This window comes from Streptomyces sp. NPDC013187, from assembly GCF_042899705.1.
Lineage (GTDB): Bacteria > Actinomycetota > Actinomycetes > Streptomycetales > Streptomycetaceae > Streptomyces > Streptomyces hawaiiensis_A.
This window is the reverse complement of the sequence record NZ_JBIBAF010000012.1, coordinates 55,417-164,804: the sequence shown is the minus strand read 5'-3', so window position 1 is coordinate 164,804 and position 109,388 is coordinate 55,417. Positions and strand designations below refer to the sequence as shown.

General features: G+C 72.5%; 110 protein-coding genes, 3 pseudogenes and 2 riboswitches (2 of these 115 only partly in view). Of the genes and pseudogenes, 61 read left to right on the top strand and 52 right to left on the bottom strand.

Annotation, left to right across the window (positions count from 1 at the left end; all coding sequences use genetic code 11):
- Positions 1-105 carry the 5' portion of a peptide deformylase gene (def, locus tag ACFY5B_RS26050; protein ID WP_389973169.1) on the bottom strand. 441 nt of this gene lie to the left of the window's left edge, so 105 of the gene's 546 nt are visible here — the first part of the coding sequence; its start codon is at positions 103-105; its stop codon lies beyond the left edge, outside the window.
- A gap of 158 nt (positions 106-263) precedes the next feature.
- Here def and ACFY5B_RS26045 point away from each other — a divergent pair, with 158 nt between their 5' ends.
- From ACFY5B_RS26045 to ACFY5B_RS26025, 5 genes are all read left to right on the top strand, one after another.
- Entirely contained in the window at positions 264-1,502 is a 1,239-nt protein-coding gene (locus ACFY5B_RS26045; protein WP_033307230.1) for a MurT ligase domain-containing protein, read from the top strand.
- 23 nt (positions 1,503-1,525) lie between these two features.
- Complete coding sequence (locus tag ACFY5B_RS26040) at positions 1,526-2,254, top strand: type 1 glutamine amidotransferase (RefSeq protein ID WP_062925531.1); 729 nt, start codon at positions 1,526-1,528, stop codon at positions 2,252-2,254.
- A 202-nt stretch (positions 2,255-2,456) separates the two neighbouring features.
- Entirely contained in the window at positions 2,457-3,482 is a 1,026-nt protein-coding gene (locus tag ACFY5B_RS26035) for a 6-phosphofructokinase (RefSeq protein ID WP_389973165.1), read from the top strand.
- Between the two features lie 163 nt (positions 3,483-3,645).
- A complete protein-coding gene (locus ACFY5B_RS26030) occupies positions 3,646-4,596 on the top strand; it encodes a cytochrome c oxidase assembly protein (RefSeq protein ID WP_389973162.1) in 951 nt (316 codons plus the stop codon).
- Positions 4,597-4,676: 80 nt separating this feature from the next.
- Positions 4,677-4,856 carry a hypothetical protein gene (locus ACFY5B_RS26025; RefSeq protein WP_030835374.1) on the top strand — a complete coding sequence of 60 codons (180 nt, stop codon included), beginning with the start codon at positions 4,677-4,679 and terminating at the stop codon, positions 4,854-4,856.
- A gap of 60 nt (positions 4,857-4,916) precedes the next feature.
- Here ACFY5B_RS26025 and ACFY5B_RS26020 read toward each other — a convergent pair whose 3' ends face one another.
- Genes ACFY5B_RS26020 through ACFY5B_RS26005 form a run of 4 tightly spaced genes read right to left on the bottom strand, consistent with a single transcriptional unit; the run spans position 4,917 to position 9,018 of the window.
- Positions 4,917-6,131 carry a sensor histidine kinase gene (locus tag ACFY5B_RS26020; RefSeq protein WP_389973158.1) on the bottom strand — a complete coding sequence of 405 codons (1,215 nt, stop codon included), beginning with the start codon at positions 6,129-6,131 and terminating at the stop codon, positions 4,917-4,919.
- The gene (locus ACFY5B_RS26015) at positions 6,128-7,840 is read right to left on the bottom strand and encodes a cation acetate symporter (RefSeq protein ID WP_389973156.1); all 1,713 of its coding nucleotides are present in this window, start codon (positions 7,838-7,840) and stop codon (positions 6,128-6,130) included. Before ACFY5B_RS26015 ends, ACFY5B_RS26020 begins: the two co-directional genes overlap by 4 nt.
- Positions 7,841-7,867: 27 nt before the next feature.
- Entirely contained in the window at positions 7,868-8,266 is a 399-nt protein-coding gene (locus tag ACFY5B_RS26010; protein ID WP_389973456.1) for a hypothetical protein, read from the bottom strand.
- Between the two features lie 2 nt (positions 8,267-8,268).
- Entirely contained in the window at positions 8,269-9,018 is a 750-nt protein-coding gene (locus tag ACFY5B_RS26005; RefSeq protein ID WP_389973153.1) for a LytR/AlgR family response regulator transcription factor, read from the bottom strand.
- A 56-nt stretch (positions 9,019-9,074) separates the two neighbouring features.
- Here ACFY5B_RS26005 and ACFY5B_RS26000 point away from each other — a divergent pair, with 56 nt between their 5' ends.
- The 5 genes from ACFY5B_RS26000 (at position 9,075) to ACFY5B_RS25980 (ending at position 16,159) form a co-directional block, all read left to right on the top strand.
- Positions 9,075-9,593: an Lrp/AsnC family transcriptional regulator gene (locus ACFY5B_RS26000; RefSeq protein WP_389973150.1), complete on the top strand. Its 519-nt coding sequence runs from the start codon at positions 9,075-9,077 to the stop codon at positions 9,591-9,593.
- A gap of 126 nt (positions 9,594-9,719) precedes the next feature.
- The gene (ddaH, locus tag ACFY5B_RS25995; RefSeq protein WP_389973147.1) at positions 9,720-10,550 is read left to right on the top strand and encodes a dimethylargininase; all 831 of its coding nucleotides are present in this window, start codon (positions 9,720-9,722) and stop codon (positions 10,548-10,550) included.
- The gene (rocD, locus tag ACFY5B_RS25990) at positions 10,547-11,836 is read left to right on the top strand and encodes an ornithine--oxo-acid transaminase (RefSeq protein WP_389973144.1); all 1,290 of its coding nucleotides are present in this window, start codon (positions 10,547-10,549) and stop codon (positions 11,834-11,836) included. The genes ddaH and rocD overlap by 4 nt, the downstream gene beginning before the upstream one ends.
- A 558-nt stretch (positions 11,837-12,394) precedes the next feature.
- A complete protein-coding gene (locus ACFY5B_RS25985) occupies positions 12,395-14,854 on the top strand; it encodes a SpoIIE family protein phosphatase (RefSeq protein ID WP_389973141.1) in 2,460 nt (819 codons plus the stop codon).
- A 66-nt stretch (positions 14,855-14,920) separates the two neighbouring features.
- On the top strand, positions 14,921-16,159 hold the full coding sequence (locus ACFY5B_RS25980) for a PP2C family protein-serine/threonine phosphatase (protein WP_389973138.1): 1,239 nt from the start codon (positions 14,921-14,923) through the stop codon (positions 16,157-16,159).
- 44 nt (positions 16,160-16,203) lie between these two features.
- Here the strand turns inward: ACFY5B_RS25980 and ACFY5B_RS25975 are convergent, their stop codons facing one another.
- Positions 16,204-16,659: an RpiB/LacA/LacB family sugar-phosphate isomerase gene (locus ACFY5B_RS25975; RefSeq protein WP_389973135.1), complete on the bottom strand. Its 456-nt coding sequence runs from the start codon at positions 16,657-16,659 to the stop codon at positions 16,204-16,206.
- A gap of 354 nt (positions 16,660-17,013) precedes the next feature.
- Here ACFY5B_RS25975 and ACFY5B_RS25970 point away from each other — a divergent pair, with 354 nt between their 5' ends.
- Positions 17,014-17,733 carry a lysophospholipid acyltransferase family protein gene (locus ACFY5B_RS25970; RefSeq protein WP_389973133.1) on the top strand — a complete coding sequence of 240 codons (720 nt, stop codon included), beginning with the start codon at positions 17,014-17,016 and terminating at the stop codon, positions 17,731-17,733.
- Positions 17,734-17,792: 59 nt separating this feature from the next.
- A complete protein-coding gene (locus ACFY5B_RS25965; RefSeq protein WP_389973129.1) occupies positions 17,793-18,824 on the top strand; it encodes an NAD-dependent epimerase/dehydratase family protein in 1,032 nt (343 codons plus the stop codon).
- A 50-nt stretch (positions 18,825-18,874) separates the two neighbouring features.
- Here ACFY5B_RS25965 and ACFY5B_RS25960 read toward each other — a convergent pair whose 3' ends face one another.
- From ACFY5B_RS25960 to ACFY5B_RS25925, 8 genes are all read right to left on the bottom strand, one after another.
- A complete protein-coding gene (locus ACFY5B_RS25960) occupies positions 18,875-20,476 on the bottom strand; it encodes an alpha/beta hydrolase (RefSeq protein WP_389973126.1) in 1,602 nt (533 codons plus the stop codon).
- A 241-nt stretch (positions 20,477-20,717) separates the two neighbouring features.
- Positions 20,718-21,491, bottom strand: coding sequence for an urease accessory protein UreD (locus tag ACFY5B_RS25955; protein ID WP_389973123.1), 774 nt, complete (start codon positions 21,489-21,491; stop codon positions 20,718-20,720).
- Complete coding sequence (gene ureG / locus ACFY5B_RS25950; protein WP_389973120.1) at positions 21,488-22,165, bottom strand: urease accessory protein UreG; 678 nt, start codon at positions 22,163-22,165, stop codon at positions 21,488-21,490. Before ureG ends, ACFY5B_RS25955 begins: the two co-directional genes overlap by 4 nt.
- A gap of 117 nt (positions 22,166-22,282) precedes the next feature.
- Positions 22,283-22,957, bottom strand: a complete 675-nt coding sequence (locus ACFY5B_RS25945; protein ID WP_389973117.1) for an urease accessory protein UreF — start codon at positions 22,955-22,957, stop codon at positions 22,283-22,285.
- Positions 22,958-22,967: 10 nt separating this feature from the next.
- Positions 22,968-24,689, bottom strand: coding sequence for an urease subunit alpha (locus ACFY5B_RS25940; RefSeq protein ID WP_389973114.1), 1,722 nt, complete (start codon positions 24,687-24,689; stop codon positions 22,968-22,970).
- The gene (locus ACFY5B_RS25935; protein WP_389973112.1) at positions 24,682-24,993 is read right to left on the bottom strand and encodes an urease subunit beta; all 312 of its coding nucleotides are present in this window, start codon (positions 24,991-24,993) and stop codon (positions 24,682-24,684) included. Before ACFY5B_RS25935 ends, ACFY5B_RS25940 begins: the two co-directional genes overlap by 8 nt.
- 13 nt (positions 24,994-25,006) lie before the next feature.
- On the bottom strand, positions 25,007-25,309 hold the full coding sequence (locus tag ACFY5B_RS25930) for an urease subunit gamma (protein ID WP_104781970.1): 303 nt from the start codon (positions 25,307-25,309) through the stop codon (positions 25,007-25,009).
- A 112-nt stretch (positions 25,310-25,421) separates the two neighbouring features.
- Positions 25,422-26,069, bottom strand: a complete 648-nt coding sequence (locus ACFY5B_RS25925) for a TetR/AcrR family transcriptional regulator (RefSeq protein WP_389973109.1) — start codon at positions 26,067-26,069, stop codon at positions 25,422-25,424.
- 124 nt (positions 26,070-26,193) lie between these two features.
- On the opposite strand from ACFY5B_RS25925, the gene ACFY5B_RS25920 reads away from it, so the two are divergent.
- Positions 26,194-27,186, top strand: a complete 993-nt coding sequence (locus ACFY5B_RS25920) for an ABC transporter permease (RefSeq protein ID WP_389973106.1) — start codon at positions 26,194-26,196, stop codon at positions 27,184-27,186.
- Between the two features lie 79 nt (positions 27,187-27,265).
- Here the strand turns inward: ACFY5B_RS25920 and ACFY5B_RS25915 are convergent, their stop codons facing one another.
- Complete coding sequence (locus ACFY5B_RS25915) at positions 27,266-27,550, bottom strand: type II toxin-antitoxin system Phd/YefM family antitoxin (protein ID WP_389973103.1); 285 nt, start codon at positions 27,548-27,550, stop codon at positions 27,266-27,268.
- A 90-nt stretch (positions 27,551-27,640) separates the two neighbouring features.
- On the opposite strand from ACFY5B_RS25915, the gene ACFY5B_RS25910 reads away from it, so the two are divergent.
- From ACFY5B_RS25910 to ACFY5B_RS25895, 4 genes are all read left to right on the top strand, one after another.
- The gene (locus ACFY5B_RS25910) at positions 27,641-28,276 is read left to right on the top strand and encodes an ATP-dependent Clp protease proteolytic subunit (RefSeq protein WP_389973100.1); all 636 of its coding nucleotides are present in this window, start codon (positions 27,641-27,643) and stop codon (positions 28,274-28,276) included.
- Between the two features lie 7 nt (positions 28,277-28,283).
- Positions 28,284-28,592, top strand: a complete 309-nt coding sequence (locus ACFY5B_RS25905; protein WP_389973097.1) for a hypothetical protein — start codon at positions 28,284-28,286, stop codon at positions 28,590-28,592.
- A 335-nt stretch (positions 28,593-28,927) separates the two neighbouring features.
- Positions 28,928-29,140, top strand: a riboswitch (cyclic di-AMP (ydaO/yuaA leader).
- Positions 29,141-29,143: 3 nt separating this feature from the next.
- Positions 29,144-29,617 (top strand): C40 family peptidase, encoded by a 474-nt coding sequence (locus tag ACFY5B_RS25900; RefSeq protein ID WP_344464487.1) that lies wholly within the window; start codon positions 29,144-29,146, stop codon positions 29,615-29,617.
- Between the two features lie 82 nt (positions 29,618-29,699).
- On the top strand, positions 29,700-30,329 hold the full coding sequence (locus ACFY5B_RS25895; RefSeq protein ID WP_389973093.1) for a DUF6328 family protein: 630 nt from the start codon (positions 29,700-29,702) through the stop codon (positions 30,327-30,329).
- 182 nt (positions 30,330-30,511) lie between these two features.
- Here the strand turns inward: ACFY5B_RS25895 and ACFY5B_RS25890 are convergent, their stop codons facing one another.
- Positions 30,512-30,970 carry an ATP-binding protein gene (locus tag ACFY5B_RS25890; protein ID WP_389973091.1) on the bottom strand — a complete coding sequence of 153 codons (459 nt, stop codon included), beginning with the start codon at positions 30,968-30,970 and terminating at the stop codon, positions 30,512-30,514.
- 213 nt (positions 30,971-31,183) lie between these two features.
- On the opposite strand from ACFY5B_RS25890, the gene ACFY5B_RS25885 reads away from it, so the two are divergent.
- Positions 31,184-32,044, top strand: coding sequence for a helix-turn-helix domain-containing protein (locus tag ACFY5B_RS25885; RefSeq protein ID WP_389973088.1), 861 nt, complete (start codon positions 31,184-31,186; stop codon positions 32,042-32,044).
- A 9-nt stretch (positions 32,045-32,053) separates the two neighbouring features.
- Complete coding sequence (locus ACFY5B_RS25880) at positions 32,054-32,284, top strand: DUF397 domain-containing protein (RefSeq protein WP_344464479.1); 231 nt, start codon at positions 32,054-32,056, stop codon at positions 32,282-32,284.
- 63 nt (positions 32,285-32,347) lie between these two features.
- On the opposite strand, the gene ACFY5B_RS25875 is transcribed toward ACFY5B_RS25880, so the two are convergent.
- Complete coding sequence (locus tag ACFY5B_RS25875; RefSeq protein ID WP_389973084.1) at positions 32,348-33,475, bottom strand: 8-amino-7-oxononanoate synthase; 1,128 nt, start codon at positions 33,473-33,475, stop codon at positions 32,348-32,350.
- A 150-nt stretch (positions 33,476-33,625) separates the two neighbouring features.
- On the opposite strand from ACFY5B_RS25875, the gene bioB reads away from it, so the two are divergent.
- The 4 genes from bioB to bla are packed head-to-tail and all read left to right on the top strand — an operon-like array spanning position 33,626 to position 37,908.
- Positions 33,626-34,798 carry a biotin synthase BioB gene (gene bioB, locus ACFY5B_RS25870; protein WP_344464475.1) on the top strand — a complete coding sequence of 391 codons (1,173 nt, stop codon included), beginning with the start codon at positions 33,626-33,628 and terminating at the stop codon, positions 34,796-34,798.
- Entirely contained in the window at positions 34,791-36,197 is a 1,407-nt protein-coding gene (locus ACFY5B_RS25865) for an adenosylmethionine--8-amino-7-oxononanoate transaminase (protein ID WP_389973080.1), read from the top strand. The genes bioB and ACFY5B_RS25865 overlap by 8 nt, the downstream gene beginning before the upstream one ends.
- A 1-nt stretch (position 36,198) precedes the next feature.
- On the top strand, positions 36,199-36,924 hold the full coding sequence (bioD, locus tag ACFY5B_RS25860; RefSeq protein ID WP_389973077.1) for a dethiobiotin synthase: 726 nt from the start codon (positions 36,199-36,201) through the stop codon (positions 36,922-36,924).
- Positions 36,925-36,978: 54 nt separating this feature from the next.
- Positions 36,979-37,908, top strand: a complete 930-nt coding sequence (bla, locus tag ACFY5B_RS25855; protein WP_389973074.1) for a class A beta-lactamase — start codon at positions 36,979-36,981, stop codon at positions 37,906-37,908.
- A gap of 625 nt (positions 37,909-38,533) precedes the next feature.
- On the opposite strand, the gene ACFY5B_RS25850 is transcribed toward bla, so the two are convergent.
- Together ACFY5B_RS25850 and ACFY5B_RS25845 are read right to left on the bottom strand one after the other, a co-directional pair.
- On the bottom strand, positions 38,534-38,683 hold the full coding sequence (locus ACFY5B_RS25850) for a recombinase family protein (RefSeq protein ID WP_389973072.1): 150 nt from the start codon (positions 38,681-38,683) through the stop codon (positions 38,534-38,536).
- 127 nt (positions 38,684-38,810) lie between these two features.
- Positions 38,811-39,638, bottom strand: coding sequence for an alpha/beta fold hydrolase (locus ACFY5B_RS25845; RefSeq protein ID WP_389973069.1), 828 nt, complete (start codon positions 39,636-39,638; stop codon positions 38,811-38,813).
- A gap of 65 nt (positions 39,639-39,703) precedes the next feature.
- On the opposite strand from ACFY5B_RS25845, the gene ACFY5B_RS25840 reads away from it, so the two are divergent.
- Positions 39,704-40,159 (top strand): MarR family winged helix-turn-helix transcriptional regulator, encoded by a 456-nt coding sequence (locus ACFY5B_RS25840; protein WP_389973066.1) that lies wholly within the window; start codon positions 39,704-39,706, stop codon positions 40,157-40,159.
- A gap of 52 nt (positions 40,160-40,211) precedes the next feature.
- Here the strand turns inward: ACFY5B_RS25840 and ACFY5B_RS25835 are convergent.
- Positions 40,212-40,493, bottom strand: a pseudogene (locus ACFY5B_RS25835) (Tn3 family transposase); the annotation flags it as partial.
- 251 nt (positions 40,494-40,744) lie between these two features.
- Between ACFY5B_RS25835 and ACFY5B_RS25830 the strand changes: the two are divergent.
- Complete coding sequence (locus tag ACFY5B_RS25830) at positions 40,745-41,419, top strand: class I SAM-dependent methyltransferase (RefSeq protein ID WP_389973063.1); 675 nt, start codon at positions 40,745-40,747, stop codon at positions 41,417-41,419.
- Here ACFY5B_RS25830 and ACFY5B_RS25825 read toward each other — a convergent pair whose 3' ends face one another.
- Both ACFY5B_RS25825 and ACFY5B_RS25820 read right to left on the bottom strand, forming a co-directional pair.
- On the bottom strand, positions 41,420-41,794 hold the full coding sequence (locus ACFY5B_RS25825) for a fic family toxin-antitoxin system, toxin component (RefSeq protein WP_389973060.1): 375 nt from the start codon (positions 41,792-41,794) through the stop codon (positions 41,420-41,422).
- A gap of 4 nt (positions 41,795-41,798) precedes the next feature.
- Positions 41,799-42,074 carry a toxin-antitoxin system HicB family antitoxin gene (locus ACFY5B_RS25820; RefSeq protein WP_389973057.1) on the bottom strand — a complete coding sequence of 92 codons (276 nt, stop codon included), beginning with the start codon at positions 42,072-42,074 and terminating at the stop codon, positions 41,799-41,801.
- A gap of 134 nt (positions 42,075-42,208) precedes the next feature.
- On the opposite strand from ACFY5B_RS25820, the gene ACFY5B_RS25815 reads away from it, so the two are divergent.
- The 8 genes from ACFY5B_RS25815 (at position 42,209) to mug (ending at position 51,736) form a co-directional block, all read left to right on the top strand.
- Complete coding sequence (locus ACFY5B_RS25815) at positions 42,209-43,030, top strand: ABC transporter ATP-binding protein (RefSeq protein ID WP_389973054.1); 822 nt, start codon at positions 42,209-42,211, stop codon at positions 43,028-43,030.
- Between the two features lie 4 nt (positions 43,031-43,034).
- On the top strand, positions 43,035-45,602 hold the full coding sequence (locus ACFY5B_RS25810) for an ABC transporter permease (RefSeq protein ID WP_389973051.1): 2,568 nt from the start codon (positions 43,035-43,037) through the stop codon (positions 45,600-45,602).
- A gap of 55 nt (positions 45,603-45,657) precedes the next feature.
- Positions 45,658-46,083 carry a GNAT family N-acetyltransferase gene (locus ACFY5B_RS25805; protein ID WP_389973048.1) on the top strand — a complete coding sequence of 142 codons (426 nt, stop codon included), beginning with the start codon at positions 45,658-45,660 and terminating at the stop codon, positions 46,081-46,083.
- Between the two features lie 176 nt (positions 46,084-46,259).
- Entirely contained in the window at positions 46,260-47,600 is a 1,341-nt protein-coding gene (locus ACFY5B_RS25800) for a hemolysin family protein (protein ID WP_389973045.1), read from the top strand.
- Positions 47,597-48,610: a hemolysin family protein gene (locus tag ACFY5B_RS25795; protein ID WP_389973042.1), complete on the top strand. Its 1,014-nt coding sequence runs from the start codon at positions 47,597-47,599 to the stop codon at positions 48,608-48,610. The genes ACFY5B_RS25800 and ACFY5B_RS25795 overlap by 4 nt, the downstream gene beginning before the upstream one ends.
- A gap of 252 nt (positions 48,611-48,862) precedes the next feature.
- Positions 48,863-49,642: an SGNH/GDSL hydrolase family protein gene (locus ACFY5B_RS25790; protein WP_389973039.1), complete on the top strand. Its 780-nt coding sequence runs from the start codon at positions 48,863-48,865 to the stop codon at positions 49,640-49,642.
- A 92-nt stretch (positions 49,643-49,734) separates the two neighbouring features.
- Positions 49,735-51,177, top strand: a complete 1,443-nt coding sequence (purB, locus tag ACFY5B_RS25785) for an adenylosuccinate lyase (RefSeq protein ID WP_389973037.1) — start codon at positions 49,735-49,737, stop codon at positions 51,175-51,177.
- A 13-nt stretch (positions 51,178-51,190) separates the two neighbouring features.
- A complete protein-coding gene (gene mug / locus ACFY5B_RS25780; protein WP_389973034.1) occupies positions 51,191-51,736 on the top strand; it encodes a G/U mismatch-specific DNA glycosylase in 546 nt (181 codons plus the stop codon).
- A gap of 4 nt (positions 51,737-51,740) precedes the next feature.
- On the opposite strand, the gene ACFY5B_RS25775 is transcribed toward mug, so the two are convergent.
- From ACFY5B_RS25775 to ACFY5B_RS25765, 3 genes are read right to left on the bottom strand one after another with little or no spacing between them, the layout of a single operon-like run.
- Positions 51,741-52,172, bottom strand: a complete 432-nt coding sequence (locus tag ACFY5B_RS25775; protein ID WP_389973031.1) for a hypothetical protein — start codon at positions 52,170-52,172, stop codon at positions 51,741-51,743.
- A gap of 55 nt (positions 52,173-52,227) precedes the next feature.
- The gene (locus ACFY5B_RS25770) at positions 52,228-52,953 is read right to left on the bottom strand and encodes an ABC transporter permease (protein WP_389973028.1); all 726 of its coding nucleotides are present in this window, start codon (positions 52,951-52,953) and stop codon (positions 52,228-52,230) included.
- A gap of 2 nt (positions 52,954-52,955) precedes the next feature.
- Positions 52,956-53,876 (bottom strand): ABC transporter ATP-binding protein, encoded by a 921-nt coding sequence (locus ACFY5B_RS25765; protein ID WP_389973025.1) that lies wholly within the window; start codon positions 53,874-53,876, stop codon positions 52,956-52,958.
- Between the two features lie 114 nt (positions 53,877-53,990).
- Between ACFY5B_RS25765 and ACFY5B_RS25760 the strand changes: the two genes are divergently transcribed.
- From ACFY5B_RS25760 to ACFY5B_RS25750, 3 genes are all read left to right on the top strand, one after another.
- Positions 53,991-55,160 (top strand): sensor histidine kinase, encoded by a 1,170-nt coding sequence (locus tag ACFY5B_RS25760; protein ID WP_389973453.1) that lies wholly within the window; start codon positions 53,991-53,993, stop codon positions 55,158-55,160.
- A 14-nt stretch (positions 55,161-55,174) separates the two neighbouring features.
- Positions 55,175-55,837, top strand: a complete 663-nt coding sequence (locus tag ACFY5B_RS25755; RefSeq protein WP_389973022.1) for a response regulator — start codon at positions 55,175-55,177, stop codon at positions 55,835-55,837.
- 88 nt (positions 55,838-55,925) lie between these two features.
- The gene (locus tag ACFY5B_RS25750; RefSeq protein ID WP_389973019.1) at positions 55,926-57,068 is read left to right on the top strand and encodes an ROK family transcriptional regulator; all 1,143 of its coding nucleotides are present in this window, start codon (positions 55,926-55,928) and stop codon (positions 57,066-57,068) included.
- Positions 57,069-57,160: 92 nt separating this feature from the next.
- Here ACFY5B_RS25750 and ACFY5B_RS25745 read toward each other — a convergent pair whose 3' ends face one another.
- Entirely contained in the window at positions 57,161-57,922 is a 762-nt protein-coding gene (locus tag ACFY5B_RS25745; protein WP_389973016.1) for a GntR family transcriptional regulator, read from the bottom strand.
- A 168-nt stretch (positions 57,923-58,090) separates the two neighbouring features.
- A complete protein-coding gene (locus ACFY5B_RS25740) occupies positions 58,091-58,975 on the bottom strand; it encodes an RNA polymerase sigma-70 factor (protein WP_389973014.1) in 885 nt (294 codons plus the stop codon).
- Positions 58,976-59,084: 109 nt separating this feature from the next.
- Between ACFY5B_RS25740 and ACFY5B_RS25735 the strand changes: the two genes are divergently transcribed.
- The 5 genes from ACFY5B_RS25735 to ACFY5B_RS25715 all read left to right on the top strand — a co-directional run bounded on the left by ACFY5B_RS25735 (position 59,085) and on the right by ACFY5B_RS25715 (position 65,212).
- A complete protein-coding gene (locus ACFY5B_RS25735) occupies positions 59,085-59,738 on the top strand; it encodes an NADPH-dependent F420 reductase (RefSeq protein WP_389973450.1) in 654 nt (217 codons plus the stop codon).
- Positions 59,739-59,845: 107 nt separating this feature from the next.
- On the top strand, positions 59,846-60,676 hold the full coding sequence (locus tag ACFY5B_RS25730) for an alpha/beta fold hydrolase (RefSeq protein WP_389973011.1): 831 nt from the start codon (positions 59,846-59,848) through the stop codon (positions 60,674-60,676).
- A 40-nt stretch (positions 60,677-60,716) separates the two neighbouring features.
- Positions 60,717-62,156: a PLP-dependent aminotransferase family protein gene (locus ACFY5B_RS25725; protein WP_389973008.1), complete on the top strand. Its 1,440-nt coding sequence runs from the start codon at positions 60,717-60,719 to the stop codon at positions 62,154-62,156.
- Positions 62,157-62,283: 127 nt separating this feature from the next.
- Positions 62,284-63,846, top strand: coding sequence for an alkaline phosphatase D family protein (locus ACFY5B_RS25720; RefSeq protein WP_389973005.1), 1,563 nt, complete (start codon positions 62,284-62,286; stop codon positions 63,844-63,846).
- A 109-nt stretch (positions 63,847-63,955) separates the two neighbouring features.
- Positions 63,956-65,212 (top strand): GNAT family N-acetyltransferase, encoded by a 1,257-nt coding sequence (locus ACFY5B_RS25715; RefSeq protein ID WP_389973002.1) that lies wholly within the window; start codon positions 63,956-63,958, stop codon positions 65,210-65,212.
- A gap of 9 nt (positions 65,213-65,221) precedes the next feature.
- On the opposite strand, the gene ACFY5B_RS25710 is transcribed toward ACFY5B_RS25715, so the two are convergent.
- Positions 65,222-66,442 carry a trans-sulfuration enzyme family protein gene (locus tag ACFY5B_RS25710; RefSeq protein ID WP_389973447.1) on the bottom strand — a complete coding sequence of 407 codons (1,221 nt, stop codon included), beginning with the start codon at positions 66,440-66,442 and terminating at the stop codon, positions 65,222-65,224.
- A 66-nt stretch (positions 66,443-66,508) separates the two neighbouring features.
- Here ACFY5B_RS25710 and ACFY5B_RS25705 point away from each other — a divergent pair, with 66 nt between their 5' ends.
- Positions 66,509-67,000, top strand: a complete 492-nt coding sequence (locus tag ACFY5B_RS25705) for an Lrp/AsnC family transcriptional regulator (protein ID WP_358325217.1) — start codon at positions 66,509-66,511, stop codon at positions 66,998-67,000.
- Positions 67,001-67,031: 31 nt separating this feature from the next.
- Positions 67,032-68,723 carry a DUF885 domain-containing protein gene (locus ACFY5B_RS25700; RefSeq protein WP_389972998.1) on the top strand — a complete coding sequence of 564 codons (1,692 nt, stop codon included), beginning with the start codon at positions 67,032-67,034 and terminating at the stop codon, positions 68,721-68,723.
- Positions 68,724-68,813: 90 nt separating this feature from the next.
- On the opposite strand, the gene ACFY5B_RS25695 is transcribed toward ACFY5B_RS25700, so the two are convergent.
- Both ACFY5B_RS25695 and ACFY5B_RS25690 read right to left on the bottom strand, forming a co-directional pair.
- Positions 68,814-69,332 (bottom strand): immunity 21 family protein, encoded by a 519-nt coding sequence (locus tag ACFY5B_RS25695; protein ID WP_389972995.1) that lies wholly within the window; start codon positions 69,330-69,332, stop codon positions 68,814-68,816.
- Positions 69,333-69,376: 44 nt separating this feature from the next.
- Complete coding sequence (locus ACFY5B_RS25690; protein ID WP_389972992.1) at positions 69,377-69,850, bottom strand: rhodanese-like domain-containing protein; 474 nt, start codon at positions 69,848-69,850, stop codon at positions 69,377-69,379.
- Between the two features lie 93 nt (positions 69,851-69,943).
- Here ACFY5B_RS25690 and ACFY5B_RS25685 point away from each other — a divergent pair, with 93 nt between their 5' ends.
- Entirely contained in the window at positions 69,944-70,390 is a 447-nt protein-coding gene (locus ACFY5B_RS25685) for an Lrp/AsnC family transcriptional regulator (protein WP_345665832.1), read from the top strand.
- A 12-nt stretch (positions 70,391-70,402) separates the two neighbouring features.
- On the opposite strand, the gene ACFY5B_RS25680 is transcribed toward ACFY5B_RS25685, so the two are convergent.
- From ACFY5B_RS25680 to ACFY5B_RS25640, 9 genes are all read right to left on the bottom strand, one after another.
- The gene (locus ACFY5B_RS25680; protein WP_389972989.1) at positions 70,403-73,399 is read right to left on the bottom strand and encodes an AAA family ATPase; all 2,997 of its coding nucleotides are present in this window, start codon (positions 73,397-73,399) and stop codon (positions 70,403-70,405) included.
- A complete protein-coding gene (locus ACFY5B_RS25675; protein ID WP_389972986.1) occupies positions 73,396-74,559 on the bottom strand; it encodes an exonuclease SbcCD subunit D in 1,164 nt (387 codons plus the stop codon). The genes ACFY5B_RS25680 and ACFY5B_RS25675 overlap by 4 nt, the downstream gene beginning before the upstream one ends.
- Positions 74,560-74,788: 229 nt before the next feature.
- The gene (locus tag ACFY5B_RS25670; protein WP_389972983.1) at positions 74,789-75,415 is read right to left on the bottom strand and encodes a YigZ family protein; all 627 of its coding nucleotides are present in this window, start codon (positions 75,413-75,415) and stop codon (positions 74,789-74,791) included.
- 113 nt (positions 75,416-75,528) lie between these two features.
- A complete protein-coding gene (locus tag ACFY5B_RS25665; protein ID WP_389972980.1) occupies positions 75,529-75,813 on the bottom strand; it encodes a hypothetical protein in 285 nt (94 codons plus the stop codon).
- Positions 75,814-75,934: 121 nt separating this feature from the next.
- Positions 75,935-76,477 (bottom strand): SixA phosphatase family protein, encoded by a 543-nt coding sequence (locus ACFY5B_RS25660; RefSeq protein WP_389972977.1) that lies wholly within the window; start codon positions 76,475-76,477, stop codon positions 75,935-75,937.
- Positions 76,474-77,190, bottom strand: coding sequence for a hypothetical protein (locus ACFY5B_RS25655; protein ID WP_389972974.1), 717 nt, complete (start codon positions 77,188-77,190; stop codon positions 76,474-76,476). The genes ACFY5B_RS25660 and ACFY5B_RS25655 overlap by 4 nt, the downstream gene beginning before the upstream one ends.
- 102 nt (positions 77,191-77,292) lie before the next feature.
- A complete protein-coding gene (locus tag ACFY5B_RS25650; RefSeq protein ID WP_389972972.1) occupies positions 77,293-78,090 on the bottom strand; it encodes an ABC transporter ATP-binding protein in 798 nt (265 codons plus the stop codon).
- Positions 78,087-79,139 (bottom strand): FecCD family ABC transporter permease, encoded by a 1,053-nt coding sequence (locus ACFY5B_RS25645; protein WP_389972970.1) that lies wholly within the window; start codon positions 79,137-79,139, stop codon positions 78,087-78,089. The genes ACFY5B_RS25650 and ACFY5B_RS25645 overlap by 4 nt, the downstream gene beginning before the upstream one ends.
- Complete coding sequence (locus ACFY5B_RS25640) at positions 79,136-80,161, bottom strand: ABC transporter substrate-binding protein (RefSeq protein ID WP_389973444.1); 1,026 nt, start codon at positions 80,159-80,161, stop codon at positions 79,136-79,138. Before ACFY5B_RS25640 ends, ACFY5B_RS25645 begins: the two co-directional genes overlap by 4 nt.
- A gap of 59 nt (positions 80,162-80,220) precedes the next feature.
- Positions 80,221-80,411: riboswitch (cobalamin riboswitch) on the bottom strand.
- An 82-nt stretch (positions 80,412-80,493) separates the two neighbouring features.
- Between ACFY5B_RS25640 and ACFY5B_RS25635 the strand changes: the two genes are divergently transcribed.
- From ACFY5B_RS25635 to ACFY5B_RS25625, 3 genes are all read left to right on the top strand, one after another.
- On the top strand, positions 80,494-80,922 hold the full coding sequence (locus ACFY5B_RS25635) for a CoA-binding protein (RefSeq protein ID WP_389972967.1): 429 nt from the start codon (positions 80,494-80,496) through the stop codon (positions 80,920-80,922).
- 133 nt (positions 80,923-81,055) lie between these two features.
- Positions 81,056-82,660 (top strand): APC family permease, encoded by a 1,605-nt coding sequence (locus tag ACFY5B_RS25630; RefSeq protein ID WP_389972964.1) that lies wholly within the window; start codon positions 81,056-81,058, stop codon positions 82,658-82,660.
- 22 nt (positions 82,661-82,682) lie between these two features.
- Positions 82,683-83,906: a 4-hydroxybenzoate 3-monooxygenase gene (locus ACFY5B_RS25625; protein WP_389972961.1), complete on the top strand. Its 1,224-nt coding sequence runs from the start codon at positions 82,683-82,685 to the stop codon at positions 83,904-83,906.
- A gap of 11 nt (positions 83,907-83,917) precedes the next feature.
- Here ACFY5B_RS25625 and ACFY5B_RS25620 read toward each other — a convergent pair whose 3' ends face one another.
- Positions 83,918-84,277, bottom strand: coding sequence for a metalloregulator ArsR/SmtB family transcription factor (locus ACFY5B_RS25620; protein ID WP_344457865.1), 360 nt, complete (start codon positions 84,275-84,277; stop codon positions 83,918-83,920).
- 63 nt (positions 84,278-84,340) lie between these two features.
- On the opposite strand from ACFY5B_RS25620, the gene ACFY5B_RS25615 reads away from it, so the two are divergent.
- Positions 84,341-85,471, top strand: coding sequence for a cation diffusion facilitator family transporter (locus ACFY5B_RS25615; RefSeq protein ID WP_389972957.1), 1,131 nt, complete (start codon positions 84,341-84,343; stop codon positions 85,469-85,471).
- 32 nt (positions 85,472-85,503) lie between these two features.
- Here the strand turns inward: ACFY5B_RS25615 and ACFY5B_RS25610 are convergent, their stop codons facing one another.
- Positions 85,504-86,076 (bottom strand): XRE family transcriptional regulator, encoded by a 573-nt coding sequence (locus ACFY5B_RS25610; protein WP_389972954.1) that lies wholly within the window; start codon positions 86,074-86,076, stop codon positions 85,504-85,506.
- 97 nt (positions 86,077-86,173) lie between these two features.
- Between ACFY5B_RS25610 and ACFY5B_RS25605 the strand changes: the two genes are divergently transcribed.
- Positions 86,174-87,031 carry an EamA family transporter gene (locus tag ACFY5B_RS25605; protein ID WP_389972951.1) on the top strand — a complete coding sequence of 286 codons (858 nt, stop codon included), beginning with the start codon at positions 86,174-86,176 and terminating at the stop codon, positions 87,029-87,031.
- 10 nt (positions 87,032-87,041) lie between these two features.
- Here ACFY5B_RS25605 and ACFY5B_RS25600 read toward each other — a convergent pair whose 3' ends face one another.
- Positions 87,042-87,839, bottom strand: a complete 798-nt coding sequence (locus tag ACFY5B_RS25600; protein ID WP_389972948.1) for an acyltransferase — start codon at positions 87,837-87,839, stop codon at positions 87,042-87,044.
- A 112-nt stretch (positions 87,840-87,951) separates the two neighbouring features.
- Here ACFY5B_RS25600 and ACFY5B_RS25595 point away from each other — a divergent pair, with 112 nt between their 5' ends.
- Positions 87,952-88,479, top strand: a complete 528-nt coding sequence (locus ACFY5B_RS25595) for a gamma carbonic anhydrase family protein (RefSeq protein ID WP_389973441.1) — start codon at positions 87,952-87,954, stop codon at positions 88,477-88,479.
- A gap of 65 nt (positions 88,480-88,544) precedes the next feature.
- On the opposite strand, the gene ACFY5B_RS25590 is transcribed toward ACFY5B_RS25595, so the two are convergent.
- The 3 genes from ACFY5B_RS25590 to ACFY5B_RS25580 all read right to left on the bottom strand — a co-directional run bounded on the left by ACFY5B_RS25590 (position 88,545) and on the right by ACFY5B_RS25580 (position 93,905).
- On the bottom strand, positions 88,545-89,168 hold the full coding sequence (locus ACFY5B_RS25590) for a DedA family protein (protein ID WP_389972945.1): 624 nt from the start codon (positions 89,166-89,168) through the stop codon (positions 88,545-88,547).
- A 71-nt stretch (positions 89,169-89,239) separates the two neighbouring features.
- Positions 89,240-91,624 (bottom strand): phosphoketolase, encoded by a 2,385-nt coding sequence (locus ACFY5B_RS25585; protein WP_389972942.1) that lies wholly within the window; start codon positions 91,622-91,624, stop codon positions 89,240-89,242.
- A gap of 406 nt (positions 91,625-92,030) precedes the next feature.
- Positions 92,031-93,905: a ricin-type beta-trefoil lectin domain protein gene (locus ACFY5B_RS25580; protein ID WP_389972939.1), complete on the bottom strand. Its 1,875-nt coding sequence runs from the start codon at positions 93,903-93,905 to the stop codon at positions 92,031-92,033.
- Positions 93,906-94,372: 467 nt separating this feature from the next.
- On the opposite strand from ACFY5B_RS25580, the pseudogene ACFY5B_RS25575 reads away from it, so the two are divergent.
- Positions 94,373-95,034: pseudogene (locus tag ACFY5B_RS25575) on the top strand (UTP--glucose-1-phosphate uridylyltransferase).
- 52 nt (positions 95,035-95,086) lie between these two features.
- On the opposite strand, the gene ACFY5B_RS25570 reads toward ACFY5B_RS25575, so the two are convergent.
- Positions 95,087-95,539: a DUF4442 domain-containing protein gene (locus ACFY5B_RS25570; protein ID WP_279539677.1), complete on the bottom strand. Its 453-nt coding sequence runs from the start codon at positions 95,537-95,539 to the stop codon at positions 95,087-95,089.
- Positions 95,540-95,699: 160 nt separating this feature from the next.
- Between ACFY5B_RS25570 and ACFY5B_RS25565 the strand changes: the two genes are divergently transcribed.
- Positions 95,700-96,719, top strand: a complete 1,020-nt coding sequence (locus ACFY5B_RS25565; RefSeq protein ID WP_389972936.1) for a hypothetical protein — start codon at positions 95,700-95,702, stop codon at positions 96,717-96,719.
- Between the two features lie 184 nt (positions 96,720-96,903).
- Positions 96,904-97,212, top strand: a pseudogene (locus ACFY5B_RS25560) (MFS transporter); the annotation flags it as partial.
- On the opposite strand, the gene ACFY5B_RS25555 reads toward ACFY5B_RS25560, so the two are convergent.
- Both ACFY5B_RS25555 and tuf read right to left on the bottom strand, forming a co-directional pair.
- Positions 97,174-98,019: a spermidine synthase gene (locus tag ACFY5B_RS25555; RefSeq protein ID WP_389972933.1), complete on the bottom strand. Its 846-nt coding sequence runs from the start codon at positions 98,017-98,019 to the stop codon at positions 97,174-97,176. The pseudogene ACFY5B_RS25560 and the gene ACFY5B_RS25555 sit on opposite strands and share 39 nt — an antisense overlap.
- Before the next feature lie 87 nt (positions 98,020-98,106).
- On the bottom strand, positions 98,107-99,276 hold the full coding sequence (gene tuf / locus ACFY5B_RS25550) for an elongation factor Tu (protein WP_389972930.1): 1,170 nt from the start codon (positions 99,274-99,276) through the stop codon (positions 98,107-98,109).
- Positions 99,277-99,616: 340 nt separating this feature from the next.
- Here tuf and ACFY5B_RS25545 point away from each other — a divergent pair, with 340 nt between their 5' ends.
- Positions 99,617-100,408, top strand: coding sequence for a TVP38/TMEM64 family protein (locus tag ACFY5B_RS25545; RefSeq protein ID WP_389972927.1), 792 nt, complete (start codon positions 99,617-99,619; stop codon positions 100,406-100,408).
- A gap of 18 nt (positions 100,409-100,426) precedes the next feature.
- Here ACFY5B_RS25545 and ACFY5B_RS25540 read toward each other — a convergent pair whose 3' ends face one another.
- Positions 100,427-101,596 (bottom strand): thiolase family protein, encoded by a 1,170-nt coding sequence (locus tag ACFY5B_RS25540; RefSeq protein WP_389972924.1) that lies wholly within the window; start codon positions 101,594-101,596, stop codon positions 100,427-100,429.
- A 93-nt stretch (positions 101,597-101,689) separates the two neighbouring features.
- Here ACFY5B_RS25540 and ACFY5B_RS25535 point away from each other — a divergent pair, with 93 nt between their 5' ends.
- The 3 genes from ACFY5B_RS25535 to ACFY5B_RS25525 all read left to right on the top strand — a co-directional run bounded on the left by ACFY5B_RS25535 (position 101,690) and on the right by ACFY5B_RS25525 (position 103,472).
- The gene (locus ACFY5B_RS25535) at positions 101,690-102,160 is read left to right on the top strand and encodes a winged helix-turn-helix transcriptional regulator (protein ID WP_389972921.1); all 471 of its coding nucleotides are present in this window, start codon (positions 101,690-101,692) and stop codon (positions 102,158-102,160) included.
- A 158-nt stretch (positions 102,161-102,318) separates the two neighbouring features.
- Positions 102,319-103,194, top strand: coding sequence for an undecaprenyl-diphosphate phosphatase (locus tag ACFY5B_RS25530; RefSeq protein ID WP_389972918.1), 876 nt, complete (start codon positions 102,319-102,321; stop codon positions 103,192-103,194).
- Positions 103,195-103,292: 98 nt separating this feature from the next.
- Positions 103,293-103,472 (top strand): hypothetical protein, encoded by a 180-nt coding sequence (locus ACFY5B_RS25525; RefSeq protein WP_078956223.1) that lies wholly within the window; start codon positions 103,293-103,295, stop codon positions 103,470-103,472.
- Between the two features lie 59 nt (positions 103,473-103,531).
- Here ACFY5B_RS25525 and ACFY5B_RS25520 read toward each other — a convergent pair whose 3' ends face one another.
- Positions 103,532-104,134: a DUF4291 domain-containing protein gene (locus ACFY5B_RS25520; RefSeq protein WP_389972915.1), complete on the bottom strand. Its 603-nt coding sequence runs from the start codon at positions 104,132-104,134 to the stop codon at positions 103,532-103,534.
- Between the two features lie 96 nt (positions 104,135-104,230).
- Here ACFY5B_RS25520 and ACFY5B_RS25515 point away from each other — a divergent pair, with 96 nt between their 5' ends.
- Together ACFY5B_RS25515 and lnt are read left to right on the top strand one after the other, a co-directional pair.
- The gene (locus ACFY5B_RS25515; protein WP_389972912.1) at positions 104,231-104,701 is read left to right on the top strand and encodes a nuclear transport factor 2 family protein; all 471 of its coding nucleotides are present in this window, start codon (positions 104,231-104,233) and stop codon (positions 104,699-104,701) included.
- A gap of 68 nt (positions 104,702-104,769) precedes the next feature.
- Entirely contained in the window at positions 104,770-106,335 is a 1,566-nt protein-coding gene (gene lnt, locus ACFY5B_RS25510; protein WP_389972908.1) for an apolipoprotein N-acyltransferase, read from the top strand.
- Here lnt and ACFY5B_RS25505 read toward each other — a convergent pair.
- Positions 106,259-107,164: a Gfo/Idh/MocA family protein gene (locus ACFY5B_RS25505; RefSeq protein WP_389972905.1), complete on the bottom strand. Its 906-nt coding sequence runs from the start codon at positions 107,162-107,164 to the stop codon at positions 106,259-106,261. The genes lnt and ACFY5B_RS25505 overlap by 77 nt on opposite strands.
- A 4-nt stretch (positions 107,165-107,168) precedes the next feature.
- Positions 107,169-108,362 carry an FAD-dependent monooxygenase gene (locus ACFY5B_RS25500; protein ID WP_389972902.1) on the bottom strand — a complete coding sequence of 398 codons (1,194 nt, stop codon included), beginning with the start codon at positions 108,360-108,362 and terminating at the stop codon, positions 107,169-107,171.
- 95 nt (positions 108,363-108,457) lie between these two features.
- On the opposite strand from ACFY5B_RS25500, the gene ACFY5B_RS25495 reads away from it, so the two are divergent.
- Both ACFY5B_RS25495 and ACFY5B_RS25490 read left to right on the top strand, forming a co-directional pair.
- Positions 108,458-109,048, top strand: a complete 591-nt coding sequence (locus ACFY5B_RS25495) for a TetR/AcrR family transcriptional regulator (protein ID WP_389972899.1) — start codon at positions 108,458-108,460, stop codon at positions 109,046-109,048.
- Positions 109,049-109,093: 45 nt separating this feature from the next.
- Positions 109,094-109,388, top strand: partial view of a DinB family protein gene (locus ACFY5B_RS25490; RefSeq protein ID WP_389972897.1) — the 5' portion only. 218 nt of this gene lie beyond the right edge of the window; the window shows 295 of its 513 coding nt (coding positions 1-295); it begins with the start codon at positions 109,094-109,096; the stop codon falls past the right edge of the window.

Genomic DNA, 109,388 nt, shown 5'->3' with positions numbered 1-109,388 from the left:
GCCGAAGTCGGTGACCTCCGCGCAGGGGGTGTGCAGCAGCGGATCGCCGTGCAGGGTGAGGGGTCTCACGCGGCCGTGGGCGCCGGGGATGGAGCTGGTTCGCATGACGGCCAGAGTAAGGTCCTGTCGGTCCGCGTCTCCCACACGAGTTCGCCACAGTGCCGCGGTTCGGGAGTGCGAAGGGATCTCGATAGGCTGAGGTCCACACCACGTGGCCGTCAGGCTTCAAGGCGCGGCGCGTACGCAAGGAGGATCGAGAACTGATGGCAGGCAACTCGGACCCGCTCTCGCCGCGGGCCAAGCTGGCCGTGACCGCGGGCAAGGCGGTCGCGGCGGCATCGCGCGCCGCAGGGCGCGGCAGCGGTTCGGTGATCGGCGGCCGGGTCGCGCTGAAACTCGACCCCGACCTCCTCGCCCGGCTCGCCCAGAACCTGGACGTGATCCTGGTCTCCGCGACGAACGGCAAGACCACCACCACCCGGCTCATCGCCGAGGCCCTGCGCGCGGCGGGACCGGTCGTCTCCAACGCGCTCGGCGCCAACATGCCGGCCGGCATCACCTCGGCCCTCGCCGGCAGCTCGGACGCCCGCTACGGCGTCATCGAGGTCGACGAGAAGTACCTCGCCGGCGTCGCCCGGGACACCGCCCCGAAGTGCATCGCCCTGCTCAACCTCTCGCGCGACCAGCTCGACCGTGCCGCCGAGACCCGCATGCTCGCCGAGAACTGGCGGGAGGGACTCGCGGGTTCCAAGGCCGTGGTCGTGGCCAACTGCGACGACCCGCTGGTGGTGTGGGCGGCGTCGTCCTCCCCCAACGTGATCTGGGTCGCCGCGGGGCAGATGTGGAAGGACGACGCCTGGTCCTGCCCGTCGTGCGGCGGCGTGATGCAGCGCCCCGGCGACGACTGGTTCTGCGGCGAGTGCGGCTTCCGCCGTCCGACGCCGAGCTGGGCGCTCTCCGGCGACCACGTGCTCGACCCGCACGGCTCGGCCTGGCCGATCCACCTCCAGCTGCCCGGCCGCGCCAACAAGGCCAACGCCGCCTCCTCAGCCGCCGTCGCCGCCGTGTTCGGGGTGCCGCCGCAGGTCGCACTGGAGCGCATGTACCAGGTGCAGGCGGTCGCCGGGCGCTACGACGTCGTCCAGTTCCAGGGCCGTGACCTGCGGCTGCTGCTCGCGAAGAACCCGGCCGGCTGGCTGGAGACGTTCTCCCTGATCGACCCGCCGCCCACCCCGGTCATCCTGTCGGTGAACGCGCGCTCCGCCGACGGCACCGACACCTCCTGGCTGTGGGACGTCGACTACTCGCGCCTGACCGGCCACCCGATCTGCGTCGTCGGCGACCGGCGGCTGGACCTGGCGGTGCGTCTGGAGGTCGCCGACCAGCACTTCCAGGTCTACGAGAACCTCGACCAGGCAGTGGCGGCGTGCCCACCGGGCCGGATCGAGGTCATCGCCAACTACACGGCGTTCCAGGACCTGCGCCGCCGCGTCGGCAACTGAGCACGAGACGTCAGGGGACTTTTGTGAGCGACAACCAACTGCGCATCGTCTGGATCTATCCCGACCTGCTCAGCACTTACGGCGACCAGGGCAACGTCCTCGTCGTGGAGCGCCGCGCCCAGCAGCGCCGCCTGGACGTGGCCCGGCTGGACGTGCGCAGCGACCAGCCGATCCCGACCTCCGGCGACATCTACCTGATCGGCGGCGGTGAGGACCGGCCGCAGCGGCTCGCCGCCGAGCGGCTGCGCCGGGACGGCGGCCTGACCCGGGCCGTGGAGAACGGCGCGATCGTGTTCTCCGTGTGCGCCGGCTACCAGATCCTCGGCCACGAGTTCATCAACGACCTCGGCCAGCGCGAGCCCGGCCTCGGGCTGCTGGACGTGGTGTCCACGCGCGGCGAGGGTGCCCGCTGTGTCGGTGACGTGCTGGGCGACGTCGACCAGCGTCTCGGCCTGCCCCCGCTGACCGGCTTCGAGAACCACCAGGGCGTCACCCACCTCGGCCCCACCGCCCGCCCCCTCGCCCAGGTGCGGTTCGGCAACGGCAACGGCACGGGCGACGGCACGGAGGGCGCGTACAACGACACCGTCTTCGGCACGTACATGCACGGGCCGGTGCTCGCGCGCAACCCGCTGATCGCGGACCTGCTGCTGAAGCTGGCCCTGGACGTCAACGCGCTGCCGCCGACCGACGACCGCTGGTACGAGGCGCTGCGCAACGAGCGGATCGCCGCTGCTCAGCAGCCCGCCTAGGCACAGCACCGCAGCGTGCCCGAGGTACGCGTCAACCTGCTGGTCAACAGCCCGTATGACGGCCCATCCGCACAGGTGAGCGGGGTCGTCCAGCAGGCGGACGCGTGCTTCGGTCCGGCCCTTCGATGCCGCTAGGGTGGCGGGGATTCCAGCCGGACAACGTGGTCCGGTCCCCGGCCCACGTTGAGAAGGTATTCGGGCTATGCGCATTGGTGTCCTCACGTCCGGCGGCGACTGCCCCGGCCTGAACGCCGTCATCCGGTCCGTCGTGCACCGCGCCGTCGTCGACCACGGCGACGAGGTCATCGGCTTCCGGGACGGCTGGAAGGGCCTCCTGGAGTGCGACTACCTCAAGCTCGACCTCGACGCGGTGGGTGGCATCCTCGCCCGCGGCGGCACCATTCTCGGGTCCTCCCGGGTCCAGCCCTCCCATCTGCGGGACGGTGTGGAGCGGGCCAGGGGCCATGTCGAGGAGCTCGGCCTCGACGCGATCATCCCCATCGGCGGTGAGGGCACGCTCAAGGCCGCGCGCCTGATGTCGGACAGCGGTCTGCCCGTCGTGGGTGTGCCGAAGACCATCGACAACGACATCGCGGTCACGGACGTCACCTTCGGCTTCGACACGGCCGTGGGCGTGGCGACCGAGGCCCTGGACCGGCTGAAGACCACCGCCGAGTCCCACCAGCGGGTCCTGGTGGTCGAGGTCATGGGCCGGCACACCGGCTGGATCGCGCTGCACTCCGGTATGGCGGCCGGTGCTCACGCCATCGTCGTGCCCGAGCGGCCCTTCGACATAGAGGAACTGACCAGGCGCGTCGGCGAGCGGTTCGAGGCGGGCAAGCGGTTCGCGATCGTCGTGGCGGCGGAAGGGGCGAAGCCCCGGGCCGGGAGCATGGAGTTCGACGAGGGCGGCAAGGACATCTACGGGCACGAGCGGTTCGCCGGGATCGCCCGGCAGCTGTCCGTGGAGCTGGAGGGGCGCCTCGGGAAGGAGGCCCGCCCGGTGATCCTCGGACACGTGCAGCGGGGCGGTACGCCGACCGCCTACGACCGGGTACTGGCCACGCGGTTCGGGTGGCATGCGGTGGAGGCGGTGCACCGGGGTGAGTTCGGGCAGATGACGGCGCTGCGGGGGACCGACATCGTGATGGTGTCGCTCGCGGAGGCCGTGGAGACGCTGAAGACCGTTCCCGACGACCGGTACGACGAGGCGGAGACCGTTCTCTGAGGTTGCTGTAGTCGGCCGGGTGCGGGCCGTTCGTGGCTTGTCGCGCAGTTCCCCGCGCCCCTGAGGCGTCGTACTGCCCCCGGTCGTAACGGTGACCGGGGGCGGTTCTACTCTTGTGGGCGGACAGATGGCTGCACACCCCCACGAAACAGGAGCCGGCGGAATGGATCACAGCGGGCACGGCATGACCATGGATCTGCCGCCGTTCACGCTGGGACGAGGGCTGGAGTGGTCGACTGACCCGTTCTTCCTCGTCGCCTGCCTGGCCGGGCTGGCCCTGTACGGGTGGGGTGTCGTGCGGCTGGTCCGGCGCGGGGACAAGTGGCCCGTGGGGCGGACCGTCGCCTTCACCCTCGGCGTGCTCAGCATCGTGCTCATGATGTGCACCGGGCTGAACGACTACGGCATGGTCATGTTCAGCGTGCACATGGTGCAGCACATGGTCATCAGCATGGTCTCGCCCATCCTCATCCTGCTCGGTGCGCCGATCACGCTGGCGCTGCGGGCGCTGCCCACGGCGGGGCGGGGCCGCAAGGGGCCGCGTGAGCTGCTGCTGATGTTCCTGCACAGCCGATACATGCGGATCATCACGCACCCGGCGTTCACGATCCCGCTGTTCATCGCGAGCCTGTACGGGCTGTACTTCACCCCGATCTTCGACACTCTGATGGGTTCCAAGGCGGGTCACATCGCGATGATGGTGCACTTCCTCGCCGTCGGCCTGGTGTTCTTCTGGCCGATCATGGGCGTGGACCCGGGCCCGCACCGCCCGGGGTACCTGATGCGGATGCTGGAGCTGTTCGCGGGCATGCCGTTCCACGCGTTCTTCGGGATCGCGTTGATGATGGCGTCCGAGCCGATGGTCGAGACGTTCAAGAACCCGCCCGCATCGCTCGGCATCGAGGCGCTGTCCGACCAGAACGCGGCGGGCGGCATCGCCTGGGCGTTCAGCGAGATCCCCTCCGTGCTGGTGCTGGTGGCCCTGCTGTTCCAGTGGTACGCCTCGGACCAGCGGCAGGCCAGGCGCACGGACCGGGCCGCAGAGCGCGACGGGGACAAGGAACTGGAGGCGTACAACGCCTATCTGGCCTCGCTGAACACGCAGGGGCGCTGAAGACCTCTTCGGTACGGGCCGTGCGCGCCGGGCGTCCGCCGGGCACCATGGAGGGACCGAACCATGAGGAGGGTGTTGCGATGCCCGGTTCCACGAACGGTTCCAACTCGACGAAGACCATGGGAGCGCTCACGCTGGGCGGGCTGGTCGTGGTGACGGCCTACACGGTGGCGCTCGGGAGCAACGGCTGGCTGTGGTTCGGCTGGGTCGTCCTGGGCCTGATCACGCTGGGACTGGTGGTCACCACGCGCAGCACCTGACGGCTCACCGCCCGGTCAGCCGCTGGGGCGGCTCCGTCCCCGCACAGCCGGTGGGGCGGCTCACTCCCGGGGCAACCGGCCCGCTGAGTGCACCCCCGGCTGGTACTTCGGGAGCCGGACGGTGATCTTCATGCCGGCTCCCGCGGCGGTTTCGATGACGAGCCCGTAGTCGTCGCCGTAGACCTGGCGGAGCCGGTCGTCAACGTTGGAGAGGCCGATGCCGCCCGAAGGGCTGACCTCGCGGGCGAGGATGCGGCGGAGCAGGCCGGGGTCCATGCCGGCCCCGTCGTCCTCGATGACCACGAGGGCCTCGGCGCTCGCGTCCTGTGCGGTGATCTGGATGTGGCACTTGCCCGAGGACGGGGCCTTGCCCTCCAGGCCGTGCTTGACGGCGTTCTCGACGAGCGGCTGAAGACAGAGGAACGGCAGGGTCACCGGCAGCACCTCCGGCGCTATCTGGAGGGTGACGGAGAGGCGTTCGCCGAAGCGTGCCCGCACCAGCGCCAGGTAGTGGTCGATGGCGTGGAGCTCCTCGGCGAGGGTGGTGAAATCGCCGTGCCTCCTGAACGAGTAGCGGGTGAAGTCGGCGAACTCGAGGAGCAGCTCACGGGCGCGCTCGGGGTCGGTGCGGACGAACGAGGCGATCACCGCGAGGGAGTTGAAGATGAAGTGCGGGGAGATCTGGGCCCGCAGCGCCTTGATCTCGGCCTCGATGAGGCGGGTGCGGGACTGGTCGAGATCGGCCAGTTCCAGCTGGACCGAGACCCAGCGGGCGACCTCGCCGGCGGCCCGGACGAGCACCGCCGACTCACGCGGCGCGCAGGCCACGAGGGCGCCGTGCACCCGGTCGTCGACGGTGAGCGGGGCGACGACCGCCCAGCGCACCGAGCAGTCGAGCCTGTCGCAGGTGAGCCGGAAGGCCTCGCCCCGGCCGGTTTCCAGGGCGCCCGCGAGACGCTCCATGATCTCGGTGCGGTGGTGGGAGCCGTCGCCGTCCCAGACCAGGACCTGCCCCCGGTCGGTGAGGCAGAGAGCGTCCGTACCCAGCAGCGAGCGGAGTTTGCGGGCGGACTTGCGGGCGGTCTCCTCCGTCAGGCCGGCCCGCAGCGGGGGCGCGGCGAGGGAGGCCGTGTGCAGGGTCTCGAAGGTGGCGTGCTCGACGGGGGTGCCGAGGCCGGCGAGGCTCTTGGCCCGTGCGGTGCGGCGGCCGAGCCAGACCCCGAGGGCCAGCACCGGGAGCACGGCGACGCACACACCGGCCAGGAACCCGCTCATGCCGTCGCCTCCGTGCGCAGTTCCTCGGGCAGGTGGAACCGGGCCAGGACCGCCGCCGTGCCGGGCGGGACCCGGCCGGGGGTGGCCAGGGACACCAGGATCATCGTGAGGAAGCCCAGGGGCACCGACCACAGCGCGGGCCAGGCCAGCAGGGCGTGCAGGGCGGCGCCCTCGCCCGGGTAGCCCGCCATGGTCGCGGCGACGGCGAGCAGGGCGGAACCGCCACCGACCAGCATCCCGGCGGCGGCTCCGGGCGGGGTGAGCCGCCGCCACCAGATGCCGAGGACGAGCAGCGGGCAGAACGAGGACGCCGAGACGGCGAAGGCCAGCCCGACGGCGTCGGCGACCGGCAACCCGCCGACCAGGACGCTTGCCGCGAGGGGCACGGCCATGGCGAGGACCGTCCCGAGGCGGAAGTGCCGTACGCCCCGGGACGGCAGGACGTCCTGGGTGAGGACGCCGGCGACCGCCATGGTCAGACCCGAGGCGGTGGAGAGGAACGCGGCGAAGGCGCCCCCGGCGACCAGCGCGCCCAGCAGGTCGCCGCCCACTCCCCCGATCATGCGGTCGGGCAGCAGGAGGACGGCGGCGTCCGGGTCGCCGCTGAGCGTGAGTTCGGGGGCGTATAGGCGGCCGAGGGCGCCGTAGACGGGGGGCAGGAGGTAGAAGGCGCCGATCAGGCCGAGGACGGCGACGGTGGTGCGGCGGGCGGCGACGCCGTGCGGGCTGGTGTAGAAGCGGACCACGACGTGCGGCAGGCCCATGGTGCCGAGGAACGTGGCGAGGATCAGTCCGTACGTGGCGTACAGCGGGCGTTCCTCTCGGCTCTCGGCCTGCGACGGGGACAGGTCGCCGCCGCCGCGCTCGGCCTCCGGGACGGGGGCGCCTCGGGCGAAGGTGAGCCGGGTGCCGCGCTCGATGTGGTGGCTGCCGGCGGCGAGTTCCAGGCGCGTGCCGGTGTGGGTACGGCCGTCGACGGTCCCGGTCACCGTGACACTCAGGGGCCGGTCCAGTCTCAGGTCGATCGAGTCGTCGACGCGCACGACGCGCTGCTCGCGGAAGGTGGCCGGTTCGTCGAAGGCGTGCCGGGGTGCTCCGTCGCTCTGCCAGGTGAGGACCAGGAACAGGGCGGGGACGAGCAGGGCGGTGAGTTTCAGCCAGTACTGGAAGGCCTGGACGAAGGTGATGCTGCGCATGCCGCCGGCGGCGACGGTGGCGGTCACGACGACGGCGACGATCACTCCGCCGAGCCAGTCGGGCGCCCCGGTCAGCACGGTCAGGGTCAGTCCGGCGCCCTGGAGCTGGGGCAGCAGGTACAGCCAGCCGACCCCGACGACGAAGGCGCCTGCGAGCCTCCGCACGGCCTGGGAGGCGAGGCGCGCCTCGGCGAAGTCGGGGAGGGTGTAGGCGCCGGAGCGGCGCAGCGGGGCGGCGACGAAGAGCAGCAGGACCAGGTAGCCGGCGGTGTAGCCGACCGGGTACCAGAGCATGTCGGGGCCCTGGACGAGGACGAGGCCCGCTATGCCGAGGAAGGAGGCGGCGGAGAGGTATTCGCCGCTGATGGCGGCGGCGTTGAGGCGGGGGCCGACGGTGCGGGAGGCGACGTAGAAGTCTGAGGTGGTGCGGGAGATGCGCAGGCCGAAGGCGCCGACGAGGACGGTCGCGACGACGACGAGGGCGACGGCGGGGACGGCGTAGCTGGAGTTCATCGGAGGCCGGAGTTCATCGGTGGGACTTCAGCGGTCTTCGACGAGGCGTACGAAGTCGCGTTCGTTGCGCTCGGCGCGGCTGACGTACCAGCGGGCGAGCAGCACCAGCGGGACGTAGAGCCCGAAGCCGAGGACGGCCCACTCCAGGCGGCGGGCGTCGGGCATCGCCGCGAAGAGCAGCGGCAGGGGGCCGACGAGCAGGCCGAGGACCGTGAACACGGCGAGGGCGGCGCGCAGTTGGGTGCGCATCAGGGAGCGGACGTAGGTGTGACCGAGGGTGGTCTGCTCGTCGATCTCGGTGCGCGGACGGTATCGGCCGGAGGAGGCCTGGGGGTACCGCCCGCGCGAGCGGAGCCGGGCGTGGGGAAGGGTCTGGCGCGGCGGGCCGGTCACGACGACGCGGCGTTCGGTGGGGTCCTGGGGCACCGTCACGGCCTCCGCATGAGCAGGTCGCGCAGTTCGCGCGTGTGGCGCCGGCTGACCTGGAGTTCCTCTGAGCCGACGAGGACGCTGACGGTGCCCGCGTCGAGGCGGAGTTCGCCGATGTGGCGCAGGGCGACGAGGTGGCGGCGGTGGATGCGGACGAAGCCGCGGGTGCGCCAGCGCTCCTCCAGGGTGGACAGCGGGATGCGCACCAGGTGGCTGCCCTTGTCGGTGTGCAGACGGGCGTAGTCGCCCTGGGCTTCGACGTGGGTGATGTCGTCGACGGCGACGAAGCGGGTCACGCCGCCGAGTTCGACGGATATGTGGTCCGGGTCGGGTTCGTGCACGGGGATGCGCGGGGCGGCACCGTGCAGTTCGGCGGCCCGGCGGACGGCCTCGGCGAGGCGTTCCTTGCGGACCGGTTTGAGGACGTAGTCGACGGCCTTGAGGTCGAAGGCCTGCACGGCGAAGTCCTCGTGGGCGGTGACGAACACGACCAGCGGCGGCCGGGCGAACCCGGTGAGCAGCCGGGCGAGGTCGAGACCGTCGAGGCCGGGCATCTGGATGTCGAGGAAGACTACGTCGATGGCCTCGGGCCCGTCCGGGCCGGACTCCAGGGCGCGGTTCATGCGGCGCAGCGCCTCGGTCGCGTCGCCGGCGCCCTCCGCGCTGCCGATGCGGGGGTCGGCGTGCAGGAGGTAGAGCAGCTCCTCCAGGGAGGGGCGTTCGTCGTCGACAGCCAGGGCGCGCAGCATGAACCCGGAGTGTAGGGGTGATCCCCGCTGTTCGGACACGTGGATACAGTGCCCGCATGAACAGCAGGTCGTCCACGCCGTTCGACGAACTCGACCGGAAGATCATCACCGCGTTGATGGCGAACGCGCGGACGTCGTTCGCCGAGATCGGCACGGCGATCGGGCTGTCGGCCACGGCGGTCAAGCGGCGGGTCGACCGGTTGCGCGAGACGGGTGTGATCACCGGGTTCTCGGCGACGGTGAAGCCGTCGGCGCTGGGCTGGCGCACGGAGGCCTACGTCGAGGTGTACTGCGAGGGCGCCGCCCCGCCGAGGCGGCTGGCCGAGGTGGTGCGCGACTATCCGGAGATCGCCGCGGCGATGACCGTGACCGGTGGCGCGGACGCGCTGCTGCACGTGCGGGCGCGGGACGTGGAGCACTTCGAGGAGGTGCTGGAACGGATCAGGCAGGAGCCGTTCATCCGGAAGACGATCAGCGTGATGGTGCTGTCCCATCTGCTGCCGGAGAGCCCGGAGGCGGGGGCGAGCCATCCGGCCCCGGAAGGGGTCTCCGGCGGCGCAGCAGACGTGCGCTGAGCGCCTGGAAGACGCAGCGTTCCTGCGCGAACGCGCAACCTTTGTTTCTTGTCGGGCACCGCCGCCGGTTCCTACCGTTGTGTCAACCACCAGTCACACACCGTGAGGAAGCGGAGGGACCCCTCTGTGCCCGACTCCCGTGTGCCGCGCCGGCGGCGCTACCTCGTCTGCGAACCCAGACACTTCGCCGTGCAGTACGCGATCAACCCGTGGATGCATCCCGACGAACCCGTCGACGTCATCCGCGCCCTGGACCAGTGGCAGGCGCTGGTCGACAGCTACCGCGCCCACGGCCATACCGTGGACAGTGTGAAACCCGTTCCCGGTCTGCCCGACATGGTGTTCGCGGCGAACGCGGCGGTCGTCGTCGACGGCCGCGTCTTCGGTTCGCTCTTCCACGCGCCCGAGCGCCGTCCGGAGTCCGTGCCGTACGAGGCGTGGTTCAAGACGGAGGGCTACGACGTCTACCACCCCGAGTCGGTGTGCGAGGGCGAGGGCGACCTGGTGCCGGCCGGCCGGTGGATCCTGGCCGGGACGGGCTTCCGGACGACCCGGGAGGCCCACAGCGAGGTGCAGGAGTACTTCGGGACGCCGGTGATCAGCCTGACGCTGGTGGATCCGTACTTCTACCACCTGGACACGGCGCTGTTCGTCCTCGACGACGGGCACGACGGGAACATCGTCTACTACCCCGAGGCGTTCTCGCCGGGCAGCCGTGAGGTGCTGGCCCGGCTGTACCCGGACGCGGTGCTCGCCACTCGCGAGGACGCGATGGCGTTCGGGCTCAACTCCGTCTCCGACGGGCGCCACGTGTTCATCTCACCGGGGGCGACGAGCCTGGCCGGGCAACTGGCCGACCGCGGTTACGTCCCCGTCCCCGTCGACCTGTCCGAGTTCCACAAGGCCGGTGGCGGCATCAAGTGCTGCACCCAGGAGATCCGGGAGATCCGCTCATGACCGCACCCGTCCGCACCGAGGACCCGCAGGGAGCCCGTGGCCCGCGGGAGTCCCGTGACGCGCAGGAAACGCGTGGCTCGCAGGAGACGCGTGGCTCGCAGGAGCTGATCCGCGCGGAGGAGCCGGTCCTCGCCCACAACTACCACCCGCTGCCGGTGGTCGTCGCCCGTGCCGAGGGCACCTGGGTGGAGGACGTGGAGGGGCGGCGCTACCTCGACATGCTGGCCGGCTACTCGGCCCTCAACTTCGGCCACCGGCACCCTGCGCTGATCGAGGCGGCCCACCGGCAGCTGGACCGGCTGACCCTCACCTCGCGCGCCTTCCACAACGACCGGCTCGCCGAGTTCGCGGAGCGGCTGGCGGCGCTGACCGGTATGGACATGGTGCTTCCCATGAACACCGGCGCGGAGGCGGTGGAGAGCGGCGTGAAGGTGGCCCGCAAGTGGGCCTACGACGTCAAGGGCGTCCCGGACGGCCGGGCGACGATCGTGGTCGCGGCGGACAACTTCCACGGCCGTACGACGACGATCGTCAGCTTCTCGACGGACGAGACGGCCCGGGCTGGCTTCGGGCCGTTCACGCCGGGTTTCCGGGTGGTGCCGTACAACGACCTGGCCGCGATGGAGGCGGCGGTCGACGAGACGACGGCGGCGGTCCTGATCGAGCCGATCCAGGGCGAGGCGGGGGTGATCATCCCGGACGAGGGCTATCTGGCCGGTGTGCGGGAACTGACCCGCCGCAAGGGCTGTCTGTTCATCGCCGACGAGATCCAGTCCGGACTCGGCCGCACGGGCCGCACGCTGGCGGTCGAGCACGAGCCGGTGGTGCCGGACGTGCTGCTGCTGGGCAAGGCGCTGGGCGGCGGCATCTTGCCGGTGTCGGCGGTGGTCGGGCGCCGGGACGTGCTCGGGGTGCTGCACCCGGGTGAGCACGGTTCGACGTTCGGCGGCAATCCGCTGGCGGCCGCCGTCGGTACGGCGGTGGTGGAGCTGCTGGAGACGGGCGAGTTCCAGCGCCGGGCGGCGGAGCTGGGCGTGATCCTGCGCGACGGTCTGACGGCTCTGGTCGGCAGGGGTGTCGTCGGCTTCCGCTCACGCGGGCTGTGGGCGGGCGTGGACATCGACCCCGCACTCGGCACCGGCCGCGAGATCAGCGAACGCCTGATGCGCGAGGGAGTCCTGGCGAAGGACACCCACGGCTCGACGATCCGCCTGGCCCCGCCGCTCACCATCACGGGCGAGGAGCTGACGGGGGCACTCGGGGCGCTGGAGAAGGCGCTGGGGTAAGGGGGCCGAGGTCACCGGGGCCGGGGGCGGCGACCCGAGCCGGGCCGACCGCTCCCTCCCCCCGAGGCGGCGCAAGGTTCCGCCCCGGCCCTCCCCGCGAGGCGGCGCAACGTTCCACCCCGGCCCTCCCCACGAGGCGGCGCAACGTTCCACCCCGGCCCTCCCCACGAGGCGGCGCAACGTTCCACCCCGGCCCTCCCCACGAGGCGGCGCAACGTTCCGCCCCGGCCCTCCCCACGAGGCGGCGCAACGTTCCACCCCGGCCCTCCCCACGAGGCGGCGCAGGGACGCGCCCGGCGTCGACCGGGCGGGTGCCGCACAGGCGTGCACACCGGCAGCCTGCCCGCCCCGCGTCGACCGGCTCTGTCGCGGCGCGGCCGACGGGGCCGGCGTGCTCGTCCCCGGGTCGGCCGCCGCCTTCCGCCCGGCATGCAGGGAGCCGCCCATCGCGTCCGGCCCGGGCTCCGACCGGCCCTGCACAAGCCGCCCCGCGTCGCCGGAAGGGTGAAGATTGAGGCAAGAGGTGGTAGACCACTCTCAGCGACAGAGAGGTCGGCCGTGGGCGCAGACGAGGTTTCCGGCGTTGCCCGGCAGCGGTTCGATGTGGCCGACGCGGCGCCCCTGTTGCTCGATCCACAGGGCGTGGTGACGGGCTGGACCGACGATGCCCGGCGGCTGCTGGCGTACCCGGCTGCCGAGGCGGTCGGCAGGAAGCTGGCCGAGCTGCTGGTCGCCGAGGACGCCGAGCGCGTACCCGACGTGGTCGAGCGGTGCCGCAGGGACGGCGGCTGGACGGGGCTGCTGACGGCCCGCCGCAGGGACGGGCAGCCGGTGAGGGTCGCGGCCCGGATCACCTCGGCCGAGGAGGCACAGGGCGGCGGGCGCTGGCTGTTGCTCCTGTCGGAGCTGGCCGACGCCCCCGGCTGGGACATGAGCCGCACGGTCCTGGAGCAGATGACGGCTAACGCCCCGGTCGGTATCGCGATCGTGGACACGAACCTGCGCTTCGTGTGGTCGAACGCCGCCCTCGAGCAGTTCGGCGGCGGTCCGGCGGCGCGCCGGATCGGGCTGCGCTTCGCGGACGTGCAGCCGGGCATGGACGCCCGGGCGGTCGAGGCGCAGATGCGGCACGTGCTGGAGACCGGCGAGCCGGTGGTCGGCTACGAGCACGTGGGCCACGTGCGCTCGGCTCCGCTGCGCGAGACGGCGCACATGCTGTCGTTCACCCGCCTCGAGGACGACCGGGGCCATCCGATCGGCGTGTATTACACAGTCGTGGACATGACCGAGCGGCACCGTGCGCGACAGCGGCTGGCGCTGCTCGACCGGGCGGGCGAGAGCATCGGCCGCAGCCTGGACCTCACGCGTACCGCGCAGGAACTGGCGGACGTGGCCGTGCCGGGGCTCGCCGACTTCGTCACCGTCGACCTGCTGGAGTCGGTGCTGCGGGGCGGCGAGCCGGTGCCCGGGCCGCTCGCGGACTCGGAGGAACCGGTCGAGCTGCGCCGCGCCGGCTACCGGTCCGCGCAGGACGATCTGGTGGAGGCCGTCATCGAGATCGGCGAGGGGGTGGCCTTCCGGGCCGGAACGCCGCCCTTCCGCTGTCTGGCCACGGGACGGTCCTGGCGCGCGGAGCGGCTCGACCCGCTGACCCGGGACTGGACCACGAGGACCCCGAGCGGTCGCCGGGCGACGTTCAGGGAGCTGGGCCTGCACAGCGTGATGACCGTGCCGATCCGCTCGCGCGGCATCACCCTGGGCATCACGACCTTCTACCGGCGCGACCACCGGGAGCACTTCGACGAGGAGGACCTGCGGCTGGCCGAGGACCTCGTCGCCCGCGCGGCCGTCTGCGTGGACAACGCCCGCCGCTACACCCGCGAGCGGGACGCCGCGCTCGTCCTGCAGCGCAGTCTGCTCCCCCACCGCCTGCCCGAGCAGGACGCCGTCGAGGTGGCCGCGTGCTACCGGCCGGCCGACGAGCTGACCGGTCTCGGCGGCGACTGGTACGACCTCATCCCGCTGTCCGGGGCGCGTGTGGCGCTGGTCGTGGGCGAGGTGCCGGGGCACGGCATCGACGCCGCCGCGGCCATGGGGCAGTTGCGGACGGCCGTGCGGACCCTGGCGGCTCTGGATCTGCCGCCCGCGGAGGTGCTGGCCCACCTCGACGACCTGGTGGCGCGTTCGGCGCGGGAGGAGGGCGCGGAGCCGGGGACGATGGGCTCCGCGGGCACGCAAGGCGTGGGCTCCGGTTGCCTGTACGTCGTCTACGACCCGGTCGACGGGGGGTGTGCGCTGGCCGCGGCGGGGCATCCCGCCCCGGCCGTGGTGCGGCCCGACGGCTCGGTCGTGTTCGTCGAACTGCCGCAGGGACCGCCGCTCGGCGTGGGCGGCCCGCCCTTCGAGGCGGTCGAGCTCTCGCTGGCGGAGGGCAGCACCCTGGCGCTGCACACCGACGGGCTGCTGGCCCGGGGCGAGACCTGGGCCGTCGACGCGGGCCGGGAGCGGCTGCGCCGGGCCCTGGAGCGGACGGGTCCGCTCGAGTCGTACTGCCGGTCCGTGGTCGACGCGCTGGTCCCGGCCCGCCCGTACGACGACGTGGCCCTGCTGATGGCCCGGACGAAACGTCTCGGCAGCGGGCAGGTCGCGGCCTGGGACCTGCCGTCGGATCCGGCCGTGGTCGCCGACGCCCGCCGCAGGGCCACCCGGCAGCTCGCACGCTGGGGCCTGGAGGAGCTGGCCTTCACCACGGAGCTGGTGGTGAGCGAGCTCGTCACCAACGCCATCCGCTACGCCACCGGGTCCATCCGGCTCCGGCTGATCAAGGAGCGCGCACTGGTGTGCGAGGTCCTCGACGGCGGCGCGACGGCGCCCCATCTGCGCCATCCCCGTACGACGGACGAGGGCGGGCGCGGGCTTCTGCTGGTCTCCCAGCTCACGCAGCGGTGGGGCACGCGTTTCGTCCCCGAGGGGAAGATCATCTGGGCCGAGCAGTCCCTGGCGGATCGTCCCGGGTGAAGATCCTCGATGTTCGCCCATACCGTGCGAAACTGGTGTGACCCCGGCGGCGATGAGGCGGCAGCCATGGCGGAGACGGCGATCGACTACGGTGCGGTTTTCAAGGCCCTGCCCGGCATGGTGGCGCTGCTGACGCCCGACCTCGTGTACGCGGACGTCAACGAGGAGTTCGTCCGCGTCTCCGGCCGCTCGCGGGACCAGCTGATCGGCAAGTACCTGTTCGACGTGTTCCCGGACAACCCGAACGACCCGGCCGCGACGGGCATGCGCAACCTGGAGGCCTCGCTGTACCGCGTCCTGGCCACCGGGGAGCGCGACGCCATGGCCCTGCAGCGCTACGACGTCGAGGACCCCGAGCGGCCCGGCGAGTGGCAGAAGCGCTACTGGAGCCCGGTGAACGCGCCGCTGACGGGTTCGGACGGCGAGGTCGTGCTGATCCTGCACCGGGTGGAGGAGGTCACGGAGCTGATCCGGGCCCGGGGCGGCTCTGAGGGGAACCGGGGCAGCCGGGCGAGGACGCTGGAGGCCGAGCTGTACACCCGTGCTCGTGAGCTGCAGGAGCTCAATGAACGGCTGCGCCAGGCGCACTCCCGGGAGCGGGAGGTGGCGCTGGCACTCCAAGCGGCGATGCTCCCCGCGCCCCGGCAGGTCCGCAACCACCCGGCCGCCGTCCGGTACCGGCCCGCCGTGGGCGCGCTCAACGTGTGCGGTGACTGGTACGACCTGGTCGATCTGGTGGGCGGCGACCGGATCGGTGTGGCCGTGGGCGACGTGGTCGGGCACGGGCTGGAGGCCGCCGGCGTGATGGGACAGCTGCGCAGTGCGCTCAGCGCCGCCTCCCGGGTCGCCGACGGACCGGCCCAGGCCCTGGACGTGCTGGGCCGCTACGCCCACGTCATCGACGGGGCCGAGTCGGCGACCGCCGCCACGACCTTCATCGACTGCGACCGCCACCTCATCACGTACAGCAGCGCCGGCCATCCCCCGCCCCTGCTCGTCCACACCGACGGCCGCACCGAGTTTCTCGACCAGGCCACGGACACCCCGCTCGACGCCCGCCCGGACCCGATCCCGAGACCCCAGGCCGAGACCACGTACGCCCCGGGCGCCACGCTCGTGCTCTACACCGACGGCCTGATCGAACGGCGCCACGAGGACATCGACAAGGGCCTGGACCGGCTGGCCGACGCCCTGCGCGACCATCGGGGCCAGGACCCCGAAACGCTCGCAGACACCGTTCTCTCGGAGTTGCTGCCACCCGGTGGTGCCACCGACGACACGGCGCTGATCATCGTGCGGCTGTGAAGCGGGCGCCGGGGCATCGCGCGTCCGGGACCTGCGTGCCGGATCTACATGCGGGTCTTGCCGTGGTCGAGCAGCCGGACGCGGTCGACGTTCTGCCGGTCCTCGGCGTCCGCGCTGGGCTCACCGGCGAACCACGCGTCGAGGATCTCCGCCAGCAGCGGCTGCGACGTCAGCCGCAGGCTGAGGGCGAGCACATTGGCGTCGTTCCAGCGGCGCGCCCCGTCGGCCGTGTAGGCGTCCGTGCACAGGGCGGCCCTTACGCCGGGCACCTTGTTCGCCGCGATCGAGGCGCCCGTGCCGGTCCAGCAGCACACCACCGCCTGGTCCGCCGTACCGTCGCCGACCTCGCGGGCCGCCGCCTCGGAGCACACCGCCCACTGCGGGTCGTCCCCCGGGCGCAGCGCGCCGTGCGGGCGCACCTCATGACCCCTCTCGCGCAGGGCGGCCACGAGGGAGTGGGCGACGGGTTCGTCCATGTCCGAGGAAACAGCGATCCGCATGCCTGGCAGGTTACCCGCCGGGGCGGAAGAGGCCACCGGCACACAGCGGACGTCCCGCCCGCAAGAGCCACCGGCAGGTCACGCACCCCCGCTATCGCGCCACCCCACCCGTTCGGCTTGCCCGTCACCCGGCCGGCGCAGCACGCTGATCCCGCGACCCTCCCCAGCCGCAGGAGCACCACCGGACCCTGGCGCCTGACTGACCATCAGTCAATTGGCGAAGGATCTGTGCCCTCCGCCCGCACGAGGTGCCCGGTGACCGCGCCTACACCTACACTGGCACCCCACGACATGCCGGTTGACCTGCTGGAACGCGGCGGTTGAGGCCACCGCGAGAGTCGAGGAGCGCCCGCTTTGTTCTACTACCTGCTGAAATACGTGCTGCTGGGCCCGCTGCTGCGACTGGTCTTCCGGCCTCGAATAGAGGGTCTGGAGCACGTCCCCGCGGAGGGCGCCGCCATCATCGCCGGCAACCATCTGTCGTTCTCGGACCACTTCCTGATGCCCGCCATCCTCAAACGGCGCATCACCTTCCTCGCGAAGGCCGAGTACTTCACGGGTCCCGGGCTCAAGGGCCGCCTGACGGCCTTCTTCTTCCGCAGCGCGGGGCAGATCCCGGTCGACCGCTCCGGCAAGGACGCGGGCCAGGCCGCGATCCGCGAGGGACTCGGCGTGCTGAGCAAGGACGAGCTGCTGGGCATCTACCCGGAGGGCACCCGCTCGCACGACGGCCGGCTCTACAAGGGCAAGGTCGGGGTCGCGGTGATGGCGCTCAGGGCCGGCGTTCCGGTGATCCCCTGCGCGATGATCGGCACCTTCGAGGCCCAGCCGCCCGGAAAGGTCATCCCCAACATCCACCCCGTGGTGATCCGCTTCGGCGAGCCCCTCGACTTCTCCCGCTACGAGGGCATGGAGAACGAGAAGGCCGTCCTGCGCGCCATCACCGACGAGATCATGTACGCGATCCTCTCGCTGTCCGAGCAGGAGTACGTCGACCGCTACGCGGCGGTGGTGAAGGCCGAGGAGGCAGCCGCAGCCAAGGAGCGGAAGTTCCGGCGCATGCCCCTCAGTTGAGCTCTGCTGTCGGCAGAAGCCCGTTCCCCGGCCGGCCTTCGGCGATCTACGGTCGCGGTATGAGACGCGCTGTGGTGATCGGGGCGGGCGGGCAGATCGGCAGACCGACGGTGGAGGCCCTGGCGACGGACGGCTGGGAGGTGACGGCCGTCTCGCGTGGCGGCGGCCCGGACGAGGGTCGGTCCGGCGGGGTGCGGACGCGGCGGCTGGACCGCGAGGACGACGCGGCCCTCGCCGGGCTGATCGGCGAGGGCTGCGACCTCGTGGTGGACCTGGTCGCCTACGGGGCCCGGCACGCACGGCAGCTCACGGGCCTGGCCGACCGGATCGGCGCGGCCGTGGTGGTGTCGACGGTGTCGGTGTACGAGGACGGCACGGGCCGCGGCTTCGACACCATGGGGGAGCCGGACGGGCTGCCGAAGTACCCCGTGCCGATCACGGAGGACCAGGCGACGGTCCCGCCGGGGGACGCCACGTACAGCACCGGCAAGGCGGCCCTGGAGCGTGAACTCCTCGCGGCGGCGGACCGGTTGCCCGCGACCGTGCTGCGCCCGGCCGCGGTCCACGGGCCGTACAGCCCGCTCCCCCGCGAGCTGTACTTCGTCAAGCGGAACCTCGACGGCAGGCGCAGGCGGGTCCTCGCCTTCCGCGGTGAGAGCCTCTTCCACACCTCGGCGGCGCGCAACATCGCCGAACTGATCCGGCTGGCGGCGGCCCGGCCGGGCTCGCGAGTGCTCAACGCCTGTGATCCGCGGCCGCCGACCGTGGCGGAGATCGGGGCCGCCGTGGACGCGGTCATGGGGGTGGAGACGGAGACCGTCCTGCTGGGCGGGCCGGCGCAGGCGTCGGTGGGCAGCTCGCCCTGGTCGGTGGAGCTGCCGGTGCTGTGCGACATGTCCGCCGCGGAACGGGAGCTGGGCTACCGGCCGGTCGTGACCTACCCGGACAGCCTGCCGGAGACCGTCGAGTGGCTCACCCGCCGGCTGTCCGGGCGGGACTGGCGGGAGGCGTTCCCCACCCTCGCCCGTGCCTACCCCGACCTCTTCGACTACGCGGCGGAGGACGCCTGGTTCGCGGCCCGGCAGGCATGAGGAAGGGGCGGCCGGTGTCCCGGCCGCCCCTCACCACCGTCGGACGACGGCTACGGCTTCGGCGTGGCGTGCGGCGCGCAGGTCACATCGGCGCCGTCCAGCTCGCCGGTGAGCAGGTAGCTGTCCACCCGGGGGTTGATGCAGGGGTTCACCAGGCTCGTGACGCCGTGGGAGCCCGCGTCCTTCTCCGTGATCAGACGGGAACCCTTGAACCGCTTGTGCAGCTCCACGGCACCCTCGTACGGAGTCGCCGCGTCCCGCTCGGACTGGACGATGAGCACGCCGGGCAGGCCCTTGCCGGTCTTGACGTTCAGCGGCGTCTGCTGCTTGGCCGGCCAGGTGGCACACGGCAGGTTCATCCAGGCGTTGGCCCAGGTCATGAACGGGTGGTCCTTGTGGAGCCGCGTGTTGTCACGGTCCCACGTGCGCCAGTTGGTGGGCCACTTGGCGTCGGCGCACTCCACGGCGGTGTAGACGGCGTTGCCGTTCTCCGAGGACGCGTTGCCGGCCGTGTCCGACAGATCCGGGGCGGCGGCGTCGACGAGCGCCTGGGTGTCGCCGGCGACGTACTTGCTGAAGACCGACGCGGTCGGCGCCCAGGCGGAGTCGTAGTACGGGGCGCTCTGGAAGAAGGAGATGAGTTCGGCCGGGCCGACGACCCCGCCGATGGGGTTCTTCTTCGCGGTGGCGCGCAGCTGAAGCCACTTCGCCTGGACGGCGGCGCGGGTGGTGCCGAGGTGGTAGGTCGCGTCGTTCGCGGCGACCCAGTCCTGCCAGTCCTTCCAGCGGCCCTCGAAGGCGACGTCCTGGTCCAGGTTGGCCTGGTACCAGATCTTGTCCCGCGAGGGGTTGACCACGCTGTCGACGACCATGCGGCGCACGTGGCCCGGGAAGAGGGTGCCGTAGACGGCGCCCAGGTAGGTGCCGTAGGAGACGCCGAGGAAGTTGAGCTTCTTCTCGCCGAGGGCGGCGCGGATGACGTCGAGGTCACGCGCGGTGTTCGGCGTGGTCATGTGCGGCAGCATCGCGCCGCTGCGCTCCTGGCAGCCTTCGGCGTACTCACGGGCCAGCTTGCGCTGGGCGAGCTTGTCGGCCTCGGAGTCGGGCACCGGGTCGGCCTTGGGCGCCTTGACGAACTCCTGGGGGTCGACGCAGGAGATGGGCGCGGACTTGCCGACACCGCGCGGGTCGAAGCCCACGAAGTCGTAGGCCTTGGCCACGTTGGCCCAGACGGCGTTCTTGTTGGTGACCCGGGTCGGGAACCGCAGCCCGGAGCCGCCGGGGCCGCCCGGGTTGTAGAGGAGCGCGCCCTGCCGCTCGGCCTTCGTGCCGGTGTTGCCGATGCGGTCGACGGCGAGCTTGATCTGCTTGCCGTGGGGCTTGGCGTAGTCGAGCGGCACGGTGACGTACCCGCACTGGATCGGCTTGGCCAGGTTCCAGTCGGCAGGGCAGTCCTGCCAGTCGATGCCGGCCTTCGCGGCCCGGGCGGCGGCGATCGCGGCGCCCTTGGCCTCCCGGTCCCGGCCGTGGCCGCTGCCCGCGTTCGCGTTCGCCGTGGGCGCCGCGACGGCGCCGGCTATCAGCGTGGCCGTGACGAGCGCGCCGGCCGAACCGAGCGCCGCCACCCGCCTCTTCGGTCTCGAACCCCTCAAGGGGGACCTCCCCGTACCTCGTTGAGATCAGTACGGGGATCCTCCCGGTTGTGGGGTCCCTGACAACAGGGTCGGACGCCCTTCTTTGCCAATCCGATAAACGGAGAAGGTGTACTTCTCTGCGGACGCCCGGTCCGCGAGGGCGAACGCCTGGCCCCTCGGGGGCGGACGTGCGGCCCTGTGAGGGCGGACGTGCGGCGCTGCGAGGGCGGACGTGCGGCCCCCTGGGCGGGCCGGGTGCCTAGGCCTGCCCCAGTGACGACAGGGCCTCGTCGAGCAGCCGCCTGAGCTTGAGGGCGTCCGGCGCCACCGCGGTCACCAGCGCGGCGGGCCCGGCGAGTGGCACCATCGAGGCTCCCTCCCCCAGTACCCCGGCCGTCACCGGGTCGGTGACGAACTCCGGCAGTACCACGATCAGTTGGCCGACGGCACGATGTCCTGCCAGCACGGCGGGCCCGTCCCAGCCGCCCGGCGCGCCGGGCCCGCAGGACAGTTCCTGGTCGAGCACGACCTGTCCTGCGACCCGCACGGTCAGACGGCTCGTGAGCCGCCCCGGTTCCTCACCGACGCGACCCAGCACCTGCTCCTCGCGCAGCACGAGCCGGGCGGTGGGTGCGAGTTCGACGCGGGTGGTGACGTGCAGATCACTGCCCTGGGCGGAGATCAACTGCTCGGGAAGCCAGTGCAGTTCGCCGTGGTCGGCGACAACGAGCCGGACGTCGTACCGGGCGTCGCCCTTGGCCTGTCCGGGCAGTGCGATGGTGGCGGCGGCCGATCCGACGGACAGTCGCGCGCCCTCCTCCACCCGGCCCTCCACGGTGAAGTGGTCACCGCCGAGCGGGCCGCTCATCGCGCCGACCAGCATGACCCGCGCCCCGGCGCCGGTGGCCCGGGTGCGCCGCAGCGCCAGGGGCCCGTCGCTCTCCAGCACGGGCAGCGAGGTGCCGCCGCGCCCGTCGTCACGGGCGACGATCCGCGCCAGGGATCGCACCCCGGCACCGGCGCGCACGCTCATGCCCGCCACGCGGCGAGCTGCGCCCGCACCCACGCGGCGACGTCCGCCACCCCCGCCTCGCTGCGCAGCGACTGGAAGACCACCGGCAGTTCGGCGCGCTGCGCCTTGGCGTCGGCGGCCATCCGGGCGAGGTCGGAGCCGACGTACGGGGCGAGGTCGGTCTTGTTCACGACGAGGAGGTCGGCGGTCGTCACCCCCGGCCCGCCCTTGCGCGGGATGTCGTCGCCGCCGGCGACGTCGATCACGAAGATCTGCGCGTCGACGAGCCCCTTGGAGAAGGTCGCGGTGAGGTTGTCCCCGCCGGACTCCACCAGCACCAGGTCCAGCGGCCCGACCGCGTCCTCCAGATCCTCCACCGCCTCCAGGTTCGCGGAGATGTCGTCCCGGATCGCGGTGTGGGGGCAGGCGCCCGTCTCCACGGCGGTGATCCGCTCGGGCGGCAGTACGGCCTCGCGGAGCAGGAACTCGGCGTCCTCGCGCGTGTAGATGTCGTTGGTGACGACGGCGAGCGCCAGTTCGTCCCTGAGCGCCCGGCAGAGGGCGGCGACGGTGGCGGTCTTCCCGGACCCCACGGGGCCGCCGAGCCCGATGCGGAGCGCTCTGCGGGTGCCGTCGGGGCGGTGGGCGTCCGCGCTCACGGTGGTGGGGCCGTCGTGGCTGTGGTCGAGGTGCATGTGCGGCTCCTGCTGGGTGGTGGTGGGCGCTGGTGTCGGGGTGCGGGTGGGTGGGGGCTGGTCGCGCAGTTCCCCGCGCCCCTGAGGGGGTGGGTCTGCACTGCGTTCGGAGGGCGGCTATGAGGCGAACAGCCGTACAGGCCACCCCGCGTGCGCCTCCGCCCCGATCTCCAGCAGGGGCGCCGACGCGGCGGGCAGGGCGTCGACCCCGCCGTCGGCGGTATGTCGTGCCGCCTCCACCGCCCGGTCCGCGACCCGGTCCACCTCCGGGGCCAGCCGGGCCAGCACCCGCGTCGCGTCGAACGGGTCCAGGCTCAGCAGCCGCACGGTCGCCGACGCGGGCCCGCTCATGTTCTCGTACGCCGCGCAGTACGCCGCGTCCACCGGCCCCAGCCCCGCCGCCCGGGCCGCCAGTCCGAGGACCACCGGCTGATGAGCTCCCTTGGGGAACTCGCGCCCCAGAGCGTCCAGTTCGGCGGACGGCCAGGTCGCCCGGGCGGCCCGCAGCAGCTGCCGACCCAGCTTGCGCGCGGCGACCCGCAGCGCGGGGGACGGCGTACGGGCGTCCGCGGCACGGTCGAGCGCGACGGGGTCGATCCCGAGCGCGGCAGCCGCCGCCAGACCTGCCGCGACCAGCCCAGCCGTGTGCAACCGCCCCCGGCAGAACTCCTCCAGGCTCGCCGCCCCACTGATCCGTCCGGCCTTGACGGCCGCCTCCGCCCCGCCCGAGTGGGCGTGTCCACCGGCGGGAAAGCGGCCGTCGGCCAGGACGAGCAGCGCCGCACGTGACATCAGAACACCCTCAGAACAGGAAGTACCGCTGGGCCATGGGCAGTTCGGCAGCCGGGGCCGCCTCGACGAGCTCTCCGTCGATGTGCACGGCGAAGCTGTCGGGGTCGATCCGCACCTCGGGCCGCGCGTCGTTCTCCCGCATGTCGGCCTTGGTGACACCCCGCGTCGACTCGATCGCCGCGAACCGCTTCCCGAGCCCCAGCCTCTCCGGCAGCCCTGCCTCGACGGCCAGGGGAGCGACGAAGTTGAGGGAGTTGGAGGCAGGTGCCCGTCCGATCGCCCCGTACATCGGCCGCGGCAGGATCGGCTGCGGGGTGGGGATCGAGGCGTTCGCGTCGCCCATCTGCGCGTACGCGATCTGCCCGCCCTTGATGACGAGCTGCGGCTTGACGCCGAAGAACGCCGGCTCCCACAGCACCAGGTCGGCCAGCTTGCCGCTCTCCACCGATCCGACCTCCCGGGCCAGACCCTGTGCGAGCGCGGGATTGATCGTGTACTTGGCGACATAGCGACGGACGCGACGGTTGTCGGCCCGTCCGTCCCCGGGCAGCGCGCCCCGCCGACGCTTCATCACGTGCGCGGTCTGCCAGGTCCGCATGACGACCTCGCCGACGCGCCCCATGGCCTGGGAGTCGGAGGAGATGATCGAGATCGCGCCCAGGTCGTGCAGCACGTCCTCCGCCCCGATCGTGGACGGCCGGATCCGGGACTCGGCGAAGGCCAGGTCCTCCGGCACCGCGGGGTTGAGGTGGTGGCACACCATCAGCATGTCGAGGTGTTCCTCGGCGGTGTTGACGGTGAACGGCCGGGTCGGGTTCGTGGAGCTGGGCAGCACGTACGACTCGGACACCACGGTCATGATGTCCGGCGCGTGCCCGCCGCCCGCGCCCTCGGTGTGGTACGCGTGGATGCCCCGGCCGCCGATCGCGGCGAGGGTGTCGCCGACGAACCCGGCCTCGTTGAGGGTGTCGGTGTGGATGGCGACCTGGATGCCCGTCTGCTCGGCGACGGTCAGCGAGGCGTCGATGACGGCCGGGGTGGAGCCCCAGTCCTCGTGCAGCTTCAGGCCGAGCGCGCCGCCCCGGATCTGCGACAGCATCGCCTCGTGGGAGACGGTGTTGCCCTTGCCGAGGAGGCCGATGTTGAGCGGATGGGCCTCCATGGCCTCCAGCATCCGCGCCAGATGCCAGGGCCCGGGCGTCACGGTGGTGGCCTTGGAGCCCTCGGCCGGGCCGGTGCCGCCGCCGACCAGGGTCGTGATGCCGGAGGACAGCGCCTCGTCGGCGATCTGCGGGCAGATGAAGTGCACGTGTGCGTCGATCGCGCCGGCCGTGAGGATCCGCCCGTTGCCCGCGATGATCTCGGTCTCCGGGCCGATGACCAGCTCCGGGTGGACGCCGTCCATGGTGTCGGGGTTGCCGGCCTTGCCGATGCCGGTGATCCGGCCGTCGCGGATGCCGACGTCGGCCTTGACGATCCCCCAGTGGTCGATGATCACCGCGCCGGTGATCACCGTGTCCGGGGTGCCTTCCGCGCGCGTGGCCCGCGCCTGGCCCATGGACTCGCGGATGACCTTTCCGCCGCCGAACACCGCCTCGTCACCGGCGAGTCCGGGGCCGCCGGAACGGTCCTCCTCGATCTCGACCAGCAGGTCGGTGTCGGCGAGACGGATCCGGTCACCGGTCGTCGGGCCGAACAGGTCGGCGTACGCGGCACGCGAGATCTCAGGCATCGAGGGCACCTCCGGTCTCCCCGCGCAGACCGGGCACCACACGGGAACCGGCCAGCGGAACGAGTTCGACGTCGACGGGGATCCCGGGCTCGAAGCGCACGGCCGTGCCGGCGGCGACGTTCAGCCGCTTGCCGCGCGCGGCGGCGCGGTCGAACTCCAGGCCGGGGTTGGCCTCGGCGAAGTGGTAGTGGGAGCCGACCTGCACGGGCCGGTCGGCGGCGTTCAGGACGGTGAGCCGGGTGACCTCGCGCCCCTCGTTGTAGGCAATCGGGTCGTCGGCGAACAGGAACTCTCCGGGAATCACGGCGCTCTCCCCGTCAGACGATCGGCTCGTGGACGGTGACGAGCTTGGTGCCGTCCGGGAAGGTGGCCTCGACCTGGACGTCGTGGATCATCTCCGGGATGCCCTCCATGACGTCGTCCCTGGTCAGGAGTTTGCGCCCGGAGGACATGAGCTCCGCGACGGTCCGGCCGTCCCGCGCGCCTTCGAGGATGTGCGAGGTGATGAGCGCGACCGCCTCGGGGTGGTTGAGCTTCAGCCCACGGGCCCGGCGCTTCTCGGCCACGTCCGCCGCCACGTGGATCAGCAGTCGTTCTTGCTCGTGCGGGGTCAGCTGCACGTCCCACCTCACAGTCGTCGCTCCGGACCGTGCAGGCCCGGTTGCCGCGGCCACGGGGCAAAGTGCCAGGTGGCGTGGAGCGGCAGGCTAGTTGGACCGCGTTTCGGGCACGTTAACCGAGCTGTGATCCACCGGTCGGCGTGTCCCCGTCCCGCATGCCGGTCAGCGCCCGCAGACCGTCTCGGAGGACCTCGATCGGCGCCGGTCCGAAGAGGGACTGCTGGGCGATGAACCCGAGCACCGCGGCGATCATCGTGCGGGCCACATGGTCCGGCGCCACGTCCGCCCGCATCATTCCGGCCTCCTGGTAGCCCTCGACGATCCTCCCCCAGGCCGCACGGACCGAGCCGTAGCCGTCCCTGAGCAGGAGTGCGAGCTCTTCGTTGCGCAGGGTCTCCGTCCACACCTGGATGACGAGCCGCGGAAAGGCGGGCCGGCCGTCGACGACCAGGGACTCACGGGCGGCGAGCGTCCTGCCGAGGACCGAGGCGACGAGTTCGTCCGGCGGCGGGGGCGGGCCCTGCCGCGCCACCTCCTCGAAGGCGTCGCGGACGGAACCGAGCGTCTCGGCGACGATCGCGCCGATCAGCTCCTCCTTTCCGCTGAAGTAGCGGTACACCGCACCGGCCGAGAGGTCGACCTCCTTCAGCACGTCCTGCATGGACGTGGCGTGGAAGCCGTTGCGGGCGAAGCAGAGCGCGGCGCCGTCGAGGATCTGGCGGCGGCGGGCGTCGAGATGTTCCTGGGACACGCGAGCCATGGTCCACAAAGTAAAACGAATATTCATTCTTGACAAGGCGCAACGAGCGGAGCACGGTGGAGGCAGCGCAAAACGAACGATCCTTCTTTTTAGCGCTCCGGTCCGCTCACCCCAGGAGACCCTCATGCCTTCCCGCAACCGCCATGTGATCGCGGTCGTCGTCCTCGTGCCCGTCCTGGCCGCCCTGGCCCTGTGGGCGTTCGCCTGGCCGGCCTCCCGTATCGCGCCCCGCGACCTGCCGCTCGGCGTGGCCGGACCGCCGGCAGCGGCGGCCCAGGTCGAGAAGCAGCTGGAGCGCCACCAGGGCGCCTTCGAGATCCACCGCTACGCCGACGAGGCCGCCGCCCGGGACGCCATCGAGGACCGGAGCGTATACGGCGCGGTCGTGGTCACCCAGCAGGGGCCCGAACTGCTCACCGCCTCCGCGGCCGGACCGGTCGTCGCGCAGTTCCTCCAGCAGGCCGTGGGGCAGCAGGCCGCCGCCGGGGGCGCGCAGGTCAAGACGGTCGATGTCGTGCCCGCTCCGGCCGGTGATCCGCGCGGCGCGGTGCTGAACGCCGCCGCACTGCCGCTCGCCCTGGCCGGCATCGCGGCGGGCGCGCTGGTCACCCTGCTGGGACTGCGCGGCACCCGGGCCGGGCTCACGCTGCTCGGCGCATCCGCCCTGGTGGGCGTGGTCGCGGCCGGAATCGCGCACAGCTGGCTCGGCGCACTCGGGGGCGACTGGTGGGCGGAAGCGGGTGTGTTCGGTCTGTGCACGCTGGCCATCGGCAGCGCCGTCGCCGGACTCGCCGCCCTGCTCGGCACCGCCGGCATCGGCATCGGTGCCGCCACGGTGATGCTGCTGGGCAACCCCTTCTCCGGCGCCACCTCGGCCCCGCAGATGCTGCCGGAGCCGGCCGGCGCGATCGGACAGTGGCTGCCGCCCGGCGCGGGCACGACGCTGCTGCGCTCGGTGTCCTTCTTCGACGGCGCGGCGGCGACCGGACCCGCCCTGACCCTGGCCTGGTGGGCGGCGCTGGGCCTGGGTGCCGTACTGCTCGGCAGCTCGCTCAAGGCACGGAAGGCGGGCGCCGAGCCCGCGGCCGACCACCGGGAGCTCTCGGCCGTCGGCTGACCGGCGCCCCACTGAAACGACCGTGCGTCCCCGTTGCAGCGGACGGGGACGCACGGTCCTTCGTCTGTCCGGGCCGGCTCTAGTGGCCGCCCCGCCGGTGCTCCGCCGCGATGCCGAACCGCTGGGGTTCGCCGGGAGCGGATGCGACCTCGCGGACCGTGGAGAGGGCGCTGATCACCTGCCCCTCCGCGGACTCCGGGAGTTCCTGGGTCTCTTCGAGTCGCCGCAGGTCATCGGCCGAGACGAGGGCGACGAGGGGCTTGCCGTGCCGGGTGACGACGACGCGTTCACCGGCGTACACCACGCGGTTGATCAGGTCGGCGAGCTCAGCCCTGGCTTGCGTCACCGGAATCTCGTAGGCCATGTCCCCATCATAACGTGACGTACGTCCTGTACATTTTTTACAGACACGACTGTCGCCGGAGACAGCTCTGCCCGCGAGGAGGGGTTCGCCATGACCCGACCGTCCGCCCGCTACGTGCTGCCCGAGTTCACCGAACGCACGTCGTCCGGGCAACGGACGATGGATCCGTACGCGAAGCTCCTGGAGGAGCGCATCGTCTTCCTCGGGGCGCCGGTGGACGAGACCTCGGCGAACGACGTCATGGCCCAGTTCATGCATCTGGAGCACCAGGCCCCGGAGCGCGACATCTCGCTCTACATCAACTCTCCCGGCGGCAGCTTCCATGCGATGACGGCGGTCTACGACACGATGCAGTACGTCTCCTGCGACGTGGAGACGATTCTCCTGGGCCAGGCCGGTGCCGCCTCCTCGGTGCTGCTGGCGGCGGGCACACCCGGCAAGCGATTCGCGCTGCCCGACGCGCGCCTGGTGATCCATCAGCCGGCGCTGCCCGAGCCGATCCACGGTCAGGCGAGCGATCTGGCCATCCAGGCGGATGAGTTGACGCGCATCCGGAACCGGATGGAGGAGATGCTCGCGCTGCACACGGGCCGCACCCGGGAGCAGGTGAGCGCGGACATCGAGCGGGACAAGGTCCTCACCGCGCAGGAAGCGGTGGAGTACGGCCTGGTGGACGGGATCATCCCCAGCCGCAAGGCCACCCTCGCCCCGCCGACCGGACGGTGAGGCCCCGATGCTCCCGCCCGAGCTGCCGCCGCTGCCCGCCCTGACCCGCGCCGAAGCGGAACTGATCGACCGCTACCTCGACGTGGTCGATCTGCTCGGCCGCATCAACCCGGCCCGGGACGGTGACACGTATCGCGGGCTGCGTGCCGCCCAGGCCCTCGTCGGCAAGGCGACCGCACTGCGTGACGCGCTGGCCCTGATGCACCAGCGGGGCGAGACGGAACTGCACGCCGGCACCCTGGCCCGGGCGCTGCGGGTGCTGGACGGCGAGCGGCGCACGGCGCGGCTCACCCTGCCCCCGGAACCCGTCAGTTGACGCGAGCCGTCGACCCGGACGCCCGACGCGACGGCGGAGCCTCCGGGGCTGAGTTGAAACGGACCAAAAGACGTACCCCTGTTCGGAGTAGGCGGGAGACCGATTTTGGGGCCCTTCCGGTTGCGCAACGCGCGTAGCCCCGGGGCGGAATGGGACATTCCATGCCTGGTCCGACGGTCCGCGAACGCGTGGACAGTGGCGCGAACGCACACGTGTCCACCCGAACGGGTGAGTGGTGAGTAACAACACAAATCCCCGGTTCCGTTGGGAAATCCGGACAGGCATGCGCCAAGATCCCTGCTTGACGACAAGCCCCCGCCGCTGTGGCGGGGCGATCCGGGCGGACGCCGAGTCCTGCCGCCGCCCGGATGACCGGTCGACAGGAGTGGATCGGCAGGAGTGGAGGACCCAAGCACGACGGGTCGCCGGGACGGTCACGCCATGACCGGCTCCGAGCAGCCCTTGGGGTGAAGCCGCGTCAGCGGCCGGGCAACTTTGTCAGCCCGAATCCGACAGGTCATCCTTCACAGGCGGCTGACGAAGGGTTGCGCATGACTGCGCTCAATCGTGTCCCGTCGCTCATGGCCCGAGCCGGTACGGCCTCGGCGCTCACCATCGCCGCGGTGGGCGGCTCGATCGTGGCCCCCGGCTTCACCTCCGAGGCCGCGGCAGCCACACCGGCGACCAAGGCACTCCAGATCGCGGCATCCAAGAAGGGTTCGCCCTACAAGTACGGGGCGATAGGGCCGCACCGGTTCGACTGCTCCGGGCTCACGCTCTACTCGTTCAAGAAGGCCGGCAAGAAGCTCCCCCGCACGGCTGCCCAGCAGTACAACAAGACGCGCCACATCTCCGCCAAGAACCGCAAGGCGGGAGACCTGGTGTTCTTCCACTCGGGCAGCAACGTGTACCACGTCGGTATCTACGCGGGTAAGAACAAGCTCTGGCACTCCCCGAAGAGCGGGGACGTGGTGCGGCTGCAGAAGATCTGGACCAAGAGCGTCTGGTACGGGCGCGTGAAGTGATCCGCCCGGCGTGCGGCGGCGTTGATGACGCGCCGCCGCACGCCGGAGCGTGACACGGGCGCAAGTGGATACCCGTGACGTCATGGCCGAGCACCGTCCCTGCACCGCGCGCAACGAGACTCCGCTGCAACGCGCCGACCGCAACTTCGTCGAGCTGCTCCAGGAACTCCGCGTCACCCAGACGGGTGTGCAGATCCTCTTCGCCTTCCTGCTGTCGCTGGCCTTCACCTCGCGCTTCGGGGACCTCGACACGGTCCAGCGCGTCACCTACGTCATCACGCTGCTGCTGGCGGTCCTGGCCGCCGCGCTCTTCACCGCGCCGGCCGCTCTGCACCGTTCCCTCTTCCAGCAGGGCGCCAAGCCCCGCATAGTGCAGGTCTCCTCGCGCCTGGCCACGACCGGTCTGAGCGTGCTGGTGTTCGCGTTCAGCGGTTCGGTGCTGCTGGTGGTCGACGTGACCACGGGCCGTGCCGGTGGCATCGCCGCGGGCGCCGCGACCTTCCTGGTCTGCGTCGGACTGTGGGGTGTACTCCCCCGGCTGGTGCGACGAGCGGGGCTGCACGGGGAACGGGACGGCGCCGAGGAAACCACCGAGGAGGAGCCGGAGGGGGCCGAGATCAGGGTCCCCGCACCGCTGCGGCGCACTGTCGGGCAGCCGTCGGGGCTTCGAGGGGCGGCAGCACACCGGGAGGCGTCGGCTCGGCACCGGTGACGGCCGCGGGCTCCGGCGGGTCGCAGGGCCCGGAGTGGGCGGCGTAGAGCCGCGGGAATGGCCCGGATGCGGGTCGCGCGGGCCGGGGTGCATCGAGAGCACCAGGGGGAAGGTCCTCCGGGTCTGTCAGGTCCGTCAGATCTTTCAGGTCGGCCGGGTCCTTCAGGTTCTGCTGTGACCGGCTACGGCTCCTGCTGGCCCGCCGTCGTCACCGGCCGGACCGGAACGGCCCACGGGAGTTCGATCGAGATGGTCTTGCCGCCCTCGCGGGTCGGGCGGATGCGCAGTCTGCCGCCGCACTCGGCGGTCAGCCAGCGGATGATGACCAGGCCGCGGCCGTTGTCCTGCTGGACGGCTGCGGGCAGGCGTCTGGGGAAGCGCGGATGACTGTCCGTGACACCGATGCGCAGCCGTTCGTCGCGGTCCAGCTCGACGTCCACGGTGAAGGTGGGCGACTGGCCGAAGGTGTGCTGGACGGCGTTGGTGGCGAGTTCCGAGATGATGAGCCGGACGGTGTCGGACACGTCCGTGTCCGCCGGCAGGCCCCACTCCGCCAGCGTGCTCACCACATAGGCACGCGCTGCGGAGACCGAGGCGGGATCGCTCGGCAGAGTGACGGATGCTTCCAGATGGTCTGCCATGGCGACGTCGTCCCTTTCCCACGGGACCGTAGCCCGACACGGAGCGGATGGTTCGAGTACGGTCCCGGACTGGTGCTTCGTCGTCAGACTGCCACCAGAACACCCGTGAAGGTCGGCGATCCACCAAGATATGCATATATCTGTCGCTCAAAGCGGTGAACTCTGCGACGCGAGACCGTATTTGGGTGGCTCCGAAGGAGTAAGGAGGAGCCCATGCAGCACGGTCCCGCGGTGCGCCGCCGGAAACTGGGCGCCGAACTGCGTGCGCTGCGCTCCTCGGCGGGGCTCACGAGCGGTGAGGCGGCCCGGCTGGTGGGCTGGCACCAGTCCAAGGTCAGCCGGATCGAGACGGGTACGAGCGGGGTGAAACCGGCCGATGTGCGGTTACTTCTGGATGCCTACGGTGTGACGGACTCCCAACTTCGGGAAGTCCTCATGGCGTTGGCGGGGGCCGAGGACAGCGGTGGCCGGCACCACTGGTGGCACGCATACCGCGGGGTGCTGCCGCCGACCTACCGGGACTTCATCAGCCTGGAGTCCCAGGCCGGCGCGATGCGCACGCTGGAGACCACCGTCGTCCCGGGCCTGCTCCAGACGCCCGAGTACGCGCGTGCGGTGACCAGCGCCGCGGTGGAGGGACTTCCGGAGGACCGGCTCGACACGCTGGTCGAGGTGCGGCTGGCCCGGCAGGACGTGCTGCGCGCCGATCCCCCGCTGGAGCTGAGCGCCGTGCTGGACGAGGCGGTGCTGCGGCGGGAAGTGGGCGGGCCCGGGGTCATGGCCCGCCAGCTGGAACGACTGGTCGAGGCGGCCCGGCTGCCCCAAGTGCGCCTGCAGGTGCTGCCGTTCGCCGCCGGGGCGCACATCGGCGTCACCGGCCCTTTCGTTATCTTCTCATTTTCGAGCACTTCTGATCTGGATGTGGTTGTTCTCGACCACTTGACGAGTAGCCTCTACCTCGAACGGAAAGAAGACCTCCAGGCCTACACGGAGGCCTTCAACGCCCTTCAGATCCACGCCCTTTCGCCCGAGGACTCGTTGGATTTCATCGCCGGGACAGCCGCCGGCGCGTAAGGAGGCACCATGCGTGCACTGCCTCGTCACGTCCCCTCAAGCATCGAACTGCACGGTGTGCGGTGGTTGCGCAGCAGCTACAGCACCGGCGCGAACAACTGCGTCGAGACCGGGTGTCCGGATGCCCCGCCCTGGGCCGGACTGCTCGCCGTGCGCGACTCCAAGGACCCGGCCGGACCCGCGCTGCTCTTCTCCGCGGAGAGCTGGGCGGCCTTCGCGGCCGGGGTGGACCGTATGTAGGAGCACTTGCGGACGCGTTCGATCAGACCGTCATCGTGCGACGCACGGCCGTGTCACGCCGACTCATGGCCGCGTCTCGCCGATCAGCCGTACAGCGCGTTCGATCTGCTGACCGGTCAGGTCCGCGCGCGCGGTCAGCCTGAGCCGTGAGATGCCGTCCGGGACGGAAGGGGGCCGGAAGCACCCCACGGCCAGGCCCGCCGCGCGGCACTGTGCCGCCCAGCGCACGGCGTCCTCGGGAGAGGCCGCCCGCACCGAGACCACCGCGGCGTCCGGACGGACCGCTTCCAGACCCGCGGCGGTCAGGCGTGCGTGCAGTTCGCCCGCGACCGCGCGGGCCCGTGCCGCCCGCTGCGGCTCGCGGCGCAGCAGCCGCAGTGCCGCCAGGGCGGCCCCCGCCGCCGCGGGGGCGAGTCCGGTGTCGAAGATGAACGTCCGGGCCGCGTTGACCAGGTGGTCGACGACCCGCGCGGGGCCGAGGACGGCTCCGCCCTGGCTGCCCAGCGACTTGGAGAGGGTGACCGTCGCGACGACGTCGCCGGCGCCCGCGAGGCCCACCGCGTGCGGAGCGCCGCGGCCGCCGTCACCGAGAACGCCCAGTCCGTGGGCGTCGTCGACGACCAGCCCGGCGCCGTGCTCCCGGCAGGCTTCGGCGAGCGCGGCGAGGGGGGCCGCGTCGCCGTCGACCGAGAAGACCGTGTCGGACACGGCGATCGCCGTGCCCTCGTGGGTCGCCAGCGCCTTGCGCACGGCGTCCGGCTCGGCGTGCGCCACGACCTGGGTGGTGCCGCGGGCGAGCCGGCAGCCGTCGATGAGCGAGGCGTGGTTGCCCGCGTCGGAGACGATCAGGGAGCCGTGGGGGCCCAGCGCGGTGACGGCGGCGAGGTTGGCGGCGTAGCCGGAGGAGAAGACGAGGGCCGCCTCGAAACCGCAGAAATCGGCCAGGTCCCGCTCGAGTTCGGCGTGCAGTTCGGTGGTGCCGGTGACGAGCCGGGAGCCGGTCGAGCCGCCGCCCCAGTCCCGCGCGGCCCGGGCGGCGCCCTCCGTGACCTCGGGGTGACGGGCCAGCCCGAGGTAGTCGTTGCTCGCCAGGTCGAGGAGCGGCGAATCGGCCGGACGGGGGCGCAGAGTCCGTACGAGTCCGGCGCGGGCGCGCAGCTCCGCCTGCTCGTCGATCCAGCCGAACGCCATGGGTGGTCCTCCGGGGAATTTGTAGGCAGTGCACAGACACTAGCGGGACCACCAGCAGGTCACTGTGTGGCAATACCCACACCTCGAAGCGACTCTGTTGTGCGAACTCTCCTTTGCCCCGGGCGCCTCCTTAGGACAGGATCGGCTCCCATGGACCTGCTGAACACGCTGGTGGACAAGGGGCTTCGGCGCGAGCTGCCGACCCGCGACGAGGCACTGGCCGTCCTCGCGACGTCCGACGACGACCTGCTCGATGTGGTGGCCGCGGCCGGAAAGGTGCGTCGGCACTGGTTCGGCCGACGGGTGAAACTGAACTATCTCGTCAACCTCAAGTCCGGCCTGTGCCCCGAGGACTGCTCCTACTGTTCGCAGCGGCTCGGCTCGACGGCCGGGATCCTGAAGTACACCTGGCTGAAGCCCGACCAGGCGTCCGACGCCGCGGCGGCCGGGGTGGCCGGTGGGGCCAAGCGGGTGTGCCTGGTGGCCAGCGGGCGCGGCCCGACCGACCGGGACGTGGACCGGGTCTCCGAGACGATCAAGGCGATCAAGGACAACAACGAGGGCGTCGAGGTGTGCGCCTGCCTCGGGCTGCTCTCCGACGGCCAGGCGGAGCGGCTGCGCGAGGCCGGCGCCGACGCCTACAACCACAACCTCAACACGTCCGAGGCGACGTACGGGGAGATCACCACCACACACACCTACGAGGACCGCGTCGACACCGTGCAGAAGGCGCACGCGGCCGGTCTCTCCGCCTGCTCCGGGCTGATCGCCGGCATGGGCGAGACGGACGAGGACCTGGTGGACGTCGTCTACTCGCTGCGTGAGCTGGACCCGGACTCGGTTCCGGTCAACTTCCTCATCCCGTTCGAGGGCACCCCGCTCGGCAAGGAGTGGAACCTGACCCCGCAGCGGTGCCTCAGGATCCTGGCGATGACGCGGTTCGTCTGCCCGGACGTCGAGGTGCGGATCGCGGGCGGGCGCGAGGTCCATCTGCGCACGATGCAGCCGCTCGCGCTGCACCTGGCCAACTCGATCTTCCTCGGCGACTACCTCACCAGTGAGGGCCAGGCCGGAAAGGCCGACCTGGAGATGATCGCGGACGCCGGCTTCGAGGTGGAGGGCACCGACCAGGTGACGCTGCCCGAGCACCGGGCCGCCGGCGGCTGCCACGACGGGGGCGGGGTGTGCGGCTCCGGCGGCGGGGCGTGCGGCTCCGGTGAGGAACCGCAGGTCGCCGACTCCTCCACGGGGGCCGAGCCGCGGACCGACCTGGTCGCCGTGCGCCGCCGGGGCGCCGGGACGGACCTCGCGCCCAATGCCTGAGCCGACCGTCCCCGAACTGCTGGAACTCGACCGGCGGCACGTGTGGCATCCCTACGGCCCGATGCCCGGGCGGCACCAACCGCTGGTCGTGGAGTCGGCGAGCGGGGTGCGGTTGCGGCTCGCCGACGGCTCGGAAGTGCCGAGCGGTCCGGGAGCGCCCAGCGGCCCAGGAGAGGCCGGCGGCTCGAGAGCGCCGAGCGGCTCAGGAGAGCCCGGCGGCTCGGGAGCGCTGAGCCGCTCGCGAGAGCTGGACGGTCCGCGGGAGCTGGTCGACGGGATGTCGTCCTGGTGGTCGGCGATCCACGGGTACAACCACCCGGTGCTCAACGAGGCCGCCCGCGAGCAGCTCGGGCGGATGAGCCACGTGATGTTCGGCGGGCTCACGCACGAGCCCGCCGTGCGGCTGGCGAAGCTCCTTGTCGACCTGTCACCCGAGGGTCTCGAGCATGTCTTCCTGGCCGACTCCGGGTCGGTGTCGGTCGAGGTCGCGGTCAAGATGTGCCTGCAGTACTGGCGTTCGCTGGGCCGCCCCGGCAAGCAGCGGCTGCTGACCTGGCGCGGCGGCTACCACGGCGACACCTGGCAGCCGATGTCGGTGTGCGATCCCGAGGGCGGGATGCACGGCCTGTGGACCGGGGTGCTGCAGCGTCAGGTGTTCGCCGACCCGCCCCCTGCGCAGTTCGAGGAGGCGTACGCCGAGCATCTGCGGTCGCTGATCGAACAGCACGCAGGTGAACTGGCGGCGGTGATCGTCGAGCCGGTGGTGCAGGGCGCGGGCGGGATGCGGTTCCACTCCCCCGCCTACCTGCGGGTGCTGCGTGAGGCGTGCGACGCGCACGACGTGCTGCTGGTGTTCGACGAGATCGCGACCGGGTTCGGCCGTACGGGTGCGATGTTCGCGGCGGAGCACGCGGCCGTCACGCCGGACGTGATGTGCGTGGGCAAGGCGCTGACCGGCGGCTACATGACCATGGCGGCGACCCTGTGCACCAGCCGGGTGGCCGACGGCATCTCGCGGGGTGAGGTGCCGGTGCTCGCACACGGGCCGACGTTCATGGGCAACCCGCTGGCGGCGGCGGTGGCCTGCGCCTCGATCGAGCTGCTGCTCGGCCAGGACTGGCTCACGGAGGTCAAGCGGATCGAGACGGGGTTGCGGGACGGGCTCTCGGCCGCCGCGGACCTGCCCGGCGTGAAGGACGTACGCGCCCTCGGCGCCATCGGCGTGGTCCAGCTGGACCACGCCGTGGACATGGAGGCGGCGACGCGGGCGGCCGTGCGCGAGGGCGTGTGGCTGCGGCCGTTCCGCGATCTGATCTACACCATGCCGCCGTACGTGACGGGCGACGCGGACCTGGCGCGGATCGCGCGCGCCGTGTGCGCGGCGGCGCGGGAGGGATGACATGCCGGTACTGGTGATCACGGGCACGGGCACGGAAGTCGGCAAGACGATCGTGACCGCCGCCGTCGCGGCGACGGCACGGGCGGCGGGCCGTTCGGTGGCCGTGCTGAAGGCCGCGCAGACGGGGGTACGGCCGGACGAGCCCGGGGACGCCGCCGAGGTGGCCCGCCTGGCGGGCCCGGTGACGACGGCCGAACTGGCCCGGTATCCCGAGCCGCTGGCCCCGGCCACGGCGGCGCGCCGGGCCGGCCGGGCGCCGGTCCATCCGCAGGAGGTCGCGGAGGCCGCCGCCAAACTGGCCACCGAGCACGACCTGGTGCTGGTCGAAGGGGCGGGCGGACTGCTCGTACGGTTCGACGCGGCCGGCGGCACCCTCGCGGACGCGGCACGGCTGCTGTCGGCGCCGGTGCTGGTCGTGGCCCCCGCGGGGCTCGGCACCCTGAACACGACGGAGCTGACGGCGCGTGAACTGCGCTCCCGGGGGCTGGACCTGGCCGGGATCGTGATCGGGAGCTGGCCGGAAGCCCCGGATCTCGCCGCGCGCTGCAATCTGGCGGACCTGCCGGACGTGGCCGGAGCCCCGCTGCTGGGTTCCGTTCCGGCGGGGTCGGGCGCCCTCTCCCCCACCTCCTTCCGGGCCGCCGCGCCGCACTGGCTGGCGCCCCGGCTGGACGGTTCCTGGGACGCGGAGGCCTTCCGGGTACGGGAGGCGCCCGGGGCGTTCTGAGGGGCCCGGCGGACGCGTGGTGGAACCGAAGCGGATGTGATCGCGTGTTGAACCATGTACGTGATCGCCTTCGAAGGGACCACCTTGCAGACGAACGGATTACGCCCGTCCCGCCGTACGGCTCTCGCGCTGGGCACGGCCGCCGCTCTCTCGCTGGGCGGCGGCACTGCCCAGGCGTCGACCGGCGCCTCCGGTGTCACCACGCGACTGCGGGAACTGGAGCAGGAGCACACCGCGCGGCTGGGCGTGTACGCCCGCAACATGCGCACGGGCCGGACGGTGGCCTACCGGGCCGACGAGCGCTTCCCGATGGCCTCGCTGTTCAAGACACTGGCCGCCGCGGCCGTGCTGCGCGACCTCGACCGCGACGGCGAGTTCCTGGCCCGGCGCATCCACTACACCGAGGCCTATGTCGTGGCGTCGGAGTACTCCCCCGTCACCAAGGAGCACGTGGCGACCGGGATGACCGTCGGCGAACTGTGCGACGCCGCCATCCGCTTCAGCGACAACACCGCCGGCAACCTGCTGCTGAAGGAGCTGGGCGGACCGACCGCGATCACGCGCTTCGCCCGCTCGACGGGTGACCGCGTCACCCGGCTGGACCGCTGGGAGCCCAAGCTCAACTCCGCGGAGCCGTGGCGCGTGACCGACACGACCTCCCCGCGCGCCATCGGCCTGACCTACGCCCGGCTGGTGCTCGGCGACGTGCTTGAGCCCCGGGACAGGGCCCGGCTCACGGACTGGCTGCTGCGCAACACCACGAGCCCGGAGAGGTTCCGCAAGGGTCTGCCGGCCGACTGGCTGCTCGCCGACAAGACGGGTGGCGGGCAGTACGGCAGCAACAACGACGTGGGCATCACCTGGCCGCCGGACGGTCCGCCGATCGTGATGTCGGTGCTGACCACGCAGCCGGAGGAGGACGCCGAGGCCGACAACCCGCTGGTGGCCCGGACGGCGGCGGTGCTGGCGGCGGAACTCGCCTAGCGTGACCGTCGGGGCGCCAGGTCGTCGTGGGACGCCTGGCTGGTGAGCGGTACGGCCGGTGTCCGGCGGGACCGGACGGCCGGGAGTCTCCGCCGGGGATGTTCCTGCCGTGGCTGGGGGCGGCCGTGCTCGTGCTCGGCCGCCCCGCCTGCCCGGCGGTCGCGGCAGGGGCTTTCGCCTGCCCGGCAGCCCGGGTGTGAGTAGTTGGGGTACAGGAAATCCCGGTGAGAACGATCATGGGCTTGGCCAGCGGCTTCGCCACATCTCGAACGTGAGCTGCCCGGAGGCTTCGAGGGCGGTGCGGCGGGCTTCGGCCCGGGTGCGGGCGTGGTGGTCCTGGTCGTAGTGCAGGTGGCAGCCCTGGCACATCGCGCGGAGATTCTCGGGCTCGCGGTGTTCCGGGCGTGTGGTCGAGGTGAGCGGTCGTCAGGACGATGCGGGAGCCGGTGCCGTACGCGGGCTGTCCGTGCGGTTGGGGCACCGGCCGGTGTGGCTGCCGCGTCCGCACTCGCCTTCGCACTCGGAGTTCGGCGACCATGTTGGTGAGGTCCTGGAGGCTGCGGCCGTAGCGGTCGAGCGAGGGGACCACGAGGGTGTCGCCTGCGTCGAGGAAGGCGTGGCACGCCTACAGCTCCGGGCGCAGGTCGGTCTTGCCGGACCTCTTGTCGGCGAAGATCTTGCGGCACCCTGCGTCGGTGCGGGCGCCGATCTGCTGTTCGAGCCTCTGCCCTCCGGTCGACACCCGGGCGTACCCGATTTTGATCTCCGTGCGCACCAGCGGCTCGGCGACGAGGAGTTCGGTTTTTGAACGGGTTTCTGAAGGCCGTGCGGGGGTGCGCGGGCCCCCGCACGGTGATCTTCAGAAGACGAAGGTTTCTTGAAGATCACCAGCGTTTGCATTGTCAGCCCAGGAAAGTCATCAGCCGGTCGTTCAGCTGCTTCGGCTCGGTGAGCGGCAGAGAGTGATGGGTGGCTCCGGGGAGCACTGCCACCTCACCCTGCGAGAGCATCCGGCGGGCTCGGTCGGCGACCTTGACAGCGTTGTGGGCGCGGCTGTGTTCCGCGAGCAGGACCATGACCGGCATGAGGAGGTCGGCGGTCCGAGGGCGGACGCCGGTGACCAGCTTCCGGCCGGGAACGGTGGTGCCCAGCGCGTAGAGGCGCTGCCAGGTCTCGTCCGGGTGTGTGCCTGCCGTTTCCCAGGCCAGGAAAGCGCGAGCGCGGGCCTCGCTCGGACGGATCAGGGTGGGGAGCGCGCGCAGCAGGTAGCCGAGGCGGAACCCGGCGAAAACCTGGGTGGGGTCCACGAGGGCGAGGTGGTCCACACGCCGCGGTGCGTGCAGTGCGTACCTGGCGGCCAGCCAGGCGCCGTACGAGTGGCCGCACAGGTGCGTGCGGGCGAGCCCAAGGCCGTCCAGCAGTGCGTCCAGCCAGGCCGTCAGATCGTCGGCATTCCTCAAGGGAGTGCCCCGGCGTTCGGTGCGGCCGGCGTCGCCCAGCAGATCTACCGCATGGACCCGGTATCGCTCACCGAAGGCCGGCGCGTTGGCGAACCAGGCGAGGCCGGTGGCAGAGCCGCCGGGCAGCAGCACCAGTGGGCTGCCGTCCGCCGAGCCGTACACATGGACCCGGGTGCGCCCGTACGGCGTGGCGACATCGCGCTCCTCTGTGGATTCGGGCCAGCGGGCGCGCAGCTCGTCGTAGGCGAGGTCGAAGGCGGACAGGGACACGAGCATTCCTCTCGCCAGGCGATAATCTCGTTCAGCGAGATATTACGGGACTTCGAGGAGTGTGCATGGACGATCAGAGCCCGGTGATGGGACTGGTTCACTTGCTGCGCGCGGTCACCGTGGAGTTCGACCTGCTCGGCGCCGAGTTCGCCGCGCGCCACGGGCTGCATCCCACCGATGTGCGCGCGCTGATCCACCTGCTGGACGCGGCACGCGCCGGTAAGCGGGCCACGCCCGGGTGGCTCGGCGAGCAACTGCGACTGAACTCTGCTGGGACCACTGCCCTGGTGGATCGGCTGGAGCGGCTCGGACTGGTCCAGCGCAGCAGGGACACGGCAGACCGGCGACGCGTGCTGCTGGAGGTGGAGGAGAAGGCCATGGAACTGGGGTGGGCCTTCTTCGGGCCAGTGATCGGCGAGGTGATGGTCGCCGCGGAAGGTTTCGAGGCGGGCGAGTTGGAGACGGTGCGTCGTTTTCTGACTTCGGTACTGGAGTCCGCCGGGCGGGCGGGTTCAGGCTGAAGGGTTTCGGCGCGGCGGCTTGGTGGTTCCGGTGATGTGGGGCGGGGCGGCATCACCCCGTCTGTTCCTCGCCTCCGTCGTCGTTGTCCGGGGCGTCCGGGTCGCGCAGCGGGCGTAGGCCCTGGTCGGGGCAGCTGGCCTGGATGTTGAACAGATAGCGGCCCAGGGAGATGACGTGCCGGTCCTTGAGCGGGGAAAGCCGGGCGGCGTTCTCGTCCGTAATGTCGTGGCCCTCGGCGCGGAGCTGGGTCATGGCGGCGTCCAGGTAGCGGGTGTTCCACAGGACCACGGCGTTGAGGACCAGGCCGAGGGCGGCGAGTTGGTCCTCCTGGCCTACTCACACCCGCAGCCGTGGCCGGGGCTTTCGCCTGCCCGGCGCGATGTGGTTCTCCCCGTCCCCTCGGGCTCTTACGACTCTGATGCCGGTCCGGCACGACGGGGCCGACGGCGCCCCCTCCGGCCCCGCAGGGGCCCTGCTCGGCACCGTCCCGTGCCGGGCCGCGTACGCCTTCGGCGGCGGCAGGGATGCGCCGGGCTCATTGCGGGGAGAATCGCGGTAAGGCCGGCCTCGTCAGGGAGGTTCCCATGCCGCTCCGCTCCGGGAAGGTGCCACGGGACGCCGTGCACCATCCGCTGTTCGCCCGCTGCTACGCCCGGATCAGCGTGGCCGCCGAGACCCGGATGGGCGTGGGCCCGATACGCGGGAGACTGCTCGGCGGGCTGTCGGGGCGGGTGATCGAGATCGGGGCGGGCAACGGGCTGAACTTCGCGCACTACCCGGGCACCGTCGCGGAGGTCGTCGCCATCGAACCGGAGCGGCGGCTGCGGCAGCTGGCCGTGGAGGCCGCTCTGCGAGCCGAGGTGCCTGTGGACGTGGTGCCGGGTGCGGCAGAGGCGCTGCCGGTCAAGAGCGAGGGCTTCGACGCCGCCGTGGTGTCGCTGGTGCTGTGCAGCGTGCGGGACGTGCCCCGGACGCTCGCGGAGCTGCGGCGGGTGCTGCGGCCGGGCGGCGAGGTGCGGTTCTTCGAGCACGGCCGGGGCGGCGGCCGGGCGATGGGCTTCACGCAGCAGGCGCTGGACCGGACGGTGTGGCCGCTGCTGAGCGGGGGCTGCCATGTGGCGCGGGAACCGGTGCGGGCGCTGCGGGACGCCGGGTTCGAACTCGGCCCCTACCGGCGGGTTCTGATGCCGGCGGAGGGACCGAAGCTGCCCACCTCGTACTGCGTGCTCGGGACCGCGTGGCGCCCGGTCAACGGGTGATCACAGACTCCACCGACGCAGTTCCTGCTCGATCTCCCGTACGGAGGCCTCGCCGCTCTTGACCAGCCGGGCGAGGTCGCGGACCTGCTCGGGCGAGGTGATGACCTTGACGCCGCCGGCGACGAGATACGCGTAGGCGACAGCGGAGGCGAACAGGGCGTTGGAGCGTTCCAGCGCGGGGACGTGGATCAGGAGCTGAAGCAGGGCGGCGGCGCGTGCGTACGGGCTGTCGTATACGGGGACGTCGAACACGGTGGCCCGGTGGCGGGCGACGGCGGCGACGAGGGCTCCCCAGTCGGTGACCTGGGGGTCCCCGGGGGTCTTGTGCTCGGCGAGCATCAGCAGCCAGGCGAGGTCGATCTCCAGATTGTTCAACGGTTCAGCGGCGACCTTCGCGCGTGCCCTCGCAGCCCTCCCCCACTCTCGGCTTCGCGCGAGCGGGGGCACCCCCATCGAACTCCTCGGCGAAGACGGCCTCGTACTGCTTCATGAAGTCCGCGGCGGCCTCCACGAAGGTGTGGCCCACCTCGCCGGTGTCCTGTCTGACCAGCTCCTCGATGTAGCGGTTGACGCTCATCCCGCGGGCCAGGGCGCGTTCACGGGCAGCGCGGGCGGTGCCCTCGTCGACGCGCACGTTCAGCTGGGTCTTCGCCATACCTCGAAGCTAGCGCGGAGGCGCTAGCACCGGCAAGGGCGGTGTCCGACCTGCGGAGGATACCGAGTGTGGGCCGGGTCACATTACTCTCGGGCAGGGCGGGGGTCCCGCACGTCCACCCAGAGGAGGCGGCCTTGTCCACACCTGCTGCGGAGCACGCTCCCGGCCTCGCGCCGGCCGACGGGATCGCGGCCCGCGCCCGCGGTCTGACCAAGGCGTACGGCGCGGGCGAGACGGCCGTGCTCGCGCTCGACTCGGTGGATGTGGACGTCGCCCGGGGCCGGTTCACCGCGGTGATGGGCCCGTCGGGTTCCGGGAAGTCCACGCTGATGCACTGTCTGGCCGGGCTCGACACCGTCTCGGCCGGCCAGGTGTGGCTGGGCGACACGGAGATCACCGGGCTGAGGGAGCGCGAGCTGACGCGGCTGCGCCGGGACCGGGTCGGGTTCATGTTCCAGTCGTTCAACCTGATCCCGACCCTGAACGCGCTGGAGAACATCACCCTGCCCATGGACATCGCGGGCCGCGAGCCCGACGGGGCGTGGCTGGACCAGGTGGTCGACACCCTGGGCCTGCGGGACCGCCTGGGGCACCGGCCCTCGCAGCTCTCCGGCGGGCAGCAGCAGCGCGTGGCCTGCGCGCGGGCGCTGGCCTCCCGGCCCGAGCTGATCTTCGCGGACGAGCCGACCGGCAACCTCGACTCGCGCGCCGGGCTGGAGGTGCTCGGCTTCCTGCGCGAGGCGGTGGACCAGCTCGGACAGACGGTCGTCATGGTCACCCACGACCCGGGCGCCGCCGCCCACTCGGACCTGGTGCTCTTCCTCGGGGACGGCCGGATCGTCGACGAGATGCGGCGCCCGACGGCGGAGGCGGTCCTGGAGCGGATGAAGAGGTTCGACGTGATCCGCACCCGCTCCGAGGACGCCGGCGCCCCGGCGTCGCCCGAGGAGAACTGAGCCCGTGCTCAAGGCGACCCTGCGGAGCTTCCTGGCGCACAAGGGGCGGCTGCTGCTCTCCGCGCTCGCCGTCCTGTTGTCCGTCGCGTTCGTCACGGGGAGCCTGATCTTCTCGGACACCGTCAGCCGCACGTTCGACCGGCTGTTCGCCTCCACCGCGGCCGATGTCACCGTCAGCCCGAAGAAGGACCTCGACGAGGCGCTGCCGTCGGGCCGGACGGCCACCCTGCCGGCCGCGCTCGCCGAACGGGTCCGGCGGGTCGACGGGGTCGCAGCGGCCCGCGCCGACGTGAAGGTGAACGGCCTCACGGTCGTGAACGAGGAGAACGAACCGGTGGGCCCGACCACCGGGGCCCCGACGCTCGGCTACGCCTGGAACACGAACGAGCGCAGCCCCGTGCGACTGACCTCGGGCCATGCCCCGCGCGGACCCGCGCAGGCGCTGCTCGACTCCGAGACCGCCGGCCGCGAGAACGTGCATGTCGGCGACGCCCTCACGGTCATCGCACCCCCCGGGTCGTTCCGGGTCCGGGTGGCCGGAATCGTCACGTTCACGACCACGAACCCCGGCTCCGCGCTGCTCTACTTCGACACCTCCACCGCCCAGACGAAGCTGCTGGGCCGGCCGGGTACGGCCACGAGCATCTCGGTCGACGCGGCCCGGGGCGTCGGCGACGACCGGCTCAAACAGCGCGTGGCCGACGCGCTCGGCGCGCACACCTACGACTTCAGGACGGCCGGCGAGCAGGCCGAGTCGGACGTCGAGCAGCTGGGCGGGTTCCTCGACGTCATCAAGTACGTGATGCTTGGCTTCGCCGGGATCGCCGTCCTGGTCGGCGTGTTCCTGATCGTCAACACCTTCTCCATGCTCATCGCCCAGCGCACGCGTGAGCTGGGCCTGCTGCGGGCACTGGGCGCCGACCGGCGCCAGGTCCGCGCCTCGGTGCTCACCGAGGCGCTGCTGCTCGGGCTGGTCGGCTCCACGCTGGGACTCGCCGCGGGCATCGGGCTGGCGGCCGGGCTGATCGGGCTGATGGGCCTGCTCGGCATGAACATCGACGCCGACGAGATGCAGATCGGCTGGGTGACCCCGGTGGCGGCGTACGTCGTCGGGCTCGGCGTCACCTTCGTCGCCGCGTACCTCCCGGCACGGCGGGCCGCGGGCGTCTCGCCGATGGCCGCGCTCTCGGACGCCGAGGTGGCCGGGGTGGGCCGACCGCTGCGGGTGCGTGCTGTGGCGGGCGCGATCGTCGGGGCGGCCGGTGCGGCGGCCCTCGCGGGCTGCGCGGTGTCCCGGCAGACGTCGTCGGCGGCGTCCCTGCTCGGGCTCGGCGTGGTGCTCACCCTGATCGCGACGGTGATCGCCGGGCCCCTGCTGGTGCGCCCGGTGATCCGGGTGCTCGGCGCGGCCTTCCCCGCCGTGTTCGGTCCGATCGGCCGGATGAGCCAGCGCAACGCCCTGCGCAACCCCCGTCGCACCGGAGCCACCGCGGCGGCTTTGATGGTGGGAATCGCCCTGGTCGGCGGGATGTCGGTGGCGAGCGAGTCGATGACCGCGTCCTTCGACCGGCAGATCGACACGACGCTCGGCGCCGACTTCGTCGTGCAGAACACCAACTTCCAGCCGTTCCCGCAGGAGGTCACCGACAAGGTGCGCCGCACCCACGGAGTGGGCCTGGTCGTGCGCGGGAGGTTCACACCGGTGGCGGTGCGCCTCCCGGACGGCGACCGTGTGGAGACCACGGCGGCCGGTTACGATCCGCGGCTCGACGAGGTCGCCAACATCACCTACGCGCGAGGGGACTCGGCGGCCGCGCTGGCAGGCGGGCACCTTGCCATGGACCGGGACTTCGCACGCGACCACGGTGTACGCGTGGGCAGCGTCCTCCCGGTGGAGTTCCCGGGCGGACGCCCGGCCGAGCTGACGGTCGGCGCGCTCACCGATCAGGACGCCGCCGAGGGGTTCGGCACCCAGGGCGGTCTGTTCTTCGGGCTGGGCACCCTGGAGCAGTACGCGCCGGGCGGGCGGGACTCCGCGCTGTACGTCAACGCCGCCGCAGGCACGAGTGACGACGATCTGCGCGCGCACCTGGAGGAGACCCTGGATCCGTACCCGCAGGTGCAGGTGCGGGACCTGGCCGACTACAAACAGCTGGTCCGTGACCAGATCGCCGTCCTGCTGTACCTCGTGTACGCGCTGCTCGGGCTGGCGATCATCATCGCGGTACTGGGCGTGGTCAACACCCTCGCGCTGTCGGTCGTCGAACGTACCCGGGAGATCGGCCTGTTGCGGGCGATCGGGCTGGCCCGGCGTCAGCTGCGACGGATGATCCGGCTGGAGTCGGTGGTGATCGCGGTGTTCGGCGCGGTCCTCGGGCTCGCGCTGGGGCTGGTGTGGGGTGTGTGCATGCATCAGGTGCTGGCACTGCAGGGCATGACGGCCCTGGCGATCCCGTGGGTCACGATCGTGCTGGTGGTGGCCGGCTCGGCGGTGGTCGGGGTCGTGGCGGCGCTGCTGCCGGCGTTGCGCGCCTCCCGCATGAACGTCCTGGCGGCCATCGCGCACGAGTGACGTCCGGATGGTGAAACGTCCTGACGCGGTCCGGCGTGAGTGATGTGATCTTGGGATGACCGACTTGCACATCCGGGCCGCGACGCCCGAGGACCTCGACGCCGTGCTGGCCTTCTGGAAGGTGGCCGCCGAGGGCACGAGCATCAGCGACGACCGCGGCGGGGTGGAGCGGCTCGTCGCGCGGGACCCCGAGGCGCTGATCCTCGCCATGCGCGGCAGCGAACTGGCCGGCACGGTGATCGCCGGGTTCGACGGCTGGCGCTGCCATCTGTACCGGCTGGCCGTACACCCGGACCACCGCCGCCGGGGCGTCGCGACCGCGCTGCTCGCCGCCGCGGAGGAGCGGTTCGTGCGGCTCGGCGGGCGCCGCGCGGACGCGATGGTGCTCACGCGCAACGAGACCGCGCACCGGACGTGGGGAGCGGCCGGATACGGGGCAGAGGAGCAGTGGCGACGCTGGGTGAAGCCGCTCACCGAGTAGTCACGGCCGCGAGGCCGCGATCACCACCGCAGGCGGACTTTGCCCATCCTTTACTCTTGATTGGCCACTCGGTCCTGCATGAAAGGTTGTGAGCCTCGGCCCATGGGCGAGCCTCCCCATGCGCGACACCGCGCGTTCCGCCCCGTCCTGGAGAACCATGGGACGGGGGTGAACCGATGACCGAAGTGCTCCTCCTTCTGGCGGCGATCGCGCTCTCGCTCGCCTGCGGCGCCTTCGTGGCGGCCGAGTTCTCCCTCACGACGGTCGAGCGGGCCGAGCTGGAGCAGGCCGCGGAGCGCGGCGAGCGGGGCGCGCAGGGCGCGCTGAAGGCCGTACGGAACCTGACGTTCCAGCTCTCCGGGGCGCAGCTCGGCATCACCGTCACGAACCTGGTGGTCGGCATGCTCGCCGAGCCGTCGATCGCCGCCCTGATCGCCGGGCCGCTGGAGGGCCTCGGCGTCTCACGCTCGGCGTCGCACAGCATCGCGCTGGTGATCGGCACCGCCTTGTCCACGGTGTTCCTGATGGTCGTCGGCGAGCTGGTGCCCAAGAACTGGGCGATCTCCTCGCCGCTGACCGTCGCCAAGACCGTGGGCAACGCCCAGCGCTGGTTCAGTGCCGCGTTCCGGCCGTTCATCACGCACCTGAACAACACGGCCAACCGGGTCGTACGGCGGATCGGTGTCGAGCCGGCCGAGGAGCTGGCCTCGGCGCGCGGGCCGCAGGAGCTGGCGGCCCTCGCCCGGCACTCCGCCAAGGAGGGCGCCCTGGAGGCGGACACCGCCGAGCTGTTCGTGCGCACGCTGAACCTCGCCGACCTGACCGCGGAGAACGTCATGACGCCCCGGGTGCAGGTCGTCGCGCTGGAGGTGCAGGCGACCCTGGAGGACGTGGCGAACGCGACCCGGGCGACGGGCCTGTCCCGGTTCCCCGTCTACCGCGGGAGCCTCGACTCGGTCGTCGGGACGGCCCACGTCAAGGACGTGCTGGCGGTACCGGCCGAGCGCCGGACCCGGATCTACGTCTCCGAGCTGATGCGCGAACCCCTGCTGGTCCCGGAGACGCTCACCGTCGACCGGCTCTTGGACCGGCTCTCGGGCAAGCGCACGATGGCCGTCGTGATCGACGAGTACGGCGGCACGGCGGGCGTGGCCACGCTGGAGGACATCGTCGAGGAGGTCGTCGGCGAGGTGCGCGACGAGCACGACCCGCACGAGACACCCGACCTGGTCGCCGCCGGCACCGACGAGTCCGGGCACGCGCTGTACTCGGCCGACGGCTCCGCACGCGTGGACCACCTGGAACGGGCCGGGCTGCGCGCGCCGGAGGGGCCCTACGAGACGCTCGCCGGACTGGTGGCCACGGTGCTCGGCCGGATACCGGCCGCGGGTGACACCCTCGAGGTCGCCGGCTGGCACCTGGAGGTCCTGGACGCCACGGGGCGCCGGGCGGCCCGCGTGCGGCTGCGCGCCCCCCTCGACGACCGGCAGCCCGACGAGAAGGGGGTGGAGCTGTGACCGCCGTCCAGCTGCTGATCGGACTGGCGACACTCGTCGTCAACGCCTTCTTCGTCGGCGCCGAGTTCGCGCTGATCTCCGTGCGCCGCAGCCAGATCGAGCCCTACGCCGACCAGGGCGACCGGCGCGCGAAGAGCGTGCTGTGGGGCCTGGAGCACGTGTCCGCGCTGATGGCGGCCGCCCAGCTCGGCATCACGCTGTGCACGCTGGTGCTGGGCGTGGTGGCCGAGCCCGCGATCGCGCATCTGCTGGAGCCGGTGTTCCACGCGGTGGGCGTGCCCGAGAGCGCGGGGCACGCGGTGTCCTTCGTGATCGCGCTGTCCCTCGCGACCTATCTGCACATGCTGCTCGGCGAGATGGTGCCGAAGAACATCGCCCTCGCCGAGCCGGTGCGCAGCGCCCTGGCGCTCGGACCGCCCCTGGTGGCACTCTCCCGCGCCCTGCGTCCGGTGATCTTCACGGTGAACGCGTTCGCCAACACCCTGCTGAAGCTGCTGCGGGTGGAGGCCCGGGAGGAGGTCGCCGCCTCCTACTCGGACGCGGAGATCGCGCAGATCGTGAAGGACTCCAGCGAGGCCGGCCTGATCGACGAACGCGCCCAGGAGCGGCTGCGCGACGCGCTGGAGCTGGGCCGCCGCCCGGTTCGGGACGTGGTGCTGCCGCTGGAACGCGTGGTGTACGCGAGTGTGGGTGTCACCCCGGAGGAGCTGGAGCGGCTGTCGGCGGAGTCCGGCTTCTCCCGCTTCCCGGTGGTGGACGAAGGGCGGCGGATCGTCGGCTATCTGCATGTGAAGGACGCGCTGGACGCCGCCGGGCGTGACGTGCCGTTCCGGCTGCGGGACATGCGCCCCATCGCCCGGGTGCGGGAACACACGCCACTGGACGACGTCCTCACGGCGATGCGGGGCAGCCGCACCCACCTCGCGGCGGCCCTCGGGGCGGACGGGCGGCTGGCCGGTCTCGTGACCATGGAGGACGTCCTGCGGGAGCTGTTCGGTCAGCGGGCGTGAGGAACCGGACCCGGCAGTCGGGCGGAGCCGTTCGGTCAGCGGGCTTGAGGAACCCGGTCCGGCAGGCGGGCGGAGCCGTCCGGTCAGCGGGCGTGAGGAACCGGACCCGGCAGTCGGGCGGAGCCGTCCGGTGAGCGGGCGTGAGGAACCCGGTCCGGCAGGCTGTGGGAGCTGTTCGGTCAGGGGTCCGAGCCCCGGTCCTGCGGACCGACCGACTGGCGGGTATGTGCACGGGATACCATTTCCGTCGCCATGCAGACGAACACCACCTACAGCAGCCTGGTCGCGGTCGGCGACTCCTTCACCGAGGGCATGTCGGACCTGATGCCCGACGGCTCCTACCGCGGCTGGGCCGACCTGCTCGCCGCCCGGATGGCGGCGCGTACGCCCGGCTTCCGGTACGCCAACCTCGCGGTGCGCGGCAAGCTGATCCAGCAGATCGTCGACGAACAGGTCGACGTCGCGGCGGCCATGGGGGCCGACGTGATCACCCTGGTCGGCGGGCTCAACGACACGCTGCGGCCCAAGTGCGACATGGGCCGGGTCCGCGGGCTCCTGGAGGAGGCCGTGGAGAAGCTGGCCCCCGCGTGCCGGCAGCTCGTCCTGATGCGCAGCCCGGCACGGCAGGGCCCGGTCCAGGCGCGGTTCCGGCCGCGCATGGAGGAGCTGTTCGCCTGCGTCGACGAGCTGGCCGCCCGGCACGGCGCGATCGTCGTCGACCTGTACGGCGCGCCCTCCCTGAGCGATCCGCGGATGTGGGACGTGGACCGGCTGCACCTGACGGCCGAGGGCCACCGCCGGGTCGCGGAGGCGGTGTGGCAGACGCTGGGCCACGACCCCGAGGACGCCGAGTGGCATACGCCGATGCCCGCGACGCTGCCGCCGGGCTGGGTCGTGCGGCGCGTGGCGGACGCGCGATTCGCCCGGCAGCACCTGCTCCCGTGGATAGGCCGCCGCCTGACGGGCCGCTCGTCGGGCGACGGACTGCCCCCCAAGCGGCCGGAGCTGCTGCCGTACGAGGACCTGGCGTAGCCGCAGGTGGACGCGCCCGGGACGCTCTCGTAGGTTCCGACAAAGACACCCGCGGCGCTGGCCTGCAGGAATCGCCAGTAGAATCCGTACACGTGACTTCTGCGCCCGCCAAGCCCCGCATCCCGAACGTCCTCGCCGGACGCTACGCCTCCGCCGAGCTCGCCACGCTCTGGTCTCCCGAGCAGAAGGTGAAGCTGGAGCGGCAGCTCTGGCTCGCCGTGCTCCGGGCCCAGAAGGACCTCGGCATCGAGGTGCCGGACGCGGCGCTCGCCGACTACGAGCGCGTCCTCGACACCGTCGACCTGGCCTCCATCGCCGAGCGCGAGAAGGTCACGCGGCACGACGTGAAGGCGCGGATCGAGGAGTTCAACGACCTCGCCGGGCACGAGCACGTGCACAAGGGCATGACGTCCCGCGACCTCACCGAGAACGTCGAGCAGCTTCAGATCCGCCTCTCGCTGGAGCTGGTGCGCGACCGCACGGTCGCCGTCCTGGCCCGGCTCGGCAAGCTGTCCGGCGAGTACGGCGAGCTCGTCATGGCCGGCCGCTCGCACAACGTCGCCGCGCAGGCCACCACCCTCGGCAAGCGCTTCGCCACCGCCACCGACGAGCTGCTCGTCGCCCACGGCCGCGTCGAGGAGCTGCTGGGCCGCTACCCGCTGCGCGGCATCAAGGGCCCCGTCGGCACCGCGCAGGACATGCTGGACCTGCTGGGTGGTGACGCCGCGAAGCTCGCGGACCTGGAGCAGCGGATCGCCACGCACCTGGGCTTCTCTCAGGCCTTCACCTCCGTCGGCCAGGTCTACCCCCGCTCGCTGGACTACGAGGTCGTGACGGCGCTGGTGCAGCTGGCGGCGGCCCCGTCGTCGCTGGCGAAGACGATCCGGCTGATGGCCGGGCACGAGCTGGTCACCGAGGGCTTCAAGCCCGGCCAGGTCGGGTCCTCGGCGATGCCGCACAAGATGAACACCCGCTCCTGCGAGCGCGTCAACGGCCTGATGGTGATCCTGCGCGGGTACGCCTCGATGACCGGCGAGCTGGCGGGCGACCAGTGGAACGAGGGCGACGTGTCGTGCTCGGTGGTGCGCCGGGTCGCGCTGCCGGACGCGTTCTTCGCGCTGGACGGTCTGCTGGAGACGTTCCTGACGGTGCTCGACGAGTTCGGCGCGTTCCCGGCGGTCGTCGCCCGTGAGCTGGACCGCTACCTGCCGTTCCTCGCCACCACCAAGGTCCTCATGGGCGCCGTGCGCGCGGGCGTCGGCCGGGAGCTCGCGCACGAGGCGATCAAGGAGAATGCCGTCGCGTCCGCGCTCGCCATGCGCGAGCAGGGCGCCGAGCGCAACGAGCTGCTGGACAAGCTGGCCGCCGACGCGCGCATCCCGCTGGACCGGGAACAGCTGGACGCGCTGATGGCCGACAAGCTGTCCTTCACCGGTGCCGCGGGCGACCAGGTCGCCGCCCTCGTCGCCCGGGTCGAGGAGATCGTCAAGCAGCACCCCGAGGCCGCGGGCTACACGCCCGGCGCGATCCTCTGACGCGCCGCCCGCGATGGCGCGTTTCACGCCCGAGGAGCTGGAGGCCGCCCGCGACCGCGTCGTGCCCGACGTGGTCGCGGAGGGTCTGCACGTCCTCTTCTGCGGTATCAACCCCGGCCTGATGACGGCCGCGACGGGCCATCACTTCGCCCGGCCGGGCAACCGCTTCTGGCCGGTGCTGCACCGGTCCGGGTTCACACCACGGCTGCTGAAGCCGTCCGAGCAGCAGGAGTTGCTGTCGTACGGGCTCGGCATCACCAACGTCGTGGCCCGGGCCTCCGCCCGGGCCGACGAGCTGAGCGCCGAGGAGTACCGGGAGGGCGGACGGCTGCTCGCGGCGAAGGTGGAACGGCTGCGGCCGCGCTGGCTGGCCGTGGTCGGCGTGACCGCGTACCGCGCCGCGTTCGACGACCGCAAGGCGCGGGTGGGGCCCCAGGCGCGGACGATCGGTGCCACGCGCGTGTGGGTGCTGCCCAATCCGAGCGGGCTGAACGCGCACTGGACGGTCGGCACCATGGCGGAGGAGTTCGCGCGGCTGCGGGAGGCCGCCGGGGACTGAAGCGCTACGGCGGGTCCGTCTCCGTGACCAGGGCCAGCAGCTGGACCTCCCGCGAGGCGTCCCGGTCCGCGACCGCCACGGCGACCCAGCGGCCCGTGCCCTCCACCTCCCACAGGTGGGCGACGCCGGCCCGCGCGCTCAACTCGGCCCACGGCCGGGGTATGTCCTCCCGCTCGGTGCGCAGCAGCACGGTCTGCAGGTTGTACGGGTCCGTGTCGCCCCAGCGGGAGGCGAGGAGTTCGTAGACGGCGTCCCGGTCCTTCTCGAACTGGTCGATCGTCACCGCCCGGGCCCCGGGATCGCCGCCGGTCCCGGCCTGTAACACCGCGAGGTGGTGACCTGGCCCCGACACACCCACGTCCGACGGGCCGTGCTCCGCCGGAAAGGGGCGGTAGCACAGCTCGTCGATGAGGGCGATGTGCTGTGCGATGTTCATGGGTCCAGTAAACCCGCCGCCACTGACACTTGGCGGGGCATCAACCGGCTCGCCGTCAGGCATCCCTGCGGCGTACGCTCCGGGCTCCCGCCAGCAGGGCGGCGGCCGTCCACAGCGCGGTCACCGCGAGCCCCGACCAGGGGCCGAGGGTGCCGTCGTACGTCTCCCGGAGGACCAACTGCCCGGCCTTGTCGGGCAGGAAGTCGGCGACGGTGCCCGTCGCGTCGCCGATCACGAACGACACGACGAGGATGAACGGCACCAGCAGGGAGAGGGTGGCCACGCCACTGCGGAGCAGGGCGGCGATCCCCGCGGCGAACAGGGCCATCAGCATCAGGTAGACGCCGCAGCCCACCACCCCGCGCACCTGCTCGCCGGTACTGAGCCCGCCGGCCGCCGCGCCGAGCCCGGCCCGCCCCACGAGGAGGGCGGCGAGGGCGGTGACCAGCCCCACGACGAGCACCGGCAGGGCGACGACCGCCGCCTTGGCCGCGAACCACCGTCCACGCTGCGGCACCGCCGCCAGCGAGAGCCGCAGCGCGCCCCGGTGGAACTCCGACGACACGGCCATGGCCCCGAAGGTGACGGCCGCGATCTGGCCCGGTATGACGCCGGACAGGGCCGTGAACAGCGCATCGAACCCCGGGTCCGAGGCATCGGAGACTCCGGCGATCGCGGAGAACGCCGTGGTCACGGTGAGCAGGGCCAGCAGTGCTCCCGGGAGCGAGCGCAGTGTGCGGACCTTCAGCCACTCGGAGCGCAGTACGGGCGTGCATTCCATGGTCAGGCCTCCTGGGGCTGTGCGGTGAACTCGGTCTCGGTTCCGGTGAGGTCGAAGTAGGCCTGCTCCAAGGTGCCCTCTTCGGCGGCCAGTTCCAGGACCGGCACACCCGAGGCCGAGGCGATGCGGCCGATGTCGTCCACGCGCGCGTCGTGCACGGTCCAGTGCCCGTCCGGGTGTTCCTCGGCGGCGCGGCCGTGCCGGGCGAGGGCCGATGCGAGGGCACCGGGGTCGGTCGTACGGATGCGGACGCGGGGTTGCACGCGCGCGTGGATGAAGTCCCGCATCGGGGTGTCGGCGAGGAGCCGGCCCCGGCCGAGGACGACCAGGTGGTCGGCGAAGGACGCGGTCTCGTTCATCAGGTGGCTGGAGACCAGGACCGTGCGGCCTTCTCCCGCGAGGCGGCGGAGCAGCCGGCGGATCCACACGATGCCTTCGGGATCGAGGCCGTTGGACGGCTCGTCCAGCATGACGACCTCCGGATCGCCCAGCAGGGCGGCGGCGATGCCGAGCCGCTGGCGCATGCCCAGGGAGTACGTCCGTACCCGGCGCCGGGCCACCGACGCCAGGCCCGTCTCCTCCAGGACCTCGTCGACCCGCCGGTCCGGGATGCGGTTGCTCGCCGCCAGGACGCGGAGATGGTCGCGGGCGGTGCGGGAGCCGTGCGCGGCCTGCGCGTCGAGCAGGGCGCCCACGTGGCGCAGGGGTTCGCGGAGCGCCGGGTAGGGCCGGCCGCCGATCGTGGCGGAACCGGCGGTCGGCCGGTCGAGGCCGAGCACCAGCCGCATGGTGGTGGATTTCCCGGCGCCGTTCGGGCCGAGGAAGCCGGTGACACGGCCGGGCAGTACGCGGAAGGTGAGCCGGTCCACGGCTCGCCGGTCGCCGAACTCCTTGGTGAGGTCCTGGACGTCGATGCTGGTCATGGCAGCAGCGTCGCGGTCGGGCCGGGCTGCGGTCCTCCCCCGGCGGTGGAGATCGTCTCCCCCGTGCGGGGGAGGCCCGTTGCCGGTGGCCGCTGGCACGATGGCGTGATGGTCCTGGTCCGCATGCTGCGCCCGTTCACCCGGGCGGTGACGTACACACGGTGGCTTCATCTCTGCGTGGCCATCGTGTGGCCGTCCCTCTGGCTGTTCATCGACGAGGCGTGGTGGACCGTGGGCACGGCGACCGTGCTGCTCGGCCTCGCGGGCCTGGTCCCGGCCATGCGGGTCGTGGAGGGGTTCCAGGCCAGGCTGCTGCTGACCGGCCTTCGGGGCGGGGGCGAGAGCGCGGAGATCGTCGTCACCCCCTCGGCAACGTGGAGCGACCGTGGGCGGATGGTGGTCTGGCTGCAGGCGCGGTTGTTCCTCGGGGTCCTGGTGACCCATCTCTGCGTCCAGCTCCTCTTCCTCACGCTGGACCTGATGTCCACGTCGCGCAGCGGTGAGCGCGCGGGCGGCGCCTGGCTGGTCGTCGAAGGGCCTCACTGGTGGCACGGCCCGCTCGCGCCCCTGCCCTTGGTCGTGGCAGCAGCGGTCGTGGTCGGTTCGGGGCACCTCATCACCCGCATCGCCCTGCGGCTGCTCGGCCCGTCCCCCGCCGAGCGGATGGCGGCACTGGAGGAGCGCACCGAACACCTGCTGGAACGCACGCGGATCGCCCGCGAGTTGCACGACTCCATCGGGCACGCGCTCACGGTCGCCGTCGTGCAGGCGGGCGCCGCCCGGGCGGCAGGTGATCCGGCCTTCACCGACCGGGCGCTGGTCGCCATCGAGGAGACCGGCCGGGCCGCGCTGGAGGACCTGGAGCGAGTGCTGGGCGTCCTGCGCGAGTCGCAGAAGCCCGTGAGCGGCAGACCGACCCTGGCGGACGCGGACCGGCTGCTGGAGTCCGCGCGGGCCTCCGGAGCGAAGGTCGAGGCCGAGGTCACCGGGCCCGTGGACACCGTGCCGGGTCCGGTGTCGCGGGAGGGCTACCGGATCCTCCAGGAGGCACTGACCAATGTGCTGCGGCACGCGGGGGCGGTCCCGGCACAGGTACGCGTCGAGGTCACCGGCGGCACCCTCGTCCTCGCGATACGCAACCCGCTGACCGCGCCGGTGTCCGGCCCCGGACGCGGCAGTGGCCTGCGCGGCATACGCGAGCGCGCCGCCCTGCTCGGCGGACGCGCCCGGACCGGCCCCGACCGAGGTGACTGGCAGGTCCATGTCGAACTGCCGCTGAGTTGATCTAGGCTGACCGGATGCCGGTCACCGTTCTCCTCGTCGACGACGAACCCCTCGTGCGCGCGGGTCTGCGGGCCGTGCTGGAGGCACAGCCCGACATCGAGGTCGTCGGGGAGGCCGCCGACGGGGCGGCGGTGATTCCGCTCGTGCGGCGGCTGCGGCCGGACGTGGTCGCCATGGACGTGCGGATGCCGCTGCTGGACGGCATCGAGGCCACGCGGGCGCTGCTGCGGACGGTCGACGACCCGCCCCGGATCCTTGTGGTGACGACCTTCGAGAACGACGAGTACGTGTACGAGGCGCTGCGGGCGGGCGCCGACGGGTTCCTGCTGAAGCGGGCCCGGCCCGCCGAGATCGTGCACGCGGTGCGGCTGATCGCCGAGGGCGAGTCGCTGCTGTTCCCGGCCTCGGTGCGGCAGCTCGCCGCCGAGTACGGCGACAGCGGCGGGAATCGTGCGGCCCGGGCCGTGCTGGAGCGGGCCCAGCTGACCGAGCGGGAATCCGAGGTGCTGCGGCTGATGGCGCGGGGCCTGTCGAACGCGGAGATCGCCGCCCGGCTGGTCGTGGGGACCGAGACCGTGAAGTCGCATGTCAGCTCGGTGCTGGCGAAGTTGGGGGCGCGGGACCGCACCCAGGCGGTGATCGCGGCGTACGAGTCGGGGTTCGTGGCGCCGGGCTGACCGCGGGGGCGGGCGTCTGCCCCTCGCCGGGGTGTGCCGTACCGAAGTACGATCCGGCCAACACGCGCACGACCTGGGAGGACGGACGGTGGGGCGGCTGACCGGCGGGGATCCCTCGCTGCTGCGAAGGATCAACTCCGCGGTGGTGCTGCACGCGCTGCGTGCCACGGACTGCGCGACGCTGACCGAGATCACCCGGGTGACGGGGCTGTCCCGGCCGACCGTCGAGGGCGTCGTCGAGGGGCTCATCGAGGCCGGGCTCGTCGTCGAGAAGGCGGCCGAGGAGGGTGCTGCCCGGCGACAGGGGCGTCCGGCGCGGCGGTTCCGGTTCCGGGCGGAGGCCGGGCATCTGATGGGGCTGGAGATCGGGGCGCACCGGGTGGCGGCGCTGCTGTCCGACCTGGACGGCCGGGTGATCGGCGCCCAGGCGAAGGACGTGCCCGAGACGGCGGGGGCCGACGAGCGGCTGGAGCGGCTGCGCGGGGCGGTCGCCGAGCTGCTGCGGCGGGCCGGGGTCGCCCGCGGCTCGCTGCGGGCCGTGGGCGTGGCGACGCCCGGGATCGTGGAGGCCGACGGCACGGTGCGGCTGGGCACGGCGCTGCCGGGCTGGACGGGGCTGCGGCTGGGCGAGCGGCTCGGCCGGTCGTTCAAGTGCCCGGTGCTGGTCGAGAACGACGCCAACGCCGCTGCCGTGGCCGAGCACTGGAAGGGCGCGGCCACCGAGTCGGACGACGTGGTCTTCGTGCTGGCGGGGCTCAGCCCGGGCGCCGGTTCGCTGATCGGGGGGCGGCTGCACCGCGGCTACGGCGGGGCGGCCGGTGAGATCGGGGCGCTGCATCTGCTGGGCCGGGGGGTGACGCCCGAGACGCTCCTCTCGACCACGGACGAGCCCCTGCACCCCCTCGACGAGCAGGCGGTCGCCGCGGTCTTCGCGCAGGCCCGCGAGGGCGACCAGCGGGCCCGCGCGGCGGTCGACCGCTTCATTCAGCGCCTGGTCCACGACGTGGCTGCCCTCGTCCTGGCCCTGGACCCGGAGCTGGTCGTGATCGGCGGGTGGGCGGCGGGCCTGGACGGCGTCCTGACCCCCCTGCGCGAGGAACTCGCCCGCTACTGCCTGCGGCCCCCACAGGTCAGCCTCTCGGCCCTGGGAGACGCGGCAGTGGCGACCGGCGCCCTGCGCCTGGCCCTCGACCGTGTGGAGGAGCAACTCTTCACAGTGGAACGCCTCTGAGCGGCAGCGCCCTTCGAGGGCGCGCGGAACAGCGTGACGAGCCACAACGAACCCGCAGCCCCACGCACACCGCACGCCCCCGGTCGGAACGGTCAGGAAGCCTGCCGCTGCATCCCGGCGTGGATCTCCACACCCCCCGAGTCCCCGAAGGTCAACCGGCACGTGTCAGCCCGGTACGTGGCCACCGACAACGCGGACGTACGCCCCCCGGCCACGAAGCGAGTGGTCACCACCAGCACGGGCGCTCCCGGCAGCCGGTCCAGCTCCTTCGCCTCCTCGGCCCCGGCGGAGCCGAGCTCCACCGCGTTCTCCTGTCGCTCCAGCTCCAGCCGCTGCAACTCCCGCAGCACCGCACGCGCGCGTGCCGCTCCGGACGGCGCGTCGATGCCGGAGAGCTCCGGCACCGAGGGCTGCGGGATGTACAGCAGCTCCGCGGCCACCGGCCGGCCGTGCGAGACGCGGGAGCGCCGCACGATGTGCACGGGCTCGTCCCGGCCGGTCTCCAGCGCGTCGGCGACGGCCGGGGGCGGCACGGCCGCCGTGCAGTCGACAGGCTGCCAGGCGTCCTCCGAACCGCCCGGCCAGGTGTGCGGGCCGGTGCCGAGGGAGACGCCCACGCGGGGCGGCGCGACGGTCGTACCGACACCGCGGCGCCGCTGCAGCCTGCCTTCGAGTTCGAGTTGCTCCAGGGCCTGGCGGAGCGTGGCGCGGGCGACGCCGAAGCGGGCCGCGAGGTCGCGCTCGTTGGGCAGGATCTCGCCCACCGAGAACTCCGAGTCGAGCGCCTGACTGAGCACCGTCTTGAGATGCCAGTACTTCGGTTCCTGCACCGATTCCAGCTGCGTGGTCCCCACCCTGTCCTCCGCATTCGCCGTGGTCGGCAGCGTTTTAGCGCCCTTGTTTATTAAAGGTTGTTGCACTTCTCTGCGACCATAGGGCGGCCCTGATTCTTGGTCAAGACCAATGGCCGGGAACGTTCACGGCGCGTTCACGCAGGGCCGTGGTCCGGCCCCCCGGCGCGTCTAACCGGCGGCCAGGGAGCGCAACTTGTCGGGGTTGCGGATGATGTAGACGGACTGAACGCGGCCGTCGGCGACGTCGAGCTGGAAGACGGAGTCGGGCCTGCCGCCGGAGAGGACCAGCGCGGCCGGGCCGCCGTTGAGCTCCAGGAAGCGCACGGACAGGCCGGGCAGGCTCTTCCGCGCGGCGCCGACGAGGAAGCGGCCCACCTTGTCGGCGGTCCGCAGGACCCGCAGCGGCGCCCGGGACTTGCCGCCGCTGTCACCGACGAGCCGGACCTCCGGGGCGAGCAGCGCCATCAGGCCTTCGAGGTCGCCGTCGGCCGCGGCGGCGAGGAACCGCTCGGTGAGGTCGCGGCGCTCGGCGGGGTCGACCGCGTAGCGCGGGCGTCGCTCGTCGACGTGCTTGCGGGCCCGCCCGGCCAGCTGGCGCACCGCCGGTTCGCCGCGGTCGAGCATGGTGGCGATGTCGGCGTAGGGGAAGCCGAAGGCCTCGCGCAGCACGAACACGGCCCGCTCCAGCGGTGACAGCGACTCCAGCACGACGAGCACGGCGAGCGAGACGGAGTCGGCGAGCACGGCACGCTCGGCGGTGTCCGGCACGGTGCGGCCGAAGTCGGTGACGTACGGCTCGGGCAGCCAGGGGCCGACGTACGTCTCGCCGCGGGTCTTGATCTGGCGGAGCCGGTCGATGGCGAGGCGGGTCGTGATCCGCACGAGGTAGCCGCGCGGCTCGCGCACGTCGCCGCGGTCGCTGCCGGACCAGCGCAGCCAGGCCTCCTGGACCACGTCCTCCGCGTCGGCCACCCGCCCCAGCATCCGGTAGGCGACGCCCAGCAGGACGGGGCGGTGCGCTTCGAAGACGTCGGTCGCGGTCTCGGTGGTCACGGCTCCATCCCAGCCCACCCTTGCGGCCCTGTCCAGGCGGGATCGCCGCTTCCCGGACAGAATGGCCGACAGGACGCCGGTGATCGGCGCTACGGCTGCGGAGGTGGCGATGCGGTACGGGGTGCTGGGCACGGGACAGGTCGGGCGCACGCTCGGCGGACGACTGGTGGAGCTGGGGCACGAGGTGCGGCTCGGCTCGCGCACGCCGGACAACACGGCCGCCGTGCAGTGGGCCGCCGCGGCGGGACCCCGGGCGGGCGCGGGGACGTTCGCGCAGGCGGCGGAGTTCGGGGAGGTCGTGGTCAACGCGGTCGGCGGGCGGGTGGCACTGGCCGCGCTGGAGGCGGCGGGCGCGGAGCACATCGACGGCAAGGTCGTCGTGGACGTGTCCAATCCGCTGGCCTTCGAGGAGGGGGAGCTGCGGCTGTCCCCCGTCGAGTCGGACAGCGTGGGTGAGCAGATCCAGCGGGCCTTTCCGCACGCGCGCGTGGTGAAGTCGCTCAACACGGTCAACTGCCGGGTGATGGTGGATCCGGGCAGCGTGCCGGGTGAGCACAACGTCTTCGTCTGTGGGGACGACCCGGCTGCCAGGGAGCAGGTGACGGCGCTGCTCGGGGAGTTCGGCTGGCCGGCGGAGCGGGTGCTGGACCTCGGCGGCATCCGGGCGGCCCGCGCCGTGGAGATGTGGCTGCCCCTGTGGGTCGGGCTGTTCCAGAAGTTCGGGCACGGCGAGTTCAACCTGGAGGTGCGACGGTCGCGTTGAACGGGCCGACGCGGCGAAGGTGGCGTGCCCATGGGGCTACCGGCGGGTAGCAATTGCTGACAAGCTGTCTACGGCGTCCGTCAGCGAGTACAGCCGAGGAGCACCCCATGTCCGCCACCGTCTCCTTCGAAGTCGCCTCCGCGCAGGGCGAGCAGAGCGTGACCCTGTCCTACACGCGCCGGGGCAGCGGCGAACCGCTGCTCCTGCTGCACGGCATCGGCCATCACCGGCAGGTGTGGGACCCGGTGATCCCGGCGCTGGCGGCCGAACGCGACGTGATCGCCGTGGACCTGCCGGGCTGCGGCGAGTCACCGGCGCTCCCGGACGGCATGGCGCACGACCTGCCCACCATGAGCACGGTCCTGACGGCTCTCTTCGGGGCCCTGGAGATCGACCGGCCGCACGTGGCGGGCAACTCGCTGGGCGGTCTGCTGGCACTGGACCTGGCCCGGGCGCAGCTCGTCCGCTCCGTCACCGCCCTGTCCCCCGCCGGGTTCTGGAACGAGGCCGAGCGCCACTACGCCTTCACCGTGCTGACGGCGATGCGGCAGATCGCCCGGCGGATGCCCCCGCCCCTGGTGGAGCGGCTGGCCCGCCCGGCCCTCGGCCGCACCCTGCTGACGAGCACCATCTACGCACGGCCCGGCCGCCGCTCCCCCGAGGCCGTGGTCGCCGAGACACTCGCCCTGGCCCGCGCCCAGGGGTTCTCCGAGACGCTGCGCTCCGGCCGGACGGTGCAGTTCACCGACGACATCGTGGGGACACCGGTCACCGTGGCATGGGGCAACCGGGACCGGTTGCTCATCCCCCGCCAGGGCGTGCGCGCCAAGCGCGTCATCCCCGGGGCCCGGCTGGTGCGGCTGCCCGGTTGCGGGCACGTCCCGATGAACGACGACCCGGCGCTGGTGGCCAGGGTGGTCCTCGACGGCAGCCGCTGACCCCGCGGGGAGGGCCGCAGAGCCTCTAAGGTCTCCCCTCATGAGGCCGACGCGGAGGAACGAGGGCGGAACTGCGGCGTCCGCAGCCTGGGAGCTGCTGCTCCCGGCCGCTTCGGCCCCGGCACGCACACGTGGCCGTTCCCTGCAGGCGGCGTTGCGCGAGGCGGTCCGCTCGGGCCGCCTCGCGCCGGGCACCCGGCTGCCGTCGAGCCGGGACCTCGCGGCGGACCTGGGGGTGTCGCGCGGGCTGGTCACGGAGGCGTACGAGCAGCTGACGGCCGAGGGGTATCTGCGCAGCGGCCGGGGCGCCGGAACGTGGGTGGGGGCGGCCGTACGGGGCGCGCGGCCGCGGGCGCACGACCTGGCTCCGCGCTCGCCCGGCACCCGGGCGGACTTCGTGCCCGGGACACCGGACCTCGCCCTGTTCCCACGCGCGGCCTGGGCCGCCGCGCAGCGCGCTGTGCTCGCGGAACTTCCGCACCAGGAGCTGGGCTACCCCGATCCGCGGGGGCTGCCGAGGCTGCGTACCGCGCTGGCCGAACTGCTCGCCAGGCGACGGGGCGTGGTGGCCGACCCCGAGCGGATCGTGGTCGTCTCGGGCGTGGCCCAGGCGACGGCCCTGCTCGGCTTCGCACTGCACGCGCGCGGGATGCGCACCGTCGGCGTGGAGGACCCGGGCAGTCCCCAGCACGACGCGCTGTACGCCTCGGCCGGGGTCGCCGCCGTGCCGCTGCCGTTGGACGACGAGGGCGTCGGCCTGGAGCCGCTGCGGGCGTCCGGTGTACGGGCCGTGGTGACGACACCGGCCCACCAGTTCCCCACCGGCATCGCCTGTTCGGCCCGGCGGCGCGCCGAACTGCTGGACTGGGCACGGTCCGTGGACGGCATCGTCCTGGAGGACGACTACGACGGCGACTTCCGTTACGACCGTGCCCCCGTCGGGGCGCTCCAGGGCCTCGACCCGGACCACGTGGCCTACACCGGCTCGGTCAGCAAGTCCCTCGCGCCGGGGCTGCGACTGGGCTGGCTGCTGGTACCGGAGTCCTGGACGGAGGAGATCGTCGAACGCAAGCGCACGATGGATCTCGGCCACCCGGCCCTCGACCAGGCCGTGTTCGCACGTTTCCTGGAGCGCGGCGACTACGACCGCCAGCTGCGCCGCTGCCAGCGCGCCTACCGCGACCGGCGCGACGCGCTCGTCGCGGCGCTGGACGCGCGCTTCCCCGGAGCGGAGGTGTCCGGTATCGCCGCGGGCCTGCACGTGATCGCCACGCTGCCGCAGCGGTACGGGCCCGAGGAGCGGTTCCTCGCGCGTGTTGCGGAGGCGGGGGTGGCGGTGCGCCCGCTCTCGGCCTACGTCCATACGCCGACCGGGCCCGAGGCGACCGGGGAGGTTCGGCTGGTCCTGGGCTACGCCCATGTGCCGCCCGCGAGGATCACCGAGGGCGTGCGGCTGATGGCGCAGGCCGCATCCGGGTGAGCCGACCGGTTCGCGCGTTCCCTCACCCTGCGGTCAGTTGTTCACTTGGGGTTCGTGTGTGCGCTGCGGCGTGCCAGTAGTTGTGGCTCTGCACACTTGGCCGGATCCCGTCCCTGGAGGCGCATCCATGTCACACCGTCCGTTGCCCGGGCGCCGTAGCGTCCTGCGTGGCTCCCTCGCCGCGTCGGCGGCCCTGTCCCTGCCCACCGCTCTCGGCGCGGCGCCCGCCTTCGCCCGCTCCGGGCGCCCGACGGCGGGGTGGGGGGTGCAGGCGGGCGACGTGACCTCCGACTCCGGGCTGGTGTGGGCGCGCTCCGACCGGCCGGCCCGGATGATCGTCGAGACGTCGGCGACCGAGTCGTTCCGCAACACCCGCAGATGGCACGGGCCGCTGCTGGGCCCTGGCACCGACTTCACCGGCACGACCCGGCTGCGCGGCCTGCCGTCCGGCGAGCAGATCCACTACCGCGTGCTGCTCGCCGACCCGGACGACCCGCGCCGCGCCGGTGAGCCGGTCACCGGCACGTTCCGCACGGTGTCCGCCAAACGCCGCGACGGCGTGCGGTTCGTCTGGTCCGGCGACCTGGCCGGGCAGGGCTGGGGCATCAACCCGGAGCACGGCGGCTACCGCATCTACGAGGCGATGGGCGCCCTCGACCCGGACTTCTTCCTCTGCAGCGGCGACAACATCTACGCCGACGGCCCGATCACCGAGACCGTGGCCCTGCCCGACGGCCGGACCTGGCGCAACGTCACGACCGAGGAGAAGGCCAAGGTCGCCGAGACGCTGGCGGAGTTCCGCGGCAACTTCCGTTACAACCTGCTGGACGAGAACCTGCGGGCCTTCAACGCCCGGGTGCCGTCCATCGTCCAGTGGGACGACCACGAGGTCGTCAACAACTGGTACCCGGGCGAGATCCTCACCGACACGCGGTACACCGAGAAGCGCGTCGACGTGCTCGCCGCACGTGCCCGCCAGGCCTTCTCCGAGTACTTCCCGATCTCCACGCTGCGCCGCCCCGACGGCCGGGTCTACCGCGTGCAGCACCACGGCCCGCTGCTGGACGTGTTCGTCCTGGACATGCGCACCTACCGCAACGCGAACTCGCCCGACGACCAGACCACCGACGAGCAGGGCATCCTCGGCCGGGAGCAACTGGAGTGGCTCAAGCGCGAGCTGTCCCGCTCGCGGGCGGTGTGGAAGGTGATCGCCTCCGACATGCCGATCGGGCTGGTCGTCCCGGACGGTCAGAACATCGAGGCCGTCGCGCAGGGCGACCCCGGCAAGCCCCTGGGGCGTGAGCTGCAGATCGCCGAACTGCTGCGGTTCGTCAAGCACCGGCGGATCACGGGCACGGTGTGGCTGACGGCCGATGTGCACCACACCTCGGCGCAGCACTACCTGCCGTCCAAGGCCGCCTTCACCGACTTCGAGCCGTTCTGGGAGTTCGTGTCGGGCCCGCTCAACGCCGGCGCCTTCCCGGCGAACGCGCTCGACGGCACCTTCGGCCCGGACCGCGTGTTCGTGAAGGCGCCGACCACCGCCAACGTCTCCCCCGCCGGTGGCTACCAGTTCTTCGGCGAGGTCGACATCGATGGCCACAACGGCGAGCTGACGGTGCGTCTGCGGGAGCAGGACGGCACCGTACTGTTCACCCAGACCCTCCAGCCGCGCCTGGTCGGCCAGTAGGTACGGAACTCAACGTTTGAGGCGTCGACGAAGGGGGCAAACTGCCCCCTTTACCCATCGGTCACAATGCGTTCGCGATCACGCAACACCGTTCCGTCACAGTGGGTGCATGACGCGAGAAGTGACTCAAGTGACGCACGCAGACGACAACTGCCGCCCCGCCACCTCGTGGCAGCGGGCCACGGCGGCGTTCCACGCCTGGCGGACACGGCGCCAGGAACACGCGCCACCCACGAGTGATACCGGGTCCCCGGCACCGGAGCCGGTGCCGGGGGCGAACACCCTGTGGCGGATGCGGACCACGGTTCGGGAGGAACCGGGGTCACTGGCGGCGCTGTGCAGCGCCCTGGCCGGGCGACGCGTCGACATCCTCAGCCTGCAGACGCACCCGCTGGCCGAGGGCACGGTCGACGAGTTCCTGCTGCGGGGCCCGGACGGCCTGCCGGCGTCCGCGATCACCACGGCCGTCGAGTCGGCCGGTGGCGCCGACACCTGGATCGAGCGGGCCGACGCCCACGACCTGGTGGACGCGCCGACCCGGGTCCTCGGGCTGGCCGCCCGCACGGCCCTGGACTCGGCGGAACTGCCGCTGGCCCTGCGTCAGTTGCTGGGCCGGTGCACGATCCGGTCCCTGCCCGCGCCGGCCGGTGAGGGCCGGGCACCGGAGAGCCTCGCCGTCGAGGGGGCCCTCGACGACACGGTGCTGCGGCTGCGCGCCCCCGAAGGCGGAGTGATCATCGTGGAACGGCCGTATCTGCCGTTCACACCGACCGAGTTCGCCCGGGCGAGGGCTCTGGTGGAGCTGGACGCCAGGCTCGGACCGCGCCTGCCGCACGGACGGGACGTGTTCACACTCGCCGAGGGCAGCGACATCACCGTGCGGCGGGCCGACACACGCGACCTCGAAGCGGCCCGGGCGATGCACGAGCGGTGCTCGCCGCGCACGCTGAAGCTGCGCTATCACGGGCCCGTCGGTGACGCCGACCGGTACCTCACCCACCTGCTCAGTCCCCGGTACGGCCGCACGCTCGCCGTGCAGACGGCATCCGGGCGGATCGTCGGGCTCGGTCACCTCCTGTGGGACGGGGACGAGACGGAGGTCGCGCTGCTCGTCGAGGACGCGTGGCAGCGGCGGGGTGTCGGGGCGGAGTTGCTGTCGCGGCTGGTGGCCCTGGCCGTCGAGGCGGGGTGCTCCAGCGTGTACGCCGTGACGCAGGCGTCCAACACGGGCATGGTCGCCGCCATGCGGGGGCTGGGGCTTCCTCTCGACTACCAGGTCGAGGAGGGGACGCTGGTCATCACGGCGCGGCTGGGTGAGGCGGTCGTGACGAGTGCGGAGGAGCTGGGGAGCGCCTCCGCGTCGTAGGGGTGTACGTCAGTTGGCGAGTGCGGGTGCTGCGTGGTTGTCCGCGCCGTTCCCCGCGCCCCTTTCTGGGCGTCGTCCCAGGGCTGAGTCCAGATCCGCCCAGAGGTCATGCACGTCCTCCAGGCCCACCGACATGCGCAGGAGCTGGTCGCTCACCCCGGCTCCCCTGCGGTCGTCGGCGTCGACGATGCGGTGGCTGATGGAGGCCGGGTGCTGGATGAGGGTGTCGACGCTGCCGAGGCTCACCGCCGGGGTGATCAGGCGGACCGCGCCGATCACCTCGTGCGGGTCGCCGTGCACCTCCAAGGCGACCATCGCGCCGCCGATGCGCGGGTAGTGCACGCGGGCGACGCGCGGGTCGGCGGCGAGGCGGCGGACGAGTTCGGCCGCCGTGGCGGAGGCCGCCCGGACCCGGACGGGAAGGGTGGACAGGCCGCGCAGCAGCAGGTAGCCGGCCAGCGGGTGCAGGACTCCGCCGGTGGCGAACCGCACTTGGCGCAGCCGTCCCGCGAACTCCTCGTCGCAGGCGACCACACCCGCCAGGACGTCGCCGTGCCCGCCGAGGTACTTGGTGGCGCTGTGCAGGACCAGCCGGGCACCGTGCTCGGCTGGGCGCTGGAGGACCGGCGTGGCGAAAGTGTTGTCCACCAGCAGCGGCACCGAGCCGCAGGCGTGCGCGACGGCCCGCAGGTCGACCTCGGCGAGTGTGGGGTTGGCCGGGGACTCGACCAGGACCAGTCCGGTGTCCGGGCGCAGGGCGTCGGCGACGCCGGCCGGGTCGGTCCAGGTCACCTCCGTGCCCAGGAGCCCGGCGGTCAGCAGGTGGTCGCTGCAGCCGTAGAGGGGGCGTACGGCGACGACGTGCCGCAGGCCCATGGAGCCGCGGACGAGCAGGACGGCGCTGAGCGCGGCCATGCCGCTCGCGAACGCCACTGCCGCCTCGGTGCCCTCAAGGCGGGCCAGGGCGGTCTCGAAGCGGGCGACGGTCGGGTTGCCGAGCCGCCCGTAGACGGGCGGGCCGTCCGGCTCGGCGCCGGTGGTGGCGAAGGCGTCGATGCGGGCCGCCTCGCCACGGCTGTCGTACGACGGGTAGGTGGTGGACAGGTCGATCGGCGGGGCGTGCAGCCCCTGCCGGGCGAGGTCGTCCCGCCCGGCGTGCACGGCCTCGGTGGCGAGGGCTCGCGGTGCGGTGCGTATGGCGTCGTGGGCGCGCGTGCTCGTTGTGTCCATGTCCATGGGGGGAAGGGTGAACATCGGCCGGGCTCTCGGGGGCGTCTCCCGTGCTACGTTCGGCCGATGGCTGAATCTGTCGTACTTGATCCGGTGGATCTCCATCTGCTGCGGCTGTTGCAGAACGACGCCCGGGCGACCTACCGGGATCTCGCCGCGCAGGTCGGGGTGGCGCCGTCGACCTGTCTGGACCGGGTGACGCGGCTGCGCCGCTCGGGCGTGATCCTCGGGCACCGGCTCGAGCTGGATCCGGCCAAACTCGGGCGAGGGCTGGAAGCACTGCTGTCGGTGCAGGTCAGGCCGCACCGCCGGGAGCTGGTGGGACCCTTCGTGGAGCGGATCCGGGTCCTGCCGGAGTCGCGGACGGTGTACCACCTGACCGGTCCCGACGACTATCTGGTCCATGTCGCGGTCGCCGACATGGCCGACCTGCAGCGGCTGGTGCTGGACGAGTTCACGTCGCAGCGGGAGGTGGCGCGGGTGGAGACCCGGCTGATCTTCCAGCAGTGGGAGTGCGGGCCGCTGCTGCCGCCTTCGCCCTCGGCTCAATCCGCGTGACGTGTGCGGTCCGTCGTACGAGGATGGCCGCATGTCTGAGATCAAGAGCCCGCTGCCCCGAGAGGTCGCCGACGCGTACGTCGACGAGCTCGTCGCCCTCGACCCGATCACCGGCACGTTCCTCGGCGACAAGGAGAGTTCGAGCAGGCTGCCCGACACCTCGCCCGCGGGGCAGGAGGCGCTCGCGGAGCTGGCGCGGCGGACGCTGGCCCGGCTGGACGAGGCCGAGCGGCTGCCCGGCGCGGACAGTGACATCGAGCGCCGGTGCGCGCGGCTGCTGCGCGAGCGACTGGGCGCCGAACTCGCGGTGCACGAGGCCGACGAGAGCCTGCGCTCCGTGAGCAACCTGAGTTCCATCGCCCATGCGGTGCGGCAGGTGTTCACCGTGACTCCGGCGCAGACGGAGCAGGACTGGACGGCGATCGCCGAGCGGCTGCGCGGTGTCCCGGCCGCGCTGGAGGGCTACCGGGAGTCCCTGGCGCTCGGCCTGGAGCGGAAGCTGTACGCCGGCCCACGCGCCACCGCCACCTTCGTGACGCAGCTCGGTGAGTGGGCCGACGCGGACGGCGAGGGGCACGGCTGGTTCGAGCAGTACGCGGCCGCCGGACCCGAGGCCCTGCGGTCCGAGCTGGACGCCGCCGCCCGCTCGGCCACCGAGGCGGTCGTGCGGCTGCGCGACTGGATGCGGGACGTGTACGCGCCGACGATCGAGGGCGCGCCGGACGTGGTGGGCCGGGAGCGGTACGCGCGCTGGGTGCGCTACTTCAACGGCACGGACCTCGACCTGGACGAGGCGTACGCCTACGGCTGGTCCGAGTACCACCGGCTGCTCGGCGAGATGAAGAGCGAGGCCGAGAAGATCCTGCCGGGCGCCGGTACGCCGTGGGAGGCGCTGGCCCACCTCGACGAGCGGGGCACGCACATCGAAGGCGTCGACGAGGTCCGCGACTGGCTGCAGAGCCTCATGGACGAGGCGATGGACGCGCTCGACGGCACCCACTTCGACCTGGCCGAGCGGGTGCGCCGGGTGGAGTCTCGCATCGCCCCTCCGGGCAGCGCCGCGGCCCCCTACTACACGCCGCCTTCGGACGACTTCTCGCGCCCGGGCTGCACCTGGCTGCCCACCATGGGCGAGACGCGCTTCCCGGTCTACGACCTGGTGTCGACCTGGTACCACGAGGGCGTGCCCGGCCACCACCTCCAGCTGGCCCAGTGGAAGCACGTGGCGGAGAACCTCTCCCGCTACCAGGCGAGCGTCGGCATGGTGAGCGCCAACGCCGAGGGCTGGGCGCTGTACGCGGAGCGGCTGATGGACGAACTGGGCTTCCTGACGGACCCGGAGCGCCGCCTCGGCTACCTGGACGCGCAGATGATGCGGGCCGTGCGCGTCATCATCGACATCGGCATGCACCTGGAGCTGACGATCCCGGACGACTCGCCCTTCCACCCGGGCGAGCGCTGGACGGCCGAGCTGGCGCAGGAGTTCTTCGGCTCGCACAGCAGCCGGCCGGCCGACTTCGTGGAGAGCGAGCTGACCCGCTACCTGTCCATGCCGGGCCAGGCCATCGGCTACAAGCTCGGCGAGCGGGCCTGGCTGCTGGGTCGCGAGAACGCCCGCAAGCGGCACGGCGACGCCTTCGACCCGAAGGCCTGGCACATGGCGGCGCTGTCGCAGGGGTCGCTGGGTCTGGACGATCTGGTGGACGAACTGTCGCAGCTGTAGGTCGCACACCCGGGGGATGCCCCGTCGTCGGGCGGGTGCGGGTCCGTCGTGGCCGGTCGCGCGGTTCCCCGTGCCCTTGGAGGGCGTCCGTCAGCGCGGCGTTCGCAGGTGGAGCCTGATGAGGTCCAGCCAGGTCTCCGGGCCCGGCTGGACCCGTGCGGTGCGGATGGTGTAGGTGGCGGGTTCCAGGGCCACCCGGACCTGGTCGGTGTCCGCGAGGCCCGTCCCGGGCCAGGCCGCGTCGAAGAGGCGGACGGGCCCGGGTACCTTCCAGGTCGTCTCCGGTCCCCACTCCGCCGTGGCGGTCGCCGGGGGGACGCTCGCCAGCAGTTCCTCCTCGGAGTCGCCCGCGCGCCACCGCACGAACATGCCGTGGTCGGGCAGATAGGCGGTCGCGGCGGGCTCGTCGCCCAGGACCAGCGCGGTGCAGTCGCCGACCGGGAGGAGGCCGACGTGGCCGTCCACCTCACAGGCCCGGTCGTAGTCCGAGGCCGTCTCCTCGCCGTCGGCGCCCGCCCAGAACGGCAGGACGGTTTCCGGTACCGCTATCAGCGGCCCCCCGCCCGACTCCACCCACTCCACAGCGCCCGGCTCCGCGTATCGCACCATGGCGCAAGAACCTACAGGGCTGATTCGCGGCAGCGGATCAGGGGTCAGCAGCCGCAGTCGTCCGCGCCCACGGGAGCCGTCAGGGGGTCCGGGGCCCGGCGCTCGCGCCCCTGCCAGGTCTCGAACGCCAGGCCCTCGCGCACCCAGTACTCGAAGCCGCCGAGCATCTCCTTGACCTGGTAGCCGAGTTCGGCGAGGGCCAGGGCGGCACGGGCGGCACCGTTGCAGCCGGGGCCCCAGCAGTACGTCACGACCGGCACCGTCCGGTCGAGGAGCTGCCCGGCCCGCTCGGGGACGAGCGCGGTCGGCAGGTGGAGCGCGCCGGGGATGTGTCCCTGGTCCCACGCCTCGGTGGAGCGCGTGTCGACGAGGACGAAGCCGGGGTCGCCGCCGGGGTCGAGTGCGGCGGCGACGTCGGACACGTCGGTGTGGAAGGCGAGACCGGCGCGGAAGTGGGCGGCGGCCTCGGCCGGAGCGGCGGGGGCGACGCGCAGGACGGGATTCACGGTGGTGGTCATGCGGAAAAGCTACGGCCGTCCGTCCCGCCCCTGAAGTGGCGATCCCCGGCACTTCGCTTGATCCGCCGGGGATTCCCCTGCTATGCCTCCGGCATGACCGAGTATTCCCCGGACGCCACCGACTGGCGCATCCTGGACGTCCTCCAGCGGGAGGGCCGGGCCAGTTTCGCCGAGCTGGCCCGTGCCGTGTCCATGTCGGCCAGCGCGGTGACCGAGCGGGTGCGTCGCCTGGAGGAGGCCGGGGTCATCCAGGGCTACGCGGCGGTGGTGGATCCGGAGCGGCTGGGCCTGCCGATCCTGGCGTTCGTGCGCCTGCGCTATCCGAACGGCAACTACAAGCCCTTCCACGACCTCGTCGCCGTCACGCCCGAGATCCTGGAGGCGCACCACGTCACGGGCGACGACTGTTTCGTCATCAAGGTGACGGCCCGCTCGATGCGCCACCTCGAGGAGGTGTCGGGGAAGATCGGGGCGCTGGGCTCGGTGACCACGAGCGTGGTGTACTCCTCGCCCCTCCCCCGGCGTCCCCTGGGTCGCTGAGGGTCGCTGACCTCAGCCGGCGCCGCGCTGCCGCAGTGTCGACCCGGAGCGGCCCTTGACCACTTCGAGCTGGGCGTGGACCCGGCGCCGCAGGTCGGCGACATGGCTGACGATGCCTACGCTGCGGTCGCGTTCGCGCAGGGAGTCGAGCACGTCGAGGACCTCGTCCAGGGTCTGGTCGTCGAGGCTGCCGAAGCCCTCGTCGATGAACAGCGTGTCCAGCCGCACCCCGCCCGCCTCGTCCGTGACGACGTCCGCGAGGCCGAGGGCCAGGGCGAGCGAGGCGAAGAACGTCTCGCCGCCCGAGAGCGTCGCCGTGTCGCGTTCGCGGCCGGTCCAGGCGTCGACGACGTGCAGTCCGAGTCCGCTGCGGCCGCGTCCGGTGCGGTCGTCGGAGTGGACGAGGGTGTAGCGGCCGGACGACATGCGGCGCAGCCGTACGGTCGCGGCGGCGGCGACCTGTTCCAGCCGGGCCGCCAGGACGTACGACTCCAGGCGCATCCGGCGTTCGTTGTCCGCCGAGGTGCCGGCGGCGAGGCCGGCCATCCGGGCGACGCGGTCGTACTCCTCACGCAGTGGCGCCAGCCGGCGTACGGAGGCGGTCGCCCGGGCGGAGAGGCGGTCGAGGTCGGCGCAGCGCCGCTCGGCGGCGTCGTGGGCGGAGGCGGCATCGCGCAGCCGCCGGACCGCTGCGTCGGCGGCCCGCTGCGCCGCGTCCGGGTCGGCCCGCGGCTCCCGGGCCGCAGCGGCCGTGTCGGCCTCGGCGAGGACGGCCCGTACGGCGGCCTCCTCGTGCTGCCAGGCGTCCAGGCGGCGTTGCAGTTCGCGGTGGGCGGCGCGGTCGAGGAGGGCGTCGGCCGCGGCCTGAGGGGTCTCGAAACCCGCCCGGAAGGCGGCGTCGGCCAGCCGGGCGTCGGCGTCCTTCAGCCGCCGGGCGGTGTCCTCGGCCACGCGGGCGGCATCGGCGGCGTCCGTGAGCAGCGCGGTCCGCCGCTCCAGCTGCGCCGCCCGCGCGGCGACACTGTCAGAGGAGCCGCGGGCCCGGTCCAGTTCCTCCTCCAGCGCGGCCCGTTCGCGGTCCAGGCGCTCCCGGTGACCGACCCGGGAGGCGGTCCGCACGGCGGTCTCCTGCCGGGCGGCGAGGCGCCGTTCGTGCTCCTGCCCGGCCTGCCGGAGCCGCTCCTGCGCGTCGTGCAGCTCGGCGGCGGCACTGCGGGCCTGCGCGTACCGCTCTTCCAAGTCCGCGCACTCGTCGTCGAGTTGCGCGGTCGGCGTGTCACCGGCCTCCGCGGTGGCGGCGGCGAGCGCCTCCCGTACCTCGCCGAGGCGCCGTTCGTCCTCGGCGCGCCGCTCGTCGGCGCGCTGGTAGGCGGTGAGGGCGTGCTCCTCCGCCTCGCGGTCCACGTGCCCGGCGACCTTGCGGGCGGGGGCGGGGTGTTCGGTGGCTCCGCAGACGGCGCAGGGTTCACCGTCGGTGAGGTTCGCGGCCAGTTCGGCGGCGATGCCGTTCAGGCGCTGCTCCTTGAGGTCGAGCCAGTGCTGCTTGGCCCGAAGCGTCTCGTCCCGCGCCGTGCGGACCCGGTCGACCGCCCGGTCCGTGTCCTGGGCGAGCTGGTCGCGCGTGCGGGCCGCCCGCAACCGCTGCTGCGCGGGCTCACGCCGTGCGCCGAGCTGCTCGGCGAGGGCGGCGGCCTGCTGCGCGGAGTCGACGCGGGTCTGGAGTGCGGTGCGCCGCTCCTCCCAGCCGTCGAGCCAGGCCTCCGCCTCCTGCAGGAGGTCGGCGTCGGCGCGTTCCTGGCGGTCCAGGCCGGCCCGCTCCTGCAGGAGTTCGGTCAGTCGTCGCTCGGCGCGGCGGGCCGAGTCGAGCCCGCCCAGTTCCTCGGCGGCGCGGCGTGCGGCGGCGGCGAGTCCGGCCGCGCCCGCGTCGGCGAAGGTCTCCGGCAGCAGGGCACGCGCGCGTGCCTCGGCGGCGGCTGCCCGGCGGTGTTCTGCTTCGGAGGCTTCCCGCAGGTCGAGGGCGGGCGCGACGGCTTCGGCCTTGCGGGCCCGCTCCATGAGGGCCTGGGCCTCCCGGTAGGCCTCGGCTCCCTGCTCCAGGCGCGCCGCCCGTTCTTGTGCCTCGTCGAACCGCCTCTGCAGCCGGGCCAGTTCGCGTACCCCGTCCAGGGCGCGGGCGGCGGCGGCCTGCCGGGATTCGGCCGCGGTGAGCGTGCACGCGGCGACGGTGAGCTGCTCGCGGGCGGTGCTGCGGGTCACGGCGGCGGCACTCAGCACGGCCTCGGCGAGTCCCGGTTCGCCCGGGGCGAGTTCCGGCAGCTCCATGGCGTCGTCCGCGGCCTGCTGCATGCGGTGGGCGTCGGCCAGCAGTTCCGCGTCCCCGTCCCGCACCCGGGCCTCGGTGGTGCGGCGCCGCTCGGCGAGGCGCTTCTCGACGTCGGCGAAGCGGCGGGTGTCGAACAGACGGCCCAGCAGTTTGCCGCGCGCCTCCGCGTCGGCGCGCAGGAACCGGGCGAAGTCGCCCTGCGGCAGCAGTACGACCTGGCAGAACTGTTCCCGGCTCATGCCGAGCAGCTGGGTGATCTCCTCGCCGATCTCCTGGTGGGAGCGGCTGAGGTCCTTCCAGGCTCCGGCGGTCGGGTCGTACTCGCGCAGCCAGGTCTGGGCCTTGTCCAGGGTCGTGCCGGTGCCGCGTTTCTTGGGGCGTTCCCAGGGCGGCTGACGGGTGACCTCCAGGCGGCGCCCGGCGACGGTGAGGTCGAGGGTGACCTCGGTGCGGGTCGCGGGCGCGGCGTGGTCGCTGCGCAGGGCCGTGCCCTGGCCGCCGCCCTGCCGGGCTCCCGGCACCGAACCGTAGAGGGCGTAGCAGACGGCGTCCAGGACGGATGTCTTGCCCGCGCCGGTGGGTCCGTGCAGCAGGAACAGTCCTGCCGCCGAGAGCTCGTCGAAGTCGACGGTCTGGGTGCCCCCGAAGGGTCCGAAGGCGGTGACCGTGAGCCGGTGGAGCCTCACCGGGCCACCTCCCGTACGGTCTCGTCCGCCCGTACCGCGTCGAAAGCGTCCCGCAGCACGCCCTGTTCGTGCGGGTCGGGTCCGGCGCCGCGCACATGGGCGACGAAGTCCTCGGCGATCTGCTGGTCGCTGCGGCCGGCCAGGCGCCGGGCGTACGACACCTCGGACTCGTTCTCGTCGCGGTCGGGGTCGAAGACCAGGCTGAGGGTGTGCGGGAAACGTGCGGCGAGCCGGGCCATCGGGTCGGCGGGGCGGACGGGGTCGGTGAGGGTCGCCTCGACCCAGGCCTCCTCGTACCGTGTCAGGTCCGCATCGGCGAGCAGGTCCTCGAGCGTGCCCCGGATCCGCGCGAGGGAGCGGGGCACCGGGCAGTCGACGCGCTCGGCGTCGACGGAGCCGTCCGCGGCCAGGTCGACCAGCCACATGCTCTTGCGGTGGGCGGCCTCGGAGAAGGAGTAGGGCAGGGGTGAACCGGAGTAGCGGACGCGGTCGGTGAGGGTCTGGCAGCCGTGCAGATGCCCGAGCGCCACGTAGTCGACGCCGTCGAACACCCCGGCCGGCACGGCGGCGACGCCACCGACGGTGATGTCCCGCTCGCTGTCGCTGGGTTCGCCACCCGTGACGAAGGCGTGGGCGAGGACGACGGAGCGGGTGCCGGGCGGGCGGGCGGCGAGGTCGGCGCGGACCCGGTCCATCGCGGCGGTGAGAACGGCCTCGTGCCCGGCCTTGTCCACCCCGAACTCGTCCCTGACCAGGGCCGGTTCGAGATAGGGCAGCCCGTAGAAGGCGACGTCGCCGTGGGCGTCGGCCAGCATGACCGGAGTGCCGGCCGCCGCGGGTTCTGTCCGGAGATGGATGCCGGCCCGCCCGATGAGCCCCGCCCCGACGCCCAGCCGGCGGGCCGAGTCGTGGTTGCCGGAGATCATCACCGTCGGCACGCCGAGGCCTGCGAGGCGGTGCAGGGCGTCGTCGAACAGCTCGACCGCGGCGAGCGGCGGCACCGCCCGGTCGTAGACGTCCCCCGACACGACCACCGCGTCCACGGCGTGCTCCCGCACGGTCGTGACGAGGTGGCTGATGAACTCGGCTTGGGCGCCGAGCATGTTCACCCGGTGGAAGGCCCGGCCGAGATGCCAGTCGGAGGTGTGCAGCAGCCTCAAGACGCCGCTCCGACCCGCATGTCTCCCCCTGCTGTCCGTTCGTCGGCGACGCGAGCCGGTCCGGCTCGCTGTCGGCCCACCACGCTAACGCCTGTGGGCACCCGGTCCACCACGAACCCCGGACTGTCACCCCTGTCCGGTAGTAATTCAGGGGTTATGTCCACAACTGGGCTGTGAAGCAGGTCATTGCCGTGCTCGCGCAGCCGTCGGGGCTCGAGGTGCGCCTCCCTCAGGCGTCCCCGTACGCCTCCCCGCCCGTTTCGAAACCGGCCGTGCCGGCGGTGGCGTCGGCCAGCCAGGAGCGGAAGGTGTCCACGTCGGAGTCCGGGAGGGCGATCTCGATGGTGACCACCTCGCCGTAGTGCACGTCCCGGACTTCGCGGCCGGTGGTGCGCAGGTCGTTCTCCAGCTTGCCGGCCCGCTGGTGGTCGACGGTGACCGTGGCCAGCCGGAACCTGCGGCGGGTACGGGTACCGAGGGCGTCCAGGGCCTCGCCGACCGCTCCGCCGTACGCCCGGATGAGCCCGCCCGCTCCGAGCTTGACCCCGCCGAAGTAGCGGGTGACGACGGCGACGACGTACCGCATGTCGCGGCGCAGCAGCATCTGGAGCATGGGGACGCCCGCCGTGCCGCCGGGTTCGCCGTCGTCGCTCGCCTTCTGGACGGAGGCGTCGGCGCCGATGACGTAGGCCCAGCAGTTGTGGGAGGCGTCGGCGTGTTCCTTGCGGACCGAGGCGATGAAGTCCTGAGCCTCCTGCTCGGTGGCCGCCGGGGCGAGAGCGCACAGGAAGCGGGAGCGGCTGACCTCGGTCTCGTGCACGCCGGCACCGGCGACCGTGCGGTATTCGTCCTCCATCCGGCCAGCCTAATCCCCTGGTCGGGAGCGTCCCGACGGGGCGGCTGCCTCTCCGGGGACGCGGAAGGACGGCCCTCGACACCTCAGGTCGGCCGGTACCGCCGAGACCTCCGCTACGAGTGGGCCACGACCTCACCGGCCGTGACCTGGGGCGGGTGGGGCAGCAGTTCGGCGAGCCGGTCCCGGACGAAGTCCCCGGCCCTCCGGGTCGACTCCTCGGCGCCGCCCCGGTCCTGGAAGACACCGGTCGACACCATCACCCCGCCGCCGGCGTCGACCCAGTAGTAGGCCACGAACCCCGGGACCTCGCGGACGATCGGCAGGAACTCCTCGTTCACCCGGCGACCCGCCTCAGCCGGGTCGGTCACCCCTTCGTACCGCCGGATCACTGCGTGCATGACTGGTCTCCTCATGGGTCGGCAAGGCGTTCGCTCAGACGCCATACCCGCCGCGGGACGTGTGCGCAGCGCAAGCCCGGCACACATCACCGGAAAGGCCCCATGCCCGTGCGGACACGACCTAGTGCTTCGCGCCCCGGGGCACCGTGACGGACGTGAGCAGCGCGGCGCCGGGGGCCAGCGCCTGCCAGGTCGTGCCGTGCCAGGACAGGACGGCGATCGCGGAGGTGGGGAATTTCGTGCGAACCTGTTCCAGGGTGTCGTCGAGGCCGTCACCGGCGAGGGCCAGGACCAGTTCCTCGAGCCCGGGGTTGTGCCCGATCAGCAGCAGCGTCTCCACCTCGGCGGGCACCTCGTGCACCACGGCCAGCAGGCCGGACGGGCCGGCGGCGTACAGGCGCCGGTCGTGCCGGACCGGCGGGGGCGAGCCCCACTCGGCCGCGGCCAGGTCCCAGGTCCGGCGGGCACGGACGGCGGTGGAGCTCAGTGCGAGGTCCGGCAGGAGGTCGGCGTCGGCCAGGGCCCGTCCCGCCGCGGGGGCATCCCGGCGGCCGCGCGGGGCGAGGGGGCGTTCGTGGTCGGCGACGTCCAGCGGCCAGGCGGACTTGGCGTGCCGCAGCACGATCAGACGGCGCAGCGGGCCGGCGCCGCTGCGGGCGATCATGACGGCGATCCCAGGTCGCCTGCGAGGTCGAGGCCGAGGAGCCGGTCGGCGTAGGCGTATGTCTCGAAGCGGGCGCCGTCCGCGAGCTCCGGCTCGGTCTCGACCTGACGCAGGACCTCCAGCACCCGCGGCACGTCCAGGTCGTCGTCCCAGGCTTCGCGCAGCCGCTCCCGTACGCGGTCGGGGACGGGCCGCGAGGGCTGTCGCGCCCAGCCGGCGACGGCGGCGCGCCAGCGGGCGAGGGTGGCCCCGGCCTCGTCGAGTCCGGCGGGCTCCAGCCGGACGGGGGCGCTGTGGTGCCGGGTGAGCAGGGCGAGGCGCAAGGCGGCCGGGTCGCTGTGGCCCGGCGGGCCCGGTTCGACCGGGGCGACGGCGATGCGCACCCCGTCGGGTACCGTCTCGCCCTCGGCGGCGACATGGACGGCCTGGGACTCGCCCAGACCGGCGCCGACGTCGGGGCTGTCCTCGAAGGGGCGGATGCCGAGTGTCGTGGCCTCCGCGCGCAGCTCCGCCTGCCGGTTGCCACCGGTCAGCAGTGCCCAGACGGGTGTGCCGCCGAGTTCCAGGGTCCGCACGAGCAGGTCCCCGACGAGCAGCACCCGCAGGTTCGTCGCGCCGGAGTCCGACGCGTGCACCTGGACGCGGGTCAGGCCCCGGCGGGCCGGGGCGGCGTCGACCGGCTCACGGGTTCGGGCGTCGATGATGCGCAGCACGAGGCGAGCGTAGGCGGGCGGACGGGCCCGCGCAGGCAGGCCGGGCGTTTTCCGGCCACCGTGGCGCGATCGGCTCAGCCTCGGCGTGGGAGACCGCTCCTCTCAGTTCAGTGTGCCGAGGAACCGCACATGAGGCCGCCCTTCGGGCCCCTCCCGGCTGACGGCGGCCCGCACCCCGTACACCTCGGCGATGAGTTCCGCCGTGAGGACGTCTCCCGCAGGGCCCGCCGCCACCACCCTCCCCGCGCACAGCACGACGACCCGATCGCAGTACATCGCCGCGAGGTTGAGGTCGTGCAGGGCGACGACGGTGGTGACGGGAAGGGCCGTCACCAGGGCGAGCAGGTCGAGCTGGTGGTGGATGTCGAGGTGGTTGGTGGGCTCGTCGAGGAGGAGTTCGCGGGGTTCCTGGGCGAGTGCGCGGGCGATCTGCACCCGCTGGCGTTCGCCGCCCGAGAGGGTGTGCCAGAGCCGGCCGGCCCGGTCGGCGAGACCCGCGCGCTGCAGGGCGGCGCGCACCGCCCGCTCGTCGTCGGCCGAGGAGGGCGTCCAGGCGCGGCGGTGCGGGACGCGGCCCAGCCGTACGACGTCCTCGACCGTCAGCTCGACCTGGGTGTCCGACTGTTGCTCGACGACCGCGAGGCGGCGCGCGACCGTGCGGCGGGGCAGGTCGGCCAGGGGCGTGCCGTCGAGGGTGACGACTCCGGAGGTCGGCGCGAGCAGTCCGGCCAGCAGCCGCAGCAGCGTGGATTTGCCGGAGCCGTTGGGGCCGAGCACACCGACCGTGGAGCCGGTCTCCGGCGCGAGGGCGACGCCGTCCAGGATGAGGCGCCCGTCGGCACGGCGGCTGACCCGGTCGGCCCGCAGCCCCGGTCCCGCCGACGCCCCTGCGCCGCTCACCGCACCCTCCGCGTCCGGTACAGCACCGCCACGAACGCCGGCACCCCGATCAGCGACGTCACGACTCCCACCGGGACCTCCTGCGGATCGAGGACGGTACGGGCCAGGGTGTCCACCCACACCAGGAAGACCGCTCCCGCGAGGGCGGTGACCGGCAGCAGCCGTGCGTGCCCGGGACCGGTCAGGGCCCGGGCGGCGTGCGGCAGGACCAGTCCGACGAAGCCGATCGCCCCGGCCGAGCTGACCAGAGCCGCCGTGAGCAGGGCCGTGACGCACAGCAGGACCAGGCGGGTGCGGGCGACGGACACCCCGAGCGCGGCGGCGGCGTCCTGCCCGAAGGCGAAGGCGTCGAGGGTTCGGGCGTACGACAGGCACACCACCAGCGCCACCGCCAGCGCGGCCAGGCACAGCCACACGTCGGTCCAGCCGGCGCCGCCGAGCGAGCCGAGGAGCCAGAACAGCACGCCGCGGGTCGTCTCGGCATCTGCGGAGGTCATCACGACGAAGGAGGTGAGCGCGGAGAAGAGCTGCATGGCGGCGACGCCCGCGAGGACGACCCGGTCGGTGGTGCCGCCGAGGGTGTGACTGAGCAGGAGCACCAGCGCGAAGGACACCAGGGCGCCGAGGAACGCCCCCGCGGACACCGGGAGGGCGCCGCCGCCCACGCCGAGCACGACGACGAGGACCGCTCCGGTGGAGGCGCCCGAGGACACCCCGAGCACGAACGGGTCGGCGAGCGGGTTGCGCAGCAGGGACTGCATCACCGCCCCGCACACGGCCAGTCCGGCCCCGCACACGGCGGCGAGCAGAGTGCGGGGCAGTCGCAGCTGCCAGACGATGCCGTCCCGGATCGGCGTCAGTCCGGAGCCGCCGAGGCCGAGATGGGCGGCCACGACGGACCACACGTCGGCGACGCCGAGGTCGGCGGGGCCGATGGTGATGGCCACGGCGACGGACGCCACGAGCGCGACGGCCCCGGCCAAGCCCAGTGCGAGCCCGGCCCGGCGCCCGGGCCCGGCGGCCGGCAGCTCCCGCTCCCGGGCGGTCACTTCACCAACCCGAACCGGCGCAGCCCGGCGGCCACCTGCTCCACGCCCTCGACGGTGCGGATGGTCGGGTTCATGGCCTGCCCGCTGAGCAGCACGTACCGCTTGTGCCGGACGGCGTCCATGTTCCTGGTGACCGGATTGGACTCCAGGAAGGCGATCTTCTTCGCGGCCGACTCGGCGGTCTGGGACTTGCGGGTCAGGTCGCCGATGACGAGGACGTCGGGGTCGCGGTCGGCGACCGTCTCCCAGTTGACCTGTGGCCACTCCTCGTGCGTGTCGTCGAAGACGTTCTTCGCGCCTAGGGCCCGGGTGATGATGCCGGGTGCTCCGCAACAGCCCGCCATGTAGGGCGACTCGGAGTTCGCGAACCAGTACAGGAGGGTGACTTTGGAGGCGTCGATGCCCGCGGTGGCCTTCTTCATGCGCTGCTGGAGTGAGGCCACGAGGGCGTCGCCGCGCTTCTTCACCCCGAACACGGTCGCGAGGTCCCGGACTTCGCCGTAGACGGTGTCGATGTCCAGGGCCTTGTCGCGGGTGCCGTCGCCACCCCCCGAGTTGTCCTTGCCGACGCAGTCGGACGGGGAGACGTAGGTGGGGACGCCGAGCTTCTCGAACTGCTCGCGGGTGGCGACGCCGCCCTTGCCGAGGGTGGAGACGAAGGACGCGGCGACGAAGTCGGGCTCGGTGTCCAGGACGCGTTCGAAGGACGGATTGTCGTCGGCGAGGCGCGGCACCGTCGCGTCGGCCTTCTCCAGCCCCTTCATCACGGGGTCGGTCCAGGTGGCCGTGCCCGCGAGGCGGTCGGCGAGGCCCAGGGAGAGCAGAATCTCGGTAGTGCCCTGGTTGAGGGACACCGCGTGCTGCGGCGGGGCGGCGACGCGGACCTCGTGCCCGCAGTCGGTGAGGGTGACGGCGGCCTTGGCGTCGGTGGACGCGGTGCCGCCGCAGCCGGTCAGGAGCAGGGAGCCGGCCGCGAGCAGGGCGGCGGCACGGGCGGGTCGGGCGAGGGACACGGGAACCAGTCCTCAGGCGTCGAGGGCTCATTCGCGGAGCCCGGTCGTACGGTGCTCCCCCGCCGCGCGCGGCCGCGGGGGCCGCCAGCAGGTCTTCGGACTCGGGTTCGTCCGGATCGGGGCGCCTTCCCGGACGTCCGCGAGGGAGTCCAGTGGCCGAGGCCCCGCCCGTCCCCCTCACCGCTGCGCGTCAGTTCCGGATTCGCACCGGATTCCCTGACCCACGTACATGGGTTCGACTGGCCTCGGCAAGCTATCACGGGGGCCGTCCGGGGAATCACCGCGCACCCGGCACCGTTGAACGGAGAACAGCCCGTCCACGACTTCCGAGGAGGCCGCCGGTGTACGGCGACGAGGCAACGGTCCGCAGGATTCTCACCGAGCTCGGCGACACCTGGGCCGTGGTGGGCCTGTCGTCGAACCAGCGGCGCGCGGCGTACGGCGTCGCCGCCGTGCTCCAGCGCTTCGGCAAGCGCGTCGTGCCGGTGCACCCGAAGGCGGAGACGGTGCACGGGGAGAAGGGGTACGCGAGCCTGGCGGACATCCCCTTCGACGTGGACGTCGTCGACGTGTTCGTGAACAGCGACCTCGCCGGGGCCGTCGCGGACGAGGCGGTCGCCAAGGGCGCGAAGGGCGTTTGGTTCCAGCTCGACGTCGTGGACGAGGCGGCGTACGACCGGGCCCGCGCGGCGGGCCTGGAGATGGTGATGGACCGCTGTCCGGCCATCGAAATCCCACGGCTGCCTCATCACCGCGTACAGGAATCCTGAAGCGTTCCCCACGAAATGCCCGCAGCCGGTCAAGGGTGCACAACTCGCCTTCTGCGGTCGGCCGGCCGATTCCTAACCTGAGGCCTCTTGCTCCCCGAACTCCCCGAGTTCATCTTCGAGAGGCCCTGAATTCATGGAAAGAGACGGCCTGCGCCGGGATGTCGGGCTGATCGGGCTCATGTGGGCGTCGGTCGGCTCCATCATCGGTTCGGGCTGGCTGTACGGCGCCGAGAAGGCCGTCGTGGCGGCCGGACCCGCGGCGATCCTGTCCTGGCTCATCGGCGCGGTGGCGATCGTGCTGCTGGCGCTGGTGCACGCGGAACTGGGCGGCATGTTCCCGGTCGCGGGCGGCACCGCCCGCTATCCGCACTACGCGTTCGGCGGACTGGCCGGCATGTCCTTCGGCTGGTTCGCCTGGCTCCAGGCGGCGACCGTGGCACCGATCGAGGTCGAGGCCATGATCGGCTACGCCGGGCACTGGCACTGGGCGCAGGGCTTCCAGCACGCGAAGGACGGGACGCTGACGACGAGCGGCTTCGTGGTCGCGGTCGTCCTGATGGCCGTGTTCGTCGTGGTCAACTTTCTCGGGGTGCGGATCCTGGCGCACACCAACAGCGCCGCCACCTGGTGGAAGGTGGCCGTGCCGCTGGCGGCGATCTTCATCATCGCGGCGGGCAACTTCCACCCGGGCAACTTCACCGAGCACGGCTTCGCACCCTTCGGCGCCCATGGCGTGCTGAGTGCCGTGAGTTCCAGCGGCATCATCTTCGCCCTGCTGGGTTTCGAGCAGGCGATCCAGCTGGCGGGCGAGAGCCGCGACCCGCAGCGGGACCTGCCGCGCGCGACCATCGGTTCGGTCGCCATCGGAGCGGCCATCTACGTCCTGCTCCAGGTCGTTTTCATCGCCGCCCTGCCGCTGGGCTCCTTCGCACACGGCTGGACCAAGCTCGACTACCCCGGCATCAGCGGCCCGTGGGCGGGGCTCGCGACTCTGCTGGGCCTCGGCTGGCTGAGCGTGGTGCTGTACCTGGACGCGGTGGTCTCCCCGGGCGGCACCGGCCTGATCTACACGACGGCCACGTCCCGGGTCTCCTACGGACTGGCCCGCAACGGCTACGCGCCGAAGCTGTTCGTCCGCACCGATACGCGCGGGGTGCCGTGGTTCGGGCTGATCGTGTCCTTCGTTACGGGCGTGGTCTGCTTCCTGCCGTTCCCGAGCTGGCAGCAGCTGGTCAGCTTCATCACCTCGGCGAGCGTGCTGATGTACGCGGGTGCCCCGCTGGCCTACGGCGTCTTCGCGGACCGGCTGCCGCACCGGGAACGCCCCTACCGCCTGCCCGGCGGGAAGGTCGTCTCACCGCTGTCGTTCGTGGTGGCCAACCTCATCATCTACTGGTCCACCTGGGACACCCTGTGGCGGCTCGGCGTGGCCATCGTCCTCGGCTACGTCCTGCTCGGCGGGTACGCCTGGTACGCCACGCGCAAGGGCCTGCCCGACGCTCCCCGGCTCGACTGGAAGGCCGCCCAGTGGCTGCCCGCCTACCTTCTGGGCATGGGCGTCATCTCCTGGCAGGGCGGCTTCGGCGGCCAGGGGCACCTCGCACTGTGGTGGGACATCCTGGTCATCGCGGTGTTCTCGCTGGCCGTCTACTACTGGGCCCGGGCCTCGGCCTCCCTGTCCGGCGAGATCGAGCGGAGCATCGAGGAGGTGGCCGTCACGGAGGTGCCGGTCCACTGAGACCGGCCTCCATAATGTGCGCATGACCCACGCCTCTCCGCCCGCCGACTCCGGCGCCCCGCGACGCTTCCCAGTCGTTGTCGTGGGCGCCGGTCCGGCAGGTCTGACCGTCGGGAACATCCTGCGGGCCGCGTCCGTGGACTGTCTGGTGCTGGAGGCGGAGACCCGCGAGTTCATCGAACAGCGGCCCCGCGCCGGGGTCATCGAGGAATGGGCCGTACGGGGCCTGGAGAAGCGAGGCCTCGCCCGGAACCTCCTGGACCGCGCGGAACTGCACAGCGCGTGCGAGTTCCGCTTCGGCGGGGAGCGCTACCGGTTCCCCTACGGCGAACTGACGAGCAGTCACCACTTCGTCTATCCACAGCCGTTGCTGGTGACGGACCTGGTGCGCGAGTACGCCGACGTCCGCGGCGGCGAGATCCGCTTCGGCGTCCGGGACGTGGAGCTGCACGACGTCGACAGCGACCGGCCGTCGGTCTCGTACACCTGCTTCGAGACGGGTGAACGCCGGGTGGTGCACTGCGACTTCGTCGCCGGATGCGACGGGGCACGGGGAGCGACCCGGGCCTCGCTCCCCGTCGAGCGGGTCCGGATCGCGCGGCACGACTACGGTGTCGGCTGGCTCGCCCTGCTCGCCGAGGCGCCGCCGTCCGCCGACTGCGTGCTGTTCGGCTGCCACCCGCGCGGGTTCGCCGGCCAGATGCCCCGCAGTCGGGACGTGACCCGCTACTACCTCCAGTGCCCGCCGGGCGACGACCCGGACGACTGGCCGGAGGAGCGCGTCTGGTCCGAGCTCCGGCAGCGGCTCGGAGCGACCGGCGTGCCTCCGCTGACCGAGGGGCGGCTGATCGAGAAGCGCGTGCTGGACATGCACGACTACGTGGTCGAGCCGATGGTGCACGGCCGGCTCCACCTCGCCGGTGACGCGGCCCATCTGGTCGCCCCCATCGCCGCCAAGGGCATGAACCTCGCCCTGCACGACGCCTTCCTGCTGGGCGACGCCCTGGTAGCCCGGCTGACGACGGATGACGACAGCGGTCTGGCCGGTTACGAGCAGGCGTGCCTGCGGCGCGTCTGGGACTACCAGGAGTTCTCGCAGTGGCTGTCCGAGGTGTTTCACGGCACGGCGGCGGGCGATCCGTTCCGCGCGGGCACCGCGCTCGCCCGGCTGCGCCGCCTGTTCACCTCGCCCGCCGCGGCGGCCGCCTTCGCCGAGCAGTACCTCGGGACGGCGGCGCGTCATTGAGCGAGCCGTGCTCAGTCGTGCAAGGGGCGGTCGCTGAGGCGGTGGTCGGCCACGTTCAGTGCCTCGTCGACCAAGCGGCGCAGATGGCCGTCGCGCAGTGAGTAGATCACCCGGCGGCCCTCCTTGCGCGTGTTCACCAGGCCCGCCAGGCGCAGCCGGGCCAGGTGCTGGCTGACGGCCGGCCTGGCCGCGCCGCACGCCTCCGTGAGCGTCGTGACGTCGGCCTCTCCCCCGGTCAGCGCGTGCAGCAGGGCGAGCCGGGTCCGGTCCCCCAGCAGGGCGAGGACTTCCGCGGCGAGTGCGAACTGCTCCTCGCCCGGGCTGCGCGGATGCGCATCGTGCGCAGATGACAGGTGCATGCGTGCGCTCATACGCACATAATGGCGGCACGACACGGGTACGTCCACTCCCACGCGCACCGGAAGGGGATCCACGTGAGCGAACGGCACGGGCACGCCCACCCGCATGACCACTCGCATGGGCACGACCACGGAAACACCCACGGCCACGGGAACGGCCACGCCCATGCCCACAGCCACAGCCACAGCCACAGCCACAGCCACAGCCACAGCCACCGGCACTCGCTGCGCCACCGGATGGCTCACCTCCTCGCCCCGCACTCCCACGAGACCGCGGACAAGGTCGACTCCGCCCTGGAGTCCTCGGCACGCGGGATGCGGGCACTGTGGGTCTCGCTCGCCGTGCTGGGTGTGACGGCGCTGGCCCAGGCGGTCGTCGTGGCCGTCTCGGGGTCGGTGGCGCTGCTCGGGGACACGGTGCACAACACCGCGGACGCGCTGACCGCCGTCCCGCTCGGCATCGCCTTCGTGCTGGGCCGGCGCGCGGCCACACGTCGTTTCACCTACGGCTACGGACGCGCCGAGGACCTGGCCGGGCTCGTGATCGTGCTGACGATCGCGGCGTCCGCGGCCTTCGCGGGCTGGACGGCCATCGACCGGCTGCTCGATCCGCGCCCGGTCGAGCACGTCCCTGCGGTCGCCGTGGCCGCCGTCGTCGGCTTCGCCGGGAACGAGTGGGTGGCCCGCTACCGCATCCGCGTCGGCCGCTCGATCGGCTCGGCCGCACTGGTCGCCGACGGTCTGCACGCCCGCACCGACGGCTTCACGTCACTGGCGGTGCTGCTGGGCGCCGGCGGCTCGGCCCTGGGGTGGGAACTGGCGGATCCGATCGTCGGGCTGGCGATCACGGCGGCGATCACCCTGGTGCTGCGGGACGCGGCCCGGGAGGTGTTCCGCCGGGTGATGGACGCCGTCGACCCGGCCCTGGTGGACCGGGCCGAGCGGGCCCTGACCGAGGTGCCCGGGGTGCGGGGGGTGGGTGAACTGCGGCTGCGCTGGATCGGCCACCGGCTGCGCGCCGAGGTGGCGGTCGTGGTGGACGGCGACGTGACGGTGCGCGAGGCCCACCGCATCGCCGTGGACGCCGAGCACGCGCTGCTGCACGCCGTACCGCGTCTGACCGCGGCCCTGGTGCACGCGGACCCGGAACCGGCCCCGGGCGAGAGCGACCCCCATCTCCCACTGGCCCACCACATGGCGGCGTAGGTCAGGGGCTCAGGCCAGGGGCTCCCAGGGGCTCAGGCCACGGGTGGCACCGAGACGGCCATGACCATCTCCATGGGGGCGTCGCCGGTGTTGCCGTAGGTGTGCGGGACGTTCGCCTCGAAGTGCACGCTGGCGCCCGCGGGCACGCGGTGCTCGACGCCGTCGACGGTGAGGGTCAGTTCGCCCGCCGTGACGTGGAGCAGTTCGGTCGTGCCGGCGGGGTGCGGGTCCGACGGGCTGCTCTCGCCCGGCATGAGCCGCCAGTCCCACATCTCCAGCGGGCCGGGCGCCTCGGTGCCCGCGAGAAGCCGGTTGTAGCTGCCGGCATCGGTGTGCCACAGCCGTACGGCCTGTTCTGCCGGGACGACGCGGACGTTCGGGCCCTGCTCGTAGTCGAGCAGGGTGGTGATGCTGACGCCGAGCGCGTCGCCGATCTTGACGACGGTGCCGAGGCTGGGATTGGTGCGGGCCTGCTCGATCTGGATGAGCATGCCGCGGCTGACACCGGCCCGGGCGGCGAGCACGTCCAGGGTGAAGCCGCGCACCGCGCGCCAGTGCTTGACGCTCCGCGCCAGGGACTGGGTCAGCAGGTCGAGGTCCGACACGTTCCGTCCAATATTCTGTATGACACAGTGCAGTAGGCTGCACTATGGTGTGGTTGACCTGATCGTTCACTGCACTGTACTGCGAGGTATCCGTCCCATGACAGCGCTCTTCGCCCTGGCCACCAGCCTGTTGTGGGGACTGGCCGACTTCGGCGGCGGTCTGCTGACCCGGCGCACGCCCGCCCTCACGGTGGTCGTGGTCTCGCAGTCGATCGCGGTGGTGGTGCTCGGCGCTGTCGTGGTCGCGACCGGCGGCTGGAGCGAGGCGGGGCCGCAGCTGTGGTTCGCCGTGGCGGCCGGGCTCGTCGGGCCGGTGGCGATGCTCGCCTTCTACAAGGCGCTCGCGCTCGGCCCGATGGGCGTGGTCTCGCCGCTGGGCTCCATCGGTGTGGCGGTACCGGTCGGGGTCGGCCTGATGCTGGGCGAGCGCCCCGGACTGCTGCAGTTCGTCGGCATCCTGGTGGCCGTCGCCGGTGTGTGCCTGGCGGGCGGTCCGCAGTTCCGTGGCGCCCCGGTCCACCGCCAGGCCATCGGCCTGACCCTGCTCGCGGCGTTCGGTTTCGGCGCGGTGATGGCGCTGATCGCCGAGGCGTCGACGACCCTGACCGGCCTGTTCCTCGCCCTGTTCGTCCAGCGGGTCACGAACGTCGCCGCAGGCGGACTGGCCCTCTGTGTCTCGGTGCGGCGCGGGTCGCCCGCGCTCCCGGCGGACGGCTTCCCCTGGCGCTCCCTTCCCGCCCTCGCCTTCGTCGGCCTCGCGGACGTCGCCGCGAACGGCACGTACTCGATCGCCGCGCAGCACGGCCCGGTGACGGTCGCCGCCGTGCTGGCCTCCCTGTACCCCGTGGTGACGGCCGTGGCAGCGCGGGGCGTCCTCCGGGAACGACTGCGGGCGGTGCAGGCCGCCGGAGCGGGACTCGCCCTGGTCGGGACGGTACTGCTGGCGTCGGGCTGAGCCCGACGGTTCAGGAACCCGGCTCCAGCTTCGCGAGATCGGCCGCCGTCTCCTCGTCCAGTTCGGCCAGCCGGGCCGCCGTCTCCTCGTCCAGGTCCGACAGCGCGCGGAGCTGCTCGGGGGTGACGCCCTCCGGTATCGGCACCGGCGCGGGGGTGCGCAGCGGTGGCTGCCAGCCGTCCGCGGAGGTCCAGCGGCGTACGACCCGGGCGGGCGCGCCGGCCACCACGGCGTGGTCGGGCACCGTGCCCCGCACGACCGCGCCCGCGGCCACCACGACGTTCCGTCCGATGCGGGCGCCCGGCAGGATCACAGCACCCGTGCCGATCCAGCAGCCGGGCCCGATCTCCACCGGTTCCATCCGCGGCCACTGCTTGCCGATCGGCTGGTGCGGGTCGTCGTACGAGTGGTTCGTGGACGTGACGTAGACGTACGGACCGAAGTAGCAGTCGCTGCCGATCGTGACCGTCGTGTCCGCGATGACGTGGCTGCCGCGGCCCAGGACGACCCCGTCGCCGATGCGCAGGATCGGGTCGGGGCCGAGGTCGAGGTCGGGCATCAGGCCCGCGGTGAGGGTGACTCGCTCGCCGATGATGCAGTGGGAGCCGAGGTGGATCCAGGGTTCGCCGAAAACCGTGCCGAGCGGGAAGGCAAGTCTGGTACTCGTTCCCATCGCGCCGAAGCGGTAGCGGCCAGGGTGCTCGGCAGTGACGGAGCCCGTGCGCTGCAGCCAGGCCCAGCCCGCGTGGACGGCGCGCTGTGTGAGGCCCCGCCGCCAGGATGAGAACGTGTTCTTGCGCTTCGGCACGACCTCACGGTACTCAGCGGTAGCTCCGCCCGCGGCGTCGGAGGCCTGTGATCTTCGCCCCACCGGGTGGCGTACGGTTTGCGCGTTGTCTACGACGTTCCTGGAGGCGGACATGGCGCAGCGGGCGATGATCACGGGGATCGGCGGCAGGGAGCCGGAGATCCATGAGACGGCGTTCGTGGCGCCCACGGCGTCGGTGATCGGGGGCGTGACGCTGGGGCCGGGGGCGAGCGTCTGGTACGGAGCCGTGGTGCGCGGCGACGTCGAGGCGATCTCCGTCGGGGCGGACAGCAACGTCCAGGACAACTGCACCCTCCACGCCGACCCGGGGTTCCCGGTGAGCGTCGGTGAGCGGGTGAGCATCGGGCACAACGCGGTGGTGCACGGGGCGACGGTCGAGGACGACTGTCTGGTCGGCATGGGGGCGACGGTCCTGAACGGCGCCGTGATCGGGGCCGGTTCGCTCGTCGCGGCGCAGGCGCTGGTGCCGCAGGGGATGGTGGTGCCGCCCGGGTCACTGGTGGCGGGGGTTCCCGCGAAGGTCCGGCGGGAGCTGTCGGAGGAGGAGCGGCAGGGCGTCACCCTCAACGGCACGATGTACGCCGAGCTGGCGAAGGCGCATCGGGAGGTGCATGCGTAGGCGGTTCGGCGGGTGCGGGTGGGTTGTGGCTGGTCACGCAGTTCACCGCGCCCCTTTGGGGCGAGCTACTCCGCCGCCGCCGCAGGTGCTGCCTTCTTCGCCTTGCGCTTGATCACCAGCATGGACGTGAGGCCCACCAGGACCGCCGCCACCAGGCCCAGCCACGAGAAGCGCTTCAGCCAGGATTCCGCGACGATGCCGACGTAGTAGATGACCGCCGTAGTGCCGCCGGCCCAGAGGATGCCCCCGAGGACGTTGGCGATGGCGAACTTCCAGTACGGCATGCGGAGAACACCGGCGAGGGGGCCGGCGAAGATGCGGAGCAGGGCGACGAAGCGGCCGAAGAAGACGGCCCACATGCCCCACTTCTCGAAGGAGCGCTCGGCGGTGGCGATGTGCCCCTCGCTGAAGTGCTTGGGGAACTTGTTGCCCAGCCAGGCCAGCAGGGGCCGCCCGCCCTTGCGGCCGATGGCGTAGCCGATCGAGTCGCCGATGATCGCACCGGCCGTGGCGCTGGCGCCGAGGACGACGGGGTCGATCTCGCCGTGCTGGGACGCGAGCAGCGCCGAGGAGACGAGGATGATCTCGCCGGGCAGCGGGATGCCCAGGCTCTCCAGGCCGATGACCAGCCCCACCAGCGCGTAGACGGCGACCGCGGGTACGGTTTCGAGCCACTCCTGGACGTGCAACGCCGGTTCCTTTCCCTGAGCTTCCCTGCGACCCCGGGAAGCCTACCGGCTTCTAGGACGTCCCTCGGGGCTCAGGCGTTCCAGCTCCACTCGGCGACCTCGGGCAGGTCGGTGCCGTGCTCACGGATCCAGGCGTGGTGGCGGCTGCGGGCGTCGGCCATCCGCTGGCGCACGGCCGTGGCGCGGACCGCGAGGCCGGGAACACGGTCGATGACGTCCATGACCAGGCGGTAGCGGTCGAGGTCGTTGCGGACGACCATGTCGAACGGCGTGGTCGTGGTGCCGGCCTCCTTGTAGCCGCGCACGTGCAGCTGCCCGTGGCCCGTGCGGCGGTACGCGAGCCGGTGGATGAGCCACGGATAGCCGTGGTAGGCGAAGATCACCGGCTTGGTCGTGGTGAACAGGCCGTCGTACTCGAAGTCGCTCATGCCGTGCGGGTGTTCCCCCTGGGGCAGCAGCCGGGCGAGGTCGACGACGTTGACGACCCGGACGGACAGCTCGGGCAGGTACCGGCGCAGCAGATGGGCGGCGGCGAGGGTCTCCTGGGTCGGGACGTCACCGGCGCAGGCCAGGACGACATCGGGCTCGGTGCCGTCCTCCGTGCCCGCCCACTCCCAGATGCCCGCCCCGCGGGCGCAGTGGACCCGGGCCTCGTCCATCGACAGCCAGTCGAAGCAGGGCTGCTTGCCGGCCACGACGACGTTGACGTAGTCGCGGCTGCGCAGGGCGTGGTCCGCCACCGACAGCAGGGTGTTGGCGTCCGGCGGGAGGTAGACCCGGACGACCTCGGGGCTCTTGTTGAGGACGTGGTCGACGAAGCCGGGGTCCTGGTGGGAGAAGCCGTTGTGGTCCTGCCGCCACACGTGGGAGGTCAGCAGGTAGTTGAGGGAGGCGATGGGGGCCCGCCAGGGCAGCCCGCGCGAGGTGCGCAACCACTTGATGTGCTGGTTGACCATGGAGTCGACGATGTGCACGAACGCCTCGTAGCAGGAGAACAGCCCGTGCCGGCCGGTGAGCAGGTAGCCCTCCAGCCAGCCCTGGCAGAGGTGTTCGGAGAGCACCTCCATCACCCGTCCGTGCCGGTCGAGGTGCTCATCCACGGGCAGGGTCCCGGCCTGCCAGGTCTTGCCGCTGGCGTCGTAGACGGCCTGGAGCCGGTTGGAGGCGGTCTCGTCCGGGCCGACCAGGCGGAAGTCGCGCCGGTCGGCGGTGTCGCGCATGATCCGGGCGAGGAGGTCGCCGAGGACCCGGGTCGGCTCGTGCATCGTCATGCCGGGCTTGTCGACGGGCACGGCGAAGTCGTCCAGGGACGGGATGGGCAGGTCGCGGACGAGCAGGCCGCCGTTGGCGTACGGGGTGGCACCGAGGCGCCTGGTGCCCTCGGGGACGCAGGCGAGGACGTCCGCGACCGGGCGGCCCTCCGCGTCGAACAGCTCCTCGGGCCGGTACGAGCGCAGCCAGGACTCCAGCTGCCGCAGGTGCTCCGGGTTGTCGCGGACGCCGGACAGCGGCACCTGGTGGGCGCGCCATGTGCCCTCGACCGGCTCGCCGTCGACCTCGGCCGGGCCGGTCCAGCCCTTGGGGGTGCGCAGCACGATCACCGGCCAGCGCGGGCGCTCGGTCGCACTCTCCTCGCGGGCGGCGCGCTGTGCGGCGGTGATGCGGTCGAGCGCGGTGTCCATGGCCTCGGCCATGGCGCGGTGGACGGTGGCCGGGTCGTCGCCGGTGACGTGGATCGGCTCGTGGCCGTAGCCACGCAACAGCGCGTCGAGTTCCTCCTGGGGGAGGCGGGACAGCACGGTCGGGTTGGCGATCTTGTAGCCGTTGAGGTGCAGGATCGGCAGGACGGCACCGTCGTGGACGGGGTCGAGGAACTTGTTGGCGTGCCAGGACCCGGCGAGCGGCCCCGTCTCCGCCTCGCCGTCGCCGATCACGCAGGCCACGAGCAGGTCCGGGTTGTCGAGGGCGGCGCCGTAGGCGTGGGCGAGGGAGTAGCCGAGTTCGCCGCCCTCGTGGATCGAGCCGGGCACCTCCGGGGCGACGTGGCTGGGCACGCCGCCGGGGAAGGAGAACTGCCGCATCAGCAGCTCCATGCCCTGTGCGTCCCGGGACGCGTCCGGGTACTTCTCGCTGTAGCTGCCCTCCAGCCAGGAGTTGGCGAGGACCGACGGCCCGCCGTGGCCCGGGCCCCAGACGCACAGGGCGTCCAGCCCGCGGTTCTTGATCACGCGGTTGAGGTGCGTGTGGACGAGGTTCAGCCCGGGTGAGGTGCCCCAGTGGCCGAGCAGCCGCGGCTTGATGTGCTCGGGCCGCAACGGCTCGGTGAGCAGCGGGTTCGCCAGCAGGTAGATCTGACCGGCCGCCAGGTAGTTGGCTGCCCGCCAGTGGGCGTCCAGCGTGCGCAGTTCCTCGTCGGTCGGCGCGCTGCTGCCGGCCTGGCGCGGGGCCTCGGGCATGGATGACTCCCTGGGTTCTGCGGGCGGACTCAGGAGGAGTACCAGTCTGTTCCGGTTCGATGCCAGGCGCCTGTCGGCCATCCGGCACTCCCCGCGGGTTGCCGGCCACCCGCCCCGCGGGTTCGGCCGCGGCCGAACCCGCGGGGACGGCGACGATGCCCTGATCCGCGCCGCCGGGCGGCCCCTGGGCGTCACCCCGAGTGGGCGGCCCCTGGGCGTCACCCCGAGTGGGCGGCCCCTGGGCGTCACCCCGAGTGGGCGACCCTTGGCGGACTTGGACGGCCGGGCGGCCTCGGATGCCCCTGGGCGGGCTCGGACGGCCTCGGGCAGGCTCGGACGGCCCCGGGCAGGCTCGGACGGCCCCGGGCAGGCTCGGACGGCCTCGGGCTGCCGCCCCGTACCGCTGCTACGGCAAGCGCACCGCGGAGTGCAGCGTCGTCACGGCGTCCGCGACGGTGTCCGGCGCGCCTCCGAGAACTCGCGAGCCGGCCTGCGCGGGCCCACCGGCCCCATCACCCCCGGCCCCGTCCGCCCCACCGGCGCCTGCCCCGGCTTGCCCGCAGCAGTCCACCTGCGCGAACCGCGTCTCGTACCGCTGCTGCGGCAGTTCCCCGGGCTGGGTGCGTGGCGGTGCGGGCCGCTGTACGGGCGGGGCGTCGTCGTACGGCCGCTGCTCGCGCTCCCGGCGGCTCTCCCCCGGGGCGTCCTGCGCCCTCTTCTCCCGTGACTCCCCCGGCCCTCGGGGAACGGCGGCCGGTTCCAGTGCCCAGCGCTGCGCCTCGGATCCGTCGCGGTCGGTGACGATCACGCTCCGGCGTTTTCCTGGGGCGAGGGCCAGCCCCTTGCCGCCGCCGCGCGGCAGGAGTTCACCGCGCACGGTCAGGTCGTAGCGGACGATTCCCGCGTGGACGAGGCAGCCGGCCAAGGCGACCGAGCCCTTGGCGATGTCGGAGCCGAGGCACAGGGTGGGGTCGGCGGCGCTGGCCAGGACGCCGTCGTCCCGGTACGACCACTGCTGGGACCCACCCGCGGAGCAGGCGGTCAGCACGATGCGGGCGTCGGCCCGGACGCGGCCGCCCAGGACGTCGACGCACAGACCCTCGCCGAGGTTGCGCAGCCGTCCCCGGGCCACTTCGGCGGCGGCACCGGCGGAGGCGGCCGACGGGTAAGCGGCGGCCGAGGGTGCGACGGAGTCCGGTCCGACGGACGAGGGTCCCGCGCGGTCCGGGTCGAGGGAGTGGCCGCTGACCACGCCCCAGGTGGCCTGCGGGTCGGCGGTGCCGCCCTCCTCGGTCCAGCCCCGGGCGGCGAGCAGGGTCGCCAGCAGCACGAGGGAGGTCACCCCGACGGCGGCGGCCAGCGCCTTCGCGTGCCTCCTCGGCGCCCCGGACCGGCCGGCCGCCGGCAGGGCACGGGGCCGGAGGCGGTGGCGTCCGCCGGCCGACAGGGCACCCTGGCCCTCGACGCGGCCCGGCCGTGATTCCAGGTAGCGGCGGGCGCCCCAGCCGAGCACCGTCTCGGTGAGCAGGTCTTCCAGACCGCCCTCGAAATGGCTGAGCTGTTCGGCGGCGTGGCGGCAGTAGCGGCAGGCCATGAGATGCCGCTGCACATCGGGAAGCAGCGCCCCGCCGCGACGCATGGGAACGTCCAGCAGGCGGTTGTAGTAGCGGCATTCCTGCGTCGGGGCGAGTTCCCGGTGGGCGCGTACGCATCCCGACCTGAATTGCTCGCGCGCCTGTTCCAGGGCGGCCGACGCGGTGGTGGCGTCCACTCCCAGCAGACCGGCCGGTACGGATATGGGTTCGGCCTCGACGTCGGTGTGCCAGAGCAGGCATTGGGAAGCCCCCGGGAGGCTGCGGAAAGCGCGCTCCGCGAGGCGTCGCCTTTCGGGTGTGCCGGGCCGGGCGGCGCGCAGGCCGCGGGCGCCGACGGTTTTGCGGAGTTCCGGCAGTACTTCGGAAATGCCGTCGTCGGCGGCCCACTCCCGGACCGTCTCCCGGACGGCGGTGAGCAGCCGCGGACGCAGGGCTCCGCCGCCCGGCCGGGCCAGTTCCCTGCGGAAGGCGGCAGCGGCCGCCATCGATGCGGAATCCTGGGAGGACGCCAGGCAGATCACGGCGTATTCATAGACCGCGCGCCAGTGCCGGGCCAGCAACAGCGCGACGGCGCGCGGCCCTTCGGTGGGTTCGCCGACCCGGGCGAGGAGATTGCGGTCGGACTGTGCGGGTCCCGCTCCGGGTCGTGGCGCGTACGGCGGGCGTGGGGGCGTGGGGGATTGCACGGAACCATTTCCTTCCACCGCGAAACGGCAGGCGAATTGCGCGTCCGTCGGAAAGCAGGTGCGTGATTGGTGCATACCTGTGCCGCGTCAGCTACGGACTCGGCCTGTGAGCCGGCTCACTTTCGCACATGCGACTGACAGGTAACAAGGAGTTCGGATGACCCAAGTTCAAAACGGAAGGAATTCAGATACGTTACCGGCGGTATCCGCACCGGCTTTCGAAAACACGGGCGCCGAGACCCGCAAGTTGTGCGCATCGAAAGGCGGTCGGTCCACACAATCTCCAACTCCACAGCGCGCGCCCATGTGGCTCTCGGCGCGCTCTCAGCTCTCCGCGCCAGCATGAGCCGCATGACCGCCCCCGCTCTTCCGCCCCCGTAGCCCCCGCAGTCCCCGCCCGCACCGTCCGCACCGCCGGCACCGTCCGCAAGGCGGTCGTCCCGGCCGCCGGCCTCGGCACCCGCTTCCTGCCCGCCACGAAGGCGACGCCCAAGGAGATGCTGCCGGTCGTCGACAAGCCCGCCATCCAGTACGTCGTCGAGGAGGCGGCAGCGGCGGGACTCGACGACGTCCTGATGGTCACCGGCCGTCACAAGCGGAACATCGAGGACCATTTCGACCACGCCCTGGAACTGGAGCAGGCCCTCACGGCCAAGGGCGACACCGTGCGGCTGGACGCGGTGCGCGATCCGGCGCGGCCGGCGAGCATCCACCACATCCGCCAGGGCGACCCGCTCGGCCTCGGCCACGCCGTGCTGTGCGCCCGCCGCCATGTCGGCGACCAGCCCTTCGCGGTGCCCCTCGGCGACGACCTGATCGACCCGCGCGAGACGCTGCTGAGCCGGATGCTCGACGTCCGCGACCGCAGTCTCGGCAGCGTGGTCGCCCTGATGGAGGTCCCGCCGGAGCAGATCCACCGGTACGGCTGATGGCCGCGGACGGCACGGTGCACGGAGTGGTCTTCAAGGGCCTGCGCCATGACACCGGCGACAAGGCCGACAATCTGCGCACGGTGGTCAGGATGGCGTGCGAACGACCCGACCTGGGGCCGGAGTTCGTGGCGTGGCTCCGGGTCTTCCTCGGGGAGCTGGACGGCGTGCTCCCCGAACACCGGGACGCGGCGGCCTGACCCGCGAAGGCGTCGGCACCGGGCCGGGACCGACGCGCGCGCGACTGCGGGGTCAGCCGTTGGGCCGCAGGGTCCACACCACGGTCATCTCACCGGTTACGGCACCGTCGGCCCGCTGGATGGCGATGGCCACCGGGAACTCGGGACGCTCACCGGCGTCCAGCTCCGCGACGACCTCGGCGGCCGGGCGGCCCAGGGTGGCCGTGGCCGTGACGGCGCCCATCGCCAGCTTCTTGTACGAGATCTCGGCGCTGACGGCGAGCGGCACGGCGCGCGAGAGCTGGTCCCCGAACGCGGCCAGCACGATCGCCCCGCTCGCGGACTCGCCGAGCGTGAACATCGCACCGGCGTGCGGGCCGCCCACGTGGTTGTGGTACTCGCCCTGGTCCGGCAGCGACACCACCGCCCGGTCCGGCGAGGTCTCCAGGAACTCGAGGTTCAGGGTCCGTGCCATGGGCACCGTGGCGGCGAGCATCTCGCCGATGGACATCTGGTCTGCGCTCATGGCCGAATGTTACTCACGAGTAGAGACGCCTGGCCAGGCGGTGTGACGACCGCCGCATCCCTGGGCACGACATCCCGCACCGGGCTGTCTCCGGGTTGCTACGTCTCCGTCCACGGCCGGTGACCGAATCGTGTCCGTGGCGCGGCTAGGGTGGCTGCCCATGTGGCCAGGACAGCAGCCGCCCGGGGGCGAGCAGAACCCGCAAGCGAACAACCCGTACCAGCAGCCGGGGTACCAGCAGCCGAATCCCTATCAGCAGCCGGGATACCAGCAGCAGCCCAACCCCTATGGGCAGCAGCCGCAGTGGGGCGCCCCCGGGCCGGCCGGCGTGCCGCAGCCGCCGCAGCCGCCGCAGGGTGGTGGCGGCAGCCGGACCAAGCTGGTCGCGATCATCGCGGCCACCGCGGTGGTCGTGGCGGCGGGTGTCACGGGCTTCCTGGTGCTCGGCGGCGACAAGGACGACACGGCCGACGGCGGCAAGAAGGGCAAGGACGACAAGGTCGCGACGAGCCCGACGGCCGAGGAGCCGAGCGCTCCCGCCTCGGACGACAATCCCCGCGGCGGGGAGGCGGCGCAGCCCACCGTCAAGGGGTGGAAGGTCGTCATCAACCCCAAGTGGGGCACGGCCTTCGACGTCCCCGCGGACTGGGAGGTGGCCTCCCCGACCTCGTCCGTCTTCTTCGAGGACGAGAAGTCCGACGACGGCAAGCCGCTGATCACCATGTCGGCACCGGCGTTCTACAAGTCCAAGTGGTGCACGAGCGACGACGACAAGGACGGCAGGACCGAGACCGAGTCCCTGGGCGGGGCGGGCACCAAGGGCGCCGACGGCGCCAAGGACACGGACGAGGTCGCGGTCAACCAGGTGGCCTGGTGGGTGTACGGCGGCTACACGCAGCCGGACAAGAAGAGCGTCAAGACCGATGACAAGGCCAAGCCCTACACCACCGCCTCGGGCGTGAAGGGCAGCGTCGCCTGGGCGCACTCGGAGAACACGCCCGACACGGGCAAGTGCGCGAGTGACGGCAAGGCGGTCACGTTCGGCTTCAAGAACTCCGCCGGCGACTTCGTCGCCTGGAGCTTCTTCGGTGCCAAGGGCGTCAAGGGCGAGGTGCCCGAGAAGACCATCATGAAGATCCTCAGCACCGTCCGACTGCACGGCGAGCCGACCGGCGGCTGACCCGGAGAAGCGGGAACGGGCCCGCCCCCTGCGACAGGACAGGGGGCGGGCCCGACTCACCGGAGCACCGGAGCACCGGAACACCTGAAAGAAACGGTTTGGCGGGAGGGGCCCCGGGCGGTGATGTTCGGCCGGTGACGTCCCCCGCCGTGTCGGACCGGCTGCCCCGGGCGGCACGTGATTCGAGGTGTTCGGCGTCTCCTGGATGACGGCACCGCACCAGGAGATCCCCGAGCACAAGCTCTCCCGCGTCGCGGCGTACGACTGGTTCGACTCCGTCGCCCTGGTCTCTCCCGCCACGGCCGCGGCCGGACCGGCGGAGGACGCCTTCGGCCGCACCGCTGCCCTGTGGGGCTGCGCCGGCCTGGTCGTCCCGGTCACGGCGGCCGTGCTGTGCGTTCCGGACGTCCGCGATCTGCGCCGCCGGACCCCACCGGGCGGCACGGAGCCCGCGTCAGCCGATGCCGAACGCCCCGTCGGGGGGCTCGGGTGACGGCACGGCGTCCTCGTCCCCGACGGGCCGCGCTCCGCCGATGAACTTCCGCAGGGCCACGCCGTGTTCGACCCGGGCGGGGAAGGCGTCGGCGGCGGTGAGACGGGTCAGGGCGGCGATGTCGACCGGCTGGTGCCCGGCGACGAGTACGGCGTTCCCGAACCGCCGCCCGCGCAGCACACCCGGCTCGGCGATCAGCACGAGCTGCTCGAAGCAGTCCGCCAGCGTGGCGAGTTGCGACCGCAGGAAGCCGAAGGGCGCGGCGTCGGGGAGGTTGGCGAGGTAGACCCCGCTCCCCCGCAGCACCCGCGCGGCCTCGCGGACATAGGAGACGGAGGTGAGGTGCGCCGGCACCCGCGAGCCGCTGAAGACGTCCGCGAGGAGAACGTCCGCCGAGTCCGCGGGGGCGTTCTCCAGCCAGGCCCGGGCGTCCGCCGAGTGGAGGGCGACGGCCGCACCTTCCGGCAGCGGCAGATGCTCCGCCACCAGTTCCAGCAGCCCCCGGTCCGCCTCGACGACGTCCTGCCGCGAGCCCGGCCGGGTCACGGCCACGTACCGCGGCAGCGTGAGCGCACCGCCCCCGAGATGCACCACGTCCAGCGCCCTTCCCGGCTCGGCCACGACATCCAGCACGTGCCCGAGCCGCCGCGTGTACTCGAACTCCAGGTGCGCGGGTTCGTCGAGATCGACGTAGGACTGCGGCGCCCCGTCCACCGTCAGCAGCCAGGCACGCTCCCGGTCGACGTCGGGCATCAGCTTGGCAAACCCGTGGTCGACAGACCGGGCTACGGGTACAGGCTCGTTCACCCCCTCATTGTGCCTGTGCGGCCACGCCCCCAAGGGGCGAGGGGAACCGCGCGACCAGCGCAACACGGCCCGCAGTCCCCCACAGCCTCACCCCACCGCGGTCACGGTCCCCGCCCCCACGGTCCTGCCCCCCTCACGGATGGCAAACCCGAGCCCCGCCTCCAACGGCACGTCCCGCCCCAGCTCCACGGTCATGGCAACGGTGTCGCCGGGCCGGGCCACCGCCACCTCACCGAGGTCGACCACCCCCACCACGTCCGCGGTCCGGATGTAGAACTGCGGCCGGTACCCGGAGGAGACAGGCGTCGTCCGCCCGCCCTCCCGTGCCGACAGGACGTACACCTGTGCCGAGAACCGCCGACGTGGCTTCACACTCCCCGGCGCGGCCACGACGTGACCCCGCCGCACGGCGTCCCGCGGAACTCCCCGCAACAGCAACGCCACGTTGTCCCCGGCCTGTGCCTCCTCCATCGGCTTGCCGAAGGTCTCCAGCCCCGTGACCACCGTCTCGACGGACGCCCCGAGCACCTCGACCCGGTCGCCGACGCGCACCAGGCCCCGCTCGACCGCCCCGGTCACCACGGTCCCCCGCCCGGTGATGGTCAGCACGTTCTCCACCGACATCAGGAACGGCGCGTCCAGATACCGCTCCGGCATCGGCACATACGTGTCCACCGCGTCGAGCAGCGCCTCGATCGACGCGGTCCAACGGGGGTCCCCCTCCAGCGCCTTGAGCCCCGAGACGCGTACGACGGGCACGGAGTCACCGCCGTAGCCGTGCGCGGTGAGCAGGTCCCGGACCTCCAGCTCGACGAGGTCGGTCAGCTCTTCGTCCCCCGCGTCTGCCTTGTTGAGGGCGACCACGATGTGGTCGACGCCCACCTGCCGGGCGAGCAGGACGTGTTCGGCGGTCTGCGGCATGATCCCGTCGAGCGCGGAGACGACGAGGATCGCCCCGTCGAGCTGGGCGGCACCGGTGACCATGTTCTTGACGTAGTCGGCGTGGCCCGGCATGTCGATGTGCGCGTAGTGCCGGGTGTCGGTCTCGTACTCCACGTGCGCGATGTTGATGGTGATGCCGCGCGCCGCCTCCTCGGGCGCCCGGTCGATCCGGTCGAACGGCACGAACGCGCCACTGCCTCGGTCGGCGAGGACCTTGGTGATGGCGGCGGTCAAGGTGGTCTTGCCGTGGTCGACATGACCCATGGTGCCGATGTTGAGATGCGGTTTCGTGCGGACATAAGCCGTTTTGGACATGGGTGCACCTCGAAGCGTGTGATCAGCGAAGAAGAAGTGGGACCCCGAGGACCTGCCCGACCCTCCCCTTGCGGGGTCCGCCGGACGAACCGGAGAGGGTCAGCTTCGGGCGCCGTCCATGACGGCCGTGAGATCGAGGACGGCAGCCTTCGGGGCATCCGTGACCACGGATGCTGCGAGGGCGAAGGCGTGCCGGAACATGCCGTCGATCATTGCCGACGCTTTACCGCACGTCGAATGGTTTTCGTCCGCCCAGCGCACAGGCGCGCGGGCCGAGGCTGTGACGCTCGTGAGACGAACCATACGGCGATCACACACATTTGTCGGTTAGTGTCACCGGATGCTCGATGCCACCACCCGCTCTGGGGGCACCGCCACGGCCTCTCCCCGGGCCACCGCCGCGGAGCTCGCCGTCGCCGTTCCCCCGGCAACGACCGTCTCACCCGCCGTACCCGCCCGTTTCGCCGCCCGCTGCACGAGAGTTCTGCTCTCCCCGTATTCACGGCTGTCCCTGCTCGTCGTGCTGCTCGCCGCGGGCGCGTGCGGGGTGCTCCTGTTCGAACCGCAGCGGCTGCTGACGGAGGGCTGGCCGCCGCAGCTCTCAGGTGCCGCGGCGGCGGCGGTGTTCACGGTGGCGTACGGCGTGTGCACCGTGGCGTTCGTGCCGAGGCCGCTGCTCAACCTCGGGGCGGGCGCCCTGTTCGGCTCACAGCTCGGCCTCGGCGTGGCACTGGCGGGCACCGTGCTCGGCGCCGGCATCGCCTTCTGCCTGGGCCGGGCGCTGGGCCAGGACGCCCTGCGGCCGCTGTTGCGGGGGCGCTGGCTGAAGGCCGCGGACGGCCAGCTCAGCCGGCACGGCTTCCGTTCGATGCTGGCGGTGCGGCTGTTCCCGGGCGTGCCGTTCTGGGCCGCGAACTACTGCGCGTCCGTCTCCCGCATGGGCCTGCTGCCGTTCCTGCTGGCCACGGGCCTCGGCTCGATCCCGAACACCGCCGCCTACGCCGTCGCGGGAGCCCGGGCCTCCACCCCGACCTCCCCCGCCTTCCTGATCGCCATGGCGTGCATCGCGCTGCCCGCGCTGGCGGGCGTGGTGGTGGCCTGGCGCAAGCGGCACCAGCTGCGCCGTCTCTGACGCCCCGTCACGCCCGGCTCAGACCCGTTCCAGCACCATGGCGTTGGCGAGTCCGCCCGCCTCGCACATGGTCTGGAGCGCGTACCGGGCACCTCGTTGCCGCATCGCGTGCACCAGTGTCGTCGTCAGCCGGGTTCCGCTCGCGCCGAGGGGATGCCCGAGCGCGATGGCCCCGCCGTTCACGTTGACCCGGGCGAGGTCGGCGCCGGTCTCCTGCTGCCAGGCCAGTACGACACTGGAGAACGCCTCGTTGACCTCGAACAGGTCGATGTCGTCGAGGGTCAATGAGGCCCTGCGCAGCACCTTCTCGGTCGCCGGGATCACGCCCGTCAGCATCAGGAGCGGGTCGGAGCCGGTGACCGCGAAGCTGTGCAAACGGGCCAGCGGACGCAGGCCGAGCCGGGCCGCCGTCTCGCTCGACGTGATGAGCACCGCCGAGGCGCCGTCGTTGATCGGGCTCGCGTTGCCCGCCGTGACGTTCCACTCGATCTGCGGGAAGCGCTCGGTGAAGCCGGGGTCCTGGTAGGCGGGCTTGAGGCCGGAGAGGATCTCGGTGGTACTGCCGGGGCGTACGCACTCGTCGCGCGTGACCCCCTCCAGGGGTGCGACCTCGGCGTCGAAGAGCCCGCTCTCCCAGGCCTCGGCGGCCTTGTGGTGCGAGGAGACGGCAAAGGCGTCCATCCGTTCGCGGCCGATCGACCACTTGGCGGCGATCAGCTCGGCACTGATCCCCTGCGGCACGAGCCCCTCGGGGAAGCGCTTGGCGACTCCCGGGCCGAAGGGGTCCTTGCCCTCGGGCACGTTCGACCACATCGGCACCCGGCTCATCGACTCCACGCCACAGGCCACGACCATGTCGTACGCACCCGAGAGCACACCCTGCGCCGCGAAGTGCACGGCCTGCTGCGAGGAGCCGCACTGGCGGTCCACGGTGGTCGCGGGCACCGACTCCGGGAACCCGGCGGAGAGCACGGCGTAGCGGGTGGTGTTCATGGCCTGCTCGCCGACCTGGTCGACGGTTCCGCCGATGACGTCGTCGATCAGCCCCGGGTCGATCCCGGACCGCTCGACGAGGGTGCGCAGGGTGTGGGCGAGGAGCTCCACGGGGTGGACGTGTGCCAGGGCGCCGTTCGGTCTGCCCTTGCCGATCGGGGTGCGTACGGCTTCGACGATCACTGCGTCACGCATGTGCGGGCCTCCACGGCTACCAGTGAGTAGGAAATCCGAACTCACCGTAGCCCGCAGGGTTGGAAAATCCAACCCTCTCTTAGACTGATCCTCATGGCCGACCGCAAAGACCCGCGCCCCTGCTCCATCGCCGACACCCTCGCGCTCGTCGGCGAGAAGTACTCCCTGCTCGTGCTGCGGGAGGTGTGCCTGGGCAACGGCCGGTTCGACCAGCTGGTGCGCAACACCGGCGCCCCGCGCGACATCCTGGCCACCCGGCTGCGCCGGCTCGTCGACGCCGGGATCCTGGCCAAGCACCTCTACAGCGAGCGCCCGCAGCGCTTCGAGTACCGGCCGACACCGGCGGGGCTGGAGCTGGAGCCGGCGCTGCTGACCCTGATGGCGTGGGGCGACCGCCACCTCCGGCCGGACGGCGACCGCCCGATGGTCGTGGAACACTCCTGCGGGCGCCCCCTCGCCCCGGCCGTCACCTGCCGCGCCTGCGGCGACGAGGTGCGCCACGAGGACCTCACGGCCCGACCCCAGACCCCCGGCTGGACGGTGACCGGACCGACCGCGGCCTGATCGCCGCTGGTCGGGAGCGCTTCCAAACCCCTGTGTCCGGTGGGCCTTCCGGGGGCGCTACGCTTCCCCCTCGGCACACCTGATCCCCCGTTCATCGCAACGGCGGGCCGGTGCGCCCCTCGTCCGTCCCACGATCGGCACTTGGACTCCGCTACCTCATGTCTTGGTTCGAATCACTCATCCTCGGACTCGTCCAGGGGCTGACCGAGTTCCTCCCCGTCTCCTCCAGCGCCCACCTGCGCCTGACGGCGGCCTTCGCGGACTGGAAGGACCCGGGCGCCGCCTTCACGGCGATCACACAGATCGGCACCGAGGCGGCCGTGCTGATCTACTTCCGCAAGGACATCGGGCGGATCATCTCGGCATGGGCGCGCTCGCTCACCGACAAGTCGCTGCGCAGCGATCCCGACGCCCGGATGGGCTGGCTGGTGATCGTCGGCTCGATCCCGATCGGCGTGCTCGGCGTGACGCTGAAGGACCAGATCGAGGGACCGTTCCGCGATCTGCGGATCACCGCGACGATGCTGATCGTCATGGGCGTCGTCCTGGGCGTCGCCGACCGGCTCGCGGCCCGCGACGAGAGCGGCGGCAAGCACCGCGCCCCCAAGCAGCGCAAGGCCCTCGAGGACCTGGGCGTGCGGGACGGCCTGATCTACGGCGTCTGCCAGGCCATGGCGCTCGTCCCGGGCGTCTCCCGCTCCGGCGCCACCATCAGCGGCGGTCTGTTCATGGGCTACAAGCGCGAGGCCGCGGCCCGCTACTCCTTCCTGCTCGCCATCCCCGCGGTGCTCGCGTCGGGCCTGTTCGAGCTGAAGGACGCGACGGAGGGCGGCCACATCTCCTGGGGACCGACGATCTTCGCGACGATCATCGCCTTCGTCGTCGGGTACGCGGTGATCGCCTGGTTCATGAAGTTCATCTCGACCAAGAGCTTCATGCCGTTCGTCTACTACCGCATCGCGCTCGGCATCGTCATCATCGCCCTGGTCAGCACGGGCGCCCTGAGCCCCCACGCCGCCGAGTCGGCGGGCTGAGCCCGGGGGCCTGTGACCCCGGTCTCGTGACCAACCGCATAGCCATCGGGTAGCCGTCCGGTAGCGGGCTGTCAGTGGCTGCCCCTAGGCTTGTCCGCATGTCCCCCGATTTCGTGACCCCTGGTTCCGTGCGGTCCGCCGCCGAGGTCAACGAGGAGATCCGTGCGCTGTGGCAGCGCACGGGCGGCACCCTGTCGGCCGAGGAGCGCGCGGAGTACGAGCTTCTCGTCGTCGAATGGGCCGCCGCGCTCCGAGGCGGCGTCGCCAAGGCGGCCTGAGCGGGCTCCCGCAGTCCCTTGTCCGACGCGTACCGCGCCCTCTGGTCGTACCGCACCCTCTAGGCGCGCAGCCGCGCCAGCACCTCGTCGTCGACGGCGAAGGGCCGCTCCTCGGGCAACAGCCGCGCAGCCGACGCCAGTTGCCCGGCCCGCACCAGCCCGTGGATCTCGGTGGCGAGCGGCGTGACGTCCTCGATCCCCCTGATCCAGTCGTCCGCGTAGCGGGCGGCCGCCTCCCCCGCGAGTCCCAGCTGAAGCGATCGGTGCGGCAGCGGGTTGAGGTGCAGATCCCGTTCCGGATCCCACTGCACCCGCGCGGGCGCCTGCCTCAACTGCCGCTTCCAGGAGGCCTGGTCGCCGTGCAGAGCGGCGACGTGGTGGGACAGGCAGGCGTTGCGCAGCGCCCAGAGGAAACCCTCACGGTCGATCTCGATCGCCAGGACGGTCTCCTGACCCTCCTTGGTGCCCCAGCCGCAGCGGTACATCATCCACAGGAACGAGGGCTTGATCCAGGTCATGCGTTCCCGCTTCCAGGAGGCCGGGAAGCGGCCGTGGCGGGCGGCGGGGCCGCCGATCTCCGGGCGGTAGGCCTGGTAGACGGTGATCGTGGACCCGGTGTGGCGGGCCCTCACCCGGTACTTCGGTTCGTGTCGTTCGTTCACGAGGGACAGGCTGGGCCCCGGCGCCCCTCGGCGGCCACCGAATATCGCGCACGCACGGCTCTTGGCCCGGTCCCCGCCATGGCCAACACTGAGCCGATGACGCAGCGCGTGGAACTCGCCACCGTGAGAGACCGGCTGGCCGTCGACGGACTGATCACCGACTACGCGGTGGCGGTCGACGACGGTGACTGGGAGGCGTACCGAGGGCTGTTCGCCCCTCGTGGGCGGGCGGACTACCGCTCGGCCGGCGGCATCGAGGGAGAGGCCCGGGCGGTCGCCGCCTGGCTCGCGGAGAGCCTGGGGCTGTTCCCGATGCGGCAGCATCTGATCGTCAACCGGCGGGTGCGCTTCGGGATCTGGGAACAGGACACCGGCGACACGGCCGAGGTCCAGGCCGACTACGTCAATCCCATGGCCACCGCCGGACCCGCTCCCGACTTCGTGTGCGGCGGCCGGTACGCCTTCGCCGTGCTGCGCACGGCCGACGGCTGGCGGCTGAGCGAGGTGGTCGTACGGGAGAAGTGGCGGCGCCTTCCCGAGCCGCGAACGGCACCTGTGGTCAACTGACCCGGCGTCCTGTGTCCTAGATCGTCCGCAGGGCGCACACTGGAGGCAACCGCGGGTAGGAGGCGCCTATGAAGACGCTCGGCCACTGGCTCGCCTCCCCCTGGCGCCGCTCGGCCGCCGCGGCGGTCGCGGGCGCCCTCCCCGTCCTCGCCTTCCCCGCGCCGTCCCTGTGGTGGTGCGCCTACGTCGCCCTCGTGCCCTGGCTCCTGCTGCTGCGCACCGCGCCGACCGGGAGGCGGGCCGCGTACGACGGCTGGTGCGGCGGCTTCGGCTTCATGCTGGCCATGCACCACTGGCTGCTGCCGAGTCTGAACGTGTTCACCTTCCTCATCGCCGCCCTCCTCGGTGCCCTGTGGGCCCCGTGGGGCCGGCTGGTGCGCCGCCTCCTGGGCGGCCTCCCCTCGAGCAGCCGGACCGCGCTGGCCCTGCTGGTGCTGCCGTCGGGCTGGTTGGCCATCGAGCTGATCCGCTCCTGGCAGGGGCTCGGCGGCCCCTGGGGCATGCTCGGCAGCAGTCAGTGGCAGGCCGAACCCGCGCTGCGGCTCGCCTCGGTCGGCGGGGTGTGGCTGCTCAGTTATCTGCTCGTGGCCGTCAACGTCGCGGTCGCCGTCCTCGTCGCGGTCCCCCGAGCCCGGGTGCCCGCCGTGGCCGGTCTCGTCGCGACGGCCGCCGCCACCTCCGCCGCCTGGGCGTTCTCGCCCCGCCCCGCCGTCGACGGCCAGGTCAGGATCGCCGTCGTGCAGCCGGGCGTCATCGCCGGCCCGGACGGCCGGTTCGACCGCGAGGAGCAGCTCACCCGCCGGCTCGCCGGCCAGGACGTCGACCTGATCGTCTGGGGCGAGAGCAGCGTCGGATTCGACCTCGACGACCGGCCCCACCTCGCCCGGCGGCTCGCGGACCTCTCCCGCGCGACGGGCGCCGACATCCTGGTCAACGTGGACGCCCGGCGCTCCGACAAGCCCGGCATCTACAAGAGTTCGGTCCTGATCGGGCCCGACGGCCTGACCGGCGAGCGCTACGACAAGATGCGGCTCGTGCCGTTCGGCGAGTACATCCCGGCCCGCTCCCTGCTCGGCTGGGCCACCTCGGTCGGCAAGGCCGCGGGCGAGGACCGCAGGCGCGGCTCGCAGCCGATCGTGATGAACGTCGGCGACGATCTGCGCGTGGGCCCGCTGGTGTGCTTCGAGACCGCCTTCCCGGACATGACCCGCCACCTCACCCGGGAGGGCGTCGACGTGCTGATCGGCCAGTCGTCGACGTCCACGTTCCAGCACAGCTGGGCACCCGCGCAGCACGCTTCGCTGGCCGCGCTGCGGGCCGCCGAGACCGGGCGCCCCATGGTGCACGCGACCCTGACGGGCGTCTCCGCCGTCTACGGCCCGGACGGACAGCGCGTCGGATCATGGCTCGGCACGGACGCCTCCGCCGCACGGGTCTACGACATCCCCCTCGCCCACGGCACCACGCCCTACGTGCGCCACGGCGACTGGACGGTGCACGCGGCGATGCTGGTCCTCGCCCTGTGGGCCGCCGGCGAGGGCGCACGGGCCCTGCGGATCAGGCGGTCCGCTCCTGAACCGCGCGTACCACCCGCTCGCACAGTTCATGGGTCTCCAGCGCGTCCCGGGCGCTGAGCACCTTGCCCGCGCGGACCGCGTCGAGGAACGCGTGCACCGCCTGCTCGATCCCGCGCTGCCGGGCCACCGGCACCCAGTCACCGCGCCGCCGCACGGTCGGCTGCCCCTTGTGGTCGACGACCTCGGCGAGATTGACCACCTGCCGCTTGGTGTCCTGCCCGGACACCTCGAGGACCTCCTCGGCGGAACCGCTGAGCCGGTTCATCACGCCGAGCGCGGTGAAACCGTCCCCGGCGAGCTGGAGCACCAGGTGGTGCAGCAGCCCGTCCCGGACCCGGGCGCGCACGGTCACGTCGTCGATCTCGCCGGGCGCGAGGAAGCGCAGGGTGTCGACGACGTGGATGAAGTCGTCGAGGATCATCGCGCGGGGCTCCTCCGGCAGCCCGATGCGGTTCTTCTGCATGAGGATCAGCTCGCGCGGATGGTCCGCGCACTGGGTGTAGCCGGGGGCGTGGCGCCGGTTGAAGCCGACGGCGAGGCTCACGCCCCGCTCCTCGGCGAGCGCCACCAGCCGCGCGGAGTCCTCGAGTTCGTAGGCGAGCGGCTTGTCGACGTAGGTCGGTACGCCCGCCTCGAGAAGCCGCGTCACGATGTCCGGGTGCACGAGCGTGGGTGCGTGCACGAAGGCCGCGTCGAGGTCCGCCGCGAGGAGCGAGTCGAGGGTGGGGTGCCTGCGCTCCGGCGGGATGTGCAGGCCCTCGGCGACAAGGTCGAGCGTGGCGGGCGTGCGGGTCTGCAGGTGCAGTTCGACGCCGGGCTGGAAGGCGAGGACCGGGAGGTAGGCCTTCTGCGCGATGTCACCGAGTCCGATGCAGCCGACCTTCACGGGGTCATCTCCTCCAACGGTTGCCTGCCGGGGTCTGCCCGGAAGCATACGGCCGCTGCGGGGGCGCCCAGTCGGCGATGCCGTCGAAGCTGCGCAGGAAGAGGGCGGGCCCGGCCTTCGACAGTGCGGATACGGCCGTGTCGCGCACGGCGATGCCGGCCCGGCTGCTCATGAGGCTGAGCCGGGACGCCCGCACGGCCTGGCGCGCGATGGCGGTCGTACGCGGCAGCCGGGCGGCGGTGTAGGCGGCGAGGTCGTCGCAGTGGTGGGCGAGCACGACGGCGTCCTCGATCGCCTGGTTGCCGCCCTGGCCGAGGCTCGGGGGCATGGCGTGTGCGGCGTCGCCGAGCAGGGCGGCCCGGCCGTGGTGGTAGGCGGGCAGGGGTTCGGCGATGTGGTGGACGTCGTGACGCAGGACGTCTGTGGGCCGGGCGGCGGCGAGCACGGCGGGGATCGGGTCGTGCCAGTCGCCGAAGCGGCGCAGCAGCTCGGACTTCTCGTCGTCGGGCGCCCGGCCGCCGGCGGGGGTCCGGGCGGCGCCGTAGGCGTAGACGCGTCCGTCCTTCAGCGGGTGGGTGCCCCAGAGGCGGCCCGGGCCCCAGGTCTCGTGCGAGGCGAACCGGGCGCCGGGGACGGGGATCATGACCCGCCAGGTGGTGAAGCCGGAGTAGACGGGCCCCGGGTGGCCGGGGAAGAGCACTCCGCGCACGGCGGACCGGACGCCGTCCGCGCCGACCACCAGATCGGCTTCGAGTTCGCCGTCCGAGGTCGTGACGCGGGCCGCCCGGCCGGGTCCTCCGCTGTCGGCGAGTACCGCGGCGGCGTCCGTGCGGACGGCGTCCGCGGGGAGCAAGGCGGCGAGACGCTCGATCAGAGTGGCGCGGGGCAGCAGTACGAGCGGGCCGCCGAAGCGCTCGGCGGCGGCCTCGGCGGAGGAGCGGGCCAGCCACCGCCCGCTCGGAGCGCGCAAGCCTCCGTCCCCCGACCAGGCGGCGAGGTCGCGGATCTCGTCGCCGAGGCCGAGGACGTCCAGCGCGCGCAGGGAGTTGGGTGCGAGGGAGATCGCCGCGCCGACCGGATCCAGCGCGGGGGCCCGCTCCAGCACGGTGACCCGCAGGCCGCGCCGGTGCAGGGCGACCGCGGCCGTCAGGCCTCCGATACCGCCGCCGATCACAACGGCATGCCCGGGCTGTGCCATGGCTCCTCCTCCAAGGTGACGACTCAAGGTGACTACAGCTGTAGTGACGCCGTCGACGTTACTACAGCTGTAGTCAGAGGGGTAGCGTTGACCCCATGCCCGTACGCACCGAAGGCCCCGCACGCTCCGACCTCGTCGCCGACACCGCCCTCGCCCTGCTCGCCGAGCGCGGAATGCGCGGCCTGACCCACCGGGCGGTCGACGAGCTGGCCGGGCTCCCCCAGGGCTCCACGTCGAACGTCGCGCGGACCCGGCAGGCCCTGCTGGAGCTGGCGGTTCAGCGCCTGGCCGAACGTGAGGCCCGGGTGCTGGCCCTGCACGAGATGCCGGACCCCGAGGCCGGTGCCGGCTCCCTGGCGGACGCGCTGGCCCTGGCCACCCACCGGGCCCTCACGCAGCAGCGCGCGCTCACCCTCGCCCGCTACGAACTGGCCCTGGAGGCGACGCGCCGCCCCGAGCTGCGGGCCTTCTTCGACGCCACGGGCGCCCGCTTCCGGGACCAGCTCACCACCCTGGTCACCGGAATGGGTTCGACGGATCCGGCCCGGCACACCCTCTCGCTGATCGCCTGGGCGGACGGGCTGATGTTCAGCTGCGTGGCGGGGTCGTTCGGTGCCGACGTGCCGAGCCTGGAGGAGGTGCGGGCCGGGCTGCGGGAACTGCTGGAGGGGATGCTCGGGGGCTGAAAAAATCTTGTGGTGCGGCAGGGACGGCTCGGGAAGGATGCGTCCATGACGAACGAACGCACCATGCCCGCCACCACGGCCGACGAGCGCACGATGCTGGAAGGCTGGCTGGACTTCCACCGCCGGACCCTCGCCTGGAAGTGCGAGGGCCTGAGCGACGAGCAGCTCAGGTCCGCGGCCGTCGAGCCGTCCGACCTGTCCCTGATGGGGCTGGTCCGGCACATGGCGGACGTGGAGCGGAGCTGGTTCCGCCGGGTGCTGCTGGGTGAGGACGTGCAGCCGATCTACTGGAGCGACGAGGACCGGGACGGCGAGTTCCGCCTCACCGAGGCGGACACCT

What these genes read in the sequence shown, in the direction of transcription:
- ACFY5B_RS25885 (WP_389973088.1), top strand. Translation starts at nt 31,184, where the DNA reads ATGCAGCACGGTCCCGCGGTGCGCCGCCGGAAACTGGGCGCCGAACTG.
- bla (WP_389973074.1), top strand. Translation starts at nt 36,979, where the DNA reads ATGTACGTGATCGCCTTCGAAGGGACCACCTTGCAGACGAACGGATTA.
- ACFY5B_RS25620 (WP_344457865.1), bottom strand. Translation starts at nt 84,277, where the DNA reads ATGAGCGCACGCATGCACCTGTCATCTGCGCACGATGCGCATCCGCGC.
- ACFY5B_RS25910 (WP_389973100.1), top strand. Translation starts at nt 27,641, where the DNA reads ATGACCCGACCGTCCGCCCGCTACGTGCTGCCCGAGTTCACCGAACGC.
- ACFY5B_RS25920 (WP_389973106.1), top strand. Translation starts at nt 26,194, where the DNA reads ATGCCTTCCCGCAACCGCCATGTGATCGCGGTCGTCGTCCTCGTGCCC.
- ACFY5B_RS25880 (WP_344464479.1), top strand. Translation starts at nt 32,054, where the DNA reads ATGCGTGCACTGCCTCGTCACGTCCCCTCAAGCATCGAACTGCACGGT.
- ACFY5B_RS25755 (WP_389973022.1), top strand. Translation starts at nt 55,175, where the DNA reads ATGCCGGTCACCGTTCTCCTCGTCGACGACGAACCCCTCGTGCGCGCG.
- ACFY5B_RS25565 (WP_389972936.1), top strand. Translation starts at nt 95,700, where the DNA reads ATGTGGCCAGGACAGCAGCCGCCCGGGGGCGAGCAGAACCCGCAAGCG.
- ACFY5B_RS25630 (WP_389972964.1), top strand. Translation starts at nt 81,056, where the DNA reads ATGGAAAGAGACGGCCTGCGCCGGGATGTCGGGCTGATCGGGCTCATG.
- ACFY5B_RS25535 (WP_389972921.1), top strand. Translation starts at nt 101,690, where the DNA reads ATGGCCGACCGCAAAGACCCGCGCCCCTGCTCCATCGCCGACACCCTC.
- ACFY5B_RS26020 (WP_389973158.1), bottom strand. Translation starts at nt 6,131, where the DNA reads ATGAGCGGGTTCCTGGCCGGTGTGTGCGTCGCCGTGCTCCCGGTGCTG.
- bioB (WP_344464475.1), top strand. Translation starts at nt 33,626, where the DNA reads ATGGACCTGCTGAACACGCTGGTGGACAAGGGGCTTCGGCGCGAGCTG.
- ACFY5B_RS25530 (WP_389972918.1), top strand. Translation starts at nt 102,319, where the DNA reads ATGTCTTGGTTCGAATCACTCATCCTCGGACTCGTCCAGGGGCTGACC.
- ACFY5B_RS25830 (WP_389973063.1), top strand. Translation starts at nt 40,745, where the DNA reads ATGCCGCTCCGCTCCGGGAAGGTGCCACGGGACGCCGTGCACCATCCG.
- ACFY5B_RS25525 (WP_078956223.1), top strand. Translation starts at nt 103,293, where the DNA reads ATGTCCCCCGATTTCGTGACCCCTGGTTCCGTGCGGTCCGCCGCCGAG.
- ACFY5B_RS25965 (WP_389973129.1), top strand. Translation starts at nt 17,793, where the DNA reads ATGAGACGCGCTGTGGTGATCGGGGCGGGCGGGCAGATCGGCAGACCG.
- mug (WP_389973034.1), top strand. Translation starts at nt 51,191, where the DNA reads ATGGCGCGTTTCACGCCCGAGGAGCTGGAGGCCGCCCGCGACCGCGTC.
- ACFY5B_RS25800 (WP_389973045.1), top strand. Translation starts at nt 46,260, where the DNA reads ATGACCGAAGTGCTCCTCCTTCTGGCGGCGATCGCGCTCTCGCTCGCC.
- ACFY5B_RS25725 (WP_389973008.1), top strand. Translation starts at nt 60,717, where the DNA reads ATGAGGCCGACGCGGAGGAACGAGGGCGGAACTGCGGCGTCCGCAGCC.
- ACFY5B_RS25875 (WP_389973084.1), bottom strand. Translation starts at nt 33,475, where the DNA reads ATGGCGTTCGGCTGGATCGACGAGCAGGCGGAGCTGCGCGCCCGCGCC.
- ACFY5B_RS25500 (WP_389972902.1), bottom strand. Translation starts at nt 108,362, where the DNA reads ATGGCACAGCCCGGGCATGCCGTTGTGATCGGCGGCGGTATCGGAGGC.
- ACFY5B_RS25840 (WP_389973066.1), top strand. Translation starts at nt 39,704, where the DNA reads ATGGACGATCAGAGCCCGGTGATGGGACTGGTTCACTTGCTGCGCGCG.
- ACFY5B_RS25670 (WP_389972983.1), bottom strand. Translation starts at nt 75,415, where the DNA reads ATGGAGGACGAATACCGCACGGTCGCCGGTGCCGGCGTGCACGAGACC.
- ACFY5B_RS25975 (WP_389973135.1), bottom strand. Translation starts at nt 16,659, where the DNA reads ATGCGGATCGCTGTTTCCTCGGACATGGACGAACCCGTCGCCCACTCC.
- ACFY5B_RS26030 (WP_389973162.1), top strand. Translation starts at nt 3,646, where the DNA reads ATGGATCACAGCGGGCACGGCATGACCATGGATCTGCCGCCGTTCACG.
- ACFY5B_RS25660 (WP_389972977.1), bottom strand. Translation starts at nt 76,477, where the DNA reads ATGATCGCCCGCAGCGGCGCCGGCCCGCTGCGCCGTCTGATCGTGCTG.
- ACFY5B_RS25925 (WP_389973109.1), bottom strand. Translation starts at nt 26,069, where the DNA reads ATGGCTCGCGTGTCCCAGGAACATCTCGACGCCCGCCGCCGCCAGATC.
- ACFY5B_RS25820 (WP_389973057.1), bottom strand. Translation starts at nt 42,074, where the DNA reads ATGGCGAAGACCCAGCTGAACGTGCGCGTCGACGAGGGCACCGCCCGC.
- ACFY5B_RS25895 (WP_389973093.1), top strand. Translation starts at nt 29,700, where the DNA reads ATGGCCGAGCACCGTCCCTGCACCGCGCGCAACGAGACTCCGCTGCAA.
- ACFY5B_RS25685 (WP_345665832.1), top strand. Translation starts at nt 69,944, where the DNA reads ATGACCGAGTATTCCCCGGACGCCACCGACTGGCGCATCCTGGACGTC.
- ACFY5B_RS25865 (WP_389973080.1), top strand. Translation starts at nt 34,791, where the DNA reads ATGCCTGAGCCGACCGTCCCCGAACTGCTGGAACTCGACCGGCGGCAC.
- ACFY5B_RS25690 (WP_389972992.1), bottom strand. Translation starts at nt 69,850, where the DNA reads ATGACCACCACCGTGAATCCCGTCCTGCGCGTCGCCCCCGCCGCTCCG.
- ACFY5B_RS25730 (WP_389973011.1), top strand. Translation starts at nt 59,846, where the DNA reads ATGTCCGCCACCGTCTCCTTCGAAGTCGCCTCCGCGCAGGGCGAGCAG.
- ACFY5B_RS25955 (WP_389973123.1), bottom strand. Translation starts at nt 21,491, where the DNA reads ATGAGCGTGCGCGCCGGTGCCGGGGTGCGATCCCTGGCGCGGATCGTC.
- ACFY5B_RS25695 (WP_389972995.1), bottom strand. Translation starts at nt 69,332, where the DNA reads ATGGTGCGATACGCGGAGCCGGGCGCTGTGGAGTGGGTGGAGTCGGGC.
- rocD (WP_389973144.1), top strand. Translation starts at nt 10,547, where the DNA reads ATGACCGCACCCGTCCGCACCGAGGACCCGCAGGGAGCCCGTGGCCCG.
- ACFY5B_RS25665 (WP_389972980.1), bottom strand. Translation starts at nt 75,813, where the DNA reads ATGCACGCAGTGATCCGGCGGTACGAAGGGGTGACCGACCCGGCTGAG.
- ACFY5B_RS25625 (WP_389972961.1), top strand. Translation starts at nt 82,683, where the DNA reads ATGACCCACGCCTCTCCGCCCGCCGACTCCGGCGCCCCGCGACGCTTC.
- ACFY5B_RS25980 (WP_389973138.1), top strand. Translation starts at nt 14,921, where the DNA reads ATGGCGGAGACGGCGATCGACTACGGTGCGGTTTTCAAGGCCCTGCCC.
- ACFY5B_RS26045 (WP_033307230.1), top strand. Translation starts at nt 264, where the DNA reads ATGGCAGGCAACTCGGACCCGCTCTCGCCGCGGGCCAAGCTGGCCGTG.
- ACFY5B_RS25765 (WP_389973025.1), bottom strand. Translation starts at nt 53,876, where the DNA reads ATGACCAGCATCGACGTCCAGGACCTCACCAAGGAGTTCGGCGACCGG.
- ACFY5B_RS25715 (WP_389973002.1), top strand. Translation starts at nt 63,956, where the DNA reads ATGACGCGAGAAGTGACTCAAGTGACGCACGCAGACGACAACTGCCGC.
- ACFY5B_RS25790 (WP_389973039.1), top strand. Translation starts at nt 48,863, where the DNA reads ATGCAGACGAACACCACCTACAGCAGCCTGGTCGCGGTCGGCGACTCC.
- ACFY5B_RS25705 (WP_358325217.1), top strand. Translation starts at nt 66,509, where the DNA reads ATGGCTGAATCTGTCGTACTTGATCCGGTGGATCTCCATCTGCTGCGG.
- ACFY5B_RS25700 (WP_389972998.1), top strand. Translation starts at nt 67,032, where the DNA reads ATGTCTGAGATCAAGAGCCCGCTGCCCCGAGAGGTCGCCGACGCGTAC.
- lnt (WP_389972908.1), top strand. Translation starts at nt 104,770, where the DNA reads ATGAAGACGCTCGGCCACTGGCTCGCCTCCCCCTGGCGCCGCTCGGCC.
- ACFY5B_RS25905 (WP_389973097.1), top strand. Translation starts at nt 28,284, where the DNA reads ATGCTCCCGCCCGAGCTGCCGCCGCTGCCCGCCCTGACCCGCGCCGAA.
- ureG (WP_389973120.1), bottom strand. Translation starts at nt 22,165, where the DNA reads ATGCACCTCGACCACAGCCACGACGGCCCCACCACCGTGAGCGCGGAC.
- ACFY5B_RS25775 (WP_389973031.1), bottom strand. Translation starts at nt 52,172, where the DNA reads ATGAACATCGCACAGCACATCGCCCTCATCGACGAGCTGTGCTACCGC.
- ACFY5B_RS25735 (WP_389973450.1), top strand. Translation starts at nt 59,085, where the DNA reads ATGCGGTACGGGGTGCTGGGCACGGGACAGGTCGGGCGCACGCTCGGC.
- ACFY5B_RS25805 (WP_389973048.1), top strand. Translation starts at nt 45,658, where the DNA reads ATGACCGACTTGCACATCCGGGCCGCGACGCCCGAGGACCTCGACGCC.
- tuf (WP_389972930.1), bottom strand. Translation starts at nt 99,276, where the DNA reads ATGTCCAAAACGGCTTATGTCCGCACGAAACCGCATCTCAACATCGGC.
- ACFY5B_RS25585 (WP_389972942.1), bottom strand. Translation starts at nt 91,624, where the DNA reads ATGCCCGAGGCCCCGCGCCAGGCCGGCAGCAGCGCGCCGACCGACGAG.
- ACFY5B_RS26015 (WP_389973156.1), bottom strand. Translation starts at nt 7,840, where the DNA reads ATGAACTCCAGCTACGCCGTCCCCGCCGTCGCCCTCGTCGTCGTCGCG.
- ACFY5B_RS26025 (WP_030835374.1), top strand. Translation starts at nt 4,677, where the DNA reads ATGCCCGGTTCCACGAACGGTTCCAACTCGACGAAGACCATGGGAGCG.
- ACFY5B_RS25710 (WP_389973447.1), bottom strand. Translation starts at nt 66,442, where the DNA reads ATGGACACAACGAGCACGCGCGCCCACGACGCCATACGCACCGCACCG.
- ACFY5B_RS25940 (WP_389973114.1), bottom strand. Translation starts at nt 24,689, where the DNA reads ATGCCTGAGATCTCGCGTGCCGCGTACGCCGACCTGTTCGGCCCGACG.
- ACFY5B_RS25570 (WP_279539677.1), bottom strand. Translation starts at nt 95,539, where the DNA reads ATGAGCGCAGACCAGATGTCCATCGGCGAGATGCTCGCCGCCACGGTG.
- ACFY5B_RS26000 (WP_389973150.1), top strand. Translation starts at nt 9,075, where the DNA reads ATGAACAGCAGGTCGTCCACGCCGTTCGACGAACTCGACCGGAAGATC.
- ACFY5B_RS25890 (WP_389973091.1), bottom strand. Translation starts at nt 30,970, where the DNA reads ATGGCAGACCATCTGGAAGCATCCGTCACTCTGCCGAGCGATCCCGCC.
- ACFY5B_RS25770 (WP_389973028.1), bottom strand. Translation starts at nt 52,953, where the DNA reads ATGGAATGCACGCCCGTACTGCGCTCCGAGTGGCTGAAGGTCCGCACA.
- ACFY5B_RS25605 (WP_389972951.1), top strand. Translation starts at nt 86,174, where the DNA reads ATGACAGCGCTCTTCGCCCTGGCCACCAGCCTGTTGTGGGGACTGGCC.
- ACFY5B_RS25495 (WP_389972899.1), top strand. Translation starts at nt 108,458, where the DNA reads ATGCCCGTACGCACCGAAGGCCCCGCACGCTCCGACCTCGTCGCCGAC.
- ACFY5B_RS25945 (WP_389973117.1), bottom strand. Translation starts at nt 22,957, where the DNA reads ATGTCACGTGCGGCGCTGCTCGTCCTGGCCGACGGCCGCTTTCCCGCC.
- ACFY5B_RS25915 (WP_389973103.1), bottom strand. Translation starts at nt 27,550, where the DNA reads ATGGCCTACGAGATTCCGGTGACGCAAGCCAGGGCTGAGCTCGCCGAC.
- ACFY5B_RS26035 (WP_389973165.1), top strand. Translation starts at nt 2,457, where the DNA reads ATGCGCATTGGTGTCCTCACGTCCGGCGGCGACTGCCCCGGCCTGAAC.
- ACFY5B_RS25545 (WP_389972927.1), top strand. Translation starts at nt 99,617, where the DNA reads ATGCTCGATGCCACCACCCGCTCTGGGGGCACCGCCACGGCCTCTCCC.
- ACFY5B_RS25595 (WP_389973441.1), top strand. Translation starts at nt 87,952, where the DNA reads ATGGCGCAGCGGGCGATGATCACGGGGATCGGCGGCAGGGAGCCGGAG.
- ACFY5B_RS25720 (WP_389973005.1), top strand. Translation starts at nt 62,284, where the DNA reads ATGTCACACCGTCCGTTGCCCGGGCGCCGTAGCGTCCTGCGTGGCTCC.
- ACFY5B_RS26005 (WP_389973153.1), bottom strand. Translation starts at nt 9,018, where the DNA reads ATGCTGCGCGCCCTGGCTGTCGACGACGAACGCCCCTCCCTGGAGGAG.
- ACFY5B_RS25515 (WP_389972912.1), top strand. Translation starts at nt 104,231, where the DNA reads ATGACGCAGCGCGTGGAACTCGCCACCGTGAGAGACCGGCTGGCCGTC.
- bioD (WP_389973077.1), top strand. Translation starts at nt 36,199, where the DNA reads ATGCCGGTACTGGTGATCACGGGCACGGGCACGGAAGTCGGCAAGACG.
- ACFY5B_RS25900 (WP_344464487.1), top strand. Translation starts at nt 29,144, where the DNA reads ATGACTGCGCTCAATCGTGTCCCGTCGCTCATGGCCCGAGCCGGTACG.
- ACFY5B_RS25540 (WP_389972924.1), bottom strand. Translation starts at nt 101,596, where the DNA reads ATGCGTGACGCAGTGATCGTCGAAGCCGTACGCACCCCGATCGGCAAG.